This is a genomic window from Bacillus sp. AR8-1, from assembly GCF_008042345.1.
Classification (GTDB): Bacteria; Bacillota; Bacilli; order Bacillales; family Bacillaceae_G; genus Bacillus_A; species Bacillus_A cereus.
Genome location: NZ_QNUB01000029.1, coordinates 1 through 115343, shown reverse-complemented (window position 1 = coordinate 115343; position 115343 = coordinate 1). Strand labels below are relative to the sequence as shown.

Below are 115343 nucleotides of genomic sequence, written 5' to 3'. Positions count from 1 at the left end.
TGAAAACGCTAGGATATACATTTATTGAGCCTGGGGAAGGCTTTTTAGCATGTGGATATGTAGCGAAGGGACGACTAGAAGAACCTGAAGCGATTATTGCACGGTTAGAGGAAGCTTTCTCAGAACACAAACCATTGCAGGGAAAAAGAATATTAATAACTGCTGGCCCAACACGTGAAAAAGTTGATCCAGTTCGTTTTATGACGAATTTTTCTTCTGGAAAAATGGGGTATGCGATTGCAGAAGTGGCGGCGAATTTAGGCGCTGATGTTATACTCGTTTCAGGACCGACAGCATTAAATCCACCGTTACATGTAACGACAGTGCAAGTGGAATCTGCACAAGATATGTTAGAAGCAGTTCTTCAACATTATCAAAACGTAGACGTTGTCATTAAAACAGCAGCAGTTGCAGATTATCGTCCGAAATATGTTCATGATAATAAAATGAAAAAGCAAAATGGTGATGCTGTCATTGAACTCGAAAGAACGGTGGATATTTTAAAAACGTTAGGTCAGAAAAAGGATAAACAGTTACTTATCGGTTTTGCTGCTGAAACGACAAATGTAGAGGAATATGCAACGAAAAAACTACGTGAGAAAAATGCAGATATGATTGTCGCGAATGATGTAAAAGCGCAAGGAGCTGGATTTGGCACGGATACGAATATTGTAACAATGTATAGAAAAGATGGAAAAGTTATTGAGTTACCACTTTTACTGAAAAAAGAGGTAGCTCGTGAAATATTAAAGCAAATTGAAATGATGTTAGAAGATGATCGTTTATGAAATTTGCAAGTGTAATTGTTGATGTACCTGCCCGTCAGACAGATCGACCATTTGATTACATTATCCCTGAAAAATGGGAAGATATTGTACAGACAGGAATGCGTGTAGTAGTTCCGTTTGGGCCAAGGAAATTACAAGGTTTTATTATTGGGATTAAAGATTCGGTGGATGTAGAAAGTAAGAAGTTAAAGACAATCCATGAAATATTAGATGTAACACCGGTTTTAAATGATGAATTATTAAAGCTTGGATATTGGCTTACAAGTGAAACGTTATGCTACATGATTTCAGCTTTTCAAGTGATGCTTCCAACTGCGATAAAAGCAACGTATAAAAAACGTCTACAAATTTGTAAGCAGGAAGAAATAGCATCTGAAATACTATATTTATTTCAGGATAAAGAAGCAATTGATTTTGAAGTAATCGAGCAGCAGCCACATTTATACCGGACTATTCAACAAGAAATTAAAAATGGTACGGTTGAAGTCGTTTATCAAGTGAAAGATAAAGTACAAAAGAAGAAGCAAAGAGTTGTTCAGCCGGAGTTGCCAGAAGATAAATTGGAATTAGCGGCATTTGAACTGAAAAGTAAAAAACAACAAGATGTACTTTATTATTTTGTGGAAAATTATAAAAGTGTACCGTTGAAAATAATTACAGAAGAGTTACAAATAACAGATGCTCCAATAAAAGCACTTGTTAAAAAGGGCTTCATTTCAGAAAAGTATGTGGAAGTATACCGAAATCCGTATGACGATGATGATTTTGAACAAACGAAACCATTTCCACTTACGGAGGAACAAAATCAAGTTATTACACCGATTTTATCATCAATTACAAATGAAACTTATAATCCATTTTTACTATATGGTGTTACAGGAAGTGGAAAGACAGAAGTATATTTACAATCTATAGCAGCAGTGCTCGAGAAAGGAAAAGAAGCTATCGTTCTTGTTCCTGAAATTGCACTAACGCCCCAAATGGTGGATCGTTTTAAAGGTAGGTTTGGCTCGCAAGTTGCAGTTCTTCATAGTGCGTTGTCTGTTGGAGAAAAGTATGACGAGTGGCGTAAGATTTTAAGAAAAGAAGTGAAAGTTGTAGTTGGTGCGCGTTCAGCCGTTTTTGCGCCTTTTGAGAATTTAGGGATTATTATTATTGATGAAGAGCATGAATCAAGTTACAAACAAGAAGATAATCCGAGGTATCATGCAAGAGATGTAGCTATCTGGAGAGGGCAATATCATAAATGTCCTATCGTTCTTGGTAGTGCGACACCAACACTTGAATCGTTTGCAAGGGCGAAAAAAGGTGTTTATGAACTACTAACAATGGAAAAACGTATGAATGAACAAGCTTTACCAACGGTAGAGATTGTTGACATGCGAGAAGAACTTCGTGACGGGAATAGATCAATGTTTTCTAAGGCGCTGCATGAAAAAATAGCAGATCGATTAGAAAAGAAAGAACAGATGGTACTATTTTTAAATAGAAGAGGTCATTCTACATTTGTTATGTGCCGTGATTGTGGGTATGTTGTACAATGTCCGCATTGTGATATTTCATTGACATATCATAAAATGAATCATCGTTTAAAATGTCATTATTGTAGTTATGAAGAAAATATGCCAACTGAGTGTCCTGCTTGTCAAAGTACATACATTCGTTTCTTTGGTACAGGTACACAAAAGGTAGAAGAAGAAATTACAAAACTATTTCCAGAGGCGCGAGTCATTCGAATGGATGTAGATACGACAAGTCGAAAAGGAATGCATGAAAAATTATTAAAGGCATTTGGGGAAGAAAAAGCAGATATATTACTTGGAACACAAATGATTGCTAAAGGATTAGATTTTCCGAAAGTAACTCTTGTTGGGGTTTTAACTGCAGATACGATGCTTCACTTACCTGATTTTCGGGCAAGTGAAAAGACATATCAGTTATTGACGCAAGTAAGTGGACGAGCGGGTAGACATGAATTGCCAGGGGAAGTTGTGATTCAAACGTATACGCCAGAACATTACAGTATAGAGTTAGCAAAGAACCAACAATATGATGTGTTTTTTGACCAAGAAATGCAAATGAGGCGAACAAGACAATATCCCCCATATTACTATGTTGTACTCATAACCGTATCTCATCCAGAATTATTAAAAGCGGTGCAAGTGACGGAAAAAATTGCCTCGTATTTACGAACGCATTGCTCACAGCAAACAATGGTGTTAGGACCAGTTGCTTCAGCAATTCCAAGGATAAAAGATAGATATCGTTATCAATGCATGATAAAATACAAACGGGAACCAAACTTAAAGAACGTGCTCAAAATGGTAAATGAACATTATCAAGCAGAAATGCAAAAAGAGCTACAAATCTCAATTGATTTTAATCCAACAATGTTAATGTAGCGGAGGGAAATATGGCAGTTTTAGAAATAATAAAGCATCCAAATGAAGTGTTAGAAACACCATGTGAAAGAGTAATTAACTTTGATAAAAAGTTAGTGAAATTGTTGAAAGATATGCATGAAACAATGTTAATTGCGGACGGAGTCGGTTTAGCTGCGCCTCAAGTAGGTGTAAGCTTGCAAGTAGCGGTTGTTGATGTCGATGATGATACTGGGAAAATCGAGTTAATCAATCCATCAATATTAGAAAAACGTGGTGAACAAGTAGGTCCCGAAGGCTGTTTAAGCTTCCCGGGACTTTATGGTGAAGTAGAACGTGCCGATTATATTAAAGTAAGAGCGCAAAATCGCCGTGGGAAAGTATTTTTATTAGAAGCGGAAGGATTTTTAGCGCGTGCAATTCAACATGAAATCGATCATTTACACGGTGTTTTATTTACATCGAAAGTGACAAGATATTATGAAGAAAACGAACTAGAATAGGTGTTAAAAGGAGCGGTTTTTAAATGATAAAAGTAGTGTTTATGGGAACACCGGACTTTTCAGTGCCGGTGCTTCGTCGTCTTATTGAAGATGGCTATGAGGTAGTAGGTGTTGTGACGCAACCTGATCGTCCAGTAGGTAGAAAAAAAGTATTAACACCTACACCTGTTAAAGTTGAAGCGGAAAAACATGGTATCCCTGTGTTACAGCCGTTAAAAATTCGTGAAAAAGATGAATATGAAAAAGTATTGGCATTAGAGCCAGATTTAATTGTAACAGCTGCATTTGGTCAGATTGTACCAAATGAAATTTTAGAAGCACCGAACTATGGATGTATTAATGTCCACGCTTCTTTACTTCCTGAACTTCGTGGTGGTGCACCAATTCATTATGCAATTATGGAAGGTAAAGAAAAAACTGGTATTACAATTATGTATATGGTAGAAAAATTGGATGCTGGTGATATCTTAACGCAAGTGGAAGTGGAAATTGAAGAGCGTGAAACGACAGGCTCATTATTTGATAAATTAAGTGAAGCTGGAGCACACCTTCTATCTAAAACAGTACCTTTATTAATTCAAGGTAAGTTAGAACCGATTAAACAAAACGAAGAAGAAGTAACGTTTGCTTACAATATAAAACGTGAACAAGAGAAAATTGATTGGACAAAAACAGGTGAAGAAGTATACAATCACATTCGCGGATTGAATCCATGGCCAGTTGCTTATACAACTTTAGCAGGACAAGTTGTTAAAGTATGGTGGGGAGAAAAAGTGCCTGTAACTGAACCGGCTGAAGCAGGTACGATTGTTGCAATCGAAGAAGATGGTTTTGTTGTAGCAACTAGTAATGAAACAGGTGTTAAAATTACTGAATTGCAACCTTCTGGTAAAAAGCGTATGAGTTGTTCACAATTTTTACGTGGAACAAAACCTGAAATTGGAACGAAGTTAGGAGAAAATGCATGAGACAAAATGTTCGTGAATTAGCTCTTGATGGTTTAATTCAAGTGGAAAAAAGTGGTGCATATAGCAACTTACTTTTAAATAATCTAATTGAAAAAAGTGCAATTGATAGAAAAGATATTGGTTTATTAACTGAAATTGTATATGGAACGATTCAACGTCGTGACACATTAGATTATTATTTACAGCCTTTTTTAAAAAAGAAGGTTGAGGCGTGGGTAAGAGTATTGCTTCGCTTATCTTTATATCAAATGATTTATTTAGACCGAGTGCCAGAAAGAGCGGCTATTCATGAAGCGGTTGAGATTGCAAAGCGTCGCGGGCATAAAGGAATTGCTGGTATGGTGAACGGTGTATTACGTTCGATTCAGAGAGAAGGTGTACCTTCTGTAGATGAAATCAAGGATCCAGTAGAACGTCTTGCAATTGCGACGAGTCATCCAGTTTGGCTTGTACAAGAGTGGACTTCTGCATATGGCTTAGAAACTGCAGAGAAAATGTGCGAAGTAAACATGTTACCACCTGTACCAACAGCACGTGTGAATGTTGATAAGGTAACGGTAGAAGAAGCGATTGAGTTGTTGGCAAGTGAAGGTATAGAAGCAAAACGTGGTGACTTGTCAGATGATGCAATTCAGATTGAAAGAGGAAATGTAGCGCATACAGAAGCGTTTAAAAAAGGATTTCTTTCTATTCAAGATGAAAGTTCTATGCTTGTAGCACGCGCTTTAGAACCGAATACGGGAGATGCAGTTCTTGATAGTTGTGCTGCTCCAGGCGGAAAAACAACGCATATCGCGGAACGATTAAAGGGAACTGGTAAGGTCATGTCCCTTGATTTACATGCACACAAAGTACGTTTAATTAAACAGCAAGCAGAGCGACTTGGTCTAGAAAATGTCGAAACAAAAGCGCTAGATGCTAGAAAAGTGCAAGAGCACTTTGCAAATGAAACGTTTGATAAAATATTGGTAGATGCACCGTGTTCTGGATTTGGTGTAATTAGACGTAAGCCTGATATTAAGTTAGGAAAAGATAAAGGCGATAGTGAAAGATTATCGACGATTCAACTTGCGATACTAGAAAAAATAGCACCATTATTAAAACAAGGCGGTCGTCTTGTTTATAGTACGTGCACAATTGAGAAAATAGAAAATGAACAAGTAATAGATAAATTTTTAAAAGAACATCCTGAATTTGAATGGGATACTACGATAAAAGAACGTATGCCAGAAAAATTAAGTCCGTATATTAATGAAGGTCAAGTACAAATTTTACCGCATTATTTTGCAACGGATGGCTTTTATATTGCTTGTTTAAGGAAGAAGGTGTAGCATCATGGAAACAACTGTAAGAAAACAAAAGAAAAATGTAGAAACGAAGAAACCATCAATTTACTCTTTACAACTTCATGAAATGCAAGATTGGTTAAAGGAACAAGGAGAACCGAAGTTCCGCGCTGGACAAATTTTTGACTGGCTATATAAAAAACGTGTAAAAAATTATGAGGATATGTCAAACCTTTCTAAAGGATTGCGTGATAAATTGTCGAATTCCTTTGATATTACTACTTTAAACACGTTAGTAAAACAAACGTCTTCAGATGGAACGATTAAATTCTTATTCCAATTATATGACGGATATTCTATTGAAACGGTATTAATGCGACATGAATATGGAAATTCCATTTGTGTAACAACGCAAGTTGGTTGTCGTATTGGATGTACGTTCTGTGCTTCGACACTTGGTGGACTAAAACGAAACCTAGAAGCTGGAGAAATCGTAGCGCAAGTAGTAGAAGTTCAGCGTGCGCTTGATGAAACAGAAGAACGTGTAAGTTCTCTTGTTGTTATGGGAATTGGAGAACCATTTGATAACTACGATAATTTAATGGGATTCTTACGCATCACTAACCATGAAAAAGGACTTCATATTGGTGCTAGACATATGACTGTTTCGACGAGTGGAATTATCCCGAAAATTTATAAGTTTGCTGAAGAAGAACTACAAATTAATTTTGCGATTTCATTGCATGCTCCAAACTCAGAATTACGTTCAAAGTTAATGCCGATTAACCGTGCTTATAAATTACCGGATTTAATGGAAGCTATTAAATACTATGTAAATAGAACAGGGCGCCGTATTACTTTTGAATATGGATTATTTGGAGGAGAAAATGACCAAGTTGAGCACGCTGAAGAGCTTGCTGCGCTCTTAAAAGGTGTAAAATGTCATGTAAACTTAATCCCGGTAAACTACGTACCTGAACGTGATTATGTACGTACACCACGTGAGCAAATTTTCTTGTTCGAGAAAACGTTAAAAGATCGTGGAGTGAATGTAACGATTCGCCGTGAACAAGGTCATGATATTGACGCAGCCTGCGGTCAGTTGCGTGCGAAGGAGCGCAAAGAAGAGACGAGGTGACGAGATGAAAGCCGTATTTCTATCGGATAAAGGAAAAGTTCGTCAACATAATGAAGATAGTGCAGGAGTTTTTCACAATTTAGATGGAAATGTTTTAGCGGTAGTAGCAGATGGAATGGGAGGTCATCGAGCTGGTGATGTAGCTAGCTCGATGGCCATTCAATTATTCCATGATTATTGGAAGCAAACGCATAATATGAATGAACCGAAAAAAGTAGAACAATGGTTACATACTAGTGTTGGGATTATTAATGAGCGCATATATGAATACGCTCAGCAAAATGTAGAATGTAATGGTATGGGAACAACGCTTATAATAGCTGTTTGTACACCAAGTTTTGTGACGATAGGGCATATAGGAGATAGTCGTTGCTATATGGTATCAGAAGGAGAAATGACGCTTGTAACGGAAGATCATTCGCTTGTAAATGAGCTTGTGAGACATGGTGAAATTTCAAAGGAAGATGCAGAGTATCATCCGAAAAAGAATGTGTTATTAAGAGCGCTAGGAACAGAAGAAAAAGTTGGATTAGATGTTAAAACGTTGGTGCTTGAGGAAGATGATCAATTACTTCTTTGCTCTGATGGGTTATCAAACAAAGTTTCTATTGATGATATGCAACAAATTTTACAGTTAAATGAACAGCTTGAAGGTAAAGGGCAGCGTCTCATTCAATTGGCGAATGATCGCGGTGGAGAAGATAATATCACACTTGTTCTTATTGATTATGCGGGTTCGACAAACGAAAGTAGGTGAAGTGCAACGTGCTGATTGGAAAACGCTTAAATGACCGTTATAAGCTGCTGAAAATGATTGGTGGTGGCGGAATGGCCAATGTATATTTAGCTCATGATGATATACTTGGCCGAGATGTAGCGGTAAAAATATTAAGACTCGACTACTCAAATAACGAAGAGTTTATTAAACGTTTCCATCGAGAAGCGCAGTCTGTTACAACGTTGTCGCATCCAAATATTGTGAATATGTATGATGTCGGAGAAGAAGATGGTATATATTATCTTGTCATGGAATATGTACCCGGGCAAACATTGAAGCAATACATAATTGAGCGAGGTATGTTACCTATAGGAGAAGCTCTTGATATTATGGAGCAGTTAACATCCGCCATGGCACACGCCCATCATTTTGAAATTGTGCATCGTGATATAAAGCCGCACAATATTTTAATTCGAGCTGATGGAATAATAAAAGTAACAGATTTTGGAATTGCGACAGCTACAAGTGCAACAACAATTACACATACAAATTCAGTACTGGGTTCAGTCCATTATTTATCACCAGAACAGGCACGTGGCGGGATAGCAAATAAACAATCGGATATTTATTCTCTTGGAATAGTTATGTTTGAATTGTTAACAGGAAGACAACCGTTTTCTGGCGAATCTGCTGTTGCTATAGCTTTAAAACATTTACAAAGTGAAATCCCATCACCAAAAAGATGGAATGAAAATATTCCGCAAAGTGTTGAAAATATTATATTAAAGGCAACTGCAAAAGATCCTTTCCATCGATATCAATCTGCCAATGCGATGAAGCGAGATATTGAAACTGCGCTATATCCAGAGAGGATAAATGAGCAACCATTTTACATACCAGAAGATATGGAAGCGACGAAAGCGATTCCGATTATTCAACAAGAACAATTATTTGAAAATGTAAGTGATGAAACGATTGTTTTAAAAGGGAGTAAGGTGGAAGAACCGATAAGAGCAGAAGCAGCTAAGTTAGATAAGAAGAAAAAACGGAGTAACAAGTGGCTTAAAGTTTTAATTTCAACATTTTTATTTTTAGCAATAGGAATAACATTAGCGCTTACGGTTATTCCAGGATTATTTATTCCGAAAGATGTGAAAGTTCCTGATGTGGCTGGTATGAAATACACGACAGCTGTAAATACGTTAGTAGAAAAGGGCTTTGAGGTGACGGAGCCTAATATTGTATATACAGATGATATTGAAGTTGGGGATGTAATAAAAACGGAACCTGTAGCAGGAAGAGTCGTAAAAGAAAACGCTAAAATTACTATCTATCAATCAGGTGGAAAAAAGAAAAGTAAGATGGCGAATTTCACAGGGAAAAACTTTGAGAGTGTAAAAGCTGAGTTAGAAGAAAAATATAAACAAGTTACAGTAAATTATATTGAAAATGATAAGCCGAAAGGTGAAATTGTAGAGCAAATTCCGACGCCTGATCAAATGGTTATAGAAGCGGAGCAAGAACTGAAAATCTGGGTAAGTAAAGGTCCTTATCAAATTAGACCAGGTGACTTTTCGGGGTGGACTGAAAATAGTGTAACTGGTTATTTGAATGAGAGAAAACTAACGTCAGATATAAAACGAGAGTATTCAGATTCAGTCGAAAAAGGACTTGTAATTTCGCAATTTCCAAAACCAGGTACACCATTAAAAGAGGGAGATAAAGTAACTATTATTATCTCTGATGGTCAAAAGCCTAAAGTGACTAAAACGGTAAAAGTGGACAATATCTCTATCCCATATGAGCCTGCTGTAACAGGTGAAAAAAAGCCGCAAACAATAGAAATTTATAAAGAAGACATGCAGCAAAAAATGGATAGACCGGTTGAAACGAGAACAATTACTGAATCAGCGACTATTTCTTTAGAATTTGTAATTCAAGAAGGTTCAAAGGGACACTATAAAATTGTACGAGATGGAGTAACGATTATTGATAAAGAAGTACCATATCCAACTCAATAATAGTGAAAGTCTACTTATTATTATTGCCTGTTATGCTGTCTACAAAGTGGACGGTATAGCAGGCAAAAATATATGATTCAAAAAGCTAGTAAAGTGATGCAGCTGTAATTATTTTTTTGCATTTAATGGGAAATTTAATGTATATTAGCGAAAGTATATATGGTAGGTTTTGAAATCGTTATTTGGAAAATTTAAATCCATTCATTTTTAAATTCAGCATCACCTTATACAAAAAAAGGAGAATTCTATGCCAGAAGGAAAAATTATAAAAGCTTTAAGTGGGTTTTATTACGTGCAGCATGAAGAAGGGGTTACGCAATGTCGTGGGCGAGGTGTATTTAGAAAAAATAAAATTACACCACTTGTAGGAGACCAAGTTGTTTTTCAGGCAGATAATCCAACTGAAGGTTATGTGCTTGAAGTGTTTGATCGAAAAAATGAACTTGTTAGACCTCCTATTGCTAATGTCGATCAAGCGATCCTTGTGTTCTCTGCAGTAGAACCAGATTTTAATCCTGGACTGTTAGATCGATTTTTAGTGCTGATTGAATATCATAACATTAAGCCAATTATTTGTATTAGCAAGATGGATTTAGTAGATGAAAAGATGAAAGCAACTGTTGAAGCATATGCGAATGATTATCGTGAGATGGGTTATGATGTTTTATTTACTTCTATTAATACGTCAGAAAGTATTGATATATTAAAACCATACTTAGAAAATTGTGTTTCTGTCGTTGCGGGTCAATCTGGTGTTGGGAAATCTTCAATGCTTAATGTGCTACGTCCAGAATTAGAGCTGAAAACAAATGATATATCCTCCCATTTAGGACGCGGGAAGCATACGACAAGACACGTAGAATTAATTGCAATTGGGAGTGGACTAGTAGCAGATACACCGGGTTTTAGTTCACTAGATTTCATTGATATAGAAGTAGAAGATCTTACATATTGTTTTCCAGAGTTGAAAGAAGCGAGCCAATACTGTAAATTTAGAGGGTGTACACATCTTTCTGAACCGAAATGTGCTGTGAAAGCTGCGGTTGAAGAAGGGAAGATTACAGAATATCGCTATAAGAACTATAAACAATTCGTAGAAGAAATTAGAGAGAGAAAGCCGAGGTATTAGTTATGATTAAAATTGCACCATCGATTTTATCAGCAGATTTTTCAAAATTAGGGGAAGAGATTAAAGATGTAGAAAAGGGCGGAGCGGATTACATTCACGTTGACGTAATGGATGGACACTTCGTACCAAATATTACGATTGGACCATTAATTGTAGAAGCTATCCGTCCAATTACATCATTACCATTAGATGTACATTTAATGATTGAAAATCCTGATAACTATATCCCGACTTTCGCACAAGCGGGAGCGGATATTATTACTGTTCACGTAGAGGCGTGTCCACATCTGCATCGTACAATTCAGTTAATTAAATCTCACGGTATTAAAGCGGGCGTTGTATTAAATCCACATACGCCAGTTTCAGTGATTGAGCATGTATTAGAAGATATAGATATGGTATTACTTATGACAGTAAACCCTGGATTTGGTGGACAGAAGTTTATCCATTCTGTATTACCGAAAATTAAACAAGTTGCAGACATGGTGAAAGAGCGCAATCTAGAAGTAGAAATTGAAGTTGATGGTGGTGTAAATGCTGAAACAGCAAGACTTTGTGTGGAAGCAGGAGCAAATGTACTTGTAGCTGGATCAGCAGTATACAATCAAAAAGACCGCGGTGAAGCAATTCGCGTAATTCGTGGGTAGTGATGAACTTTTATCCTAGTAAGGTATTCATAGGATAGGGTAAAAATATGTAAAAAGGCAATCTACCGAATGGCAGATTGCCTTTTTACAATGGAAGGGGAAGAAAAAATGATTATTCATATTTTGGCAGGAGGACCTTCGGAATATTGCGCAGATTTTGCTCGATATGAGAATGAGGAAGTAGTGTGGGTTGCGGTTGATAGGGGAGTATACCGTCTATTAAAGAAAGGGATTACCCCGGCTGTTGCGTTTGGAGATTACGATTCAGTTACTGAAGAAGAATTAGTATGGATGGGACAGCAAACGAACGAATTACATATTGTTCCGCGGGAAAAAGATCAAACGGATTTAGAAATTGCAATCAACTGGGCATTAGGACAGAAGCCGGCACTAATTCGTATTTTTGGTGCTACCGGTGGAAGACTTGATCACGGTTTGGCAAATATACAAATGCTTTTAAAAGGGTTAGAAGTAGAGATAGAAATGTGTATTGTGGACAATAAAAATGAAATAACAGTTAAAAAAGTGGGTACACATATAATTGAAGAAAATAAAAATTTTCCTTATGTATCTTTTGTACCAGTTACTGAAATAGTGGAAGGGATTACATTGTTTGGTTTTAAGTACCCTCTTACTAATAAAACAATAGAGTGGGGATCGACACTTTGTATTAGTAACGAACTCGTTGAGGAAAAAGGTACTTTTTCATTTACTTCTGGCATATTAATGTTGATAAGAAGCACTGATTGAAGAAACAATTTTGCTCCTTACATCATATAGTGACCAAGTGGAGTAATGGGGATTAGGAGGGAAACCATGAGATTTTATACAATTAAGTTACCTAAATTTCTTGGTGGAATTGTTCGTGCAATGTTAAATACCTTCAAAAAAGATTAAAAAAAGCACCTATCACCGGTGCTTTTTCCATTGTTATAGTAAAAAAAGAGCCTATCGGCTCTTTTTTTTATTATTAAACACGTTCGATTTTGCCAGATTTTAATGCTCTAGCAGAAACGTAAACACGTTGAACTTTTCCGTCGATGCGTACGCGAACTTTTTGAAGGTTAGCGCCCCACTTACGTTTTGTAGCGTTCATTGCGTGAGAACGAGAGTTACCAGAACGAGCTTTTCTTCCAGTAATAGCACAAACACGAGCCATTTATATTTCCCTCCCTTGATACCTTACCATACGTAATTTTTCAATGTTAGTCTTTTATGCGATGCTAAAAACACTACTATAATTTAACACAACTAAAAAGAGAATGCAACACCGTAGAAAAAAGAAATCAAGAAAATTTACTTGACACTATATGTCAATGAAGAAAAGTTAAAATCCATAAAAATTGCTTGACATATTATAGTGGTACATGTTGTATAATAACAATGGACTATTTTGCTCATCATAAAAAAGTGTAATTTAAAACATAAAATATGAGAGTGAAAAGAAAGAACGATGGAATTTTCTTTAAAAAGATTATATGATAGTAACTAAAGTAGTCTAGCTCACTTTCACCATTTATGAAGGGGGAAACGAGATGTCAATTGAAATTAAAACGAAGTACGGTCAAATTGATATTAGTACAGATGTAATTGCAACAATTGCTGGAGGTGCCGCGGTAGATTGCTACGGTATCGTAGGTATGGCATCAAAAAATCAGTTAAAAGATGGATTAACAGACATTTTACGAAAAGAAAACTTCACTAGAGGTGTTATTGTTCGTAAAGATGAAGATGAAGTACATATTGATATGTATATTATTGTGAGCTATGGTACGAAAATTTCAGAAGTGGCACATAATGTGCAGACGAAAGTGAAATATACATTAGATCAAACTGTAGGACTAGCAGTAGATTCTGTAAACATCTACGTACAAGGAGTTAAAGTAATAAACTTGTAATGTGCATTAAGGAGGAAAATCTGTGTCAATTCAAAAAATTGATGGAAAACGTTTATCACAAATGATCATGCAAGGAGCGAATAATTTAACAAATAATGTTCAGCTTGTTGATGCATTAAACGTATTTCCAGTTCCAGATGGCGATACCGGTACAAACATGAACTTATCTATGACTTCAGGTGCGCGTGAAGTGAAAGCAAATCCTTCACAGCATGCTGGTAAAGTCGGCGTAAGTTTAGCCAAAGGATTATTAATGGGAGCTCGTGGTAACTCTGGAGTTATTCTATCTCAGTTGTTCCGTGGTTTCTCTAAATCCATTGAACAAAAAGAAGAATTAACAACAGTTGATTTTGCTGCAGCACTAGAAGCTGGAGTAGAGGCGGCTTATAAAGCGGTTATGAAACCGATTGAAGGAACGATTTTAACGGTTGCAAGAGAAACGGGTAAATATGCAGTAACAGTTGCGAAAAAACAGCGCGACTTTGTTTTGTTTATGGAAGACGTTGTGAAAGAAGCAAACGCATCGTTAAATCGTACGCCAGATTTATTACCTGTATTAAAACAAGTTGGCGTTGTAGATAGCGGTGGTAAAGGTCTTGTAGTGGTATACGAAGGATTTTTAGCTGACTTAAAAGGAGAAACGATTTCTTCTGATGCACCGACGCAAACATCTATGAATGAGATGGTACGCGCAGAACATCACCGTAGTGTACAAAGCCAATTGAGTACAGAAGATATTAAGTATGGATATTGTACGGAGTTCATGGTGAAATTAGAGGCTGAAAAGGTGAAAGAGCATAATTTCTCTGAACAAAAATTCCGTGAAGATATTAGTGTATATGGTGATTCTCTACTAGTTGTGTCTGATGATGAAATTGTAAAAGTTCATATCCACGCAGAACATCCTGGAGACGCTATGAACTACGGGCAAAAATACGGTAGTTTAATTAAGATTAAAGTAGAAAATATGCGTGAACAGCATACTGCTTTATTAGATGAACCTGCTATGGTTCCTGAACAACCAGCTCAATCGAAAGAAAAACAACCATATGGTATCGTAACTGTGGCAATGGGGTCTGGTATTAAAACTTTATTTGAGAGCATCGGCGCAACGAAAGTTATCGAAGGTGGTCAAACGATGAATCCAAGTACGGAGGATATCGTGAAGGCAATTGAAGAAGCGAATGCTGAAAAAATCATTATTTTACCGAATAACGGAAATATTGTAATGGCAGCAGAACAAGCGGCATCAGTTGTAGATCAAGAAGTTATTGTTGTTCGTTCGAAAACAGTTCCTCAAGGTATGGCAGCAATGTTAGCATTTAACCCAGTTGGAACGTTAGAAGAGAATGAAGAAAACATGCAAGAAGCTTTATCTCATGTGAAAACAGGTCAAATTACGTATGCTGTACGTGATACGGAAATTGATGGTGTAGCAATTCAAAAAGATGACTTCATGTGTATTGCAGATGGAAAAATTGTATCTACAAATGCTGAAAAAGTAGGAGCTGCGAAGCAATTACTAGAAGCGCTTATTGATGAAGATTCTGAAATCGTAACGATTCTACAAGGTGAAGATGCAACTGACGAAGAAGTAGCGGAGTTAGTTGAATTTGTAGAAGAGAAATTTGAAGATGCAGAAGTAGAAGTGCATGCTGGAAACCAACCAGTGTATTCTTTCATCTTCTCTGTAGAATAAGATAAGATTCGTTTTGAAAATAAATGGATTACTTACTTGCTAATGGATAAGAAGTAGTAATATGAAGTTTATTACTAGTTTTTATTCAAAAGGCTAGCATATTGAAGAGAGAAAAGAGCCTTGCTGCTAATAGTGAGGCTCTTTTTTACTTGTTTTATATAAGGGATTTGAGTAGTTTCTCTTAGAATGCCTATGATAGAATATATAAGGTGAAAGAGAGCGATTACAGATGCTAATTGGTACTCAAATAAAATGCAATAAAGAAAATAATGTGACGGGGTGTGAGAATCTTGAATGATGTTGTACAAGTTCCTGTTACGGATGTAAAGGGGATCGGAGGAGAAACATCTGAGTTACTACATGAGATGGGGATTTATACAGTTTCTCATCTATTAGAACATTTTCCGTACCGTTATGAAGATTATGCGATGAAAGATCTTGCTGAAGTAAAGCATGATGAACGTGTAACGGTTGAAGGGAAGGTTCATAGTGCTCCTTTGTTGCAATATTATGGTAAGAAGAAATCGCGTCTAACAGTTCGTGTTCTCGTCGGTCGTTATTTAATTACGGCGGTATGTTTTAATAGGCCTTACTATAAGCAAAAATTAACGTTAGATGAAACGGTAACGATTACTGGTAAATGGGATCAACATCGTCAAACAATTGCTGTATCAGAACTTCATTTTGGGCCAGTTGTACGTCAACAAGAAGTGGAGCCTGTTTACTCAGTAAAGGGGAAACTTACAGTAAAACAGATGCGTCGTTTTATTGCTCAAGCGTTAAAGGAATATGGAGATTCTATAGTCGAAGTGTTACCGGATGGTTTGTTAGGCCGGTATAAATTATTACCAAGATATGAAGCACTTAAGGCTTTGCATTTTCCGGTAGGACAGGAGGATTTAAAGCAAGCGCGTCGCCGTTTTGTATATGAGGAATTTTTCTTATTTCAGCTGAAAATGCAAACACTGAGGAAAATGGAGAGGGAAAATTCAAAAGGGACGAAGAAAGAGATTCCGTCAGTAGAATTACAAGAATTTATCGATGCATTGCCGTTCCCGTTAACTGGTGCGCAGCGCCGAGTTGTAGATGAAATTTTAAAAGATATGACATCTCCTTATCGGATGAACCGACTATTACAAGGTGACGTTGGTTCTGGGAAAACAGTTGTTGCTGCGATTGGCCTTTATGCATCGAAATTAGCTCATTATCAAGGTGCTTTAATGGTTCCTACAGAAATTTTAGCTGAGCAACATTATCAGTCGCTTGCTGAAACGTTTTCGCATTTTGGTATGAAGGTGGAACTGCTAACAAGTTCTGTTAAAGGTGCAAGACGCCGAGAAATTTTAGCGAAGTTAGAACAAGGAGAAATAGATATTCTTGTTGGAACGCACGCTTTAATTCAAGATGAAGTTATATTTCATAGGTTGGGTCTCGTTATTACAGATGAACAGCATCGATTTGGTGTAGCGCAGCGCCGAGTTTTACGGGAGAAAGGTGAAAGTCCAGATGTATTATTTATGACAGCGACACCAATTCCGCGTACGCTTGCAATTACTGCATTTGGAGAGATGGATGTTTCGATAATCGATGAGATGCCAGCAGGTAGAAAGGTGATTGAAACATACTGGGCAAAACATGATATGTTAGATCGCGTCCTCGGTTTTGTTGAGAAGGAAATAAAAAAAGGAAGACAGGCATACGTTATTTGTCCTCTAATTGAAGAATCTGAGAAACTTGATGTGCAAAATGCTATCGACTTACATAGTATGCTGACGCATCATTACCAAGGGAAATGCCAAGTTGGATTGATGCATGGGAGATTATCGTCTCAGGAAAAAGAAGAGATAATGGGCCAGTTTAGTGAAAATAAAGTGCAAATTCTTGTATCGACAACAGTTGTTGAGGTGGGTGTGAACGTACCGAATGCGACTGTGATGGTTATTTATGATGCAGAACGTTTCGGTTTATCGCAGCTTCATCAGCTTAGAGGGCGTGTCGGGCGTGGTAGTGAACAATCATATTGTTTATTAATAGCAGACCCTAAATCAGAAACAGGAAAAGAAAGAATGCGCATAATGACTGAAACAAATGATGGATTTGTATTGTCAGAAAAAGATTTAGAATTACGAGGTCCTGGAGATTTCTTTGGGAGTAAGCAAAGTGGCTTACCAGAATTTAAGGTTGCTGACATGGTACACGATTATCGAGCGTTAGAAACAGCAAGGCAAGATGCGGCGATACTAGTAGATTCAGAAGCATTTTGGCACAATGATCAGTACGCTGCCTTGCGTACGTATCTTGATGGGACAGGTGTGTTCCAAGGAGAGAAGCTCGATTAAAGGGAGTCAACAAAAATTTTTGTTGCATTCTACTTTTAATGATTATATACTACTGTTAGTACCTAGTCATAAAAATGGATGGTGCGGTATGAAGAAAAGAAGAAGTAAAAAAGAAAGACAAGAATTATTACAACAAACAATCGAATCAAATCCTTTTATTACGGATGAAGATTTAGCGGAAAAATTTCAAGTTAGTATACAAACAGTACGACTGGATCGTATGGAATTGTCTATTCCTGAATTAAGAGAGAGAATTAAACATGTAGCTACAAAGCAACATGAAGAAGATGTGAAATCTTTACCGTTAGAAGAGGTTGTCGGAGAAATTATTGATATTGAATTAGATAGACATGCAATCTCTATCTTTGAAGTAAAGGTAGAACATGTATTTAAAAGAAATCAAATTGCCCGTGGGCATCATCTGTTTGCGCAAGCAAACTCACTAGCTGTTGCGGTTATTGATGAAGAATTAGCTTTAACTGCAAAGTCTACCATTCGATACATTCGCCCTGTAAAATTAGGAGAGCGTGTTGTTGCAAAAGCGCGCGTTGAAGATGTAGAGAATGATAAGGGACGGACGGTTGTCAAAGTGCGTAGCTTCGTTGGAGAAGAACTTGTTTTTACAGGCACTTTTGAAATGTATCGATCTAGTAATTATAGTGAGGAAGGTAACAACTTATGAAAATCGCAATAGATGCAATGGGCGGAGATCACGCTCCAAAGGCTGTAGTATTAGGGGCAATGAAAGCTATTAAAGAATATTCTGATTTACATATTACGTTAGTAGGGAAAGAAGAGGAAATTCGTCAATACTTAACGAGTGATGAACGAATTACTATTCTTCATACAGACGAAAAAATAGAATCAACGGAGGAACCAGTAAGAGCGGTTCGTCGAAAAAAACAAGCTTCAATGGTGCTTGCGGCACAACAAGTAAAGGATGGAGAAGCAGACGCTTGTATATCCGCAGGTAGTACAGGAGCTTTAATGGCAGCTGGATTATTTGTAGTCGGTCGTATGGAAGGAATTGAGCGACCAGCTTTATCGCCTACAATGCCAACTGTAGATGGAAAAGGTTTTGTTATGTTAGATGTTGGAGCAAATGTTGATGCAAAACCAATTCATTTATATCAATATGCAGTAATGGGATCTGTTTATGCTGAGAAGGTAAGAGGAATTGAAAATCCTCGTGTTGGACTATTAAACGTTGGAACAGAGGATGGAAAAGGAAACGAGCTTTCAAAGCAAGTATTTGCAATGCTTAAGGATGCGCCAATTAATTTCGTTGGGAACGTTGAATCGAGAGATTTATTGCAAGGTGTAGCAGATGTTGTTGTATGTGATGGTTTTACAGGGAATGTAGCGTTGAAATCATTAGAAGGAACAGCACTTGCGCTATTCTCTATGTTGAAAGAACAATTAATGAGTTCATTTACGAGCAAATTAGCAGCGGCGGTATTAAAGCCAAAACTTATGGTATTAAAAGATAAAATGGATTATTCGGAGTATGGAGGAGCTGCGTTATTTGGATTGAAAGCACCTGTCATTAAGGCTCACGGTTCTTCTAATGACCAGTCGATATTTAGTGCGATTCGTCAAACGAGAGAAATGGTAGCGAAAGAAGTAATTCCTACGATTTCAAGCGTAATGGAGAAAGAGTCACTCCAATAAGAGGAGGATTTGAAATGGGAAAAATAGCATTTCTTTTTCCGGGCCAAGGTTCACAGGCAGTTGGAATGGGTAAACAATTAGCAGAAAATAATAAAGAGGTTGCAAAAGTGTTTGCAAAAGCAGATGAGGTGTTGGAAGATTCACTTTCAGAAGTGATTTTTGAAGGACCGCAGGAAAAGCTTACATTAACAACAAATGCGCAGCCTGCATTATTAACAACGAGTTTTGCTATTTTGACAGCTTTGAAAGAGTATGACATTACACCTGACTTTGTCGCTGGTCATAGTTTAGGTGAATATAGCGCTCTTGTAGCAGCTGGTGCATTAACTTTTGAAGATGCTGTATATGCTGTAAGGAAACGTGGCGAATATATGGAAGAAGCTGTTCCAGGTGGGGAAGGCGCAATGGCAGCTATATTAGGTGCTGATCCACATATGCTGAAACAAGTTACAGAAGAAGTAACAAGTGAAGGATATGCAGTGCAAATCGCTAATATGAATAGTACGAAGCAAATTGTGATTTCTGGAACGAAGCAAGGCGTAGAGGTTGCTTCTCAAAGAGCGAAAGAAAATGGTGCAAAGAGAGCGATTCCACTAAAAGTAAGTGGGCCATTCCATTCTTCACTTATGAAGCCGGCAGCTGAGAAGTTCCAAAGTGTTTTAAATGAAATTACAATTCATGACACGAATATTCCTGTTATTGCAAATGTTACGGCGGATGTTATTACACGTGGTGCCGACATTCAAGAAAAGTTAATCGAACAGCTTTATTCGCCTGTATTATGGTACCCGTCTATTGAATGTATGGTGAAGCAGGGAGTAGATACATTTATTGAAATTGGGCCTGGAAAAGTACTTGCTGGACTTATGAAGTCAATTGATTCATCAGTGAAAGCATATGCGATATATGATGAAGAGACATTAAAAGATACCATTTCAAATTTGAGAGGAGAAAACTGATGTTAAAAGGGAAGGTAGCATTAGTAACTGGCGCTTCACGTGGAATTGGTCGCGCGATTGCGATCGATTTAGCGAAACAAGGGGCAAATGTAGTAGTAAATTATGCAGGTAATGAACAAAAAGCAAATGAAGTAGTAGATGAAATTAAGAAATTAGGTTCTGATGCAATTGCGGTAAAAGCAGATGTTGCAAATGCTGATGATGTTACAAATATGGTGAAACAAACAGTAGACACATTTGGACAAGTTGATATTCTTGTAAATAATGCTGGTGTAACAAAAGATAATTTATTAATGCGTATGAAAGAAGAAGAATGGGATACAGTTATTAATACAAACTTAAAAGGTGTATTCTTATGTACAAAAGCAGTATCTCGTTATATGATGCGTCAACGTCACGGTAGAATTATAAATATCGCTTCTGTTGTGGGTGTTATAGGAAACCCAGGGCAAGCTAATTATGTTGCTGCTAAAGCGGGTGTTATTGGATTAACAAAAACATCTGCAAAAGAGTTAGCAAGTCGAAATATTACTGTGAATGCAATTGCGCCAGGCTTTATTGCGACTGATATGACTGATGTACTAGATGAGAATATTAAAGCCGAAATGTTAAAAGTTATTCCAGCTGCTCAATTTGGTGAAGCGCAAGATATCGCGAATGCTGTAACGTTTTTTGCTTCTGATCAAAGCAAATATGTTACAGGTCAAACGTTAAATGTTGATGGCGGTATGGTAATGTAATAAAAGAATCGATTTCACCTAGTTTTTTTGGTCAATATTTAATATAATATTTGAGGGGAGGTGAATGGAATGGCAGATGTTTTAGAACGCGTAACAAAAATCATCGTTGATCGTTTAGGAGTAGAAGAGACTGAGGTAGTACCAGCTGCAAGCTTCAAGGAAGATTTAGGAGCAGACTCCCTAGATGTAGTAGAACTTGTAATGCAATTAGAAGATGAATTCGAAATGGAAATTTCTGATGAAGATGCTGAAAAGATTGCTACTGTTGGCGATGCTGTGACTTACATAGAGAGTCATCTATAATGCTTAAGTGAAGTCCCGTTTTTTAGCGGGGCTTTCTGGCTTATATCTGGAGGGACCTATGCCGTACCGAAAATATAGAGAAAAAAAATACGAAACAAAATATCGTGAAGCATTTAAAGTGTTTCAAGAAAAGATAGGTATTACGTTTACAGATGAAAAATTATTGATTCAAGCATTTACGCATTCATCGTATGTGAATGAGCATCGAAAAAAACCGCATGAAGATAATGAGCGTCTTGAATTTCTTGGAGATGCAGTATTGGAACTTACTGTATCGCAGTATCTGTTTCAAAAATATCCGACAATGAGCGAAGGAGAGTTAACAAAACTACGTGCAGCTATTGTATGTGAGCCATCTCTTGTTCGTTTTGCGAACGAATTGTCATTTGGTAGCCTTGTTTTATTAGGAAAAGGTGAAGAAATGACAGGTGGACGTGAACGACCAGCTTTATTAGCGGATGTCTTTGAAGCGTTTATTGGTGCCCTTTATCTTGATCAAGGGTTAGAAACAGTTTGGGAATTCTTAAAAGAAATTGTATATCCGAAAATTAATGAGGGTGCTTTTTCTCATGTGATGGATTATAAGAGTCAGTTACAAGAATTGATTCAGCGTGATGGTAGTGGCAATGTTGAGTATCAAATTTTGCAAGAAAAAGGACCAGCTCACAATCGAGAATTTGTGTCACGTGTTACGTTAAATAACGTAGCTTTAGGTCTTGGTAGTGGTAAGTCGAAAAAAGAAGCAGAGCAACAAGCTGCTGCAGAAGCATTGAAAAAATTAAAAGAACAACTATAAGGAATCCCCCTTTGAATGAGGGGGATTCCTTGTGCATAGAATGAAACTTTCTTTTTGTTTGTAAATAAAAAGAAGGTAAATCCGTATAATAGCTTGTTTTTGTATAGAGAACATTTATAACGACGGAGAATAGGAGGAAGGCCTTTCGTGTTTTTAAAAAGATTAGAAATAGCAGGGTTTAAGTCTTTTGCTGAGCGTGTATCTGTTGATTTTGTCCCGGGTGTAACTTCTGTAGTAGGACCTAATGGAAGCGGGAAAAGTAATATTACTGATGCAATTCGCTGGGTACTTGGTGAACAATCTGCAAAATCATTACGTGGTGCAAAGATGGAGGATATTATTTTTGCAGGCAGTGATACGAGGAGAGCGGTTAATGTTGCTGAAGTAACAATAACTTTAAATAATGAAGATCAACGTTTACCAATTGAATACAATGAGGTGTGTGTAACACGTCGTGTATCTCGTTCAGGTGAAAGTGATTTTTATATTAATAAACAATCATGTAGATTGAAAGATATTATTGATTTATTTATGGACTCTGGTATGGGAAGAGAAGCTTTTTCAATTATTAGCCAGGGGAAAGTGGAAGAGATTTTAAGTAGTAAGTCAGAAGAGCGTCGAGGTGTATTTGAAGAAGCGGCAGGCGTACTAAAATACAAACTTCGCAAAAAGAAAGCTGAAGGAAAATTAGAAGAAACACAAGAAAACTTAAATCGTGTACAAGATATAATTCATGAATTAAGTAGTCAAGTAGAACCTTTAGAAAGACAAGCTTCTATTGCGAAAGATTATCTTGAGAATAAAGAAGAATTAGAGAAAGTAGAAGCTGCGCTTATTGTCCATGAAATTGAAGAATTGCATGAGAAATGGGAAGCACTTCGAAATCAGTTTGGGCATAATAAAAATGAAGAAGCTAAAATGTCAACGAATTTACAAAAAAGTGAAGAAGAACTTGAGGAATTACGAGGACAATTACAAGCGGTAGATGAGTCTGTAGACTCGTTGCAAGAGGTACTTCTTCTTTCTAGTAAAGAGCTAGAAAAACTAGAAGGGCAGCGCGAGTTGTTAAAAGAGAGAAAGCAAAATGCTACGACGCATTGTGCGCAACTTGAGCAGTTAATTGTTGAATTAACAGAGAAAGCTAAAATTTACGATGGTGAGATTGAGTCAAGTACAGAAGCTTTAATGCAATTTGTGAATGAAGTAAAAGAGTTGGAGCAAAAATTGCATGATAATGAGCAATTGCTTGCTACTTTTGCTGACAATTTAGAGGAACAGATTGAGAATTTAAAAGGTGACTATATTGAACTTTTAAATCAACAAGCTAGTCATCGCAATGAATTATCTATGATTGAAGAACAATCTAAACAGCAAACGTCTAAAAACGAGCGTCTAGATGAAGAGAATGCGAAATATGTAGAAATGCGTATGGAAATTACAGCGAAAAAGACGAAACTTGTAGAAAGTTACGAACAAGCGAAAGAAAAAGTAGCGGGCATTCTCTCAAACATACAGAAGACAGAGGCGGCACTTGGGAAATGTAAGACGCAGTATAGTGAAAATGAAACAAAACTATACCAAGCATACCAATTTGTGCAACAGGCACGTTCTCGAAAAGAAATGCTTGAAGAGATGCAAGAAGATTATTCTGGCTTCTATCAAGGTGTACGTGAAGTATTGAAAGCTAGAGAAAATAGGTTGCAAGGTATCGAGGGTGCTGTTGCGGAACTGTTAACGGTTCCGAAAGAATACGAAGTTGCAATGGAAATCGCTCTAGGTGCAGCGATGCAGCATATTGTTGTACAAACAGAGGAGCATGCTCGTAATGCGATTGCATTTTTAAAGCAAAATAAACACGGACGTGCAACGTTTTTACCGCAAGCTGTTATTAAAAGCAGATCGTTATCATTTGAGCAATTACGCATTGCAAATCAACACCCATCGTTTGTAGGTGTGGCGGCAGAACTTGTGCAGTACAACAATAAATATGAAAATGTAGTTTCAAATTTATTAGGTACTGTTATTGTTGCGAAAGATTTACGCGGAGCAAATGAGTTGGCGAAACAACTGCAATACCGTTATCGCATTGTAACAATTGAAGGTGACGTAGTGAATCCTGGCGGTTCTATGACTGGTGGGGCGGTAAAACAAGCGAAATCTTCTTTATTAGGACGCCAACGTGAACTGGAAGAGTGGACTCGCAAGTTAACTGATATGGAAGAAAAAACAACGAAGTTAGAAAACTTTGTTAAAGCAGTAAAACAAGAGATTCAAGAAAAAGAAGTGAAAATACGCGAACTAAGGCAAACTGTAGAAGTGGATCGTGTAGAAGAGCAGAAATTAAGAGAAGAGATTAATCGTTTAGAATTAGACGAACATCGTATTAATGACCGCTTGTCTATTTATGATTTAGAGATTGAAGGGTTTTTACAAGATCGAGTAAAAATGCAAGGGCGTAAAGAGGAGTTAGAAGGGATTTTAGCGAATCTTCAAGCTGATATCACTGAGTTAGATAGTAAAATTGTAGCTTTAACAAAACAAAAAAGTGAGCAACATTCTTCGAAAGAAAAAGTTCAAAAAGAAATGACTGAATTAAAAGTGCTGGCAGCTGAAAAGCAACAACGCTTATCTAATCAAAAAGAAAAAGTTGAACGATTGACGAAGGAAAAAGAAGAAACGGATGCGACACTTGTAAAAACGAAAGAGGATTTAGCATTCTTAAAACAAGAAATGACATCTAATTCAAGTGGTGAAGAGCAAATTACGAATATGATTGAGAAGAAAGCGTATGATCGTAATCAAACTTCAGAATTAATTCGCTCTCGTCGTGAACAACGTGTATCGTTGCAAGAGAGAGTAGAACATTTAGAACGCAATTTGAAAGAAACGACAGGTAAACATAAATATATTCTTGAAATGTTGAAAGATCAAGAAGTGAGAATAAACCGACTTGATGTAGAGTTGGAAAATAGATTACAACATTTACGTGAAACATATACGATTTCATTTGAAGCGGCGAAACTAAAATATACAATGACAATGCCTGCAGAAGATGCGCGTAAGAAAGTAAAATTAATCAAATTATCCATAGAAGAGTTAGGTACAGTGAACCTAGGGGCAATTGATGAATATGAACGTGTAGCGGAGCGTCATACATTCTTACTAGAGCAGAGAGACGATCTAGAAGAAGCGAAAACGACATTGCACCAGCTTATTACCGAAATGGATGAAGAAATGAAAAAACGCTTTTCTACTACGTTTGAAGGCATTAGAATGGAATTTCAATCGGTATTCTCTGAATTATTTGGAGGCGGTAGAGCGGATTTAGTAATGACTAATCCAGAGGATTTACTAAATACGGGTATTGATATTGTAGCACAACCGCCAGGGAAGAAATTGCAGAACTTAGGTTTACTTTCAGGTGGAGAGCGTGCTTTAACGGCAATTGCGCTTTTATTTGGTATTTTAAAAGTGCGCCCAGTACCGTTCTGTGTACTAGATGAGGTAGAGGCCGCCCTTGATGAAGCGAATGTAGCTCGTTTTGCACAGTATTTAAAGAAATTTAGTGATGAGACGCAGTTTATTGTAATTACACATAGAAAAGGTACAATGGAAGAGTCTGATGTGTTGTACGGTGTAACAATGCAAGAATCAGGGGTATCTAAACTTGTTTCGGTTCGTTTAGATGCCGGAGAAGAACTTATTGCAAGTGAATAGGAAGGATGGGAAAGTATGAGTTTTTTTAAAAAACTAAAAGAAAAAATTTCAAAACAAACGGATACAGTTACAGAGAAATTTAAACACGGATTAGAAAAAACTAGAAATTCATTTGCGGATAAAGTGAATGATTTAGTGTATCGTTACCGTAAAGTGGACGAAGATTTCTTCGAAGAGTTAGAAGAAATCTTAATTGGTGCAGACGTTGGCGTTGCGACGGTAATGGAATTAATTGATCAATTGAAAGAAGAAGTACAACGTCGTAATATTCAAGATCCAAAAGAAGTACAAGCTGTTATTTCAGAAAAACTAGTGGGAATTTACAAAGGTGACAGCGATTTTAGTAACGAAATTAATATGCAAGAGGACCAATTAACGGTTGTTTTATTTGTTGGTGTTAACGGTGTAGGAAAAACGACAACAATTGGTAAACTTGCGCATAAGTTTAAATCAGAAGGTAAGTCAGTCCTATTGGCAGCAGGAGACACATTCCGTGCTGGGGCGATTGAACAATTAGAAGTATGGGGCGATCGTGTTGGTGTAGAAGTGATTAAACAAGGATCTGGATCTGATCCAGCGGCGGTTATGTATGACGCTGTACAAGCTGCGAAAGCACGTAAGGTAGATGTATTACTATGTGACACAGCAGGACGCTTGCAAAATAAAGTAAACTTAATGAAAGAGTTAGAGAAGGTGAAGCGTGTAATTGAGCGTGAAGTACCAGGTGCTCCTCATGAAGTATTGCTTGTTATTGATGCAACAACAGGACAAAACGGTTTAAGCCAAGCGAAAACATTCCGGGAGGCAACGAATGTAACTGGTATTGTTTTAACGAAGTTAGATGGAACTGCTAAAGGTGGTATTGTATTAGCGATTCGTAACGAAATGGATGTACCGGTGAAGTTTGTTGGATTAGGAGAGCAAATGGATGATTTGCAGCAGTTTGATCCAGAACAATATGTGTATGGTTTATTTGCGAACTTAGTAGAAACAGAAGAAGTATAAGCGAAAGAAGCGGTATTTCCGCTTCTTTTTCTATAAAAATATATGATGTTAAGAAAAAAACTTGACACTCTTTTGGACTCCATGTAAACTAATTCATGTAAAGGGAAATCACTTAACAAAGGATGATCCAACATGCTCGAAAAAACAACGAGAATGAACTATTTATTTGATTTTTATCAATCGTTGTTAACGCAAAAACAAAGAAGTTATATGTCGCTTTATTATCTAGATGATTTATCTCTTGGTGAAATTGCGGAAGAATTTGATGTAAGTCGCCAAGCCGTGTATGATAACATTAAACGGACTGAAGCGATGCTTGAAGAATATGAAGAAAAATTAGTATTACTTCAAAAGTTTCAAGAGCGACAGCGACTTGTTGCAAAGCTAAAACAGCTAATCAGCGAAGAAGAGCATGTGAATGAAGAAATGAAACAAGTTGTTGAAGCTATCGAAAAATTAGATTAGGAGGGCGGCAATATGGCATTTGAAGGATTAGCCGACCGACTTCAACAGACAATGCAAAAAATCCGCGGCAAAGGAAAAGTTTCTGAAGCCGATGTGAAAGAAATGATGAGAGAAGTTCGTCTAGCTCTTTTAGAAGCAGATGTTAACTTTAAAGTAGTAAAAGATTTTGTGAAGCGTGTGTCTGAACGTGCTGTCGGACAAGATGTAATGAAAAGTTTGACACCTGGACAACAAGTAATTAAAGTTGTACAGGAAGAACTTACAGAACTTATGGGCGGAGAGCAGAGCAAAATTGCTGTTGCTAATAAGCCACCGACTGTTATTATGATGGTTGGTCTGCAAGGTGCGGGTAAAACAACGACGACAGGTAAGCTTGCGAATTTGCTTCGTAAAAAGCATAATCGTAAACCGATGCTTGTTGCAGCTGATATTTACCGTCCAGCAGCAATTAAACAGCTTGAAACATTAGGGAAGCAATTGGACATGCCTGTATTTTCTTTAGGAGATCAAGTAAGTCCTGTTGAAATTGCGAAACAAGCGATTGCAAAAGCAAAAGAAGATCATCATGATTATGTTTTAATCGATACAGCGGGTCGCCTGCATATTGATGAAGAACTAATGGATGAATTAGCGAAAGTTAAAGAAGTTGCGAAACCGGATGAAATTTTCCTTGTTGTCGATGCGATGACGGGACAAGACGCGGTAAATGTTGCACAAAGTTTCCATGAACAGTTAGGTTTAACAGGTGTTGTATTAACGAAATTAGATGGTGATACGCGCGGTGGTGCTGCATTATCTATTAAGGCTGTAACAAACACACCGATTAAATTTGCTGGTATGGGTGAAAAACTAGATGCAATTGAAGCGTTCCATCCAGAGCGTATGGCATCCCGTATTTTAGGGATGGGCGATGTCTTAACATTGATTGAAAAAGCGCAAGCTACAGTTGATGAAGAGAAAGCAAAAGAACTTGAGCAAAAAATGCGTACGCTTTCGTTTACGCTTGACGATTTCCTAGAACAACTTGGACAAGTGCGTCAACTTGGGCCGCTTGATGAATTGTTAGGAATGCTTCCTGGTGCAAATAAAATTAAAGGGCTGAAAAATGCGCAAGTTGATGAAAAACAAATTGGGCATATTGAGGCAATTATTCGTTCTATGACTAAATTAGAACGAGAACAACCGGAAATAATCAATGCTAGTCGCAAAAAGCGCATTGCCAAAGGTAGCGGTACAACTGTACAAGAAATCAATCGTCTAATCAAACAATTCGATGACATGAAAAAAATGATGAAGACGATGACTGGAATGCAAAAAGGCAAGAAAAAAGGACTAGGTGGATTGAAGTTTCCATTCATGTAAGGAAAAAAAGATGGCTCTGTTAAGAAAAAATACTTTACAAAGCAATAGTCTTTTTGCTAATATAATTATCTGTGTGAAATAAATTCGGAGGTGCTTTATAAATGGCAGTTAAAATTCGTTTAAAACGTATGGGAGCTAAAAAAACTCCTTTCTATCGTGTAGTTGTTGCAGATTCTCGTTCTCCTCGTGACGGACGTTTCATTGAGGAAATCGGAACTTACAATCCAGTTGCTCAACCAGCTGAAGTTAAGATCAACGAAGAAGCAGCATTAAAATGGTTAGGAAATGGTGCTAAACCATCTGATACAGTTCGTAACTTATTCTCTAACCAAGGTATCATGGAGAAATTCCACTTATCTAAACAAGGTAAGTAATTGAGGCAATGACTATGAAGAAGTTAGTCGAGACGATTGTCAAGCCTCTTGTCGATCATCCTGAAGATGTAAAAGTTACACAGGAACTTTACAACGGAGAGATAAAGTATCGATTAACTGTACATCCTGAGGATGTTGGAAAAGTCATTGGAAAGCAAGGGAGAGTTGCGAAAGCGATTCGAATGCTCTTGTATTCAGTGGGACATCATAATGATGAAAAAGTAACACTGGAAATTCAATAAACGTAAAAAGGGCGAGGAGTTATTCCTCTCCCTTTTTTAACATTTAAATAGAGATTGCATGTTCCATCTATGAAATGGAGATGCTTAATTTATATAGAAACCAGGGGTGACATACTATTTATGACAAAATGGTTTAACGTAGGGAAAATTGTAAATACTCATGGCGTAAGAGGAGAAATCCGTGTTATTTCTCGTACTGATTTTCCAGAAGAGCGATATAAAGTAGGAAACACACTATACATATCGAATGAGAAAGACACAGACTACCTTCCGGTGAAGGTAACTTCTCATCGCCAACATAAGACATTCGATTTATTAACATTTGAAGGATATAACAATGTAGATGAAGTAGAGAAGTTTAAAGGTTCTTTAATAAAAGTACCAGAAGAGCAGTTAGGCGAACTTGCTGAAGGTGAATACTACTATCACGAAATTATTGGTTGCAGCGTTGTAACGGAAGAAGGAGAAGCGCTAGGGACAATCAAAGAAATTCTCTCTCCTGGTGCAAATGATGTTTGGGTGATTAAACGTCCGAAGGGTCAAGATCTTTTAATTCCTTATATTGATGACGTTGTACTTCAAGTTAATATTGAAAATAAATTAGTAACCATTCATGTAATGGAAGGGTTGCTATAATGAAAATTGATATTTTAACGTTGTTCCCAGACATGTTTACCGGTGTATTTGGATCTTCTATATTAAAGAAGGCGCAAGAAAAAGAAGCGGTAAACCTTCGTGTTGTTAACTTTCGTGATTATACAACAAGTAAGCATAATAGCGTAGACGATTATCCTTACGGCGGAGGAGCTGGTATGGTGCTTACTCCTCAGCCTATTTTTGATGCTGTAGAAGATTTGACGAAAGAGACAGAGCGTAAGCCGAGAGTTGTCTTAATGTGTCCGCAGGGCGAAAGATTTACGCAGAAGAAAGCGGAAGAGCTTGCAGAGGAAGAACATTTGATCTTTGTATGTGGGCATTATGAAGGGTATGACGAACGAATTCGTGAGCATCTCGTAACGGATGAGATTTCTATTGGTGACTATGTATTAACGGGCGGAGAATTAGCTTCTATGGTTATTACTGATAGTGTTGTACGTCTCTTGCCAGGCGTGCTAGGAAATCATGCTTCACAAGTGGAGGATTCGTTTAGTACAGGTTTATTAGAGCATCCTCATTATACACGTCCGGCTGATTTTCGTGGTATGAAGGTACCGGATGTATTAATGTCAGGGAATCATAAAAATATTGACGAATGGCGACATAAGGAATCTTTGCGCCGTACGTATACGCGTAGACCTGATTTGTTAGATGATAGAGATCTATCTAAACAAGAGAAAAAATGGCTTGAGGAAATAAAGCGAGAGCAGTAATAACTTCATATATTTGCTATTGCAACAGGCCTAGTAATATGCTATTATAACATTTGTGCTACTGAAATCAGTAGCCGTATTAACGATGTTCCGCTGTAATTTATTAAGACTTTATAAGAGCATCTGTTTAAAGGAGAGAATTTAATATGCAACAATTAATCGCAGAAATTACAAAAGGCCAATTAAAAACTGACCTTCCTTCATTCCGTCCTGGTGACACTTTACGTGTACACGTAAAAGTTGTTGAGGGAACTCGTGAAAGAATTCAGCTTTTCGAAGGTGTTGTAATTAAACGTCGTGGTGGCGGAATTAGTGAAACATTCACAGTTCGTAAGATTTCTTACGGTGTAGGTGTTGAGCGTACATTCCCAGTTCACACGCCAAGAATCGCGAAAATCGAAGTACTTCGCCGTGGTAAAGTACGTCGTGCTAAGTTATACTACTTACGTAACCTTCGCGGTAAAAAAGCACGTATTAAAGAAATTCGATAAGACATGTATGGGAGCTTGTAAATGCACAAGCTCCCTTTTTCCAATCTATATGAAATTTTGGTATAATACGAACAGCTTACATAACCGTGGAGGGGAAATGCATGAAAAAAGAGAAGAGTTCACTTTGGGAATGGATTAAAGCAATTTTGATTGCTGTTGTATTAGCTGGTGTTATTAGACAGTTTTTCTTTGCTCCAATTCTCGTAGACGGGGTATCGATGGCACCTACTTTACATGATCGTGATCGAATGATTGTGAATAAAATTGGTTATCACATTGGAGATCCAAAACGCTTTGATATTATCGTATTTCGAGCAACAGAAGATAAAGATTACATTAAGCGCATTATAGGCCTGCCAGGCGATGAAATAGAGTATCGTAATGATAAACTGTATGTTAACGGAAAGGCTTATGAGGAGCCGTATTTAGACAAGCAGAAAAAGCAAATTGCTGACGGACCGCTTACATATGATTTTAATCTTGAAGAAATGACAGGCAAGAAAACTGTTCCAAAAGATCAATTATTTGTTTTAGGTGATAATCGTCGTTTTAGTAAAGATAGCCGTTCAATCGGTACGATTTCAAAGGATCAAGTAATTGGTAAAGCCAATATGTTATATTGGCCGTTAGAAGACGCACGTATTGTGAAATAAATGAAAAAGAAGGTGGCAACATGGTAATTCAATGGTTTCCAGGGCATATGGCGAAGGCTAGACGCCAAGTAACGGAGAAATTAAAATTAATTGATGTTGTAATTGAGCTTGTAGATGCTCGATTACCATTATCATCTCGAAACCCAATGATTGATGAAATCATTACACATAAGCCGAGGCTTGTTGTTTTAAATAAAGCGGATATGGCAGATGATCGTTTAACAAAACAATGGATCGCATATTTTAAAGAAAAAGGCCATATGGCAATTTCGATTAATGCGCAAGCTGGACAAGGTATGAAAGAAATTGCAGCAGCTTGTAAAGTGCTTGTTAAAGAAAAATTTGATAAAATGGTTGCAAAAGGTATTAGACCGAGAGCGATTCGCGCATTAATTGTAGGTATACCAAATGTTGGTAAATCTACATTAATTAATAAATTGGCAAAGAAAAATATTGCTAAAACAGGAGATCGTCCAGGTGTGACAACAGCTCAACAATGGATTAAAGTTGGGAAGGAAATGGAATTGTTAGATACGCCAGGTATTCTGTGGCCTAAATTTGAAGATCAATTAGTGGGTCTTCGCTTAGCGACGACGGGTGCAATTAAAGATTCAATTTTAAATTTACAAGATGTAGCTGTTTACGCATTACGTTTTATGGAGAAACATTATCCAGAACGCTTGAAAGAACGTTACAATTTAAATGAGATTCCAGAAGATATTGTGGAATTATTCGATGCAATTGGAAAAAATAGAGGCTGCTTAATGGGCGGCGGAATGATTGATTATGATAAGACATCTGAGCTTGTACTTCGTGAGCTTCGTGGTGGCAAACTTGGAAAAATGACGTTTGAGACACCGGAAGAGTTTGCAGAGCAAGTAGAAGATGTGGAAAAAATAGAAGAAGTATAAGACGTGCGTTTGTGCGTCTTTTCTTTTTGGATACGTTTAAAAAGGAGCTTGTATAAATGCAAACAATGACGATAAAAGAAGCGGAAAATGTATTGAAAGAAATTATGAATGAAGAAGATGATCGCTTTCAACTGTTAATGAAAGATGAGCGAAAAGGCGTTCAAAAGCTCGTTTTGAAGTGGTATAAACAAAAAGAGTTAGAACAGAAAGAAAAAGAGAAGTTTTTTGAAATGTCCAAGTATGAAAATGCTTTGCGTGAAAAAGGGGTCACATATATCGCGGGTATTGATGAAGTAGGGCGCGGGCCATTGGCTGGGCCTGTTGTGACGGCAGCTGTCGTTCTTCCTGAGGATTTTTATATTCCAGGGTTAAATGACTCAAAAAAGCTGAGTGAAGCGAAACGTGAGCGTTTTTATGATGAAATAAAAGTACAAGCGATTGCAATTGGAGTTGGAATTGTATCACCGCAAGTTATTGATGAAATTAATATTTACCAAGCAACGAAACAAGCGATGTTAGATGCTGTTGCAAATTTATCTTATACACCCCAACATTTATTAATTGATGCGATGAAGCTTCCCACACCAATTCCGCAAACTTCAATTATTAAAGGTGATGCGAAAAGTGTTTCGATTTCAGCTGCATCCATTATCGCAAAAGTAACGAGAGATCGTATGATGAAAGAACTGGGAGAGAAGTATCCTGAATACGGATTTGAGCAACATATGGGATATGGCACAAAGCAACATTTAGAGGCAATTGAAGTGCATGGAGTATTAGAGGAACACCGAAAGTCATTCGCGCCAATTAAAGATATGATTCAAAAATAAGCTGTAAATATGCAGCTTACTTTTTATTTTGGCATATAAACATTACTATTTCCGAAAAAGAATAAAGCGATTTCAGTTTTCTGACACTTTATTGTAGACAGCGTGCCAATCATCTTATACAATGGCAATGTAATGTTTTTTAAACATTAAAAAACTTTTCGAGTAAAACAGGAAAACAGGGGAGGATGGGACCATGAATATCCATGAGTATCAAGGTAAGGCAGTCCTTAGAAGCTATGGGGTTAGCGTTCCGAACGGGAAGGTTGCATTTACAGTAGAAGAAGCTGTAGAAGCAGCGAAAGAATTAGGAACAGATGTATGTGTAGTGAAAGCACAAATTCACGCTGGTGGACGCGGCAAAGCTGGCGGAGTAAAAGTTGCAAAAAATTTAGATGAAGTTCGTACATATGCAGAAAGCATTTTAGGAACTACACTTGTGACACATCAAACAGGTCCTGAAGGTAAGGAAGTAAAACGCTTACTTATCGAAGAAGGTTGCGATATTAAAAAAGAATATTATGTAGGTCTAGTTTTAGATCGTGCAACTTCTCAAGTTGTTTTAATGGCTTCTGAAGAAGGCGGAACAGAAATTGAAGAAGTAGCAGAAAAAACACCTGAAAAAATCTTTAAAGAATATATTGATCCGGCAGTAGGCTTACAAGGTTTCCAAGCGCGCCGAATTGCATTTAACATCAATATTCCAAAAGAGCTTGTAGGACAAGCTGTGAAGTTTATGATGGGCTTATACCGTGCGTTTATTGAAAAAGATTGCTCTATCGCTGAGATTAACCCACTTGTTACAACAGGTGAAGGTAAAGTTATGGCACTAGATGCAAAATTAAACTTTGATTCCAATGCGTTATATCGCCATAAAGACATTTTAGAGCTTCGTGATCTTGACGAAGAAGATGCAAAAGAAATTGAAGCTTCAAAATACGACTTAAACTACATTCCTTTAGATGGAAATATCGGTTGTATGGTTAATGGTGCAGGTTTAGCGATGGCTACAATGGATATCATTAAACATTACCACGGTGACCCAGCTAACTTCTTAGATGTTGGTGGCGGTGCAACTGCTGAAAAAGTTACAGAAGCATTCAAAATTATCCTTTCTGACAAAAATGTAAAAGGTATCTTCGTTAACATTTTTGGTGGCATTATGAAGTGTGATGTTATTGCAGAAGGTGTTATTGAAGCAACGAAACAGGTAGGTCTTGAGTTACCTTTAGTTGTACGTCTTGAAGGTACAAACGTAGAACTAGGTAAGAAAATTTTAAATGAGTCTGGCTTAAATATTGTTGCAGCAGAATCTATGGCAGACGGTGCACAAAAAATTGTTTCACTAGTGGGCTAATAGAAAGCGGGGGAGAAAAATGAGCGTATTAGTTAATAAAGATACAAAAGTTATTGTTCAAGGTATTACAGGTTCTCAAGGTTTATTCCATACAAAACAAATGATTGAATACGGTACGAAAATTGTCGGTGGTGTAACGCCAGGTAAAGGTGGCACTGATATTGAAGGTGTACCAGTATTTGATACTGTAGAAGATGCAGTGAAAGCAACAGGCGCAAACGCTTCAGTTGTATACGTTCCACCCGCTTTTGCGGCTGATGCAATTATGGAAGCAGTTGATGCAGAAATTGATTTAGTAGTATGTATTACTGAAGGAATTCCTGTATTAGATATGGTAAACGTAAAGAGATATATGGCTGGTAAACATACACGTTTACTTGGACCAAACTGCCCAGGTGTTATCACGCCTGATGAATGTAAAATCGGTATTATGCCAGGATACATTCATAAAAAAGGTCATGTAGGTATCGTATCGCGCTCTGGTACTTTAACGTATGAAGCTGTACATCAGTTAACACAAGAAGGTATTGGACAATCTACTGCTGTAGGTATCGGCGGGGACCCTGTTAACGGTACAGACTTTATTGATGCGTTAAAAGCATTTAATGAAGATGAAGAAACACATGCTGTAATTATGATTGGTGAAATCGGCGGTACAGCAGAAGAAGAGGCAGCTGAATGGGTAAAAGCTAATATGACAAAACCTGTTGTAGGCTTCATTGGTGGTCAAACAGCGCCTGCTGGCAAACGTATGGGCCATGCTGGTGCAATCATTTCTGGCGGTAAAGGAACTGCTGCTGAAAAGATTAAAACAATGGAAGCTTGTGGCATTAAAGTAGCTGAAACTCCAGCAGTTATGGGAGAAACGCTAATCTCTGTTTTAAAAGAAAAAGGTTTATTTGAGACTTGCAAAAACTATTAATCTGTTGAAAGACACCTTCTTACTTGAGGGTGTCTTTTTACACTTTTTCTGTTTACATAATAAAAATTATGGGTAAGGAGAATTGAGATGAAAAGAGAGCGATTATTACATCTTCATTACTTGCTAGCAGATTATTGGAAAGCGATGGAGAGGCTACTATATGTCGATCCAGAATTAAAGAACATATATACTTTTAACGAAAAACAAATGGAATACTACACTGGAATATCCTCGAAAAAATCTTCAGAACTAGTGAAATTTCTTCAAAGTTCAAATCTTCCGCAATATATATCTTATTTAGAGAAAAATCGTATTTTTTATATAACGATATGGGATGAAAATTATCCGCAATTATTACGTGAAATACAAGATCCTCCCTTCGTTTTATATGGAAAAGGAGAGAAAGATTTTCTCAATAAAGTAAATAAATTAGCAGTTGTTGGAACGAGAGAACCATCATTATATGGTCATGAGAGTTTGAAGTTTATTTTACACCCTTTATTAGAAAGAGAGTGGCTTATTGTCAGTGGGTTTGCAAAAGGGATAGATACAATGTCTCATGAGATTACAGTAAGGCATCATTGCCCGACTATTGCGATATTAGGGCACGGATTGTCGTTTATGTATCCGAAAGAAAATAGACGTTTATATGAAATGTGGAAGGAATATATATTGTTATTGACAGAGTATCCTCCGCACTATGCACCGAAAAAATGGTATTTTCCAAAAAGGAACCGGATTGTTAGTGGTATAAGTAAAGGTGTTTTAGTTGTAGAAGCCAAATCGAGAAGTGGAACACTTATTACTGCAGACCTTGCGTTAGAGCAAAATAGAGAGGTGTTTGCGCTTCCTGGACCTATATTTATAGAGGGGGCATCGGGAACGAATCATCTTATTCAACAAGGAGCAAAATTAGTAAGAAATGCAGAAGATATCTTGGAGGAGATTTTAAATTAACCTTATATTTTTAAATTTTTATTAAACAATTATTGACAAATGGTAGATTGGCACTGTATGGTATATTCATTCTTGATTGACAAAAACAAGAGAAATCAATAAGATTAATGAAGACTTGAATCCACCTCTTAAGGAGGCACTAGCATGTCAGATTACCTCGTAATCGTGGAGTCGCCTTCTAAGGCGAAGACCATTGAGAAATATTTAGGGAAAAAATACAAAGTTGTCGCGTCTATGGGACATGTTCGCGATTTGCCAAAAAGTCAAATGGGGATAGAAGTAAAGAACAACTTCACCCCGAAGTATATTACCATTCGTGGTAAAGGTCCCGTCTTGAAGGATTTAAAATCAGCGGCGAAAAAAGCAAAGAAAGTTTATCTCGCGGCCGATCCAGACCGCGAAGGGGAAGCGATTGCTTGGCATTTAGCGAATACGTTAAATGTGGACGTTGAATCAGATTGTCGGGTTGTGTTTAATGAGATTACGAAAGATGCAATCAAAGAATCATTTAAACATCCTCGCGCAATTAATATGGATTTAGTAGATGCACAACAAGCAAGACGCATACTTGATCGTCTTGTTGGTTACAATATTAGTCCTTTATTATGGAAGAAAGTAAAAAAAGGATTAAGTGCAGGGCGTGTACAATCTGTAGCAGTTCGTTTAATCATCGAACGTGAAAAGGAAATTCAAAGCTTTGAACCTGAAGAATTCTGGACAATTAAAACAGAATTTGTAAAAGGAAAAGACACATTTGAAGCAAGTTTTTACGGTGTAGATGGTGAAAAAGTTCAATTAACGAATGAAACGCAAGTGAATGAAATAATTGAACAGATGAAAGACAATGCGTTTTCAGTTGAAAATGTAACGCGCAAAGAGCGAAAACGTAATCCTGCATTACCGTTTACAACATCTTCCTTGCAACAAGAAGCAGCACGTAAGTTAAATATGCGAGCAAAGAAAACGATGATGCTTGCACAGCAATTGTATGAAGGGATAGATCTTGGAAAACAAGGAACTGTAGGTCTTATTACGTATATGAGAACTGATTCAACACGTATCTCAGAAACAGCTCAAACAGAGGCACGTACTTACATCACTGAAGCGTATGGTACGGAATACATAGGAACAGAAAAGAAGAAAGAATCGAAAAAGTCAAATGCACAAGATGCACATGAGGCAATTCGTCCTACTTCGGTAATGAGAAAGCCAGAGGAACTGAAAAGTTTCTTAAGTCGTGATCAACTTCGATTATATAAATTGATTTGGGAGCGATTTGTTGCAAGTCAAATGGCGTCTGCTATAATGGATACTGTGACAGCGAGACTCATTAATAACAATGTTCAGTTCCGTGCAAGTGGATCGGTTGTAAAGTTCCCAGGATTTATGAAAGTGTATGTAGAGTCGAAAGATGATGGTGCGGAAGAAAAGGATAAGATGTTGCCGCCTTTAGAAGTAGGGGAAACTGTATTTTCAAAGGATTTAGAACCGAAGCAACATTTTACACAACCTCCTCCGCGCTATACAGAGGCCCGTCTAGTAAGAACACTTGAAGAACTTGGAATTGGAAGACCGTCGACTTATGTACCTACACTTGAAACGATTCAAAAACGTGGATATGTAGGTTTGGATAATAAACGCTTCGTTCCGACTGAACTTGGTGAAATAGTAATTGAACTTATTTTAGAGTTTTTCCCAGAAATTATTAACATTGAATTTACTGCCAATATGGAGCAAAGCCTTGATGAAGTAGAAGAAGGAAATGCCAATTGGGTGAAAATTGTTGATGATTTCTACGTAGGATTTGAACCGCGCTTAGAAAAAGCGGAAAAAGAAATGCGTGAAGTGGAAATTAAAGATGAGCCAGCTGGGGAAGACTGTGAATTATGCGGACATCCAATGGTCTTTAAAATGGGTAAATACGGGAAGTTTATGGCTTGTTCGAATTTCCCTGATTGTCGTAATACAAAAGCGATTGTGAAAGAAATCGGTGTAACTTGTCCGAAATGTGAAGAAGGACAAATTATTGAGCGTCGCAGTAACAAAAAGAAACGTCTTTTCTATGGATGCGGTACGTATCCAGAGTGTGACTTTGTATCTTGGGATAAGCCAATTGGTCGTAAATGTCCGAAGTGTGAAGGCATGCTTGTAGAGAAAAAGTTAAAAAAAGGCGTGCAAGTACAATGTATTTCGTGCGATTATGAAGAAGAACAACAAATGTGAGCGTAACTGCTCACATTTTTTTCGGGAAGAAAAGGAAAGGTGATATAAATGACAACACAAGTAGTAAACGTCATTGGCGCAGGTCTTGCAGGAAGTGAAGCAGCTTACCAAATTGCAAAACGTGGTGTCCAAGTTAGATTATATGAAATGAGGCCGGTAAGGCAAACACCAGCTCATCACACAGATAAATTTGCTGAATTAGTATGTAGTAACTCACTTCGTGCAAACACTTTAACAAATGCAGTTGGAGTTATTAAAGAGGAAATGCGTTTAATGGATTCTGTAATTATTCGTGCGGCAGACGAGTGCTCTGTACCAGCTGGAGGTGCTTTAGCTGTAGACCGTCATGAGTTCGCAGCTAAAGTAACAGAATACGTAAAAAACCATCCGAATGTAACTGTAGTGAACGAAGAGCTTACTGAAATTCCAGAAGGACCAACAATTATTGCAACAGGTCCACTTACATCTCCTGATCTTGCTGCACAATTAAAAGAACTAACAGGTGAAGATTATTTCTATTTCTACGATGCGGCAGCACCAATCGTAGAAAAAGACAGCATTGACATGAATAAAGTATATTTAAAATCGCGTTATGACAAAGGTGAAGCTGCATATTTAAATTGCCCAATGACAGAAGAAGAGTTTGACCGTTTTTATGAGGCTTTAATTGCTGCTGAGACAGTGCCTTTAAAAGAGTTTGAAAAAGAAATTTTCTTTGAAGGTTGTATGCCAGTAGAAGTTATGGCAAGTAGAGGGAGACAGACGCTAGTATTTGGACCTATGAAACCTGTTGGATTGGAAGATCCAAAAACAGGAAAAACGCCATATGCTGTTGTTCAGTTGCGTCAAGATGATGCAGCGGGAACTTTATACAATATCGTAGGTTTCCAAACGCATTTAAAATGGGGACCACAAAAAGAAGTGCTACAGTTAATTCCGGGACTGGAAAATGCAGAGATTGTACGTTATGGTGTAATGCATCGTAATACGTTTATTAATTCACCTAATTTGCTTCGTCCAACATATCAATATAAACAACGTGATGATTTATTCTTCGCTGGTCAAATGACTGGAGTAGAGGGATATGTTGAATCAGCAGCATCAGGATTATTAGCGGGAATTAATGCTGCACGTCTTGTGCAAGGTGAAGAGCCAGTTGTATTACCGTCAGTAACTGCAATGGGTAGCATGGCAAATTACATTACGGCAACGAATGCTAAAAACTTCCAACCGATGAATGCGAACTTCGGTCTATTTGCACCGTTAGAGAAAAAGATCAAAAAGAAAGCGGAACGAAATGAAGCATACGCAACACGCGCTTTAGAAACAATTCAAAATTTTGTAAATATTTAGTTAAATTTCTTGCAAAGGCTACTAAGTTGTGATACGATTTAGTAGCCTTTATTGAGGTGAGTTGTGTGAATGTGAAGAAATTGTTACAATTATTCGTTGGATATTTACAAATTGAAAGAAATTATTCAAAATATACAATTGCAAGTTATCAAAATGATTTAGAACATTTTGTGCAATTTATGGAGCGAGAAGGCATATCCTCTTTTTTAGACGTTACATACGCGGATGTTCGTTTGTACTTAACGACGTTGCACGATGAAAAGTTAGCCCGTAAATCTGTCGCAAGAAAAGTATCAAGCTTACGAAGTTTATATCGTTTTTTGATGCGTGAAGGTTATCGAAAAGATAATCCGTTTGCACTTGCGTCACTCCCCAAAAAAGAATTGTCAATCCCAAAGTTTTTATATGCTGAAGAGTTAGAGGAATTATTTGAAGTTTCTGACACGGGAACACCATTAGGTCAAAGGAATCAAGCTTTATTAGAGTTGATGTATGCGACTGGAATCCGTGTGAGTGAATGTGTCAATTTACAACTTACCGATATTGACTTTGCGGTGGGAACAATTTTAGTGATGGGAAAAGGAAAAAAACAAAGGTATATTCCGTTCGGAAGCTATGCGCAAGATTCTTTAATTACTTATATAGAGAATGGGAGAAAACAGTTAGTTAATAAGACTGACGAAGACTCTCGTATGGTATTTTTAAATGCGAAAGGTACACCGCTAACAAGTCGTGGAGTACGTTATGTTTTAAATGAACTCATTAAAAAGGCGTCACTGACAATGCGGATAAGTCCCCATATGTTAAGGCATACATTTGCTACACACATGTTAGATGAAGGGGCGGATTTACGTACTGTACAGGAGCTATTAGGTCATGAGAATTTGTCGACTACACAAATTTATACGCATGTCTCTAAAGAAAGATTGCGTTCTGTTTACATGAAGCATCACCCGCGGGCATAAATTGCTTTAAAAGCTATAAAAACAAATAAAGGAGTTTTTTCTATGGGGAATTTCCACGCTACAACGATATTTGCAGTTCATCATAATGGAGAATGTGCAATGGCTGGAGATGGTCAGGTGACAATGGGAAATGCTGTTGTAATGAAACATACAGCTCGTAAAGTTCGCAGACTTTTCCAAGGTAAAGTTTTAGCTGGTTTTGCAGGTTCAGTTGCTGATGCATTTACTCTTTTTGAAATGTTTGAAGGAAAATTAGAAGAGTATAATGGCAACTTGCAGCGTGCTGCTGTTGAAATGGCAAAACAATGGCGTGGCGATAAAATGTTACGTCAACTAGAAGCGATGCTCATTGTCATGGATAAAACAACTATGCTTCTTGTTTCAGGTACAGGAGAAGTGATTGAACCGGATGATGGTATTTTAGCAATTGGATCTGGTGGAAATTATGCGCTTTCTGCAGGTCGTGCTTTAAAGCAATATGCAAGTGAACACTTAACAGCGAAACAAATTGCGAAAGCGAGTTTAGAGATTGCTGGTGATATTTGTGTTTATACGAATCACAACATAATTGTTGAAGAATTGTAGAATCGTAAGGGAGGCATTTTATATGCATTTACATTTTACTCCGCGCCAAATTGTGGAAAAATTAGATCAATATATCATCGGTCAAAAAGACGCAAAGAAAGCGGTTGCTGTAGCGTTGAGAAATCGATACCGTCGCAGTAAATTAGCTGAAAATTTACGTGATGAAATAGCACCTAAAAACATTTTGATGATTGGACCGACAGGTGTTGGGAAAACAGAGGTAGCACGACGAATGGCGAAACTCGTTGGAGCACCTTTTATTAAGGTTGAGGCTACAAAATTCACAGAAGTTGGATATGTGGGTAGAGATGTAGAGTCGATGGTACGTGACCTTGTGGAAACATCGGTTCGTATCGTAAAAGAAGAAATGGTAGTGAAAGTTCAAGATAAAGCAGAAGAGCAAGCGAATCAACGTCTTGTTGAAATTTTAGTACCGAGTCCGGAGAAGCAATCTGGATTTAAAAATCCATTAGAGATGCTTTTTGGGGGCGCTCAAAATTCGAGTCAAACGTCTGATACACAAGAAGATGGTGAAATCGAAAAGAAACGTCAAGATGTGGAGAGAAAGCTTGCTGCAGGGCTTCTTGAAGAAGAGATTGTATCGATTGAAGTGACTGAGCAACAGTCGTCAATGTTTGATATGTTACAAGGAACTGGCATGGAGCAAATGGGAATGAATTTCCAAGATGCGTTAGGGAGTTTTATGCCGAAAAAAACAAAAAAACGTAAACTTTCTGTAAAAGAAGCAAGAAAACTCTTGACAAATGAAGAGGCACAGCGCTTAATTGATATGGATGAAGTTACACAAGAGGCTGTTTATCGTGCTGAACAGCTCGGGATTATTTTTATTGATGAAATTGACAAAATTGCTGGTAAGCAGTCGAATAGCGTAGATGTATCACGTGAAGGTGTGCAACGTGACATTTTGCCTATTGTAGAAGGGTCGAATGTTGCGACAAAATACGGATCAGTAAAAACGGATTATATTTTATTCGTTGCAGCTGGAGCGTTCCATATGTCTAAACCGTCGGATTTAATTCCGGAATTGCAAGGGAGATTTCCGATTCGAGTAGAATTAACAAAATTATCGACAGACGATTTTGTTAAAATATTAATCGAGCCTGACAATGCGTTAATTAAACAATATATGGCATTATTAGCGACCGAAGGTATAGAAATTGAATTTTCAGACGAAGCTATTCGTAAGATTGCTGAGATTGCTTATCAAGTTAATCAGGATACAGATAATATTGGAGCAAGAAGACTTCATACGATTATGGAGAAGCTCCTTGAAGATTTATCGTTTGAAGCATCTGAAATTACGTTAGAGAAAATAACGATAACCCCTCAATACGTTGAGGAGAAATTAGCAACAATTGCTAAAAATAAAGATGTGAGCCAGTTTATTTTGTAATAGTGTCATCAGGTGACTCGCCCTAGTTTCCAAGTGATGAAAAAATATGTGAGTAACATGTAGGAGGAACTTTTGAAATGGAATTATTAGCAAAAACAAGAAAATTAAATGCGTTATTACAGAGCGCAGCAGGGAAGCCTGTAAACTTTAGAGAAATGTCTGACACAATGTGTGAAGTAATCGAAGCAAACGTATTCGTAGTTAGTCGTCGTGGTAAATTACTAGGTTATGCAATTCACCAACAAATCGAAAACGAACGCATGAAGCAAATGCTTGCAGAACGTCAATTCCCAGAAGAATATACACAAAGCTTATTCAACATTACAGAAACATCTTCAAACTTAGATGTGAACAGTGCTTACACAGCATTCCCGGTAGAAAACAGAGAATTATTTGGTCAAGGTTTAACTACAATCGTACCAATCGTTGGTGGTGGTGAGCGTCTAGGTACATTAGTATTAGCTCGTCTTGGTCAAGAGTTCTTAGATGACGATTTAATCCTTGCTGAGTACAGCTCAACTGTTGTAGGCATGGAAATCTTACGTGAAAAAGCAGAAGAAATCGAAGAGGAAGCACGTAGTAAAGCTGTTGTTCAAATGGCGATCAGCTCATTATCTTACAGTGAGTTAGAAGCAATTGAGCATATCTTCGAAGAATTAAATGGAACAGAAGGTTTACTTGTTGCAAGTAAAATTGCTGATCGTGTAGGAATTACTCGTTCTGTAATCGTAAATGCACTACGTAAATTAGAAAGTGCTGGTGTAATTGAGTCTCGCTCTTTAGGTATGAAAGGAACATACATTAAAGTGCTAAACGACAAGTTTCTACAGGAACTTGCTAAATTAAAAACAAACTAATTTATAAAAAACTCTCCTCTATCGAGGAGAGTTTTTTTGTGCAATGGATTGATGGCGCTTGTGAAAAGTGCCATAAGCGTGTTTTCTGGGAAAACTATTAATTGTGTTTTACTTTTTTGCTTAAAAGAAATGAAGGTTGGTAATACTAGAATTCGAGTATGAACAAAGAAAGTTTTACATTGTTCGCATTTTCGACTTGATTGTAATATTTCAGTATGATATAGTAAGCAGTGGTGTCAGTACAAAGTACACACGTTTACTGATTTAAGTGTTGGTGCTACGTTTGTAGTTTCGCTTAGAGATGAAGTAAACGGAGGATATCAAAAACCATTTAGGAGGAACTATATTATGTCAGTAATTTCTATGAAGCAATTGCTTGAAGCTGGTGTTCATTTCGGACATCAAACTCGTCGTTGGAACCCAAAAATGAAGCGTTACATTTTCACAGAGCGTAACGGTATCTACATCATCGACTTACAAAAAACTGTGAAAAAAGTTGAGGAAGCTTACAGAACGATGCGCGACATCGCTGCTGAAGGTGGAGACATCTTATTCGTAGGTACTAAAAAACAAGCACAAGAAGCTATTAAAGAAGAAGCAACTCGTGCTGGTATGTACTTCGTTAACCAACGTTGGTTAGGCGGAACTTTAACAAACTTCCAAACAATCCAAAAGCGTATCAAGCGTCTTAAAGACATCGAAAGAATGCAAGAAGATGGTACTTTCGAAGTACTTCCTAAGAAAGAAGTTGTTCAACTTAAAAAAGAGTTAGAGCGTCTTGAGAAATTCTTAGGCGGTATTAAAGATATGAAAGGTCTTCCAAGTGCATTATTCGTAGTAGACCCTCGTAAAGAGCGTATTGCAGTTGCTGAAGCACGCAAATTACACATTCCAATCATCGGTATCGTTGATACAAACTGTGATCCAGACGAAATCGATCACGTTATCCCAGCAAACGATGATGCAATTCGTGCTGTAAAACTTCTTACATCTAAAATGGCAGACGCGATCCTTGAAGCAAAACAAGGTGAAGAAACTGTTACTGCGTAACAAAGTTGGAAAGGTGATAAGGGGTTCGGCCTTTTATCACCTTTTTTAAGGTATAAACACCTTTATAAAAGGTATAAATACATATTTTAGGAGGATGAAAAATATGGCAATCACTGCTCAAATGGTAAAAGAATTACGTGAAAAAACTGGCGCAGGTATGATGGACTGCAAAAAAGCTTTAACAGAAACTAACGGCGACATGGAGAAGGCAATTGACTTCTTACGCGAAAAAGGTATTGCGAAAGCTGCTAAAAAAGCAGACCGCATTGCTGCTGAAGGTTTAACTTTCATCGAAACAAACGGTAACGACGCTTTAATCTTAGAATTAAACTCTGAAACTGATTTCGTTGCGAAAAACGAAGGTTTCCAAGCACTAATTAAAGAATTAGCTGCTCACTTATTAACTAACAAACCAGCTAACGTTGAAGAAGCTATGGCTCAAACAATGGAAAACGGTAAAAACGTTGAAGAGCACATCAACGAAGCAATCGCTAAAATTGGTGAAAAACTTACACTTCGTCGTTTCGAAATCGTATCAAAAACTGATGCAGATGCATTCGGCGCTTACCTACACATGGGTGGACGCATTGGTGTATTAACAGTTCTTGAAGGTTCTACTGATGAAGCTGCTGCTAAAGATGTTGCAATGCACATCGCTGCAGTTAACCCTAAATACATCGACCGCGATGCTGTAACAGCTGAAGAAGTTGAGCATGAGCGTCAAGTATTAACACAACAAGCATTAAACGAAGGCAAGCCTGAAAAAATCGTTGCAAAAATGGTTGAAGGCCGTCTAGGCAAATTCTTCGAAGAGATTTGCTTACTTGACCAAGCATTCGTTAAAAACCCTGATATGAAAGTTCGTCAGTTCGTTGAGTCTAAAGGCGGAACATTAAAAGGATTCGTTCGCTACGCTGTTGGTGAAGGTATCGAAAAACGCGAAGACAACTTTGCTGAAGAAGTAATGAACCAAGTAAAAGGTAGTAACTAATACAGATTAGGGAACACATTGTGTTCCCTTTTTTAAAATAAAGATGTAAGCAATTGGAGGTTCATTATGAGTAAACCGAAATATAATCGTGTCGTTTTAAAGCTAAGTGGAGAAGCTTTAGCTGGAGAGCAAGGATTTGGAATTAATCCAACTGTTATTAAGTCAGTTGCAGAACAAGTAAAAGAAATTGCAGAACTTGATGTAGAGGTTGCTGTTGTTGTTGGTGGCGGTAACATTTGGCGTGGGAAAATTGGAAGTGAAATGGGCATGGATCGTGCAGGAGCAGATTACATGGGCATGTTAGCTACAGTTATGAATTCATTAGCTCTTCAAGATAGCTTGGAGAATATTGGAATCCAAACTCGTGTACAAACTTCAATTGAGATGCGTCAAGTGGCAGAGCCTTACATTCGCCGTAAAGCAGTTCGTCACTTAGAGAAAAAACGTGTTGTTATCTTTGCAGCAGGTACAGGTAATCCATACTTCTCTACAGATACAACAGCAGCATTACGTGCAGCGGAAATCGAAGCAGACGTTATTTTAATGGCAAAAAATAATGTGGATGGTGTATATAGCGCAGATCCATCTATTGACCCAACAGCTACGAAATACGAAACGCTTACTTACTTAGATGTATTAAAAGAAGGTTTAGGTGTAATGGATTCTACAGCTTCTTCTCTATGTATGGATAATGATATTCCATTAATTGTATTCTCAGTTATGGAAAAAGGTAATATTAAACGTGCCGTTTTAGGCGAAAATATTGGAACAGTTGTAAGGGGGAAATAAATATGGGACAACAAGTATTGAAGTCTTCAAATGAAAAAATGGAAAAAGCAGTTGCTGCTTATTCTCGTGAATTAGCAACAGTTCGCGCTGGTCGTGCAAGCTCGTCTGTATTAGATAAGGTACAAGTTGATTACTATGGTGCACCAACACCAGTTGTGCAATTAGCGAACATTACAGTTCCAGAAGCACGTTTACTTGTAATTCAACCTTATGATAAAACTTCTATCGGTGATATCGAAAAAGCAATTTTAAAAGCAGATTTAGGCTTAAACCCTTCTAATGATGGAACTGTAATTCGTATTGCATTCCCTGCATTAACAGAAGAGCGTCGTCGTGATCTTGTTAAAGTTGTGAAAAAATATGCTGAAGAAGCAAAAGTAGCTGTTCGTAACGTACGTCGTGACGGAAATGATGATCTTAAGAAGCTTGAAAAAGCTGGCGAGATTACAGAAGATGATTTAAGAGGATATACTGAAGATATCCAAAAAGAAACAGATAAATATATTGCAAAAGTTGACGAAATCGCAAAAAACAAAGAAAAAGAAATCATGGAAGTGTAATAGCGATAACTTCGCAAATATGACCCTCTTCTTAAGGGGGTCTTTTTACACTTTTAGGCATACGTCTGCTTGTTGGAGGGTATGAATGATGTTTAAAAACTTTCCTTTTTTTAAAGGTAAAAAGGACACATCGTTTGATCATCTCGTTGAAGAAGTGAAAAAAGGATATATCCCAGAACATATTGCCATCATTATGGATGGGAATGGAAGATGGGCAAAGAGGAGAGCAATGCCTCGTATTGCGGGACATCATGAAGGTATGCAAGTTGTAAAGAAAATTACAAAATTTGCAAGTAAACTTAATGTGAAAGTGTTAACTCTTTATGCTTTTTCAACTGAGAACTGGAAAAGACCGAAAAAGGAAGTTGATTATTTAATGAAGCTTCCAGAAGAATTTCTAGGTACATTTTTACCAGAATTGATTGAAGAAAACGTACAAGTCCGAGTAATAGGGCAAAAAGATCGTCTTCCTACGCATACACGCAGAGCGATGGAGAAAGCCATGGAAGATACGAAAGAGAATACGGGATTAATTCTTAATTTCGCGTTAAACTATGGAAGTCGAGATGAAATCGTTTCTGCTGTGCAACATATGATGAAAGATAATGAGGAAGGAAAAATTCGTTCTGAAGAGGTAAGTGAAGAAATGCTTTCCTCCTACTTAATGACGAGTTCTTTACCCGATCCAGAGTTGTTAATCCGAACAAGCGGAGAGCTACGTATTAGTAATTTCATGTTATGGCAAATTGCATATTCGGAGTTTTGGTTTACAGATGTGTATTGGCCAGACTTCAAAGAAGAACATTTGCTAAATGCGATTACTGACTTTCAACATAGAGGGCGCAGATTCGGAGGCGTGTAGAAAGAGAGGGTTTGGTAGTGAAACAGAGAATTATTACTGGAGTGGTTGCTGCCGCGCTATTCATTCCCATCGTAATATACGGTGGCGTGCCTTTTACGGTTTTAGTGTATGCACTTGCTTCTATAGGTTTATATGAATTAATTCGTATGAATAAGCTTACGCTTATTTCAGTACCGACAGTTTTAGCTGCAGTATTATTGTGGATTCTTTTAATTCCAAGTAGTGCATCAGAACTGTTTACATGGATTGGATTAGGTAAATTGGAAATCACATTTGTGATTGTTTTATTACTTTTATCATATACAGTCCTTTCTAAGAATACATTTACTTTTGATAATGCTTCATTTTTACTAATGGCAACGACATATGTGGCAATGGGATTCTTATATTTAAATGAAACGAGAATATTAGGAATTAAATATGTGTTTTGTGCATTATTTGTTATATGGGCTACTGATTCAGGCGCATATTTCGTAGGAAAAGCATTAGGCAAGAGAAAATTGTGGCCAGAAATTAGTCCAAATAAAACGATTGAAGGTTCATTAGGCGGCATCGTTTGTGGAATTATTGTGGCACTTGTTTACAACGTGTTCTTCCCAGTCGAATCGAATGTAGTAATTTTAATTGTGCTGACAATTATCATTTCTATTTTTGGACAAATTGGTGATTTAGTACAATCTGCTTTTAAACGTCATTATGGCGTAAAGGATTCAGGTACAATTTTACCTGGGCATGGTGGTATATTAGATCGAACAGATAGTTGGTTATTCGTTTTACCAATTCTCTACTTCTTATTACAATACAATTAATAAATGAACGAGGGGTTGGAGTCATGAAAAACATTAGTTTATTAGGTGCAAGCGGATCAATTGGTACACAAACTTTAGATGTATTACGCTCGCACCCAGACCAATTCCGTCTCGTTGCTTTTTCTGTAGGGAAAAATATTGACTACGCAGTAAAGGTAATTCAAGAATTTTCTCCGCAAATCGTCTCTGTGCAAAGAGAGGAAGATGTTTTAAAATTACAAACTGTTTCTGGTAATACAAAAATTGTATATGGTAGTGAAGGACTTTTAGAAGTAGCATTACATCCAGATGCGGAGATTGTAGTAAATGCTGTTGTAGGTAGCGTAGGGTTGTTACCGACACTTCGTGCGATTGAGGCGAAAAAAACAATTGGAATTGCAAATAAAGAAACGTTAGTAACTGCAGGACATCTTGTAATGGAAGCAGCGCGAAAACATAATGTTTCGTTACTTCCAGTAGATAGTGAACATTCGGCTATTTTTCAATGCTTGAATGGTGAAAATGAAAAAAGAATTTCTCGTCTTATTATAACGGCTTCTGGTGGAAGTTTCCGTGATAAAACGAGAGATGAATTGCATCATGTGACCGTAGAAGATGCGCTTCGACATCCAAACTGGTCAATGGGTTCGAAAATTACAATTGATTCTGCTACAATGATGAATAAGGGACTAGAAGTAATTGAAGCACATTGGCTTTTTGGTATCCCTTATGAGCAAATCGATGTTGTTTTACATAAAGAAAGTATTATCCATTCTATGGTTGAATTTGAAGATCGTAGTGTAATGGCGCAGCTTGGTTCACCTGATATGCGAGTACCAATTCAATACGCACTTACATATCCTGATAGATTGCCTCTTTCAGAAACAAAACAGTTAAACTTATGGGAAATAGGGACGTTGCATTTTGAGAAAATGGACCAAGAACGATTCCGTTGTTTACGTTTTGCGTATGAAGCTGGAAAAGCTGGTGGAAGTATGCCAGCTGTAATGAACGCAGCGAATGAAGTAGCTGTTGAAGCTTTTTTACAAAAGAGAATTGGTTTCTTAACAGTGGAAGACCTCATTGAAAAAGCAATGAACCATCACAATGTCATTGCACGTCCGAGCTTAGAGGAAATTCTGGAAATTGATGCAGCCACAAGACGGTTTGTGATGGAACAAATTTAGCAAAGGTGGTTATGGAATTGAATACAGCGATTGCCTTTATATTAATTTTCGGTGCACTCGTATTTTTCCATGAGCTAGGGCATCTATACTTCGCGAAAAGAGCAGGCATTTTATGCCGCGAGTTTGCGATTGGTTTTGGTCCGAAAATATTCTCATTTGAAAAGAATGAAACGGTGTATACGATTCGATTACTGCCTCTGGGTGGCTATGTAAGAATGGCTGGCGAGGATGCAGACACAGTTGAGTTAAAGCCAGGGAAAAAGGTTGGCCTTGTGCTAAATGAAAAAGACGAAGCTGTGAAATTAGTTTTTGATGGATATGAAAAATATCCAAATGTTCGTGTTATTGAAGTCGAACAAGCTGATTTAGAGCATAATCTAACGATTTCAGGCTATGAAGAGTATGAGGAAGAGCTTCAAACATTCCGAGTGAATAAAAAGGCTCGCATCATTACTGCTGGAGAAGAAATTCAAATTGCTCCATATAACAGGCAATTTGGCTCTAAAAAATTGGGTCAACGCGCTTTAACAATCTTTGCGGGTCCTGCAATGAACTTCATTTTAGCATTTGTTATTTTTGTGATTCTTGGATTTGTACAAGGGGTTCCTATTGACAAACCAATGGTCGGAAAAGTGATGGATAATAGTGCAGCACAGCAAGCTGGCCTGAAAGAGAATGATACAATTCAAGCGATTGATGGGAAAAACACAAGTACATGGAAAGATGTTGTTACTATTGTACGTGAAAACCCGAATAAAGAAATTACGTTACAAGTAAAGCGTGATAATGAACAGTTTAATGTGAAAGTAACGCCAACACTTGATAAAGAAGGAAAAGACGAAGTTGGTAGAATTGGTGTTTATTCTCCTGTAGAGAAAACAGTAATGGGTTCTATTAAATCAGGATTTGAACAAACGTACCAATGGACGAAACTAATTTTTGAATCTCTTGTGAAATTAGTAACTGGTCAATTTTCTATTAATGAGTTGTCAGGTCCAGTAGGAATTTATAATCTAACAGATCAAGTTGTAGATTATGGATTTACGCGTGTACTAAGTTTAGCGGCAGTTCTAAGCATTAATCTTGGTTTATTTAATTTATTACCAGTTCCTGCTTTAGATGGTGGCCGTTTATTCTTCTTCTTAATTGAAGCGTTACGAGGGAAACCAATTGACCGTCAAAAAGAAGGAATGGTTCATTTTATTGGTTTTGCATTATTAATGTTATTAATGTTAGTTGTAACATGGAATGACATTCGTAAGTTTTTCTTGTAAAATAGAATGAAACTAATAATGAAATAGAGCTCGTAGAATAAAATCCCTCACCTAATTCGAGGTGAGGGGTTTTACTGCGTGTAAGAGTAAAATGAAGAGGTGCAAATAAATGAAACAAAGTATGGTATTCAGTCCTACATTACGTGAAGTTCCAGCTGATGCTGAAATTAAGAGTCATCAATTATTACTTCGCGCAGGTTTTATGCGTCAAAATGCTTCTGGTATTTATAGTTTTCTACCATTTGGATTAAAAGTATTACACAAAGTAGAACGTATCGTTCGAGAAGAAATGGAGCGTGCAGGAGCTGTAGAATTATTAATGCCAGCTATGCAAGCTGCAGAATTATGGCAAGAATCAGGTCGTTGGTATTCATACGGATCTGAATTAATGCGTATGAAAGATCGTAACGCTCGTGAATTCGCATTAGGAGCGACACATGAGGAAGTAATTACGGATCTTGTGCGTGATGAAGTGAAATCATATAAAAAATTACCGTTAACATTATACCAAATTCAAACAAAATTCCGTGATGAGCAAAGACCTCGTTTCGGTTTATTACGTGGAAGAGAGTTTCTAATGAAAGATGCATACTCTTTCCATGCTACACAAGAGAGCTTAGATGAAGTATACGATCGCTTATATAAAGCATACTCTAACATTTTTGCTCGTTGTGGCTTGAATTTCCGTGCAGTTATTGCTGATTCTGGAGCAATGGGCGGAAAAGATACACATGAATTTATGGTATTATCTGATGTTGGTGAAGATACAATTGCATACTCTGACACATCTGATTATGCAGCAAACATCGAAATGGCTCCTGTTGTAGATACGTATACGAAGAGTGACGAAGCAGAAAAAGCTCTTGAAAAAGTAGCAACACCAGACCAAAAAGCAATTGAAGAAGTATCTGCATTCTTAAACATTGCAGCTGACAAGTGCATTAAGTCTATGGTATTTAAAGTAGATGAGAAATTAGTAGTTGTACTTGTTCGTGGTGATCACGAAGTAAACGATGTGAAAGTGAAAAATGTATACGGCGCTTCAGTTGTTGAGCTTGCTTCTCATGAAGAAGTAAAAGAATTATTAAATTGTGGAATTGGTTCATTAGGGCCGATTGGTGTAACAGGTGATATTGAAATTATTGCTGATCACGCTGTAGCATCAATTGTTAACGGATGTTCAGGAGCGAACGAAGAAGGATTCCATTATGTAAATGTAAATCCAGAACGTGACTTTAAAGTAAGTCAATATACAGATTTACGCTTCATTCAAGAAGGAGACCAATCTCCAGATGGAAACGGAACAATTCTTTTCGCACGCGGAATTGAAGTTGGTCATGTATTCAAATTAGGAACTCGTTATAGTGAAGCAATGAACGCGACATTCCTAGATGAAAACGGAAAAACACAACCACTTATTATGGGTTGTTACGGTATCGGTGTATCTCGTACAGTGGCAGCAATTGCAGAGCAGTTTAACGATGAGAACGGCTTAGTTTGGCCAAAAGCTGTAGCACCATTCCATGTGCATGTAATTCCAGTAAATATGAAATCTGATGCACAACGTGAAATGGGTGAAAATATCTACAACTCATTACAAGAACAAGGCTATGAAGTGTTATTAGACGATCGTGCAGAACGTGCAGGTGTTAAGTTTGCAGATGCAGATTTATTCGGTCTTCCAGTTCGCGTTACAGTTGGTAAAAAAGCAGACGAAGGTATTGTAGAAGTGAAAGTACGTGCTACAGGTGAGTCTGAAGAAGTAAAAGTAGAAGAACTTCAAACATATATTGCAAATATTTTAAAATAAGAAGAGGTACCTCGTAATGGGGTACCTTCTCTTTCTTTGTAAACGTATTTTGTAAAAGAAGAAGGAAGAAATCTTTCTTTGTAGTACGTTTCAATTTATAATAGCAAATGGAAGGAGAGTGCTTATGTCTTTAACAAATGAACAACAAGAGCGATTTCAAATTTTGCTCCAGCAGTTGCAAATACCAGACGACCTTATAAATCAATATTTACAAGGCGGTGGTATTGAAAGGCTCGTTATTGATAAAGCGAATAAAAGTTGGCATTTTGATTTACAAGTGCCACGTATTTTGCCTACAGAATTATATGAATTGCTAGAAACAAAGCTTAAGCAATCATTTTCTCATATTGCAAGAACAACATTTGCATTAGAAACAGAGAATAAACAATTTACAGAAGAAGAAGTAAGGGCGTATTGGCCACTTTGTACGGAACGAATTACATTTTCACCCATGTTCGCGTACTTAAAGAAGCAACTTCCGCAGGTGAATGGAGTGAAGTTGTTAATAAATGTAAATAATGAGCTGGAGTCTACTGCTTTAAAGAAAAACGTTGCGAAACCAGTGGGGGATCAATACGAAGCTTTTGGATTCCCGCGTTTCCAGTTAGACACACATATACAGCAAAATGCAGAAGAAATGCAAAAGTTTCGTGAGCAAACGCAGCAAGAAGACCGCGAGCGTGTTATACAAGCTATGGAAGAAATGGCGAAGAAACAAGCTGAAGAAAGCAGCGTTGTGCATGAAGGACCGATTACACTCGGGTATCTTATTAAGCCGGATGAAGAGATTACACCGATGCGAGAAATTCAAGATGAAGAAAGAAGAAAAACGGTTCAAGGATATGTCTTCCATGTAGAAACAAAAGAGCTTCGTAGTGGGCGTACGTTATTAACTTTAAAAATAACGGATTATACGGATTCTATTATGATCAAAATGTTCTCGCGTGACAAAGAAGATATTCCAATGCTGCAATCCTTGAAAAAAGGAATGTGGGTGAAAGCGCGTGGTTCTGTTCAAAACGATACATTCGTTCGAGATTTAGTAATGATTGCAAATGATATTAATGAAATAACAGGGCCGTCTCGTAAAGATAAAGCGCCAGAAGGCGAAAAGCGTGTAGAACTTCATCTTCACACTCCGATGAGCCAAATGGATGCTGTTACTCCTGTTTCTAGGCTTGTTGCCCAAGCTGGTAAATGGGGACATGAAGCTATTGCGGTTACAGACCATGCTGTGGCTCAGTCGTTCCCGGAGGCATATTCTGCGGGGAAAAAAGCTGGAGTTAAAGTTATATACGGTGTAGAAGCGAATTTAGTTAATGATGGTGTACCGATAGCGTATAACGAGGCGCATCGTTTACTTGCAGAGGAAACGTATGTTGTTTTCGACGTTGAGACGACAGGTTTATCAGCTGTATACGACACAGTCATTGAGTTGGCTGCCGTAAAAGTAAAGGGTGGCGAAATCATTGATCGCTTTGAATCTTTCGCAAATCCACATCAACCATTATCAGCGACGATTATTGAATTAACAGGTATTACAGATGATATGTTAACTGATGCACCAGAAGTGGACGAAGTGTTTAAAAAGTTTGAGAAATGGATGGGGGACCATACACTTGTTGCCCATAATGCAAGCTTTGATATGGGCTTTATTAACGTAGGTTTTAAAAAGGCTGGGTTAGAAAAAACGGATAACCCCGTTATTGATACGTTAGAACTTGCACGATTCTTATTCCCAGAAATGAAAAATCATCGATTAAATACGATGTGCAAAAAACTTGATATTGAATTAACGCAACATCACCGTGCGATTTATGATACAGAAGCGACGGGATATTTACTTGTGAAAATGTTGAAAGATGTAATTGAAAAGGGATTTGAATATCACGATCAATTAAATGATAGCATGGGACAAGGGGATGCGTATAAGCGTGGCCGTCCAAGTCATATGACGTTACTTGCCACATCAGATGTTGGGTTGAAAAATTTATATAAACTTGTTTCATATTCTCACCTTAATTACTTTTACCGTGTACCACGAGTACCGAGGTCACTATTAAAAAAATACCGTGAAGGAATTTTAGTAGGAACGGCTTGTGATAAAGGTGAAGTATTTGAGGCAATGATGCAAAAAGCTCCTGAAGAGGTAGAAGAAATTGCACAGTTCTATGATTACATTGAAGTAATGCCTCCAGAGGTGTTGCGTCATTTAGTAGAGCGTGAACTCGTTCGAGATGAAGGACAATTAAAAACAATTATCTCTAACTTAGTAAAACTAGGTGAGACGTTAGATAAACCAGTTGTCGCTACAGGGAACGTGCATTACTTAGATCCAGAAGATGCAATGTATCGTAAAATTTTAGTTAGTTCACAGGGCGGGGCAAATCCGTTAAATCGACATTCATTACCGCCAGTACATTTCCGTACAACTGATGAAATGCTAGAGTGTTTTTCATTTTTAGGTGAGGACAAAGCGAAAGAAGTTGTTGTAACGAATACACAAAAAGTTGCGTCATTAATTGGTGATGTTCGTCCGGTAAAAGATGATCTATATACACCGAAAATTGAGGGTGCCGATGATGAAACACGTGATATGAGTTATAAAATGGCACGCAGTATATATGGTGAAGAACTACCAGAAATTGTAGAGGCTCGCTTAGAAAAAGAATTGAAAAGTATTATTGGACATGGATTTGCCGTTATTTATTTAATCTCACATAAGCTTGTGAAAAAATCGTTAGTCGACGGATATCTAGTAGGTTCGCGTGGTTCAGTAGGTTCATCGTTCGTTGCAACGATGATGGAAATTACAGAAGTAAACCCATTACCACCACACTATGTCTGTCCAAAATGCAAGCAATCTGAATTCTTTAATGATGGTTCGGTAGGCTCTGGTTTCGACTTACCAGATAAAGATTGTCCGACATGTAATGTGGCATATGTAAAAGATGGACATGATATCCCATTCGAAACGTTCCTTGGATTCAAAGGAGATAAGGTACCCGATATCGATTTGAACTTCTCCGGGGAATACCAACCACGTGCCCATAACTATACGAAAGTACTGTTCGGTGAAGATTATGTATACCGTGCTGGAACGATTGGTACAGTTGCGGAAAAAACAGCTTATGGATATGTAAAAGGTTATGCAAATGATCACAATTTAACAATTCGGAATGCAGAGATTGACCGCTTAGTAGCGGGATGTACAGGGGTAAAACGTACAACTGGACAGCATCCAGGTGGTATTATCGTTGTGCCAGATTACATGGATATCTTTGATTTCTCCCCAATACAGTTTCCTGCTGATTCAATTGGTGCTGAGTGGAGAACAACGCATTTTGACTTCCACTCGATTCATGATAATTTATTGAAACTTGATATACTAGGACACGATGATCCGACCGTTATTCGTATGTTACAAGATTTAAGTGGTATTGATCCGAAAACAATCCCGACGGATGATCCAGAGGTAATGAAAATTTTCTCTGGTCCAGAAACGTTAGGGGTAACGGAAGAACAAATTAACTGTAAAACAGGTACACTTGGTATCCCAGAATTCGGTACGAAATTCGTAAGACAGATGTTAGAAGAGACAAAACCAACGACATTCTCAGAATTGGTCCAAATTTCTGGGCTGTCACATGGTACTGACGTATGGCTGGGTAATGCAAATGAGTTAATTTATAACGGTACATGTACGCTGAGTGAAGTTATCGGTTGTCGTGATGACATCATGGTATATTTAATCTATCAAGGTTTAGATCCATCATTAGCCTTCAAAATCATGGAGTCGGTTCGTAAAGGTAAAGGTGTACCGGAAGAATGGGAAGATGACATGAAAGGTAATAATGTACCAGGTTGGTATATTGATTCATGTAAGAAGATTAAATATATGTTCCCTAAAGCCCATGCGGCTGCTTACGTACTTATGGCTGTGCGTATCGCATACTTTAAAGTACATTTTGCACTTTTATTCTATGCGGCATATTTTACAGTCCGTGCAGATGATTTTGATGTAGAGGCGATGGCGAAAGGTTCAGCATCCATACGTGTGAAAATTGATGAAATAGCTCAAAAAGGATTGGATGCAGCGCCGAAAGAGAAAAGTTTATTAACGGTACTAGAAATGACGCTTGAAATGTGCGAGCGTGGATACTCATTCCAAAAGGTTGATTTATACCGTTCGCATGCAACGGAATTTATTATTGATGGAGACTCATTAATCCCTCCGTTTAATGCAGTGCCTGGTCTTGGTACGAACGCAGCCTTAAGTATTGTGGAAGCGCGCAAAAATGGAGACTTCTTATCAAAAGAAGACTTACAGCAACGAAGTAAGGTTTCGAAAACAATTATTGAGTATTTAGATAGCCAAGGTTGTTTAGGAGATTTGCCGGATCAAAACCAATTATCACTGTTCTAATAGGTAGGAAAAGTCTTTGCAAATCAATATTTGCTATGGTATACTATAAACCGAGATAACCATGTCATGTATATTTTGTGAAAAAGAGAGTGGGGAAACCCACTCTTTCGTGTTACTATCTACATTTTATTCATGTAGATAGTAAAGACATTTCTGTCGTATATACATATTTTGTTACAAGTTTTACTTCTTAAATTTAGTAATACTAAGACAGATATTCCCTGCTTAACGGCAGGGGCTTTTGTTAGCTAACGAGAAAGAATAAGATAGACCGTCTTTATGAACGGGATCTTTTCTTGTAAATGGTACATGGCGGCAGGAAGGAGGCTGTTTATGGATAAGAAAGTCACAGAAGTTGTAGAAGCATTTGCGCAGCCAATCGTTGAAGAGTTAAATCTTGAACTTGTAGATGTAGAGTATGTGAAAGAAGGACAAGACTGGTTCTTACGCGTATTCATCGATTCTGAAAAGGGAGTCGACATTGAAGAATGCGGTGCGGTAAGTGAACGTTTAAGCGAAGCTTTAGATAAAGAGGATCCAATTCCTCACCTTTACTTTTTGGATGTATCATCTCCTGGAGCAGAACGCCCATTAAAGAAAGAGAAAGACTTCCAGCAAGCGGTAGGAAAACAAGTGGCAATTAAAACATATGAGCCGATTGATGGCGAAAAGATGTTTGAAGGAAAGTTACTTTCCTACGACGGTACTACAATTACACTACTATTAACAATTAAAACACGTAAAAAAGAAATCCAAATTCCAATGGATAAAGTTGCAAATGCGCGACTTGCTGTTACGTTTTAGTAAGAAGGGGGATCTTCATGAGCACTGAGTTGTTAGATGCTTTGCTCGTATTAGAGTCAGAAAAAGGTATTAGTAAAGATATTATTATTGATGCGATTGAAGCAGCGTTAATCTCTGCTTATAAACGCAATTTTAACCAAGCACAAAACGTTCGTGTGAGCTTTAACCCAGAAGTGGGAACAATTCAAGTTTTAGCACGTAAGGACGTTGTTGATAATGTGTTTGATCCACGTCTTGAAATCTCTGTAGAAGAGGCAAGACAAATTAATCCAAACTACCAAGATGGCGACGTACTAGAAATTGAAGTAACGCCAAAAGATTTTGGTCGTATTGCAGCGCAAACTGCAAAACAAGTTGTAACACAACGAGTTCGTGAAGCAGAACGTGGTGTTATTTACTCAGAATTTAGTGATCGTGAAGAAGACATTATGGTTGGTATTGTACAACGCCAAGATGCTCGTTTCATCTACGTAAGCTTAGGTAAAGTAGAAGCTTTATTACCTGTAAGTGAGCAAATGCCAAATGAGCAATATAAGCCACATGATCGTATTCGCGTATTTATTACAAAAGTAGAAAAGACAACAAAAGGACCACAAATTTACGTATCACGTACACATCCTGGTCTTTTAAAACGTTTATTCGAAATGGAAGTTCCAGAAATTTATGATGGAACTGTAGAAATTCGCTCTGTAGCGCGCGAAGCAGGAGATCGTTCTAAAATCTCTGTGCATGCAGAAAACATTGATGTTGATCCAGTTGGTTCTTGCGTAGGACCGAAAGGACAACGTGTACAACGTGTTGTAGATGAACTAAAAGGTGAAAAGATTGACATCGTTCGCTGGTCAAATGATCCAGTTGAATATGTTGCAAATGCTTTAAGCCCATCACAAGTTGTTAAAGTACTTGTAGATGAAGATGAAAAAGCAACAACTGTTGTTGTTCCAGACCACCAGCTATCATTAGCTATCGGTAAGCGTGGACAAAATGCGCGTCTTGCAGCTAAATTAACAGGCTGGAAAATTGATATTAAAAGTGAGTCTGATGCGAAACAACTTGGAATTGTAACAGAAGAAGATAGCGTAATCGCATTCGGATTCGATTCAGTTGAAGACGAAATCGAATAGAGGTGATGAGTATGAGCAATCGAAAAGTTCCGTTACGAAAATGTATCGCGACGCAAGAGATGAAATCAAAACGAGAGCTCGTTCGCATTGTTCGTTCCAAAGAGGGCGAAGTGTCTATTGATTTATCTGGAAAAAAATCAGGACGAGGTGCATATTTGTCAAAAGATAAAGAATGCATTATGCAAGCCCAAAAGAAAAACATTTTGGAACATCATCTAAAAGCGAAAATCGACAGTTCTCTGTACGAAGAGCTTCTTGAGCTTGTTGAGAAGGAGTCGAAATAAGTGTCCGATTGGAAATCGTTTTTAGGACTAGCAAATCGCGCTCGAAAAATCATTTCGGGTGAAGAACTCGTTTTAAAAGAAGTACGAAGTGGTAAAGCAAAGCTCGTATTGCTTTCTGAAGATGCGTCAGCGAACACTACTAAACGTATCACTGATAAAACGACGTACTACAACGTACCAATGAAAAAAGTCGAAAATCGACAACAATTAGGGCATGCGATTGGGAGAGACGAGCGAGTCGTTGTAGCTGTGTTAGATGAAGGCTTTGCGAAAAAGCTACGTAGCATGCTCGATACAAATTACCGGGGGTGAAGGTATGAGTAAAATTCGAGTACATGAATATGCAAAAAAAAATAATATCTCAAGTAAAGATCTTATGACAAAACTTAAAGAGATGAATATCGAGGTTTCGAATCATATGACAATGTTAGAAGATGAAGTAGTAAATAAATTAGATAATGAATATAACACTGGAGCGGAAAAACCTTCTGTTGCAGATGAGTTTGAAGTAGAAGAGAAAGTTGTTCGCAGTAAAAAGAACAGCAATAAGAAAAAGAAAAAAGGCAAAGGAAATGAAGACAAACGTCAAGATAACTTTGCTGGAAGACAACAAACGCAAATAGTAGAAACACCAGATAAAATTACTTTCTCTGGAAGCCTTACAGTAGGTGAACTTGCTAAAAAGTTAAGTAAAGAGCCATCTGAAATTATTAAAAAGCTCTTCATGCTTGGAATTATGGCAACAATTAACCAAGACTTGGATAAAGATACAATTGAGTTAATTGCTACTGATTACGGTATTGAAGTAGAAGAAGAAGTAGTTGTAAGTGAAACTGAGTTTGAAACATTCATTGATGAGCAAGATGATGAAGAAAACTTAAAAGAGCGTCCAGCTGTTGTTACGATTATGGGGCACGTTGACCATGGTAAAACAACATTACTTGACTCAATTCGTAATTCAAAAGTAACTGCTGGCGAAGCGGGTGGAATTACTCAGCATATTGGTGCATACCAAGTTGAAGTAAATGATAAGAAAATTACATTCTTAGATACGCCTGGTCACGCGGCATTTACAACGATGCGTGCTCGTGGTGCGCAAGTAACTGATATTACAATCCTTGTTGTTGCAGCTGATGACGGTGTTATGCCTCAAACAGTTGAAGCGATTAGCCATGCAAAAGCAGCTGGAGTACCAATTATTGTTGCTGTGAATAAAATGGATAAACCAGCGGCGAATCCTGATCGTGTAATGCAAGAATTAACAGAATATGAATTAGTTCCAGAAGCTTGGGGCGGAGATACAATTTTCGTACCAATTTCTGCAATCCAAGGCGAGGGAATTGACAACTTGCTAGAGATGATTCTTCTTGTAAGTGAAGTAGAAGAATATAAAGCAAACCCAAATCGTTATGCAACGGGTACTGTAATTGAAGCACAGCTTGATAAAGGTAAAGGAACTATCGCGACATTATTAGTTCAAAACGGTACACTTCGAGTTGGAGATCCAATCGTTGTTGGAACTTCATTCGGGCGTGTTCGTGCAATGGTAAGTGATATTGGTCGTCGTGTAAAAGTTGCTGGTCCATCAACTCCTGTTGAAATTACAGGTTTAAATGAAGTACCACAAGCTGGAGATCGTTTCATGGCATTCGCTGATGAGAAGAAAGCTCGTCAAATCGGTGAATCACGTGCACAAGAAGCGTTAGTTGCACAACGTGGTGAGAAATCTAAATTAAGCCTTGAAGATTTATTCCAACAAATCCAAGAGAGCGATGTAAAAGAAATCAACTTAATCGTAAAAGCAGACGTACAAGGTTCTGTTGAAGCGATGGCAGCGTCACTTCGTAAAATTGATGTTGAAGGCGTAAAAGTTAAAATCATTCACACTGGTGTAGGTGCGATTACAGAATCTGATATCATTTTAGCTTCTGCATCTAATGCAATTGTAATTGGATTTAACGTACGTCCGGATGTGAACGCGAAGCGTACAGCTGAATTAGAGAACGTTGATGTTCGCTTACACCGCATTATCTACAAAGTAATCGAAGAAATTGAATTAGCAATGCAAGGTATGCTGGATCCAGAATTCGAAGAAAAAGTAATCGGTCAAGCGGAAGTTCGTCAAACATTCAAGGTAACAAAAGTTGGAACAATCGCAGGTTGTTACGTAATTGACGGTAAAATTACACGCGATAGTGGCGTTCGTATTATCCGCGATGGTATCGTAATTTTCGAAGGACAACTTGATACGTTAAAACGTTTCAAAGACGACGTAAAAGAAGTTGCACAAAACTATGAGTGTGGTATTACAATTGAAAGATATAATGACCTTAAAGAAGGGGACATCATTGAAGCATACGTTATGGAAGAAGTGAAGCGATGATTGTCGCTTCACTCTCATTCGAGTGTATGATTTACGATGTGCATTCTTTAAAAGAGAAACGGGCAATTTTGCAACGAGTGCTAACTCGTGTGAAACAGCGCTATAATGTAGCTGTTTCTGAAGTTGGGCATCAAGATGTATGGCAACGTACAGAAATTGCGGTTGTTTCCGTATCCTCAAATCGTGTTATCTGTGAAAAAGAAATGAATCGTGTACTGGAGTACATCGATTCATTTCCTGAAATTGAACGTACGATAACACAATTGGAATGGTATTGAATGAGGTGAAGAGTTATGAAATTACGTGCAAACCGTGTAGGCGAGCAAATGAAAAAAGAATTAGGCGACATCATCAGTCGTAAAATTAAAGACCCACGTATCGGATTTGTTACAGTAACAGATGTACAAGTGAGTGGTGATTTGCAAATTGCCAAAGTATATATTTCTGTTTTAGGTGACGAAGAACAGAAAGAAAATACGTTAAAAGGTTTAGCGAAGGCAAAAGGCTTTATTCGTTCAGAAATTGGCCAACGTATTCGTCTTCGTAAAACACCGGAAATTACCTTTGAGTTTGATGAGTCTATCGGATATGGTCATCGAATTGATACACTTTTACATGAAATTAATAAAGACGGTAAACGTGAAGAATAATGGATAGACATTTGTCTATCCATTTTTTCAATGCAAAATAAGTTTTGGATATTTACTACGAAAGAATTATGATGAGGTGAACATATATGGAAGGTGTAGTATTATTACATAAGCCAAAAGGCATGACATCACATGATTGTGTATTTAAATTAAGAAAGATATTGCGAGAAAAGAGAATTGGTCATACGGGAACATTAGACCCAGATGTAACGGGAGTATTGCCACTTTGTGTGGGGAGAGCAACGAAGATTGCACAATTTTTAACAAGTGAAACGAAAACATATGAAGGTGAAGTAACATTAGGGTTTTCAACAACAACAGAAGATGCTTCTGGTGAAGTTGTGGAGAAACAAGATGTAAACCGTGTTATTACACGTAAAGAAGTAGAAGAGGTACTAGCGGAATTAACAGGCACGATTGAACAAATGCCACCAATGTTCTCAGCTGTAAAAGTAAACGGGAAAAAATTATATGAATATGCAAGAGCAGGACAAGAGGTGGAACGTCCAGTTCGTACAATTACGATTCATGAATTCGTATTACTTGATGACCGTGAAGTTTTTGAAGGAGAAAATATTTCATTCCGTTTCCGTGTAACGTGTAGTAAAGGAACATATGTAAGAACGTTAGCGGTAATGATCGGGGAGAAACTTGGTTTCCCATCACATATGTCTCACCTTGTAAGAACGGCATCTGGTGAATTTTTATTAGAAGATTGCATATCATTTGAAGAAATTGAAGAAAACGTGCAAAATGGAACAGTAGAGTCTATCTTCATTTCAATTGATGAAGCATTAAGTAAGTTTCCAAAAATGGTTGTAGATGAAAAGCAAGCAGAGAAAATCAAGAATGGTATGTTCTTAAAGAATGAATTAGAAATAACAGCACCATTTATTACAGTGTTTGATAAAAATGATCGTTGCTTAGCAATTTATGAACATCATCCGAAACATCCTGGCATGTTAAAGCCGATGAAAGTACTTGTGAATAATCAAGAACTAAAGCTATAATGAATTATTGGAAGGATTATTACAGAAAAAGGTGAATTCAAGCGTGAAACTTATTCATTTAACTCATCCACATGAACAAAATAAATTAGAATTACCACCTACTGTAATGGCATTAGGATTTTTTGATGGCATTCATTTAGGACATCAATGTGTAATTCGAACTGCGAAAAAAATAGCGGACGACCGAGGATATAAAAGTGCAGTTATGACATTTCATCCTCATCCATCTGTTGTTTTAGGGAAAAAGGATGCGCATGTGGAGTATATTACACCAATGCGTGATAAAGAAAAAATAGTCGAAAGCTTAGGAATCGATATATTATATGTGATTAAATTTGATGAATCATTTGCGGGGTTATTACCACAACAATTTGTAGATGATTATATTATTGGTTTAAATGTAAAGCATGTAGTAGCAGGGTTTGATTATTCATATGGACGTTTAGGAAAAGGAAAGATGGAGACTTTACCATTTCATGCAAGAGGGGAGTTTACACAGACTGTGATTGAAAAAGTTGAATTTCAAGAAGAGAAAGTAAGTTCTACAGCATTACGAAAGTTAATTCGAAATGGCGAAATGGAACAAATTCCATCTATTTTAGGTAGAGCCTATACTGTAACGGGAACAGTTATACACGGCGACAAACGTGGGCGTCAAATTGGTTTTCCAACAGCTAATGTAGGTTTAAGTGATGAGTATTTATTGCCACCTGTAGGTGTTTATGCAGTGAGATTAAAAGTTCACGATGAATGGTACGATGGTGTATGTAATATTGGATATAAACCGACTTTTAAAGAAGATGGGCGCCAATTATCAATTGAAGTGCACTTATTTGAATTTAACAAAGATATATACGATCAAAATGTTACAGTAGAGTGGCATATGCGTATAAGAGAAGAGAAGAAATTCAATGGCATTGATGAGTTAGTTGAACAAATCGCAAAAGATAAGAAAACAGCACAAGAATATTTTGCGAGCGAAAAGAATATACTTGCTTTTTCAAATGAAAAGTAGTATTCTATGTTATGTACTTTATGACAACCATTGCTTGGCATTGCGACTCACCGACGCTTGCTAGGTAATTGGGGGTTTAATTAATAGGAGGTGAAATAGGATGGCTTTAACACAAGAGCGTAAAAATGAAATCATTGCACAATTTAGAACTCATGAGACTGATACTGGTTCTCCAGAGGTTCAAATTGCTGTCCTAACGGAGCAAATTAACACTCTAAACGAGCACTTACGTACTCACAAGAAAGATCATCATTCACGTCGTGGTCTATTAAAGATGGTTGGTAAACGTCGTAATTTACTAACTTACCTTCGTAATAGCGATATCACACGTTACCGTGAATTAATCACAAAGCTTGGCTTACGTCGATAGTCAAAGAAGCGGGAATATTCCCGCTTTTTTGTTAGGTAAAAATATATCTTCTACGCTTTATAGCTTACTTAATTTTAGGCAATACTAGAGGTAGAATATTGTGATATACTATCCATTTACATAGAAGAATTGAATACTTTAAATTGAGAGGGGTACTTAAATGAGTCAAGAAAAGCAAGTCTTCTCGATAGATTTAGCTGGTCGCCAGCTAACAGTTGAAACTGGTCAGCTTGCCAAACAAGCGAACGGAGCAGTATTAGTAAGATATGGCGATACAGCGGTTCTATCTACAGCAACTGCATCAAAAGAAGCTAAAAATGTAGATTTTTTCCCACTTACAGTAAACTATGAAGAGCGTTTATATGCAGTCGGAAAAATTCCTGGCGGTTTTATTAAGCGTGAAGGTCGTCCAAGTGAAAAAGCAATTTTGGCAAGTCGTTTAATCGACCGTCCAATTCGTCCACTATTCGCAGATGGTTTCCGTAACGAAGTACAAGTTGTCAGCATTGTAATGAGTGTTGATCAAGATTGTTCTTCTGAAATGGCAGCTATGCTTGGTTCTTCATTAGCGTTATCGATTTCAGATATTCCATTTGAAGGTCCAATCGCTGGTGCGACAGTTGGTCGTATTAATGGCGAATTCGTTATTAATCCAACAGTAGAACAGCAAGAACAAAGTGATATCCACTTAGTTGTAGCTGGTACGAAAGATGCGATTAACATGGTTGAAGCAGGAGCAGATCAAGTACCTGAAGAAACAATGTTAGAAGCAATTATGTTTGGTCATGACGAAATTAAACGTTTAATTGCATTCCAAGAAGAGATTGTACAAGCTGTAGGTAAAGAGAAATCAGAAGTGAAACTTTATGAAGTTGACGCTGATCTTAATCAAGCTGTACGTGAAATGGCTGAGAAGGATATGCATTCTGCAATTCAAGTACATGAGAAACATGCACGTGAAGATGCAATTAACGAAGTGAAAAAGCGTGTAATTGAGCATTACGAAGCTGAGGAAGCTGACGCTGATACATTAGGACAAGTAAATGAGATTTTATATAAAATTGTAAAAGAAGAAGTACGTCGTCTTATTACAGTTGAAAAAATTCGCCCAGATGGCCGTAAAGGTGACGAAATCCGTCCTTTAGCATCAGAGGTCGGTATTTTATCTCGTACACACGGTTCTGGTTTATTCACACGTGGACAAACACAAGCATTAAGTATTTGTACATTAGGTGCATTAGGCGATGTGCAAATTTTAGATGGTCTTGGTGTAGAAGAATCAAAACGCTTTATGCACCATTACAATTTCCCATCATTTAGTGTTGGTGAAACAAGACCGATGCGTGGACCAGGTCGTCGTGAAATTGGTCACGGTGCACTAGGAGAGCGCGCACTTGAGCCTGTAATTCCATCTGAAAAAGATTTCCCATACACAGTACGCCTTGTATCTGAAGTATTAGAATCAAATGGTTCTACTTCACAAGCAAGTATTTGTGGTAGTACTTTAGCAATGATGGATGCGGGTGTTCCACTTAAAGCTCCAGTTGCAGGTATTGCAATGGGTCTGGTTAAATCTGGTGAGCATTACACAATTTTATCTGATATTCAAGGTATGGAAGATCATTTAGGTGATATGGACTTTAAAGTAGCAGGTACAGCACAAGGTGTAACTGCGCTGCAAATGGACATTAAAATCGATGGTTTATCACGTGAGATTTTAGAAGAGGCATTACAACAAGCGAAAATTGGTCGTGTGCACATTCTAAATCATATGTTATCTGTTATTGCAGAGCCACGTACTGAATTATCAGCTTACGCTCCAAAGATTATTACAATGACAATTAACCCAGATAAAATCCGTGACGTTATTGGACCAAGCGGTAAACAAATCAATAAAATTATTGAAGAAACTGGCGTTAAAATTGACATCGAGCAAGATGGTACAGTATTCATTTCATCAATAAATCAAGTAATGAACGACAAAGCTAAGAAGATTATCGAAGATATCGTTCGCGAAGTACAAGTAGGTGAGATCTACGAAGGAAAAGTGAAACGTGTTGAGAAATTTGGTGCTTTCGTTGAATTATTCAGCGGTAAAGATGGATTAGTTCATATTTCTGAACTTGCACTTGAGCGTGTAGGTAAAGTAGAAGACGTTGTGAAAATCGGTGATGTAATTACAGTTAAAGTTATCGAGATTGACAAGCAAGGTCGCGTAAATCTATCTAGAAAAGTATTGCTAAAAGAAGAGCAAGAAAAAGAAGCTGCTAAAGAAGAAAACAAACAAGAGCAGCAATAAGTAAAAGCCAGTTAAACTGGCTTTTTTTGTTATGTAAAAAACATGATGTTCATATATTTTTATGTCGGTATAGGTATAGTTTTCATTATAACGCTCAAATTAACAAAGATAAGAAGAAAATGTTTTTATATAGTTAATTTGGGAGGGTTTATATGAAAGTTCGTATATTGGCATACATATGTATATTTTCTTTATATGTCAGTTTAGGCTCTTATTCTGTTTTTGCACAAGATAACTTGCATGAAGAAATTCAAAAGCATGCAAAACAGTATGAGATTGCACCTCAAAATGCGATGATTGATAAAATATGGAAGGCAACACCTGGATATAATGGAAGACAAGTGGATATTGAAGCATCGTATAATAATATGAAGAAGCTAAAGGAATTTGATCAAAAATATCTTGAATTCAAAGAAGTCTCACCGAGTGTTCATTTGGAAGATTTATCACCAGCTCCAATTTATAGAGGGCATCCAAATAAAAAGATGGTAGGATTAACAATAAATGTGGCATGGGGAAATGAGTATTTGCCTCGCATATTAGAAATCTTGAAAAAGCATGATGTGAAGGCCACTTTCTTTTTAGAAGGACGTTGGGTGAAAGAAAATTTGCGGTTTGCAAAAATGATTGTCGATGCAAAACAAGAAGTTGGAAATCACTCATACACACACCCTAATATGAAAACGTTATCGTCAGATGAAATACGAGATCAGTTACAAAAAACAAATCGAATGATAGAAGTAGCAACGAATCAAAAAGTAAGATGGTTTGCCCCGCCGAGTGGAAGCTTTCGAGATGAAGTCGTAAAGATTGCAGATGATTTTCAAATGGGAACGATTATGTGGACTGTAGATACGATTGATTGGAAGCGACCTGAGCCGGATGTACTATTGCAGAGAGTAATGAGAAAAATACATCCAGGTGCCATCATATTAATGCATCCTACTTCGTCTACAGCAGAGGCTTTAGAAACAATGATTATAAAATTGAAGGAACAAGGATATAAAGTGGGGAATATAACTGAATTACTGGATGAAAAACGTGTGGATTAAATACATTTGCATGACATTCATCCTTAAACTTGTTATCATTAAATAATAGCGTTTTATTTAGAGAAACTGGCAGTAGGAGGAAAGTTTTTGATTAAAAAATATACTTGTAAAAATGGTGTAAGAATAGTTATGGAGAATATACCAACTGTAAGATCGGTTGCAATTGGTATTTGGATCCATGCGGGATCAAGAAATGAAAATGAAAAAAATAATGGGATTTCTCACTTTTTAGAGCATATGTTCTTTAAAGGGACAGAAACACGTAGTGCACGAGAGATTGCAGAATCATTTGATAGCATTGGTGGTCAAGTGAATGCATTTACTTCAAAAGAATATACTTGTTACTATGCAAAAGTATTAGATGAGCATGCTAAATATGCTTTAGATGTTTTAGCAGATATGTTCTTTAATTCAACATTTGATGAGGAAGAACTGAAAAAAGAGAAGAATGTCGTATGTGAAGAAATTAAAATGTACGAAGATGCGCCAGATGATATTGTGCATGATATGTTAACGAAAGCAACATATGAAACGCATCCACTTGGATATCCTATTTTAGGAACAGAAGAAACGCTTAATACGTTTACAGGTGATACGTTACGTCAATATATAAAAGATCATTACACACCTGAAAATGTAGTTGTATCAGTTGCAGGAAATATTGATGAAGCATTTTTACAAACAGTGGAGCAATATTTCGGTAGTTATGAAGGAACAACAAACCGTGAACAAGTACATAGCCCAATTTTCCATTTCAATAAGGTAGCCCGTAAAAAGGAAACGGAACAAGCTCATTTATGTCTAGGATATAAAGGCTTACAAATGGGACACGAAGATATTTATAACTTAATTGTATTAAATAATGTTTTAGGCGGTAGCATGAGTAGCCGTTTATTCCAAGAAGTACGTGAGCAACGTGGATTAGCTTACTCGGTATTTTCTTACCACTCTTCTTATGAAGATACAGGTATGTTAACACTTTACGGTGGAACAGGTAGCCAACAATTAGATACACTGTATGAAACAATGCAAGAAACATTAGAGACATTGAAAAATACAGGTATTACAGAAAAAGAGCTTATGAATAGTAAAGAGCAATTAAAAGGAAACTTAATGTTAAGTTTAGAAAGTACAAATAGCCGTATGAGCCGTAACGGTAAAAATGAATTGCTTCTTCGTAAACATCGTTCACTTGATGAGATTATTGAAAGTGTAAACACTGTAACAAAAGAAAATGTGGATGGATTAATTCGCAACATGTTTACTGATGAATTCTCTGCGGCACTTATTAGTCCAGATGGAAAACTTCCAAAAGGAATAAAACTATAATCGATTTTTATTATGTATCTGATAATAACCTTCTCTCTTTTTAAATGAGAGAAGGTTATTTTTTTTATACATATAGAATAGGTACTAATTATAGACAATGCAAATGAAAAATTCAGTAGGGGAGTGGAGTATGTATGCGATTAAGTGAATTAAGTGGTAAAGAGGTTGTAGATATAGAAAAAGCGGAAAAAATGGGAGTCTTAGGTTATATGGATTTAGAGATTAATGAGAAAGACGGACAAATACAAACACTTATAATACCTGTAGGGAAGTGGGGAGGTTTTAAAAAGGAACCACAAGAAGTAAGGGTGGCATGGAATCAAATAAAGAAAGTCGGACATGATATGCTTCTTTGTGATAGTATAGATCGTTCAAATTCGGAGTGAAGGATGGCCATTTTGGTCATCTTTTTTTGTATCTACATAGAAACCTGATAAATCATATGTGCATTTGGATTTTCAATCACCATAAACTCGTACATTACATATGATGTGGAGGAAAAAGAAAAAGTAGGCACTTTTCTTATAAATGACAGAAAAAGAAGGTGAATTAGGGAATGTTGACTGAGATGCATATTGCTGTCATAGGAGGAGATGCAAGGCAGCTAGAAGTAATTCGTAAGCTAGTTGAATTGGATGCGAAACTTTCTTTGATAGGGTTTGATCAGTTAGATCATGGTTTCACAGGGGCAGCAAAAGAAAGTATACAAAATTTAGATTTCACTTCTGTAGACGCAATCATTTTGCCGGTTGCAGGTACAAATGCTAAAGGAGAAGTAGATACTATTTTTTCAAATGAAAAAGTTTCAATAACGAAAGAACAAATTGAAAATACACCAGAACACTTTACTATATATTCGGGTATTGGTACACCTTACTTGGAAAATCTCGTATCTACTACGAACCGAAAACTTGTTAAATTATTTGATCGTGATGATGTGGCAATATACAATTCTATTCCAACTGTAGAAGGTACATTAATGATGGTAATTCAACATACCGACTATACAATTCATGGGTCCAATGTAATGGTTCTAGGATTTGGTAGAACAGGAATGAGTGTTGCGAGAGCATTTCAATCATTAGGAGCCCATGTCAAAGTTGGAGCAAGACGATCTGAACATATTGCACGTATTACAGAAATGATGTTTTCTCCTTTTCATATGCAAGACATAGAGAAAGAAGTAGGGAATATCGATATTGTAATCAATACAATTCCACACCTCGTTGTAACAGCGAATGTTATTGCAAAAATGCCAGCTCATACGTTAGTGATTGATTTAGCTTCTAAACCAGGTGGTACTGACTTTAGATATGCGGAAAAAAGAGGAGTCAAAGCGTTGCTAGCACCTGGATTACCAGGTATTGTTGCTCCCAAAACGGCTGGGCAAATTTTAGCAAATGTTCTTTCTCAGTTATTAGCAGCAGATGCAATTGCAAAGGAGGAGGAAAAGAAATGAGTTTGAAGGGGAAACGAATTGGTTTCGGATTTACGGGTTCACATTGTACGTATGAGGAAGTTATGCCGCACTTAGAAAAATTAATTGCTGAAGGGGCAGAAGTACGTCCCGTTGTTTCATACACTGTTCAATCAACAAATACTAGATTTGGAGAAGGAGCAGAGTGGATTAAGAAGATTGAAGAAATAACAGGTTTTAAAGCAATTAATTCAATTGTTGGAGCAGAGCCACTTGGACCTAAAATTCCATTAGACTGCATGGTAATCGCTCCTTTAACAGGAAATTCTATGAGTAAATTTGCAAATGCAATGACAGATTCTCCAGTACTAATGGCAGCAAAAGCGACGCTAAGAAATGGCAAGCCTGTCGTATTGGCAGTTTCGACGAATGATGCTTTAGGATTAAATGGGGTAAATCTAATTACACCAACAAGGTGACGACAAAGCATAAACGCTTATATGTCGCCATCTTGAGGGAGCTTAGGGTAAAGCACAAGTTCGAAATCATCGAGTCTTTGCCACTTTTCCTTTTTATAAACAGCCTTTTCTAAAACCGACTTTAGGAGGCTATTTTTCTTTTTGGGATCATCTGTTTTAAAGTACAGATCAAGAACATGCTCCACTTGAGGTATTGTATCTTTCTTGACTTTTTCCTTCTTAATTTCGGTTTTAATTTCTTTCTTTAAGTTTTCCATAGTGGAAGTAATTTCGGTTATACGGTCAGAAACTACATTCGAGCGTTCTAAAAACATATCGACGGTGTAAACACCACGTTCTAATAAATCATGTAAATTATTTTTTTGTTTTTGGACATCCACTAATTCTTTCTCAAGCTTTCGTAATGCAGCTTCATTCATTTGAATAACCTGTGTTTCTTTTAACCTGTCACCTTGCTTATGTTTTTCAAAATCAGCTTTATAATTGATATACCATTCTTTTAATGCCTCAAGTAAACGTTTCTCAATTAATTCTGTATAGCTTGATTTGTTTTCACAGCCACGGTGTTTACAATCCATCGTTTCTTTTCGGTTCTTCGGATAACGTTGGACCATACTGTAACCACATTTAGCGCATTTAACAATACCAGCCAATGGATTCTTTATTCCGTTCGTATTGTAGGGAATGTGATATCTTGAGTTTAATTTTTCTTGTACTTGCTCAAATAAGCTTGCGGGTATAATAGGCTCATGTTTGCCATCAGCTATAATCCAATCTGATTTATCTTGTCTTGCACAGCTACGTTTCACAGCATCAGGACGTTTTACTTCTTTTCGTTTTTGCCACGTTACTTTTCCAATGTACACATTGTTCTTTAATATATCTAAGATGCTGTAGGGGTTCCATTCATTACCTAGCTTACTTTTGTAGCCAAGATCATTTAACTTGCTCCTAATTGCATTTGCTCCCATATCCTCATGGGCATACCAATCAAATATCATTCTTACAACTGAAGCTTCTTCTGGATTAATTGTTAAAGTACGTTCTCGCTTATTTAAGCGGTGGATATCATAACCATAAGGCGCATGGGTACCGAGGTAATTACCAGCCTCCACGCTTGCTATACGGCCGCGTTGCATACGACGCGTAATAATCTTTAACTCCTTACGGGCCATAAATGCTTCAAATTCGCTATATTCTTCGTCCCACTCATCATTAAGGTCATAAGTCTTCCTAGGTGTCATAATCTTCGTATTCGAGCGTTTAAACGTCTCTAAAATGATTCCTTGCTCTTTCATACCACCACGACCTAAACGGTCCATATCCATACAAAGAACAACATCATATTTATTATCTTCAATCTCTTCAAGCAGCGCTAACATCTCAGGGCGTTTCACTAAGCTCTCACCAGAAACGATTTCCTCACGAACAGATAAAACATTTAAGTTCATTTCCTTGGCAATTTTCAGCAGGGTAGTTCGATGTTTTGCTAAAGTTTCGCCTTCGCCTCGGGCTTCAGCTTCAAGATCAGCGCGGGATTTTCTTAAGTAGATTGCAGTTTTCATAAGATTACCTCCTTAGCTTAGTAACTATTATATAAAAGGCGTTTATTTTCAAGAAGTATAAGTAATGAATAATAAAAGAAAACCCTATTTAAAGGATTTTCTTTTATATACTTAAAGCGTTTGTAGAAGTTTCTAACGAAAATTTAAATTTTCATAGTGTGTTTGAAATTAATGAAAAGTTTTTGATGTGTATTATTACTTTTAGTTATCGTCATCATCTTCTGATTTAATTTCTAAAAATTCGAGGTATACCTTGGCTGAATAATCGCATATATAAAATACATATTCCTTTGAACGGTATCTATCATATAGTAATGCTCTACTGTCATCTACCATATGAGAATGAATTAAGTCTAAATCTTTAATATATTCTTCAGAAACAATCCTTGATAAATATAGAATTTCCTTTTTTTCAGTCGTTTGATTCACAATATACATCAGGAAACCAGTTAGGGCGATAGGGATTACAATAATAAAAGCCCAAGCACTATAAGTACGAAGATATAGTACTGTTGAGGCAAAAACTGGACAGTAAAAAAATAAAGAGCTAATTATAGTTATAAAAGCTAGGATCATAATTAGTTTTTTATGAGAGTTCCATTTTTTTGTTACAAACAAAGTAAGCGATAAGAAGATGGAACATATCAACAAACTACACGTAAGAAAGAGTAAGAAATTATTTTGATTTTCAAACTTTGTCATTAGACTAAGACCATCCATGAATAGAAAACTTGATGCAGGGATGATATAAAGCATTATTAAGAGCACTATATATATACCAATTGAATTACTTAAATTTAATTTAGCCTGGTTTAATTTTGTTAAAAATAAGCGATCCCTTTCTCTAAAATGTATGAGTTTGAGATACATAATTGGAATAGCTGAGAAAAGTGAAATAATAAACGGAACTAAAAACTTCCAAACGTCATTCATTTTTGAACAACTCCTTACAATTTTTTTAGTTGTTTAATTACCTGATTTGTTGCACCTTGCTACTTTATCGTAAAAATAAACTGCCTGTTTCTTTGCAATAGGATCGTCATCCATTTCTTCTAATTGAGATAACGCAGAACGTGCAGTATCGCAATCCATTTTTTCAATTTCTTGTCTCTCGAATCGTTCACGGCGAGAGGCTGCCGCCCTATCGAAAGCTTCCTCTTTCTCTTTTGAATCAGCGGCTTGAAGTTTTCTTATTTGCTCCTCCTTGAATCGCTCCAATTCGGGTCCTTCTATTTTTGGTGCTGATTGATTACTGGAATCATTTTCGTCGAGTTGTTTTTGTTTTTCTTGATTCTGTTGTTGTTCTGCTTTGGCTGCTTGTTCTTGCTTCGCTTTTTCTTCTGCTTGGCGTTGGGCTTCAGCTTCCTGACGTCGTTGTTCTTCTTCTTGCTTCATTTTTTCCTCTGCTTGGCGTTGGACTTCAGCTTCTTGACGTTGTTGTTCTTCTTGCTTTACTTTTTCTTCTACCTGACGTTGTTCTTCTACATTCTTTGTTTCTTCTTGTGCGTGTTGTTCGTCTTCTTTAACTGGATTGTTAGTATCACAACCAACTAGTCCAATAGATAAAAAGAGCGCTGTAAATGGTACTAGGTATTTTTTCATTATTAATCCTCCATAAGTTAATAGAATTACGCCTGCTTTCTTAATAAACGTAAGTTTTTAAACGAGCAAATCCTCCAGGAATCCCATGGACCTCCGCAATTTCTTGAATAGATAAACGAGTATCTTTATAAGCAGAAATCATTTCATCGGTAAGTAACAATTCTACAGCAAATGTATTTGCTTCGATTTCTAAGCGATCCACTGAAAAGAAGGTTTGGTTACGTAAGAAGGGGGTATTTGCTTTAGGATGAAGTACAGCATGACCTAATTCATGTGCACAAACAAATTGTTGAGTAGTTTCGTTAATTTGATTATTAATATGAATGAATTTAAAGCGTTTATAAGTGTTGTAAAAACCAAGAGTATTCCCAAGGTCTTCAAACAACACTATAATATCTTTTCGTTTAGCAATTTCAAAGGGGTTTGTTGTGCCATGTTTTTTTACGATTTTCATTACGTAGTCTTTAATTTTCATTTCTCGCTCCGTTCAATCTTTTTTATACTTGTTTGGAGTGAATTTTTGTTTTGCTAATTGTTTTGCCATACGCATAGAGTTTTCTAGAGAAATACGAATCATTTCTTTTGTGTGTTCGTCTATTGGTTCTCCGTCAAACATTAAAGCATCTTCGCTATTTTCTAAGTCTTTTAAAGTCTTTTCTAAGTCACGAGCGATATCACGAGTATCTTTTTTGTTTAAATCAGGAAGTGCATTAGACACTCTTGATTCATCTTCTCTTCCTAATAAATAATCTGTTGTTACTCCTAAAACATTCGCTAAATCTTTTAGCATTTCGTTTGAGGGAGTGCTATGACCATTCTCATAGTTACTAATGGTGCCTTTAGTGGTATTTACTTTATCGGCTAATCCTTGCTGAGTGAGCTTACGCGTTTTACGCATCTCTTTTAATCTTTGTCTCAACATTTTTAGCACCTCCCGTTAATAAAAAGTACAAAGATATTGTACCTTATAAAGATGGATTGTAAAACTTTGTACAAGATAATTGTACAAATGTATTGACGTACAAGAATCTTATACATATAATGAAAGTACAAAATACTTATACAAGGAGCGAGACAGTGAACAAAAATATCAAATTAATTAGAGCTAGGAAAAAAAGCAAGTTAACGCAACAAGATCTTGCAAAAAGAATGAAAGTTACAAAATCTACAATAAGTAATTGGGAAAATGGTTATAGTAATCCAAATCTTGAAAAGGCCATTAGGTTAGCCACTATTCTTGGTAGTGATGTAAAGGATTTAATTTGATGTACAAGAGTACAAGAATCTTATACTTAATGGATGGAAAGCGGGTGAGAAAATGCCATCAACTAACATGGCAGTACCAACAGACCCGTCGCATAAACATATAAAAAGCACTTCAAGAGGTGACACCATGAGCCAACAAGAAGAATATGCGGCGACTTATGAATTTGGAAAAACGAAAGTCCATGTTGTGGCTCCTGAGCCAAAATCACAAAAGGATATTGATAAAATCCGTCAAGCATATTACAAGGCTGGTTGGGCCATCATCAAAGAGATACAAGTAAAAGCAAACGTTGAGGAATAGTTCCTCTCTTTTTATACGAAAAGTAGACAAGTTACATATGTACTAAGTTCATTGTAACCATTTGAAAACTAAATATGGAGGCGAACAGATATGGGAACAAGCATATACTGCAATTCAGCAATAGGGGAATTATTACAGAATGCTAGAGAGTGTTGTGATAATGTTCAGCTGAAAACGAAGAAAGGGTTATCTAAGTACCTTGGTATTACACATGAACGATTAACCCGAATTGAATCTGGACTTTCTAAACCAGAATTTGAGCTTGCGATGGATTGGTGCCATGCAACAGGAGCAAAGTTGAATCAACAAGCAATCAAACATATTTATGGTGTTGGGTTGCCGCCTACAGATCCACGATTAACTCAAGATGTAAATTTACAACTGATGAACTACATTAAGCAAGCTGAAGAGGGGATTGCGGCAGCGAAAGAAATCATGAATCTACAAGTTACAACAAGGTCATGGAAGCATGATGAAAAAAAGAAACATGAATACGCAGTTCATGCAAAAGAAATCTTCGATACAATCCAAGCTACTCAATGTGTAGTACAAGCTCTTGAACAAGTTCATTTTGGCATTATGGAACAAATACAAAGAAGTTGGTTGCAAAAGGCTATGGCGGAGAACGTTATTATTCAATCGGTGGATAGCTTAATGAATTTAACAAAGGTGCTGTAAAGGGGGAAGGGAAATGACAGTAGATTATAAGAAACCGAGTCTAAGAGAATATAAGGAATTAATTCGCTATGATGCAAAACTAACTGGTGAAATTAAAATAGCAGAATTACTTAATGAGGATTCAAAAACAGTTGAATTAAAGCAAGAGAAGAAATTGTTGGGCATTCGAATCAAGATTATCGAAGCGTCATTCATTTTGAAACATAAATGGGCAAATAAAAAAGCTACCGCCTAGACAACAGTAGCTCTGAAAAATATCGTAAAGCAATTATAACATTATATAAATCATTTGGACAAGCCACTGTGCTTGTCGTTATGACCAGAAAGGGTTTGTTCCTCCCATACCTCTACAATGTTCCTTTCTGGTTGTAACGATGCGTACAGCATCAACTGAATTAGAAAGGAGAGGTAATTCATGAACAATAAAAACAATCGTCTTCATAATCTTGTTCTTCCTGGAGATTTTTCATTTGCGAATAAACTTCGTAACTGTATGAGTGAATGTATTTATAACATGTTTAATGCAGAGTCAACCGAAGAATCAAATCACTGGGAAGAAGAGCTGGAGCGATGTATAAGGGAATTTAAAATGCTTCGTGATACGAAAGAGGAACATGAGGCATCGATGAGTTATCGTGTAGTGATTAAAGATTTAAGAGCAAGAGGAGTTAACGCTTCGTTAGTAACACGTAGAAAATAAAAAGATCTATCACTTGGCAGAGTGATAGACAAACGGTCTTGCAAAAGATCTTGGGATTAATTATATCAAATTAGCATTCGGATAACAACGGAGTGTGCTACATGCTTTTAGACAAATCGTTACATAGAGTGTTGCTGAATCCTAAAGCGTTTCAACAAGCAACATCGGAGCAACACCTAATTTACTTAGTAAAACAATATCTCAAAATAGGATACAAGAATTATTGCTTATTACGTGTAGAGGACGGATTCGCGATATGTAAACGGGAGGATGAATTATATGGCAGTTTATAGACCAGTACATGTTTCATTTTGGCAGGATTCATTTGTTTTAGATCTTACACCGGAGGAGAAGTATTTCTACTTATATTTGATGACAAACAGTAAGACGTCTCAATCAGGAATCTATGAGCTTCCACTTCGTATCATTGAAACTGATACGGGATATAACCGCGAAACTGTTATGAAGCTATTAGAACGTTTTGCTGAGTATGGAAAAATTAATTACAACCAAAAAACAAAAGAGTTGTTCTTAATCAACTGGTTAAAATTCAATCCAATTAAAAATGTAAACATTGAAAAGTGTGTTTTAAAAGAGATTCAATCTGTGAAGGACCAGGATTTTTTAGTTGATTTCTATGAAACTTGCTTGCAATTAGAACGAGAACAAGATTTTAAAATCCCTCGTATTAAGGAGTATTTATCGGTCCGTTTGGAGGGGCTTATAAGGGGCTTCCAAGACCCTAGCAAGGAAGAAGAAAAAGAAAAAGAAGAAGAAAAAGAACAACAACAAGAAGAACGCGCAGGCGCGGAAGAAGTTGTTGAGGTTAATCCAATTTCTTTTTACGAGCAAAACTTCGGATTCATTACACCTTTTATTGCAGATGGTATTTATGCTTGGATAGATGATTTAAATGCAGAGCTAGTTATTAAGGCTATGGAGATTGCTTTAGAGAAGAATACGAGAAACATGTCTTACGTAAATACGATTTTAAGGGATTGGCATCTTAAAGGATTTAAAACAGTAACTGATGTTGAGGCAGCTGATAAAGTATTTCGTGCTCAGCGATTAACAAAATCTCAGCAACAGACACAAGCGCCTTATCAACAAAAAGGCTTATCGGAAACTACTAAAAACGTAATACAGCAGCAACAAGCATGGGAGCAGAACATTCCAACAGAAGAAGAACTTGCAGTACTTAATCAACAGAATGCGTGGTTGGCCAAATGAGTAATGATATGATTCGCAATGTTGAAGCTGAACAAAGTGTTTTAGGTAGCATAATCCAAGAAGGCGATTTAATTAAAGATTGTCAGCTAAAGGTAAAACAGTTTTCTTTACCAACACACCAAGTAATTTTCAAGGCAATGAGAGAATTAGAGGATGCTGAGGTTCCGATAGATCTTGTTGCTCTCATTGGAAAATTCGATGAAAGCTTTATGCATCAAATTGGCGGAATCGAATTCTTTGTAAACCTGACAGAAGTTGTTACGACTACTAAAAATTTCTCGTATCACGAAGGCTTAGTTATCGAAGCATGGAAAATGAGACATGCTCAAGAGGTTGCTGGTAATTTATATAACCGCCTTCAGCAAGATAGGGATATGAGTGCTATTAGTACATCAATTGATGAATTAAGCGCCATTGAAGAAACGGGTTACTCAGATGAATTTAACTTGAAAGATACGCTTGTTGATTTGTATAAGAACATGCAAATTGATGTAGGAGATTTAACCGGTATTCCAACTGGCTATGACGACTTGAATAGAATGACAGCGGGGTTACAAGAAGGTGATTTAATTATTGTCGGGGCCCGACCTTCAATGGGGAAAACAGCATTTGTATTAAACGTTGCTTTTCATGCAGCAAGTGCTCATACAGCAACAGGAATCTTCTCGCTCGAGATGGGGGAGGAACAGCTACTTAAACGTATGATTTCGAGTACTGGAAATATAGATGCTACGAAATTAAAGAATCCTAAGAAGCTATGTAATTTAAAGGATTGGGAAAAAATTAGTCAAGCGATGGGATTAATTAATGATTTGCCATTAGAAATTTACGATAAGGCAAATGTAACGATGCAAGAAATTTATGCAAAGGCTAGGAAATTAAAGCGTAAGTACCCTGATAAAAAGGTTTTAATTGCAATTGATTATTTGCAGCTTATTGTAGGGGATCCGAAGCATAGAGGGAACCGTATGCAAGAAATCGGTGAGATTAGTCGTAAGTTAAAACTGATGGCAAGAGAATTAAATGTATGTGTAGTCGCATTATCACAGTTAAGTCGTGCTGTTGAGAGTAGGCAAGATAAGAGACCATTGCTATCAGATTTACGTGAGAATGGTCAGATTGAGCAAGATGCGGATTTAATAGCATTCTTATACCGTGAGGATTACTATGACCGCGAGACAGAAAATAAAAACATAACGGAAATTATTTTAGCGAAACAGCGAAATGGTCCAGTTGGTGTGGTTGAACTAGCATTCATTAAAGAATTTAGTAAGTTTGTAAATTTAGAGAGAAAGTTCAATCATCAACAGGAGGCTTAATCATGTTGTTACGTCAGGAAGTAGAACGTAGAAAACTAATAATCATTCGTAAATTATTGGGGTTAGGATTAACTGAAATTAATGGACAAAGATTAGATCAACTAACGTTAACGCAGCTTGAAAGAATTTTAATTGCAAGCTTGCAGGTATTGGAGGGGAAAAACAATGCCAAAGCAATTAACAATTTTTGACGTGGAACCAGTTGTATCATTTAATCCTAAGAAAGCTCATATTCACCGTTTGAATTCAAAATTACGGTATGCAGATGTGATTGTACAAATACCACGTCAAGCCAAAGCGATTGATGAATTAAAACCAACGACAGCGCCTGATGAGCGTTACGAATTATTTGAGGATTATACAATTGGGATTTGGCGTTATAAGCGAGTGGAGGATAAAGAATTTGTGTGGGAAGAGGCAGAAAAAATGTGTAAGCAAGCAAGGGATGAAAAAAAGCCGATTCCAATACGGCTCCATCTATCACTGGAACAATCATTTGTTCCGGAAAACGTTGTGCTATATCTATAGACAAATAAAAAAAGCTGAGATCACTCTCAACTTACTTCGACAAAGTAATTATAACATATGGGAGTGATCTTGGTGGGGATTAGAAAAGAAAATCTTGTTGAAATGACAGCTGAAATAGATTTGAAAACAAACGGAATATATATTGTTAAAAATGGTCAGGTGCAACTAATAGAACCACCTCAAGGGGGATTTGGTGAACAATCATTTATATATCAAAGCGGAAAAGTAATTCGTATGGAAGAACGAAAAACACAGTTATTATAATCAAATTTGAATTTTGTACAAATATACAGAGAGTATTAAGGTTAGCTCTATAAATAGAACAAAAGTAGAAGGTAAAGTGCTGATATTAATTCGAGATGGAAATCAAGGGGGAATTTAAGCTTTGTGAAGCAGTTGAGCGTGGTTTAACTATAATTGAAATATTAAAAGGGGATGCTAAAAGAGTTAAATTTGAAGAGAGTAAATTAATTTATTTTTTTTATTAAAAAACAATACACTTGACAAATAACCTCTAAAAAGGCAATAATTTTACGTACAAACAATATGGAGGTAAAAAAATGGATGTATTGGATACAATAAATTTTAGTGATGAGGTTAAGTCGCGACTTGTCAAGGCTATAGTACAAGGTCTAGATAAGTTTAGAGAACATGTTGTTAAAGTTGAGGGAAATGCAACGAACAATCATTTGCCAGATTTAAGAGGAGATGAAATTAACGAATGTATTAAAAATTTCGTTTTAAGTAATCCACATTTGTCTTTGAAGCAAGAAGTTGTGAGGTCTGGGCGGAATTGGAGAAAACATATTAAAGTTATTGTGAATGATACATTAGTAATCTTTAAAAAAGTAGGTAAAGTTGATAAAGAAAAGTTACCATGGAAATCAAAAGAAATTTTTGATGAAGAAGAGGTATCTGAATATATTCAACAGTATGCATCTGTTAATAAAAAATACAGAGAAAACGACTCAACACAATTAAAATTTGATTTAAATGACGATAAGCCTCAACACTTAGAGATACATCCAAATGTTCAAAATGAATACTCAACATTTGCTGTTGTTACATATGAATTAGCTGAAGATAATGAATTGGTGAATATAGCCATAGGAGTGCCTAGTGATACTGTAGATTCTTGGCTTAAATATGAGTTATGGAGTGAATTTATTACTGTGTCACATAAACATGCTACACAAGACTTTGGTAGTGATGAAGATACAGAAACTCCTAACTATATGTTGACGCTTAAAGAAGATATTAAGGAAGATGAAAAATAACAGGAACTAGTTACTCTATGAGATAAAGGAGTAATTATAATGATAGTGGGAAGACGCTCTAAGCAAATTAATCCTCAAAGAATAAAAGCAGCAAGAACATTTTCCGGTTTAACGATTGCAGAGTTAGCAGAAAAAATTGGTGTAAGTAGACAAGCTATCTCGCAATACGAACAAGGGAAAAATCCACCTGGCTTAGAAGTTTTAATGAAGATAATCAATGTGCTCCAGTTTCCAAGAGAATTTTTTTATAGTGAAGATCCTAATCTTGAAAATAAGGGATGTACTTTTTTTCGTTCCTCTAGTTCAACTTTAAAAAAGGAAAAAGAAGCACAAAAACAGCGTGTTAATTTGGTATTTCATATTCAGCAGTATTTAGGGAAATATGTAAATTTCCCTAAATTGAATTTACCTAATCTCGAAGAGTTTTATGATTTAGAATGGACTTTTCAAAACATTGAAAAGCTGGTTAAAACGGTTAGAGAATATTGGGGACTAGGAGAAGAGCCTATAAAAAACATGGTGTATCTTTTGGAGAAAAACGGAATTTTTCTCACTACTGTGACTACTGGCGAACAAAAAATTGATGCATTTTGTCAGAAACGAAGTGTTGTGAATAATGATTATTATTTTATCGTACTTGGAAATGATAAAGTATCTGCTGTTAGAAGGCAGTTCGATGCCGCTCATGAATTAGGTCATATATTAATGCATTCGTGGATAACTGATGAGGAAGAATTAAGTAACGATGAATGGCGAGAAATAGAACGCCAGGCAGATTATTTTGCTGCAGCATTTTTGTTACCTAAAGAAGCATTCACTAAGTCTCTTTATACAAACAAACTCGATGAATTCATTCAATTAAAAAAGTATTGGATGACATCTATTGGTGCAATGGTTGTAAGAAGTTATCATTTGGGAATAATTAATCATAATCAATATAGTTATCTGCAAAAACAGATGTCAAGAAAGGGAATGAGAAAGCAAGAGCCTTTAGATGACGTATTGAAAAGAGTTACACCATCTTTATTTAAACAAACAATTCAACTGTTGATAGAAAATAGAGTTTTAACAGCAGAAAAAATAACATCCGATTTAAAGATGTTTCCACATAAAATTGAAGAGCTCGTTAATCTACCATCAGGTATGTTAGCCTTAAATAGTGAAAAAAAAGAAGATATTGTTATTACTTTGCGTTCGAATAATGTCCAAGATAAGAAAGTCTGAGGACACTAAATAAGTGCATAAAGCACTTATTTAGTGTCTTTTTTATTTGAGAAAATTTAAAATAGAGTTTTAATTATGTTTAATTTATAAAAGTTAATCATAATTTTTATTGGCTAAAGCCTATGAAAAATTAGAAGAGGATACTAGTTATTTGGAGTATAATTTGGAAAGAACAAAACTCAACATGTTATATGGGAACAACTTAAAAAATTTTTCATTTTAAAATAAAAGAGCAGCCAGCTTTTAATAGCTGCTCTGCTCTAGGTTTGTTGGTTGCTGTTCATTTTGACGATTTACTTGCGCACTTAGTTTAATAAGCAGATCACGGTCTATAAGCAAGACATCGTTAGCGTCAGCTAATTTACGTGCTGGCTCTGTGAAATAGTTATTAGTTACAACCCAAGCATGAGCAGCATCGTAATATCTTTTAGCTCCAACAACTTCTTGGACTGATTGAATCCCGACTTTGTTTTTATAGCGTTTTGCTTGTACAACAATTTTTTCACCATTTGTTTTTAAAATTAAGTCTGCTCCAAAGTCACCAGAACTTTTGGTAACTTCTGTTTGGTATCCGAGGGATTGGTATAAAGAACTTAAATATTCCTCAAATCGTCGACCATTCATTTGATCAATTTGATTAATGTTGGATTGACGAAGTTGATTTAAATAAAGGTTATATGCCTTTTTATTTTTATGTTTTTTGTAACGGTCTAGGGGCCAGAAAATAATTAAAATTAGTAGGCATAATGGCCAGATTTCTTCAAACATAATTAGAACTCCTTTTTACAAATATAGCTATATATCAAAGTATATACTAATAGTTTTATATTTGAAAATAAATATGTGTATGAGAGAAAAACTCAACAAAATAAACTTTCGTTAAAAAGAAGAGAATGAGTTGAAATCAATCATTCTTAAAAATTGATAATTATTTAAATACAATATACAATTATACAAATATTATTTTGTATGGAGGTTGCTTGTAGTGAATGTAGAAGTTTTTAAGGTATCAATAGAAATTGGATGGCCAGTGTTAAAAGGCTTTTTTTCAATAATTGGTTTTTATTTTATAATATGTATAGGTATGGGCCTTGTTTGGGGGAGAAAAGCATTAATAGTCAAAAAAATGTTTTTGGTATTTAAAGTGGCTTTTAGTTTAATGTTATTTGCATCTACTCTATTGTTCCAATATAACCCTGAAACGAATAAAATCTTTTTCGATTGGCCTAATGAAATAACGTTGATCCAATTCTTTTTATTACCTATTATTCTAATAGAGATTTGTTTAAGTTTGATTGAAATTTTCACTCCGGAAAAATATTGAATTTTAAATATAATTGGAAATGATTTTATGGATATGAGAGAGTAAAAAACATAAGAAAATGATATAATAATATTATTTACAAATTTAGTCCTACTGGAAGAACCAGCGGACACTAAACTAAAAAGAGCATTTTCGATATTGCTCTGTAGTTTGGTGTCCGCTTTTTGTATTTTTATTTGTAAAATAGACAAGGAGCGTTTATATGAATCAATTAACTTTCTTATCTAAAATAAATCGTCCAGCTACCCAGTCGAAATTAGAAAGTCTTCTGGAAGAAATACGCATTTATAAACAATTTGGAATGGTTCGAGAAGAAATGAAAGTAACTCCTTCATATGAAGTGAGATATCATGGTCCTACAAATATGGTAGGAAATCCATTAGAAAAGGTAGCTTTAGAAAATATAAAGCGCAGCGAACGTGAAGAGTATCTTAAAAATATGTCATTCCGTGTTGATCAGTTTTTAAGTCGTTTAGGTAATGGTCGAGCGGGAAAAATTCAGAGGGATATTATTAATAAGCGTTATTTAGAGGAAGAAGATGTATGCGATTATATGGTTTATAACGAGGTTGGAATGGCAGAACGTACTTATCGACGTTGGAAATCCAGAGCATTTTACAACTTAGCTTTTGCTCTTAGACTAGAGGTATATGAAACAGAAGAGGATATGGGAGGGAACGAACGATGAATTTTGTCCAACCTATTCGAGATCCAGAACAAATACAACAGATTAAACAATATTTGAGGGAAAACAATGAACGGAATTATATTTTATTTGTAATGGGAATTAATACAGGATTACGTATTAGCGACATTCTTAAGTTGAAGATAGGTGATTTGAAAGGTAGCCATATCTCAATGAGAGAAAAAAAGACAGGAAAACAGAAACGTATCCAATTAACTCCAGCGTTAAAGAGAGAATTACGTTGGTACATTGAAGAACGACATGATAGTGAGTATGTAATTAAGAGTCGTGAAGGTGCTAATAGACCAATCGGACGCAGCATGGCTTATAAAATACTCAGATGTACAGCAGAAGAGTTTGGATTGAAGGAAATAGGCACTCATACATTACGAAAAACATTTGGTTACCATATGTACATGCAAACAAAGAATATCGCTTTACTAATGGAGATATTCAATCATTCATCAGAGAAAGTTACATTAAGGTATATTGGTGTAAACCAAGATGCAATGGATAAAGCTATGACAAGATTTAAAATATAGCAATATCCTTTTTATTTTTTGATTTTAATAATTACCCATTTTTTATGCATTGTGTAACTCAAAAGGGAAAGTGGTATAAAGCTATGAATATCAAGGGATTCAGTCAGAGGGGCAGTTACACAAAATATAAGATATGGGTAATTTGAAAAAGTATTATATAATGAAATTGTTATATGAAGGATTAATAGGAGGTTTATTTATGCGATTATCATCAATGAAAGAATACGATAATATGTTGTTTGGTTTTTTTAAGTTTAGTCAAAAACAATATCTTGAACCGTTACAAGCAGGGAACTTGTATATGAACAACTTTAAATACTTTGTTGATCTCCAAAAAAGAACTGGTGAAAAAGGAATGGGAGATATTGATGAAGTAGCAGCTATTATTAAGAATGCGAACGTAACAATTAAAAGACATGGAACAGATGAAATAGTTGCTAGTGGAACAGCAGGTAGATTGCGTTTTAGATACCAGGATTTTTTAAATTATCCCGTATTTTGCTTGTTTACCATTGAATCGGATATGTTAGAGATTATTGAAATAACTGATGATTATATTGAAACCGAAGTTAAATTTACCGAAGAGCAAAAAGAACAAATGGCTGGTCATTTTGGTGAATACGCATTAGTAATACCACCAAATGTATTTAGAGAGAGAATTAAAGAAGTATTTGATCAGAAGGGAATAGAATATATTCATAATAAAGTACAGTACTCAGATTTTGATATTAATCATCAAGAAAGAATACAGGCGTATTTAAGTGGAGATACATCATTGTTTTTCAAAAAAGATATATTCTTTGAACCTCAACATGAGTATAGATTTGTAATATTAAATAATAAAGTAGAACAAAATTTTGAAATTAATATTGGGGATCTAACTGAACAAACTAGAATAATAAGTACTTCAGATTTATTAAACGGAAGGTATGGTATGAGAATTTCTAGAATTAAACCTGATAGTGGAACGGCCTAAGGTAAATAAGGTGATTTAGTGGCAGAGTCGTGACCGTTTTTTGGCAGTAAATGTACCAGTTGTTTTGGAATCAACGTGATATATTTGTATTGTGAGAAGTGGCGGAAAACACAGCTCATAAAGATTCCTTTATAATCTATATGTTGTCTAAGTGGTCCATAATGACGGCACATAAAATCCGAAACCAGCAAATGGTACTGATTGAGTGATACCGTTATTAGGGAGAGCTTTTGCTCTTCTTCCAGTTACTTAATAATGTTCAGTATGGAGTTGCATAAGAATTAGGTGATTGGGAGAAGAATAAAACTTCATGTACTGAATGCAATATAAATAAAAGAATAGTAGAAGTTATAGCGAATCCATGTAGGTGCTTGTATTTTTTAGATTGGCAGGTATTTTGTTATTTTTTATAAAATAATAGTACATATTCCCAAATGATATACCTTGTTTATGGTATATTAAAACGAAGGGGGAGAAAGTGTATGTCAAGGAGACAAGCAATAAATGAACTAGCCTATAATTTACACGATATACTAGATTTAAAAGTTCCAGTTGCTATTGAAAGGGTACCAGAATCATTAGGTGGAGCAATTAAATATGTTGATTCACTAGAAGAGGGAATGGAAGCTAAAATTGAAAAAATGCCTTCAAATCATGAAAAAAAGTTTATCATCACTCTCCAAAGTGAAACGTGTGAACAAAGGCGGAGGTTTTCAATAGCCCATGAGCTTGGACATTTATTTTTACATATGAAATATTTAATTGATCAGCAGGAATGGGAAAAGAACGAAGAGTATAAAGATTCCGTATATTATAGATATGGCCATGGAATGGAAGAAAATGAAGCAAATGAGTTTGCGGGGGCTTTTTTAATGCCTAAAGATAAATTTCTTGAAGTTGCTCAGAAAAATTTTAAACAAGGTAAATATCATTTAGATCCAATTGCGAAATATTTTGATGTGTCTGTTTCGGCAGTAAGAGTAAGAGGAAGATGGTTAAACCTATTTAGTTGGGAGGATTAAAATATTGGTAGGAAATGTTTCTATAGCGCCAGAACAATTAGTTGCAGCGAAAAAAATTATGGAAACGGATGTTAATTTATCAGGGGTTTATATTTTTTATTCATTTGATTTAGTTAATTCTACTAGTTTTAAAGCTAAATTTACAGATGGTTGGCCAGAGGTTGTAGAGGGCTTTTATGCATTGGTAAAGGAAAAGCTGATGCTCTTACATAATGGGGTAAAGGTCTGGAAATATATTGGGGATGAAGTATTATTTTATAAAAGGTTGTCTAAATTACAAGAAATGCATGAAGCGCCGAGAGTTGCATTAAAGGTAATTAGATATATGAATGAAGAACTTTCTAGGGTGTTTCCTAATTCACAAAAATTACTTGATATAAAAGCAACAATTTGGTTGGCTCCAATAGATGATAAAACAAAACAACAAAATAAATATATGACTAGAAGAAACCTTGTATTTCAGGTTGATGGTATAAGAGGAGATGGCCGAAAGGATTTTCTAGGACCTGATATTGATATGGGATTTCGACTTTGTAAACATGCTCATAAACAAAAAGTTCTGGTGAGTCCCGAGTTAGCCTACTTAATTTGGTTGAGAAGAGATGTACTAAGAAATATCGAACAGAAAGACAGGTATGATGTGGATGAATCTTTAAAGATAGTATCTTATGAAAAGATGAAAGGTATTTGGGATGATAGGCTGTATCCTATAATATATTTTTTTGATAAATGGGATAAAGTTGAAGAAATCTATGAGTATGATGATCTTATTAGTCCATCTCCAGTATTGCAAAATATGACAAAAAAAAGGCAAGAATATTATTGGGAGATTAAGTATTTAGAAAGAATCTTGTCTGATTTAGGGAAAAAAGAAGAGGTAGAGAGTTTTATAGATGTAATTGAAGATACTGAACCTATAAATGATGAACGCACAATTATTCCTTTAGTACCGGTAGAGAGAATATCTGAAGTACATTGCGTAGCGGTATGTTTTAATAATGAAGGTGAGATTTTATTAGGGAAAAGGCCCAAAACAAAACGTGTAGCTGCTGGAAAATGGGAATTTGGATGTGGTCAATTAAGTGTTTCAAAGGATTTTGAGTCTGCTCTTGTTACAAGTTATCAAAAGGATTTTGGTGTAAGAATAAATTTTGGGAGTGAATTAAGGCCTGTACGTATATTTCAGGTTCCTAATCCAATTAGAGCTATATCCGGTATTATATTTATTGCAAAAACTGAGAACAGAGATATTCAAAAGAATAGTCATGATGAAGTTATTTGGTTTAATCCAAATGATATTCAAAAAGTTGACTTAAGAGAATATGTCGATGATTTTGAAAAAAGTGTAAGAGTAGCTTGTAAGGCTGCTCTAGAACAATTCCCTCAACTGAAAGAGAAAATATTTCTATAGGTGTGAGTTACATGGATGTTATAAAAAGTATATATGAAGATGTTAGAGAGTGGCTGAAGTTTGCAGAAACTAAAAATGCTGCGTTGTTAACTTTTAATGGTGTAGTAGTATTTGGGGTTTTAGATAAAATAATTGATAAAATAAGTGAACCTGTTATTAAAACAGCTTTAATTATTGGCTGCTCAATTATCATGATAAGTATAGTCGTTAATTTAATTTCATTTTCACCTCTATTGAATAGAATACGAGAAGCACAAAGCAATGTTTTGAATAGTTCCATTGGCTATCATAATTTAATGTTTTATGGAGTTATTAAAGATTTTAGCCCACAGGCATATTTAGATGCTATTAATACAAAGTATGACATCCCAGTAGATCAGAAGAATTTGGACTTTGCTATACAAGTAGTTACGTTATCTCAAATTACTTATAGTAAGTTGCTGTTTTTTAATTTGGGTTTATGTCTTACATTTATAGGGTTTTTGATTCCTCTTTTAGCCTGTATAATAATGTTTTTCGTGAATATTTAGTTGGTAATTTTGTGCATAGAAGATATTTTTAGTTAAAAAGCATCAGAATAGATGCTTTTTTTTATTGGAGAAAATGAACACCTAAAAGGAAGGGATACTGAAAGTAGCTAAACTTAAGAAATATATATAGTGATTAATATTTTATAATAAGAAAAAATAATCGGTGGAGAACGATGGAAGAATACAAAACCAAACAACAGAAGCGTAAGTTCTATGACAGTGGTGAGTGGAAGAGTATACGAGAGCAAGTAAAGAAGCGTGACAACTACGAATGCCAAGAGTGTAAGCGAAATGGTCGAGTACAAACAGATACCAATGAGTACAGTGAGAGTGCCAAGCGTAAGAAGATTCAACTCGTTGTCCATCATATCAAAGAGCTTGAGCATCATCCTGATCTTGCATTAGATATAAACAATCTTGAAACAGTTTGTGTAAATTGTCATAACAAAGAACACGGAAGAGTTTACGAAAAGAAACAAAATATATGGGAACATGATGAAAAGTGGTAAAGCAATATAAAAATAGTCCCCCCCTTAAAATATTTCATCAAAAAATGCTCAAAGGGGCACCGGAGGAGGGGGTTAACTGTCAGGTTTTTTTCGATTTTACGCACGTAAGGGGGGTGGGTAGATGGCTGTTAGTATTGTGAGGTTAAAAGAACAGCTTATGAATAGTATTGATATTACAGATTTAGTCGAAGTTGAAAAGGTAGAAAGATATATTGATCTTGTAAAAGCATTTAGAAAAATAAATAAAACTATTAATAAAGAAGGCGAGTCCGTAACGATAAAAAACGGTTCTCAAGTTTTTGTTAAAGCCCACCCTCTTATAAGTGAGAGGAATAAAATTAACAGTTCATTAATTGCTTTGGGAAGAGATATAAAACTTTCTCCTAAAGTTGGTGCTTCTAATTCGGGTTACAGTCCAAGTGATTTAGTATGATTAGGCAAAAATATGTAGATGAATACATTGAACTTTATAGAAGTGGTAAAGTAAAGTTCAACAATGAAAGAGAACTGTTAATTGAATACCTGGAAAAATACGTTTTAAATAGAGACGACTTGTATTTTGATGATGAAATGATCGAGAAGTGTATCCGCTTTGGTGAAAAGTGGTACTTTTCATTACAGTCATTTCAAAAATTCTTAATAGCATTCGTCTTTTTATTTTATAAGAAAAATGGCCGTGTATTTTATCGTAAATTCTTGTGGATGCTTGGCCGTGGCGGCGGTAAAAATGGTTTAATGACAGTTATTCTTCACTTTTTAATAAGCGAATTACATGGCATTCCTGAATATAACATTTCCGTTGTTGCAAACAGTGAAGAGCAAGCAAAAACAAGCCCAGATGAAATTCATAAATGTATTAAAAGAAATGAAGTTTTACAAAGAGCTTTTAAAACAACATTAACACAAACCATTTCGAAATCGACTGGAAGTGTAGTGAAGTTTAGAACATCAAACGGAGACACAAAAGATGGTCTTCGCGATGGAGCTGTAATGTTTGATGAAGTCCATCAATATGAAAGCAATAAAGATGTCCGTGTTCACATCAGTGGTTTGGGAAAAAAGAAAAATCCGCGTGAGTTTTACATTGGTACAGATGGATATGTAAGAGATGGATTCTTAGATAAATTAAAAGAAAAGGCAATGAAAGTTTTAAAGGGTGAAGCCCGTCCGAATGCGCTGTTCCCTTTCATCTGTAAATTAAATGATGAAAAAGAAGTTGATGAAATCGATAATTGGGAAATGGCGAATCCAATGTTATCTCAGCCGTTAAGTGAGTATGCTGAAGGCTTACTTGAAACAATAAAAGAAGAGTATGAGGATTTAGAGGACGATCCAAGTAACCGAGAAGAGTTCATGACAAAGCGAATGAACTTACCTGTTACAAATTTAGAACGGTCCGTTGCAAAATGGTCAGAAATTCTTGCTACAAATCGTCCTTTTCCTGATTTATATGCTCAAGAATGCATAGGGGCGTTAGACTTTGCAAGTATTCGGGACTTTGCAGCATGTGGTCTTTTATTTAGACAAAATGGGGAATACATTTTTAAAACTCATTCCTTCGTACGAAAAGAATTTGTTGATATCTATTACGGATATTCTAAAAAAGCAGGCGAGTTCAAGAAACAAAAATTCGCTCCAATTAAAGAGTGGGAAGAGCAAGGATTACTAACAGTTGTTGATGAACCGACTATTAATCCTCAACACATTGTTGATTGGTTTGTAGAAATGCGAGAACAATATGGGATTAAAAAAATTATAGCGGATAACTTCCGTATGGAAGCAATAAGACCACTATTAGTAGCAGAAGGATTTGAAATAGAAGTTATACGAAACCCAAAAGCAATTCATAGTTTGTTAGCTCCACGTATTGAAATGGCATTTGCGAATAAACAAATTGTTTTTGATGATAATCCGCTAATGCGTTGGTATACACAAAATGTATTGGTTGTTATCAAAGCTGATGGAAATAAAATATATGAAAAGAAAGAGCCCGTTCGTAGAAAAACAGACGGGTTTCAGTGTTTTGTTCATGCTCTTTATCGGGCGGATGAGATACAAGAAGCTACTGATTTTGTTATAGGCAATATTAAATTCTAATAAAGGGGGTGATAACCATTGGATGGTTAGGTTCAGTATTTAAAAGAAATAAAGAACTAGAATTCATGTTGGATCTGGACATAATAACTGATACTGCAAACAGGCTTCATATGAAACGATTGGCAATTGATACATGCGTTTCATTTTTAGGAAGAACGATTAGTCAATCTGAATTTAGAATAAGAAATGGTAAAGCATTTAAGAAGAATGAGCTTTATTATCGATTAAACGTAAGACCAAACAAGAATATGACCGCAAGTACCTTTTGGGAACGGTTTGTTCGAAAACTTATTTATGATAATGAGTGTTTAGTTATACAAGCAGATGATGGTGATTTACTTATTGCAGATGGATTTCAACATAATGAGTACGCTGTGTTTGAAGATACTTTTACGGATGTAAGGGTAAAAGATTATACGTTTAAGAGAAGTTTTAAGCAAAGCGAAGTTATTCATTTGAAGTATCGAAATGATAAATTAACCCCACTTATTGATGGATTATTTGCAGATTATGGGGATTTGTTCGGCAGAATATTAAACTCTCAAAAACGTAAAAATCAAGTTCGTGGAACAGTTGATATGGATATGATTGGTGCTAAAACTGAGGAACAAATAGCAAAGTTACAAGAGTTTATAGACAACATGTATAAGTCAATTGGTTCAAAAGATATAGCTATTGTTCCACAGCAAAAAGGTATTAATTATAACGAGATATACAATGGTGTTGCAAATGGCCCAAGTGTGGAAGAAATCAATAAAGTAACAAATGGTTTCTTAAATCAAGTAGCTATGGCAATCGGTATTCCTATAGCTTTGATATATGGAGAAATGGCTGATGTAGAAAAGCAAACGAAAAATTATATGCTTTTCACAGTACGACCATTATTAAAAAAACTATCTGATGAAGCGAACGTTAAATTCTTTGAAATGAGTGAATATCTTTTGGGACAAAAAATTGAGGTTAAAGCTGTTTCCTACCAAAGTATATTTGATCTTGCGACAAGTATTGATAAGCTCATTTCTTCAAGTGCATTTACAGGAAATGAAATTCGTTCAGAAGTAGATTATGAAGAGTCAGATGATCCAAACCTAAATGTCCATCATATTACGAAGAACTATACAAAATTAAATGAATCTGAAGGGGGTGAGAAATGATGGAACATGTGAATATGAGTAAGCTTTTGAATTTAAAACGAGACATTCGTTTTGAAGCTAAAGGTGAAAATGAATACAAATTAACTGTTTATGGATCAATTGGTGGATGGTTTAGTGAAAATAATGCTGAAGCAGTAAGAAGAAAAATTCAAGATGTTAAAGCAGAAAAAATTCACGTTCATATTAATTCGGGTGGAGGTTCCGCATTCGATGGTGTAGCAATTTGTAATCAGTTAAAGCAGCATAGTGCAGAAATTATAGTTCATATTGATGGTTGGGCAGCTAGTGCCGCATCTGTAATTGCAATGGCAGGAGACAGAATTATTATGCCTAGTAATACTATGATGATGATTCACCAAGCAAGTACCTTTGAATATGGAAACGCAGATCTTTTTGAAAAAACAGCAAGAGATTTACGAAAGATTGATTCAGCTTTAGCAGGATCTTATAAGAAACGTTTTGTTGGAACAGATGAAGAATTAAAACAACTTTTAAAAGATGAAACTTGGCTAACAGCAGAGGAAGCAGTAGCTCTTGGTTTAGCTGATGAAATTGCAGATGAAATTGAAATTGATGATACGCAAGAGGATGAAGAGGAGGAAGTTGTAGAAAATTTAAAAGAAAGTTTAGTAGCTAAGTATACGAAACAACAAAATAATCAAAATCCAAAAGAGCTTATTCAAGAGCCTGTTCATACAAAACAGAATTTGAGTACGCTCTTTTTAACATTAGGAGGAAAATAAAATATGGTTATCAAGTTTAATAATTTTGAAGAAAAGAAACTAGCATTTGCAAAAGCTACACAGGAAGGTACAGCAGAAGAGCAATCAGTAGCATTGAACTCCATGATTGAAGCACTTGCTACAGATGTAAGAACAGATATTTTAAATCAAGTGAATGAATCAATGGTAGATCGTTCTATTATGCAATCTCGCGGTGCTAATGTATTAACAAGTGAAGAAATGAAGTTCTTTAATGCAGTTGTGGAAGAAGGCGGCTTTAAGTCTACTGAAACTTTACCTAAGACAACCCAAGAACGTATTTTTGATGATTTAGTTGAAGATCATCCTTTCCTAAAACATATCGGTCTTGAAAATCTGGGTGCAGTAACAGAATTTATTTATGGAGATCCAGAAGGCGCAGCGGTATGGGGACCATTATTTGATGGTATTAAAGGTCAATTAAATGCTACATTCCGTAAAGATAGCATTTCCCAACTTAAATTGACGGCATTTATTCCATTAGCAAATGACATGTTGAAACTTGGGCCTGTATGGGTAGAACGTTATGTCCGTACAATGATTACAGAAGCGATGAAAGTAGGTTTAGAACGTGGATTTGTAGCTGGTACAGGTAAAAATGAACCTATTGGGTTATTAAAAGATCCAAGTGGAAATGTTGTGAATGGAGTATATCCAGATAAAAAGCCAGTAGGAACTTTAACGTTCGAGCCAGGCCGCAAAACAATCAATGAATTAAAAGGTGTTGTTAAACTACTAGCTAAAAAGTTAAATGCTGATGGTTCAGACGCAGATCGACCAAAAAACATTGCTGGTAAAGTAGTTATGGTAACTAATCCGTTTGATACTTTTGATATTCAAGCAAACGCGACAATTCAAAATGCGGCTGGAGTATATGTAACTAGTTTGCCATTTAATCCAATTCTTACAGAGTCAGTGTTTGTACCTCAAGGAAAAGTATTATTCTTTGTTAAAGGTCAATATGTTGCAGCAATGGGTGGAACAGAGCCAATCAAGAAGTATGAAGAAACATTAGCTTTAGAAGATGCAACTGTTTATATTGCTAAACAATATGCTACAGGTAAACCGAAGGATAAATACACTTCACAAGTTTACACATTAAAGCTTGAAGAAGTAACACCACCGACTGAAGGGTGATGTAAATGGAGACAGTAATTTCAGACGAAATAATACAGCAGTTCAAAGATAGGATGCACTTGGGTGATGATGAAGACGATAACCTAAAGCGCATCCTTTTTGCATCCAATGAAGCTTTATTAAAAGTATGTGGATTGTATGACATAAACAAAGATGAGACGTTCAAAGAATTAGTTTTTGAACGTTCTCGTTATGCTTATAATGATGCACTTGAGTATTTTACTAAAAACTTTTTAACCGAAATTAATAGTTTTGGTATTGCAAAAGCATTAGAAGAAATCAAATTGGACGGTGAGTAATATGCGTCCTTTTCAGTATAAAAAACCACTGAATACAGGTGACTTTAGAAATCGAATTCGCATTGAACAACCTGAAATAATAAAAGATGAATTGAATCAAGCAATTGAAACAGGTAATTGGGAAGAAGTTAAAAGTGCATGGGCAATGATAAAAACGGTGAAAGGGTCTGAGTATATTGAAGCTTCAGCTTCACAGTCTACACGAATTTATCGGTTTGTAATTCCTTATACAACAGGTATTACAGAATTAATGCGAATTAATATGAAGAATCGTATCTTTGACATTATCGAACCGCCAATGAATGATGATGAAATGTATCAAACATTGACTATTATCGCAAAGGAGCATGTTTAATATGAGTAATTTTGCGAGTGATCTTGCAAGAGAATTGCAAAGATATGCAAATGTTGTGGAAGAAGAATTAACAACTGCACAAGAAGATGTAGCTGATATTGCTGTAAACAAGTTAAGACAAAATAGTCCTAAAAAAACAGGTGGTTATCGTAAAGGTTGGCGTAAGAAAAAAGTAGATAAAGCCGTTGTTATCCATAATACAAAAGGGCAATTAACGCATCTTTTAGAAAATGGCCATGCGAAAGCTAGTGGTGGCCGAGTACCGGAGAAAGTGCATATTCGTCCCGTTGAAGAGTATGTAATTGATGAATTGCCAAAACGTATTGAAAGGGCAATTGAATCATGACATTAACATTAGGAGAATTTATAAAAATTCTTGAAGCTACAGGCTATCCTGTGGCTTATTCGCATTTCATAGCAACACCAGGTAATCCAGTTCCGGCGCCACCGTATATCTGTTTTCTTGTGGATGGGTCAGCAAATTTAATGGCTGATAACAAGGTGTATCACAAGATAAATGATGTAAATATAGAGCTTTATACAACTAAGAAAGATGTAGTTGCGGAAGCCAAGCTAGAACAAGTTCTAGATGATCACGAGATTCCTTATGACTCGTATGGGACTTTTATTGAATCTGAAAATATGTATCAAAAATTTTATGAAACGAGGTTGATATAAATGAATGAAAATAAAGTAGCATTTGGTTTAAAGAATGTCCATTATGCGCTTTTCGATATTAAAGATGGTGTAGTTACATTTAATACACCAATTCCATTACCTGGAGCGGTTGAATTAACGTTTGATCCACGAGGGGATTTAATTGAATTCTACGCTGATGACATGCTTTATTACGCTGCAAGTAATAACCAAGGGTATGATGGAACGCTTTCTATTGCGACTATTCCGGAACAATTTGCAATTGATGCACTAGGAGAGGAATTAGACGAAGAAGATGGTGTGTTAAATGAGTTAGCGGATGCTAAAGGAAAATCATTTGCATTATTATTTGAATTTGATGGCGATGTACGAGCAACTCGACACGTTATGTTTAACTGTTCTGCAAGTCGTCCAACACTTGCATCTAAAACGAAAACAAATTCAGCGGAGCCAAATACAAATGAACTTAAATTTGTATCCAGCCCTATTGATATTAATGGAAAACGTATGGTTAAAACGAAAACTACTACTAAATCAAAAACAGATATTTATAATAATTGGTACAAAAAAGTGTATACAAAAGTACCTGTATTACCAAAAGGAGCGTAAGTAAATGGAAAAGACAATTACAATAGACGGAAAACAGGTCAAATTAAAAGCTAATGCAGCATCGGCCAAGCGATATAAGGCGCAATTTAGACGGGATTTATTTGCCGATATGTTTAAATTAGGAGCTATAGGTACATTCGCTTCGCAAGATGCAACAGAAGGTACTATTGATTTTTCTAACTTAGATTTCGACAAAGTAGATTTTGAAGTTTGTTACGATTTAGTTTGGCTATACGCTAAAACAGCCGATTCTGAAATTCCAGACCCGATGACTTGGTTAGAAGGATTTGATGAGTTTCCTATTTACGATATAATGCCGGAAATTAATGAGATGGTTCAAAAAACAATGGGAGCAAAAAAAAAGTAAAGAAAATTAATGGAAAGCAAGGGACTTTCGGTGATGAAGAATTAAGCACTGAATTGTTCCTTGCTCTTTGTTATGAAGCAAGGCTCACATATTGGGACTTAGAAGTGATGACGATTGGTGATTGTTTTGACTATATCGCTGAGTATGCTGAAATGAAAAATCCAGGAAAAGAAAAAGCGCGAAAAGCAACTCAAGAAGACTTTAATGCTTTCTAAGAAAAAGGGTGAGGTAATGGCAGGAGGAAAAATTAAAGGAATTACGATTGAAATTGGAGGAAATACGCAACCGTTACAAAATGCCTTAAAAGACGTGAATAAGCAAAGTGATTCTTTGACTAAAGAGTTAAAAGATGTTGAACGTTTATTAAAGTTTAATCCCGGTAACGTTGAGGCACTTGCTCAAAAGCAACAGTTGCTTACACAACAAATTGAAAAAACTACACAAAAGCTTGATAAATTAAAAGAAGCGGAGCAACAGGTTCAAGAGCAATTTCAAAATGGGAAAATTTCAGAAGAGCAGTATCGCGCATTTAGGCGTGAAATTGAATTTACACAAGGGTCACTTGATGGTCTGAAAAATAAGCTCGGTAATATGAAAGCCGAACAAGAAAATGTAGCAAGTTCAACACGGCAATTAGAAACTTTATTTAGTGCTACAGGAAAAAGTGTTGATGATTTTGCGAGCGCATTAGGTAATCGTCTTGTAAATGCAATTAAAAGTGGATCGGCTACAAGTCGACAGTTAGAACAAGCAATTGGTCTTATTGGTCGTGAAGCTTTAGGGGCTGAAGCTGATATTGAAAAATTACAACGTGCCCTCCGATCTGTGGATGCCGGAAACTCTATACAACAAGTACAAAATGAGTTAAGAGACTTACAGCAAGAAGCTGGCAGAACCGAGAAGAAGTTTGAAGGTCTAAAAGTAGGATTAGAGAATGTTATCGGCGGTTTAGCAGCTGGTGGTGGAATTGCAACAGCTGTTGAAAAAGCACTTGATATGTCAAAATTGAAAACCAAAATTGATATATCTTTTGATGTCCCTGAATCCTCGAAAAAATCAGTAGAAGAAGCAATAAGAGGCGTAACAGCTTATGGAGTGGATGCTGAAGAATCACTTGCTGGTGTACGTAGGCAATGGGCTTTAAATAAAGATATTAGTGATGAAGCGAATGCATCTATCGTTAAAGGTGCAGCAACAATCGCGCAATCCTATGACGGTATAGATTTTACAGAGTTGATTCAAGAAACCTATGAAATAGGAAATGAATTAGGAATAACGCAAGATAGTGCCCTTGGTATGGTTGATGCTTTGTTAAAAATGGGATTTCCGCCAGAACAGTTAGACATCATTGCTGAATATGGTAGCCAGCTAACCCGTGCAGGCTTTAAAGCTGAGGAAGTCCAAGCGATTATGGAAGCTGGTGTTGAAACTGGTAGTTGGAATATTGATAATCTTTTAGACGGACTGAAAGAAGGGAGGATTCAATTAACTGAATTCGCACAAGGAGCTGATAAGGCTTTAAAAGAAGCGCTTGACGGTTCTGGTATTGCGACTGAACAAATAGAAAAATGGGGAGCATCTGTCGCTAAAGGCGGAAGAGATGGCGCAGCAGCGATGGTAGAAGTAGCTAAAGCTATTGACGGAATAGAAGACCCAGTTAAGAAAAATCAGGTTGGGGTCAAAGTTCTAGCCACTATGTTTGAAGATCAAGGTCAAAATTTAACAAACACTTTAATTGAAGCTTCTAAGAAAACAAAAGATCTTCAACAAAACCAAGACAACTTAAATGAATCTGTTAAAAAATTAGATGCAAATCCAGCAGTAAAGTTTCAAAAAGCGATGGGCGATTTACAAATGGCTCTTGAACCTATACTAGGAGTAATTGCTGATGTTGTTGCTAGTATTGCTGATTGGATTTCTAATAATCCAGAATTAGCAGCGACCTTAGCAGCAGTTGCAACGGCTATTGGGGTAATTTCAGGGGCACTTATGGCAATTGCACCAATAGTTATGGCGGTCATGGGTGTATTTGAAATCGGAGCCGCCGCCGCACTAGGCATAGTTGCAATAGTTCCTATTATCATAGCGGCTATAGTTGCTCTAGGAGTGGCTATTTATAAAAACTGGGATGATATTAAAAATTGGACAATAGAAGCATGGGATTCTATTAAAGAGTACTTAGTAGAGCTTTGGGACGGGATATCCCAGTCCTGTAGTGAAGCATGGTCTTCATTTTTAGAAGCAATGCATGAATTTTTTGATCCGATAGGTCAATTTTTTAGTGATTTATGGGAGGGTGTGAAGCAGGCGTGTAGCGATGCATGGAATTCTACTGTTGAATTCTTTTCTGAAGCATGGTCTTCTTTCATAGAAATGATGCATAGTTTCTTTGATCCGATAGGTGAATTCTTTAGTAGTTTATGGTCTGGGATTGTTGAAACTGCTTCCTCTTGGTGGTCCTCTTTAGTTGAAACAGCATCTGAATTGTGGGGAACATTAACGCAAGCATGGCAAGAAACATGGGATACAATTCTTACTGTTTTAGATCCAATTATTTCGGCAGTTTCTACCGTTTTAGAAGCTGGTTGGTTGTTAATACAGGCAGGTGCGCAAATTGCATGGGCGGCAATCTGTCAATATATTATTCAACCGATTCAGGAAGCTTACGACTGGGTAAGTACACAAATCGGTGAAATGGTCACTTGGCTTGGTACACAATGGGAAATTGCAAAAGCAATGGCGCAAATTGCTTGGGGACTATTTAAGCAATATATTATTCAACCTGTTCTAGATACATGGAACTTAGTAAAAGAAAAGTTCAGTGATTTAGTTTCTTGGCTAAATTCACAATGGGAGACAGTTAAATCATATACATCAGCAGCATGGGGTTTATTTAAACAATATATTATAAAACCTGTACAAGATACTTGGAATTTAGTAAAAGAAAAGTTTAGTGATTTATCCAATTGGATGTTAGGAATTTGGGCGAAAATAAAAGGGTATACACTTGAAGCATGGAAGATGGTTTACACATACATCGTTGAACCAGTTATTTCAGCTTATAATTCTGCAAAAGAGAAATTCAATGATATGTACAACACAGCACGGGAAAAATTTGATTCTGTTAAGAATGCAGCTCAAGAAAAATTTGAAGCGGCAAAACATTTCATTATAGATCCAATTAAAGATGCAGTTGACAGTATAGAAAAATTCATTGGAAAGATTAAAGGATTCTTTAGTGACTTGAAGTTGAAAATTCCAAAACCAGAAATGCCGCCTCTTCCACACTTCAGCTTACAAACTAGTACGAAAAACATTTTAGGAAAAGATATTACATTTCCGTCCGGCCTCAATATAGATTGGCGTGCAAAAGGTGGTATCTTCACTAAACCGACTATCTTTGGAATGAATGGCGGAAACTTGCAAGGTGCAGGAGAAGCCGGAAAAGAAGCGGTTTTACCATTGAATAAAAAGACACTTGGAGATATTGGTGCAGGAATTGTAGCAGCCATGCCACGACAACAGTTTGTTATGCCGGGAGAAATAAATCAACTAATGGATGAAATGAGCCGTATGCTGGCTAGTTCTGTGAGTCAATTATCAGGATTAAAGAGTGTCATGAGTGGTGTATATGGAAGCATGTCAAATAGTAGACAAGCTATGGCAAGCAGTGTATCGAATCAAGTGATTAATTACGGATCTGGTTCATCTTCTAGTGGTGGAGTAATTCCAATGCTTGGTGGAGATTTAGTTGTTGAAGTTCCAGTTATTTTAGAGGGAAGAGATGTGGCACGTGGTACTTATCGATATACAACCGAGTATCAAGATAGAGAAGAAAAAAGAAACTCAGCCTTTTAGGTTTGGGTTTCTTTTATTTTAGAGAGAAGTGGGGTGACGGTATGAGTTCTTTTACATTTAACAATATACGTAAGGATTTTATTCAAATCGAAAAAGGATGGAAAAGACCAGCTTGGGCGCCATTAAAGCGAAAATTTCTAAGTGTTCCAGGTTATCCAGGTGCAAGATTATTAACGACAGAAACTGAAATGCGAGTTTTACCTGTTCCGGTCGGAATTATTGTTCCTGATGGATCTGACCTAGAAACATTAAAAGAAGAAATAGCAGAGTGGTTAATTACAGAAAAACCTGTTGAATTAGTCTTTGATGTAACACCTGATAGGACATACCTGGCGGTTATTGATGAAGATTTTGATCCTGAGGATTTTATTACTTTAGGTAAAGGTACTTTGAATTTTGTTTGTCCAATGCCATATAAGTTAGGGCCTACTAAAACATTAGAATTTGAAATGGATGGGCGGGGGTTAATAGCAAATGTTCAAAACAAAGGAAGTGTAGAATCCAATCCAATTATAGAGGCTGAAGTGACAAAACCTTCTACATTTCTTGATGTATGGAATGGAACGAATTATTTTCGCATTGGATATCCATTAAAAGCAGACCAAGTTCCAGTTGAAAGAAATCAACGTGTGTTATGGGACGAGATGGGAACAACCATAGGATGGACGGATGTACCTAAAACTGAGGATATGACTGGTGGAGGAAAGTTTAAATCAGATGGATACCGTTTTATGGCCGAGTATCTAGGGGAACCTACAGTAAAAGGATGGCATGGTTGCATAGCCAAAAAGAATATTCCACAAGGACCATTACAGGATTTTATCATGCAAGCTTATGTACACATTAATAGTTATCATTGGGATCAAATGGGGCGTGTGGAAATCGGTCTCCTTGATGAAAATAGCGATTATGTAGCCCGTATATCAATGAGTGATGTCCAATGGGAAGCCGAGCAAAACAGTGGATTTGCTAGTGTGGGGAACAGTAAGAAACCTGGTGGGCAAGTTTTAATTAATGAATATGGAGATCATCCAGATACTTGGACTAATTTTAGAGGGCGATTATGGCTCGCTAGGACCGGTAATAGATGGGAAGCGTATATTTCTAAGTTTATATTAGGTACTGAAATCGATGATGCTGAAAGGTTCGTTGTCTGGTTTGATGAAAATAACGTGAATATGAATAAAGTCACTCAAGTACAAATCAGCATTTCTCAGTTCTCTAACAACATGTTTTGTTCGCAAATGTCTATTGACGATTTGAAAATTTGGAAGGTTAACATGAATACACAAAATAATCCTCCTTATATCTTTGATGTTGGGGACAAAGTAGTTATTGATACTGAGCGAAGTCTTGTAACGATAAATGGTAAAAGTGCTATTAATCTAAAAGATATATTTAGTGACTATCCTGTTATTCATAAGGGTTCGAATAAACTAGAAATCATGCCTTCAACTGTTGGAACAGCCAAAGTAATGTATAGGGAGCGATTTAGATGAGGACACCAAGTGGAATCTTACATGTTGTTGATTTTAAAACGAGTCAAATTGTTTCCAATATACAACCAAAAGATTATTGGGACGATAAACGACATTGGGAAATAAAAAATAACATTGATACATTAGAGTTTAAAGTGTTTGATAATACAGATCATGCAGTGACACTCATGCAGCAAAATTTAGTTTTAAAAGAAGTTCGTGATGGTCGCATTGTTCCATATGTAATTACTGAAGCTGAAAAAGATTCAGATGATAGATCAGTCATTGCTTATGCATCTGGGGAATGGATTCAACTCGCGAAAGCTGGCATTATCAATCCACAGAAGATTGTAGGTAAAACAGTCAATGAGTTTATCGATATAGCTCTTGTGGGTACGAAGTGGAAAAGAGGAAAAACAGAATACGCTGGCTTCCACACTATGAAGATTGATGAATTCATAGACCCACTGAAATTTTTAAAAGACATTGCATCCTTATTCGATTTAGAAATTCAATATCGTGCAGAAGTTGTAGGGTCTCAAATTGTTGGTCGTTATGTAGATATGGTGAAAAAGCGAGGACGTGATACAGGTAAAGAAGTAACTCTTGGTAAAGATTTGATGGGTATCAAACGAATTGAGAATTCCCAAAACATCTGTACAGCCCTATTAGGGTTCGTAAAAAAAGAAGGTGGAGACTTTATAACCATCTCTAGTATTAATAATGGAATTCCTTATCTTGTAGACAATGATGCATTCCAGCGATGGAATGAACGAGGACAACATAAATTCGGATTCTATACACCGGAGACAGAGCAAGATATAACACCACAACGTTTAATGACTCTTATGAAAACAGAGATAAAGAAACGCGTTAATTCATCTGTTTCTTATGAAGTAAATGCACAAAGTATCGGTCGTGTATTTGGACTAGCTCATGAGCTAATTAATGAAGGCGACACAATTCGAATTAAAGACACTGGATTTACACCGAAACTTTATTTAGAAGCACGGGTAATCGCTGGTGATGAATCATTTACCGATCCTTCACAAGATAAATATGTATTCGGAGATTATCGAGAAATTGTGGATGCTAATGAAGAATTACGTAAGCTCTATAATAAAGTCCTGGCTTCAATAGGTAGTAAACAAGAAATTCTTAATCGGCTAGATGAGTTAGTTAAAGAAACTGTTGTAACAGCAAACAATGCTCAAAAAGAATCTGAAGTCGCGAAGAAACTTGCGGAAAAGGTCCAGGAAAACCTAAAAAATAATACGGTGAATATTATTGAAGCTAAAAATCCACCGTCCGATAATCTTATAGTAGGTAAAACAGTGTGGCGAGATATTACCAACGGTAAACCGGGTATTTTAAAAGTGTGGAACGGTAAAGGTTGGGAGCTTCTTATTCCTGATGTAGAGTCAGTAAAGGAAGAAACACTGAAACAAGTTAATAAAGATATTCAGCTCACAAAAGAAGAATTAAACAAAAAAGTGGAAGAAGCGCAAAGCGAAACCAATGGACAATTCAAGGAAGTTAAAAATAGTCTCCAAGAAGTTTCGCAAACTATTAAAAATGTACAAAACTCTCAAGGTGAAATTAATAAAACTGTTTCTGAAATGAAACAAACTAACGAAGGTTTTACTAAATCTATTGAATTATTAACAAAAAAAGATGGTGAAATCACTGAAAAATTAAATACAGTGGAAGATACAGTTGAAGGTACAAAACAAACTATTGCCGATGTGAAGCAAACAACAAACGTTTTAACAAAAACAACAAATGAAATAAAGAACACGGCGACTTCAAATAAGCAGACCATTGAACAATTACAAACCGACATGAGTAACATTTCTGTAGGTTCAATTAATCTAGCAAGCGATTCAGAAACAGGGTTAAACAAACAGAATATGACCGGAACATGGTCAGACAGTAAACAAATGACTCTTTCTAATAAGATTAATTACAGAAATAAGACGTTTGCTATTTCTTTTTTATTCACTGGGAAAATGACTAAACTTAATACAAACCCTTGGTTCGGTGTAGAAACGGCAATAACTTATACAGACGGAGAGCAAGAATGGAAATCTGTACGTGCAGACTCACAATTAAAGATTAATGTAGATTATAAGGACGAGCCTCTAACTGTTACATTCAAAACAAAAGATAAGGATGTAACTCAAATTAGGTTTTATTACTCTGGAAGAAATATTGATGGTAATTTAAACTCACATCATGCGAAATTGGAAGAGGGGAACATAAGAACTACATGGCAGCCTGCTAATGATGAAGTTACTTCTAAAGAAACGTTCACGAAAAAAACAACTGAGATTGAGCAAAGTGTGAATGGAATCAAAGAAAGTATTAAAACGGTAGAAAAAACACAAACCTCTTTTAATGAACGTGTTAACACTGTAGAAAAGAATGCAGAAGGAACAACTGCAAGTGTTAAGAGATTACAGGAAACACAAACTGAGCAAGGAAAAACGCTTAGTGAGGCTACTACAACAATAGGTCAACATTCTGAAGCATTGAAATTAACAATGAAAAAGAAAGACGTTGAGGATTATGTAGGCGGTTTAGGTACTGTCAACGAATTGCGTGATGCGGATTTTAAGTTAGGGCAGAAATATTGGTTTTGGAATAGTGGTAATGGAGCAACTGGATCTGTTGATACGAATTTAAAATACAAAGGTATGAATACATTTGCAATTACCGGTACTGGCCAGACTCAAGATCGTTGGTGGGGACTTACAAGTCAATTCATTGAGTGTCAGGTTAATGAGGACTTTGTTGCATCAGGTTATTTCAATACGGATGGGAAAACACTTATTGATAGTGGCGGTGCATTTATAGAAATTGAATGGTGGACGGCTGATAAAAAAACTCGTGTTAAAACAGCTAGAACGAATATCAAGGTTGTAAATCATACATGGGTTCGTGCTGTATGTACAGATAAAGCGCCAGCTAATGCAGCGTTTGTGAGATGGCGTTATTACGTTACGAGAAATGGGCGTTTATGGTGTGCTGCACCTATGTTACAACGTGGCACTATAGCTACAGAATTTTGGTTACATCCGAAAGATCAGACTGATGTTGATAAAATGATGGAAGATATCGCTAATAAAGTAGCTACCGAAAAATACAATCAGAAAGTTATTGAATTAGAAAGAAGTATTAGTGCTACTGAAAAAGGCGTTTCAATTATCTCTGGAAAACAAGAAACGTTTATAAATGAGACTTATAATGCCTATGTAAAGAAAACGGAATCTAAGTTAGAAGTGTTAGATGAAGGGATTTTAGCGCAGATTTTAAAGGACGGCATTGTCACTGCGATCAATATGTCCCCTGGGAAAATTACAATCAATGCTGCAAAACTGGATATTAATGCCGATACAATGGTGCGATGGTTAACCGCAAAGGGTATTGATACGAATCTTATCAAAATTAATGGCGATAAGATTACCATCGATAAAAACGGCGTTACTGTTAAAATGTTAGACTTCCTTTTTGAAGATGAATGGGGAACGAAAACAACTGTTATGCCAAAACGAAATTTAATAGCCGATCATGATTTTTCTAGTGTTCCAAAATTGAATATAGGTAACCCAAATTATCAGGGGTTTGGTGCTGGATATGGTCTACCTTGGAAAGTACAAGGAAACGGTGTAGTGATAGAAAATAACACTTTTATATTTAACTATGAACAAATGGTAAATGCAGTCCGTGTCGACACGTATAATTATCCAGAAACAAAGGTTCAAAACGGGATTCATCCAGGAAACTCTTATACATTGTCAGCACATTATAGAACCGCACAGATTAACGGTGTGCGTACAACTGCAAAACCACGATTGCAGGTATGTTTTGTTACGCCATTGGATGAAGTGAGTTATAAAATTTGGCACGAAATATATAAAGATTTTCCAGAGCCATCTACATTTTATGGTGAAATTAGAAGGTATAATTTCACATTTACCGTTCCTAACAATTACAATCCACAAGAACATATGATTGTAGTTAAAGTTACAGCTGCAAATGCGCAAGTTTCTGCGGGTAGAGCTGTTTGTGTTTCAGGGATAACATTGGTTAGTGGTAACTATGCTTGCATGTATAATTGGGATCGTGCGGCAGCAGAAAGGGCCGATGGTCTTCAACCGTTTAATAGAATTGCTATAGGCGGTGTAAATAACAACATAGGTCCATCTGATAATGGGCAGACCTTTGATATAAGTACAGAAAAGGATGTATTCATAAATCAACCTATTCTAACGCAAGGAATAAATTTAGGGCGTAATAGAATGGGCCAAGCTGGGTCCATTCGTTTCTTTGATGGCGGTCAAGGCTATGGGTTTTATTTTATGGGAATGGGAGGACAATGGTACAAGCTACCTAACGTTTAGGAGGAAAATATATGAATGATTACAAGGATTTACAAGGTTATCCCTTACAAGCGGGGCAAGGTGCTCCGTTTGCTGGTAGGTTAGTAGATTCAGAAAGAAACGAAAACGGAGTATTTGTGCGAATTCCTTTTGATATGCTAAACAATGCCGGTTTATATGGTGCGAATAAAGTAGAGGTGTGGGGGGAAACGGATGGCACGATATATTTCCGTATTGCAACAAGATGCGAAATCTGTAAACGCGGAGCTCGTCTGTACGCACTGGATATGGGATTTGCGAAAAAGCACATTTGTATGGAGTGTTATACATCGCTTACCAGTTCTTATCCACCACAAGAACCACTAAAACCAACTAATGAAAATAATACGTAAACAGAGCAGGAGCAGTATTAGCTGGTCTTTTTTTATTTCTGTTTATATTAGTTTTTAAGTATTTCAATTATTAATTATAATATATAATAAATATGATTTTATTGTCATATAATTTAATAGTTAATTTAGGAGGTATATTATGAAAAAGAAATTTATGCTAATGATGTTGTTGTTTGTTTTGATGGTAGGGTTGCATCCTAATTCAATGACAAAAGCAGAAACATCAAGCACACAAGGTGAACAATTTGAACAAGGGAAGTATGATTTACAAGCTGAGTTTTCTTTTGGTCAGAATTGGAATAAAAATTCACCTTACGTTGGACCAGAAACACCTAAAGTGAAATGGGAGTATAAGGTTTTTTACAAAGAAGGTGGTATTCAAACATTTTACAGTCAACCAGCAATTGGAAGTGATGGGACGATTTATATAGGAAATGCAAACCAAAAACTGTATGCATTTAATAAAGATGGTTCAGTTAAATGGGTTAAAGATGGTATAGCGAATATTTACACTTCACCTGTTATAGCGGCAGACGGAACTATTTATGTTGTAGGAGGAAAATTAACAGCTTTAAATCCAGATGGTTCAATAAAATGGCAAACTAAAGATAATGGTTATGTTGATACTCCTATTCTAGATAGTGAAGGTACACTTTATGTACGCTATGCTGCTTATGATAAGAGAACAATACACGCATATAATCCAAATGGATCAAAAAAATGGGTATCAAGTGAACTGTTTAAAGGAACGACAACGGGAACTAATTCTATGCTTATGTCAAAGGATGGAATTATTTATACTGTATCTTCAAGTGGTGAAAATTATTATCTATATGCTCATGACAAAGATGGTAAAGAATTATGGAATAAAAAGATTAAGGGGAATGGAGGTAATCCTGGTTTTTCTTTAGGTTTAAATAGCGAATTATATATAAATGGTGGGTCTATTATATACGTTTTAGATAAAGATGGAAATATAATGAAACAATGGGAACAGGATGAGATTAGTTCGAAATCTGCTCCTACAATATATTCAAAAGATGGAACCATTTATATAGCTAAAAGCGGTGGTGTATATGCATATAATCTAGACTATACACTGAAATGGAAATATGAAACAGGTACTCAGGTTATTATTAACTCACCGGTAATCGATAAAAATGGTGTGATTTATGTTCATTCATCTCAACAATTATATGCATTAAACCCAGAGGGGACACTGAAATGGAAGACCGAGTGGTCATCTCCTATTTTCCATGGTGGTACTTCAAATAACTCTATAAGCATTGGTAAAGATGGAGTTTTGTATATTCTAGGGCATGTGCCTAAGGAGAATAAAGAAACGTATTATTCATTAGTAGCTATTGGCGACTCTTATACAGACACTGTATGCACTAAAGATAGTACATACATGGAAGTACTTAAGTCGTTGGAAGCAAAGAGTAAGAATGCTAAATTAACAGATGAAGAGAAGAAAGAAGCACGTGATATTTTAAAGAAATTATCGGATGATCTTGATAAAACAGACAAATAAACTTACTTGGATTAATATAATTGAATGGTTTTTGAGAAAAGAGGGACAAGCGTCTCTCTTTTTTATTATAAATAAGGAGATGGAAAGATGGATCGTATTGATGTATTAATGAAAGCATTTATCGCTACATTTGGTGGCTTTTGTGGGTATTTCTTGGGAGGATGGGATGCAACATTGAAAATCTTAGTAACGATGGCAGTTATTGATTATCTAACTGGCATGATTGCAGCAGGGTATAACGGAGAATTAAAAAGTAAAGTTGGTTTTAAAGGCATCGCCAAAAAGGTGGTGCTTTTTCTTTTGGTCGGAGCGGCAGCTCAATTAGATGCAGCGTTAGGAAGTAATAGTGCTATTCGTGAAGCAACAATTTTCTTCTTCATGGGTAATGAATTACTTTCACTTTTAGAAAATGCCGGACGAATGGGTATTCCGCTTCCGCAAGCTTTAACAAATGCAGTCGAGATTTTAGGCGGTAAACCAAAACAAGAAGATAGAAAAGGAGATGTTAAGTAATGGGACAAATTATTGATATTTCAAAATGGAATGGTGACATTAACTGGCCTATAGCAAAGCAATACATTGATTTCATCATCGCTCGTGTACAAGATGGTTCAAATTATGTAGATCCATTGTATAAAGGATATGTACAAGCCATGAAGCAACATGGTATTCCTTTTGGTAACTATGCATTCTGTCGTTTCGTTTCTGAAAATGATGCACGAATAGAAGCTCGTGACTTCTGGAACCGTGGAGACAAGAGCGCGACAGTCTGGGTTGCAGATGTTGAAGTAAAAACAATGAATGATATGAGAGCGGGCACACAAGCATTTATTGATGAACTACGCCGATTAGGTGCTCAGAAAGTTGGTTTATACGTTGGTCATCATATGTATGCTCTGTTTGGTATGGCAAATGTAAAATCTGATTTTGTTTGGATTCCTCGTTATGGCGGTAACAAGCCAGCTTATCCATGCGATATTTGGCAATACACAGAGACAGGTAATGTACCTGGTATCGGTAAGTGTGATTTGAACCAATTGATTGGTAGTAAACCGTTATCCTGGTTTACAGGAGAAAAACAACCAGAACAAGCTATTGCCAATGGCGGCTATCAGTATGTTAAATCTGGTGGTTTTGGTATCTCATTGGTTCAGGAAGTCGTAAATGCTATGAATGAGCGTGGAACAAAAGGGAAGGTTGTCTCTGATCCATTAACTGGTTTAGCTTACTTACAAACTGAAGTACTACCTAATGGCGAGCTTGATAAGATTACAGCTTGGATGGATGAAAGAAACTGGTGGTACGAGTACATTAAAAAATAAAACAAAAGAATAGTTTTATTAATAAAAATTATTATCTGGTTCTATATGTAGATAATTATATATTGATTTTCATCTTTATAAATGTTAGGGTAAATATACACCGTTTCTTATTTATCTATGAGTACTGTCTGTAGAACGAATAGAATAATTTGAAAAAGATCCCCTGATGCACTCATATGCAGAAGGGGATCTTAATTTTTATGAGATTTAAAATTTACTTTTAGATAATGCTTTAAGTACTGGCTTTACAATTAAACCTATTAAACGAAAGCCTTTAAATATAGAGCGTACAACTTTCATGAAGATGCTCCCCTTAAATTAAAGGACATAACTTATTCCTTTATTTCTTTTATTGCGTTTAGTGAATCTTTAAAGTATGCCAAACCATCCATTACAGATTGTTCATACCCTTTAACCTTTTCTTTATCCCTTTCGTCTAAGCCTGAAAACATGCCGGCTACTGCCTTTTGATATACTGTTAAGGAATCTATCAGTCCGATTTGTAAATCTGTGTACTCCTTAGGTGGGTGAAGAGATTTTATCTTGTCAGCTTGTACTTGTACTTTATCATACTGCGCTTTTAATTCGTCTTTATTTGTCAATAGTGTTTTATCTTTTTCAATTATTGGTTTCGTTGCGCGTAATTCAGATTCAAACTTATTAGCAAGTTTATACACTGTCTCTTGATACTCTTTTATAGTACTGAATCTCGTATTGTCTTCTATCTTGTCTTCCTTTTTAATTACATCTTTCTCTTTACTTACTTCTTTTTTACTAGCTTCTTCATCTTGTATTTTCTTCTCTAACCCGTCTTTCTCTTGATTTATTTTTTCTTTACTAGCTTTTTCATCTTGTATCTTCTTTTCTAACTCGTCCTTTTCTTTATGTAGTTTATCTACTTCTTCATTTAACGATTTTATAACATCCTTATCAGATCTGGTTTCAGTTTTCTTTTCTGACTCTGCTACTTGTAAGTTATCAGTTTTCTTTTCTTTTTCTATGTCATTATTTGAACAACCTATCGCTGATAACATGATTGGAAGTGCTAAACATATTAGTTTCTTGTTTTTCATTTCTCCTACCCCTTTACTTCTTATTTTGTAGATTCCCTTTATACTCTATTGTTTACGTTTTTATACCGCTCACTTGCTTTTTTAGCGTTTCCTTGCTTTCATTACTACTTCACTTTCTAATTCCATCATTTCAAATGTATCACCGTTAAAGGATAATACCTTGAATTCCGCATATGGTGGTAAGTCTATACCTTCTTTCTCTGAGCCATGCTCTATAAACTTCTTATACTTGAAGGTAATTTCTTTCTTAATCCCGTCATACTTCCATTCACCTATCATATGAGTTTGATTACGCTCTTCCTTGTTTTCACTCTCATACATGAGGAAAGAACCATCTTTCTTTAAGTCAAAACCTAGATTAAATTCACCATTTCGATATGTACCCCAATCAGCTACTAACTCTTTACCGTTTGCAGAGATATTAACAGTCCCTTCATCAGAGTCTTTCTTTTCTTTCTGTTTCTTATCCATTGCTTTCTGTTTTGCCCCAGGATAATCTGCTTCAAAATCTTCGAATAAGGTTTCCAACAAACGAGGTCCGTAGTTTACATCGTTCATACCTTTTTCTAGTACTTCTTTTAGTCTTACAGTACCAATTCTACCGTCGCCGAACTTTCTAATATCTTCTTCTACTCTATTTAATCCTTCTCTACTCTTTGTTACAGCTTCTTTAATGAGGTACTCCTGCTGCTCTTCATACTTTTTCGGTGCATTCATGCTTTCTAAATCATCCAATACAAGTCTCGTATCCGTAATAGCATCTATTGTAGGCTTTGTAATTGATTCACCATCTTCCATCATTGATTTAGCTTTTGCTTTTATACTATCTATTTCTTGTTGTAAGTCTAAACGTAACTCAAATGCACGATTGACATATTCTTTTTCGGATAGTTTTTTTGTACTCTTTTCTTTCTTATCTATATCATCTGTAGGAAAACCTTCTGTATCGTCTTTATCAGAGGATTGTTTGCCTGTATCTGTTTTTGTTTCTTTACTGTATGAGTCTAATTGTATGTCTTTTTTCGGTTTAGACTTTTTTTCCGCTTCTTCCTGCTTAGCCTTAATAGTTGCTAATGCACCTCTTAGTTGTTTTTCGATATCTTCATCACTATAATGCATTTTTTTCATATCTTCTATCATTTTATCTGCTTTAAACTCTTTGTCTACCTGTCTAAACTCTGATTGAGTAAGTCCGTATGTTTCTGTTGTACAAGCTGATAATAACATGATAGGTAAAGCTAACGTTACGATTCTCTTTGCTTTCATTTTTACATTACCCCTTAGTCAGTTGAATGATTATATGTATAATTACAAGTTACTCTAGTACAACTTCTTTATAGCTTTCATATACATGTCTGACCCTTGATTTATTAAGCTAAAACCATCATTAACCTCAGATTTATTCATATTATCTAGGTAAACGTATACGTCTTCTATCCCGTCACGCATAATTTTCAACGAACGTAAAATAAGTTCATGAATATCTTTTTGCCCATCACCAGGTGTTAGAGCATTGAATTTGTTTGTTACGTTTGATACATTAGCTAATGCGTCTCTGAAACGCTGTTTTGATGTACTTAGCGTACTATCTTCATTAATTATCTTAGACATTTCACCCATAGAGGTTTCTAACTCTTTAGTTAAATCCATAACTTCAGTCTTATAAGCTTTTGCTGCTGGACTTTCTTTAGCAGTTTCTTGTTTGTCTGATGCATCTAGAGATGTATTATCTTTTAAATGGTCTTTAGATACCTCACAACCTCCACCCACAAGCATGAGTGCAAGTGCGAGATATACTAGTTTCATTGCTTTCATTTTAGTGTATTCTCCTTGTGATATTATTTGTTTCTCTAGTTAGGGCTCTCTTCATTACTTAAGCCAACTCATGTAAGGTGTCTACTTTTGATAATGTCAATTCAACACCTTCACGCATAGTCTCCATTTTATGGATTACTATTACCTAAAGCGATAACCGCAGAAATATATTCTTCATTTAATCCTTTTCGAATTATAGCCATACATGTCCCAGACTCATCACCTAAGAATGCTGTTTCTGGAACGCTATTTTTTAATATTTCACTAGTAAATGTAATGATTTCTCTTTCTGGATCTTGAGCATCTGTATAACGCTCTTTCTCTATTGCATCGACTGGAAGTATATTTTTTACTTCTGTCATGACATCGGATAATGAACGACTTTGTTTTCCTGATTGGGAAAATTGAAGGGTGATATTATTTGCTCTACCTTCTAAAAACATTGCTATAATATAATCGTTTGCAAATCTAGCGATTGAAGTGGACCCTTTATTTGAACCGTATTCTTTTACAAAGTTTTCTTCTGTATCACCGAGACCTGCTTTAACAGAAATTTTATTTGATTGTGTGGCTGGTAATTGTTTTTCCTTATCTGGTGTAGCTTCTTTCTTTTCTTTTTGTTGTTTCTCTTTTTCTTCAGCTTCGGCTTTTTCTTCAGCTTCTTTTTCAGCTTTCTGTTGTGCTTCTTCCTGTTTTTGTTTTTCTTCAGCAACCTTTTTCTTTTCTTTAGCTTGTTTAGCTTTTTCTTGTTCTTCTTTTTCCTGTGCTTTTTTCTCTTGCTCGTTAGCTTTCTTCTCTTTTTCCTTTTCAATTTTTTCTTTTTCTTGGTTTTCTTTTAATACTTTTTCTTCAGCTCTTTTTTTATCAATTGCAACTCGTTCTTCTGGAGTTATCGACTTGCTAGCAAACACGCTTGCTAAAATAAACGAAATGAATAATACCGGCAAGAAAATTAATATAACTCGACCTCTTGTTTTTGTGTTGCCAAAACGAACTACCTTTCCTGGTTTGATTAGGCCTATAATTAGTGCAATCACCGATAGTATTGACACTAATAAAAACAAAAACATTAATGCAGTAAACAAATAAAAACCTCCTTATATATGTAAATCAAAATATAATTATAACAGGAATAAATGGTTGAGTTACATAATTATTGTAAAAAATCTAATGTATACTTTCTTCAGCTCGCATAAACCCACATTCAAAAAACTTGTCCATTAAGTTACTTACAATCCTTTTGGATGAGTTATTGTATTAATGAAGAGTATGATAGACATGTATGGAAATGAAAATATATTTACAGTCTGCGAAATGGACATATAATAGAAGAAAAAAGAAATATTTATATTGTCATCACCCTGTTGGCGTCAACCT

At 36.3% G+C, this 115343-nt stretch carries 117 protein-coding genes and 1 pseudogene (1 of these 118 running past the window's edge); 107 read left to right on the top strand and 11 right to left on the bottom strand.

Features of this window, described 5'->3' with window-relative positions:
- From coaBC to spoVM, 12 genes are all read left to right on the top strand, one after another.
- On the top strand, window positions 1-788 hold the 3' portion of the coding sequence (gene coaBC, locus DN400_RS20275; RefSeq protein ID WP_000911748.1) for a bifunctional phosphopantothenoylcysteine decarboxylase/phosphopantothenate--cysteine ligase CoaBC. Its footprint begins 418 nt before the window's first position; only the last 788 of its 1206 coding nucleotides appear in the window; the start codon falls outside the window, past its left edge; the stop codon is at window positions 786-788.
- Entirely contained in the window at window positions 785-3190 is a 2406-nt protein-coding gene (gene priA, locus DN400_RS20270) for a primosomal protein N' (protein ID WP_016512383.1), read from the top strand. The genes coaBC and priA overlap by 4 nt, the downstream gene beginning before the upstream one ends.
- Window positions 3191-3201: 11 nt before the next feature.
- On the top strand, window positions 3202-3672 hold the full coding sequence (def, locus tag DN400_RS20265) for a peptide deformylase (RefSeq protein ID WP_000279455.1): 471 nt from the start codon (window positions 3202-3204) through the stop codon (window positions 3670-3672).
- Between the two features lie 23 nt (window positions 3673-3695).
- A complete protein-coding gene (fmt, locus tag DN400_RS20260) occupies window positions 3696-4640 on the top strand; it encodes a methionyl-tRNA formyltransferase (RefSeq protein ID WP_000598809.1) in 945 nt (314 codons plus the stop codon).
- Entirely contained in the window at window positions 4637-5971 is a 1335-nt protein-coding gene (rsmB, locus tag DN400_RS20255) for a 16S rRNA (cytosine(967)-C(5))-methyltransferase RsmB (RefSeq protein ID WP_001249664.1), read from the top strand. Before fmt ends, rsmB begins: the two co-directional genes overlap by 4 nt.
- A 4-nt stretch (window positions 5972-5975) precedes the next feature.
- Window positions 5976-7064: a dual-specificity RNA methyltransferase RlmN gene (rlmN, locus tag DN400_RS20250; protein WP_000450550.1), complete on the top strand. Its 1089-nt coding sequence runs from the start codon at window positions 5976-5978 to the stop codon at window positions 7062-7064.
- Between the two features lie 4 nt (window positions 7065-7068).
- Entirely contained in the window at window positions 7069-7821 is a 753-nt protein-coding gene (locus DN400_RS20245) for a Stp1/IreP family PP2C-type Ser/Thr phosphatase (RefSeq protein ID WP_000648708.1), read from the top strand.
- 8 nt (window positions 7822-7829) lie between these two features.
- Window positions 7830-9803, top strand: a complete 1974-nt coding sequence (pknB, locus tag DN400_RS20240) for a Stk1 family PASTA domain-containing Ser/Thr kinase (protein WP_098255742.1) — start codon at window positions 7830-7832, stop codon at window positions 9801-9803.
- A gap of 247 nt (window positions 9804-10050) precedes the next feature.
- Window positions 10051-10932 carry a ribosome small subunit-dependent GTPase A gene (gene rsgA, locus DN400_RS20235; protein ID WP_001113932.1) on the top strand — a complete coding sequence of 294 codons (882 nt, stop codon included), beginning with the start codon at window positions 10051-10053 and terminating at the stop codon, window positions 10930-10932.
- A 2-nt stretch (window positions 10933-10934) separates the two neighbouring features.
- Complete coding sequence (rpe, locus tag DN400_RS20230; protein WP_000589974.1) at window positions 10935-11579, top strand: ribulose-phosphate 3-epimerase; 645 nt, start codon at window positions 10935-10937, stop codon at window positions 11577-11579.
- 69 nt (window positions 11580-11648) lie between these two features.
- Window positions 11649-12329, top strand: coding sequence for a thiamine diphosphokinase (locus DN400_RS20225; RefSeq protein WP_142950270.1), 681 nt, complete (start codon window positions 11649-11651; stop codon window positions 12327-12329).
- A 66-nt stretch (window positions 12330-12395) separates the two neighbouring features.
- Window positions 12396-12476: a stage V sporulation protein SpoVM gene (gene spoVM / locus DN400_RS20220; protein ID WP_001213599.1), complete on the top strand. Its 81-nt coding sequence runs from the start codon at window positions 12396-12398 to the stop codon at window positions 12474-12476.
- Window positions 12477-12549: 73 nt separating this feature from the next.
- Here the strand turns inward: spoVM and rpmB are convergent, their stop codons facing one another.
- Window positions 12550-12738, bottom strand: coding sequence for a 50S ribosomal protein L28 (gene rpmB, locus DN400_RS20215; protein ID WP_000124776.1), 189 nt, complete (start codon window positions 12736-12738; stop codon window positions 12550-12552).
- Window positions 12739-13114: 376 nt separating this feature from the next.
- Between rpmB and DN400_RS20210 the strand changes: the two genes are divergently transcribed.
- The 56 genes and pseudogenes from DN400_RS20210 to dpaB all read left to right on the top strand — a co-directional run.
- The gene (locus DN400_RS20210) at window positions 13115-13477 is read left to right on the top strand and encodes an Asp23/Gls24 family envelope stress response protein (RefSeq protein WP_000021109.1); all 363 of its coding nucleotides are present in this window, start codon (window positions 13115-13117) and stop codon (window positions 13475-13477) included.
- 22 nt (window positions 13478-13499) lie between these two features.
- Entirely contained in the window at window positions 13500-15176 is a 1677-nt protein-coding gene (locus DN400_RS20205) for a DAK2 domain-containing protein (RefSeq protein WP_000027131.1), read from the top strand.
- A 290-nt stretch (window positions 15177-15466) separates the two neighbouring features.
- Entirely contained in the window at window positions 15467-17515 is a 2049-nt protein-coding gene (recG, locus tag DN400_RS20200) for an ATP-dependent DNA helicase RecG (protein ID WP_001000823.1), read from the top strand.
- A gap of 88 nt (window positions 17516-17603) precedes the next feature.
- Window positions 17604-18197, top strand: coding sequence for a transcription factor FapR (gene fapR / locus DN400_RS20195; protein ID WP_000747349.1), 594 nt, complete (start codon window positions 17604-17606; stop codon window positions 18195-18197).
- Window positions 18194-19186, top strand: a complete 993-nt coding sequence (gene plsX / locus DN400_RS20190; protein ID WP_000684100.1) for a phosphate acyltransferase PlsX — start codon at window positions 18194-18196, stop codon at window positions 19184-19186. The genes fapR and plsX overlap by 4 nt, the downstream gene beginning before the upstream one ends.
- A gap of 14 nt (window positions 19187-19200) precedes the next feature.
- Window positions 19201-20145 carry an ACP S-malonyltransferase gene (gene fabD, locus DN400_RS20185; RefSeq protein ID WP_098033183.1) on the top strand — a complete coding sequence of 315 codons (945 nt, stop codon included), beginning with the start codon at window positions 19201-19203 and terminating at the stop codon, window positions 20143-20145.
- Entirely contained in the window at window positions 20145-20885 is a 741-nt protein-coding gene (gene fabG, locus DN400_RS20180; protein WP_000911769.1) for a 3-oxoacyl-[acyl-carrier-protein] reductase, read from the top strand. Before fabD ends, fabG begins: the two co-directional genes overlap by 1 nt.
- A gap of 69 nt (window positions 20886-20954) precedes the next feature.
- Window positions 20955-21188 carry an acyl carrier protein gene (gene acpP, locus DN400_RS20175; RefSeq protein WP_000786062.1) on the top strand — a complete coding sequence of 78 codons (234 nt, stop codon included), beginning with the start codon at window positions 20955-20957 and terminating at the stop codon, window positions 21186-21188.
- Window positions 21189-21246: 58 nt separating this feature from the next.
- The gene (gene rncS / locus DN400_RS20170) at window positions 21247-21984 is read left to right on the top strand and encodes a ribonuclease III (RefSeq protein WP_001146875.1); all 738 of its coding nucleotides are present in this window, start codon (window positions 21247-21249) and stop codon (window positions 21982-21984) included.
- 147 nt (window positions 21985-22131) lie between these two features.
- Window positions 22132-25701, top strand: a complete 3570-nt coding sequence (smc, locus tag DN400_RS20165; protein ID WP_072940525.1) for a chromosome segregation protein SMC — start codon at window positions 22132-22134, stop codon at window positions 25699-25701.
- A 15-nt stretch (window positions 25702-25716) separates the two neighbouring features.
- Entirely contained in the window at window positions 25717-26706 is a 990-nt protein-coding gene (gene ftsY / locus DN400_RS20160) for a signal recognition particle-docking protein FtsY (protein WP_000007642.1), read from the top strand.
- 132 nt (window positions 26707-26838) lie between these two features.
- Window positions 26839-27171, top strand: a complete 333-nt coding sequence (locus DN400_RS20155) for a putative DNA-binding protein (protein WP_000891062.1) — start codon at window positions 26839-26841, stop codon at window positions 27169-27171.
- A gap of 12 nt (window positions 27172-27183) precedes the next feature.
- Window positions 27184-28533 carry a signal recognition particle protein gene (gene ffh / locus DN400_RS20150; RefSeq protein WP_000863460.1) on the top strand — a complete coding sequence of 450 codons (1350 nt, stop codon included), beginning with the start codon at window positions 27184-27186 and terminating at the stop codon, window positions 28531-28533.
- Window positions 28534-28634: 101 nt separating this feature from the next.
- Window positions 28635-28907, top strand: a complete 273-nt coding sequence (gene rpsP, locus DN400_RS20145; protein WP_000268750.1) for a 30S ribosomal protein S16 — start codon at window positions 28635-28637, stop codon at window positions 28905-28907.
- 14 nt (window positions 28908-28921) lie between these two features.
- Complete coding sequence (locus tag DN400_RS20140) at window positions 28922-29149, top strand: KH domain-containing protein (RefSeq protein WP_000737399.1); 228 nt, start codon at window positions 28922-28924, stop codon at window positions 29147-29149.
- 120 nt (window positions 29150-29269) lie between these two features.
- The gene (rimM, locus tag DN400_RS20135; RefSeq protein ID WP_000170272.1) at window positions 29270-29785 is read left to right on the top strand and encodes a ribosome maturation factor RimM; all 516 of its coding nucleotides are present in this window, start codon (window positions 29270-29272) and stop codon (window positions 29783-29785) included.
- Window positions 29785-30519, top strand: a complete 735-nt coding sequence (trmD, locus tag DN400_RS20130) for a tRNA (guanosine(37)-N1)-methyltransferase TrmD (protein WP_000686899.1) — start codon at window positions 29785-29787, stop codon at window positions 30517-30519. Before rimM ends, trmD begins: the two co-directional genes overlap by 1 nt.
- Before the next feature lie 146 nt (window positions 30520-30665).
- Window positions 30666-31010, top strand: coding sequence for a 50S ribosomal protein L19 (gene rplS / locus DN400_RS20125; protein ID WP_001186516.1), 345 nt, complete (start codon window positions 30666-30668; stop codon window positions 31008-31010).
- Window positions 31011-31111: 101 nt separating this feature from the next.
- Window positions 31112-31663, top strand: a complete 552-nt coding sequence (gene lepB, locus DN400_RS20120) for a signal peptidase I (RefSeq protein ID WP_000711852.1) — start codon at window positions 31112-31114, stop codon at window positions 31661-31663.
- Window positions 31664-31683: 20 nt separating this feature from the next.
- Window positions 31684-32574, top strand: coding sequence for a ribosome biogenesis GTPase YlqF (ylqF, locus tag DN400_RS20115; RefSeq protein WP_000236702.1), 891 nt, complete (start codon window positions 31684-31686; stop codon window positions 32572-32574).
- A gap of 56 nt (window positions 32575-32630) precedes the next feature.
- A complete protein-coding gene (locus DN400_RS20110; protein WP_001194269.1) occupies window positions 32631-33404 on the top strand; it encodes a ribonuclease HII in 774 nt (257 codons plus the stop codon).
- A 193-nt stretch (window positions 33405-33597) separates the two neighbouring features.
- A complete protein-coding gene (sucC, locus tag DN400_RS20105; RefSeq protein WP_001020790.1) occupies window positions 33598-34758 on the top strand; it encodes an ADP-forming succinate--CoA ligase subunit beta in 1161 nt (386 codons plus the stop codon).
- Between the two features lie 19 nt (window positions 34759-34777).
- Complete coding sequence (sucD, locus tag DN400_RS20100) at window positions 34778-35680, top strand: succinate--CoA ligase subunit alpha (protein ID WP_000115178.1); 903 nt, start codon at window positions 34778-34780, stop codon at window positions 35678-35680.
- A gap of 87 nt (window positions 35681-35767) precedes the next feature.
- On the top strand, window positions 35768-36637 hold the full coding sequence (gene dprA, locus DN400_RS20095) for a DNA-processing protein DprA (protein WP_098255745.1): 870 nt from the start codon (window positions 35768-35770) through the stop codon (window positions 36635-36637).
- A 144-nt stretch (window positions 36638-36781) separates the two neighbouring features.
- A complete protein-coding gene (gene topA, locus DN400_RS20090; protein ID WP_001286955.1) occupies window positions 36782-38860 on the top strand; it encodes a type I DNA topoisomerase in 2079 nt (692 codons plus the stop codon).
- A gap of 48 nt (window positions 38861-38908) precedes the next feature.
- Window positions 38909-40213 carry an FADH(2)-oxidizing methylenetetrahydrofolate--tRNA-(uracil(54)-C(5))-methyltransferase TrmFO gene (gene trmFO, locus DN400_RS20085; RefSeq protein WP_000213006.1) on the top strand — a complete coding sequence of 435 codons (1305 nt, stop codon included), beginning with the start codon at window positions 38909-38911 and terminating at the stop codon, window positions 40211-40213.
- 65 nt (window positions 40214-40278) lie between these two features.
- Window positions 40279-41178, top strand: a complete 900-nt coding sequence (xerC, locus tag DN400_RS20080) for a tyrosine recombinase XerC (protein ID WP_001101245.1) — start codon at window positions 40279-40281, stop codon at window positions 41176-41178.
- Between the two features lie 42 nt (window positions 41179-41220).
- Complete coding sequence (hslV, locus tag DN400_RS20075) at window positions 41221-41763, top strand: ATP-dependent protease proteolytic subunit HslV (protein WP_000526274.1); 543 nt, start codon at window positions 41221-41223, stop codon at window positions 41761-41763.
- Between the two features lie 22 nt (window positions 41764-41785).
- Window positions 41786-43177, top strand: a complete 1392-nt coding sequence (gene hslU, locus DN400_RS20070) for an ATP-dependent protease ATPase subunit HslU (protein WP_000550085.1) — start codon at window positions 41786-41788, stop codon at window positions 43175-43177.
- A 77-nt stretch (window positions 43178-43254) separates the two neighbouring features.
- On the top strand, window positions 43255-44034 hold the full coding sequence (gene codY, locus DN400_RS20065; RefSeq protein WP_000421290.1) for a GTP-sensing pleiotropic transcriptional regulator CodY: 780 nt from the start codon (window positions 43255-43257) through the stop codon (window positions 44032-44034).
- A gap of 348 nt (window positions 44035-44382) precedes the next feature.
- Window positions 44383-45084 carry a 30S ribosomal protein S2 gene (rpsB, locus tag DN400_RS20060; RefSeq protein WP_000111485.1) on the top strand — a complete coding sequence of 234 codons (702 nt, stop codon included), beginning with the start codon at window positions 44383-44385 and terminating at the stop codon, window positions 45082-45084.
- Between the two features lie 103 nt (window positions 45085-45187).
- Complete coding sequence (gene tsf, locus DN400_RS20055; RefSeq protein ID WP_001018577.1) at window positions 45188-46075, top strand: translation elongation factor Ts; 888 nt, start codon at window positions 45188-45190, stop codon at window positions 46073-46075.
- 66 nt (window positions 46076-46141) lie between these two features.
- Complete coding sequence (pyrH, locus tag DN400_RS20050) at window positions 46142-46864, top strand: UMP kinase (RefSeq protein WP_000042669.1); 723 nt, start codon at window positions 46142-46144, stop codon at window positions 46862-46864.
- Window positions 46865-46866: 2 nt separating this feature from the next.
- Window positions 46867-47424: a ribosome recycling factor gene (frr, locus tag DN400_RS20045; protein WP_000531505.1), complete on the top strand. Its 558-nt coding sequence runs from the start codon at window positions 46867-46869 to the stop codon at window positions 47422-47424.
- Between the two features lie 85 nt (window positions 47425-47509).
- Complete coding sequence (gene uppS / locus DN400_RS20040; protein WP_000971296.1) at window positions 47510-48286, top strand: isoprenyl transferase; 777 nt, start codon at window positions 47510-47512, stop codon at window positions 48284-48286.
- Between the two features lie 17 nt (window positions 48287-48303).
- Entirely contained in the window at window positions 48304-49095 is a 792-nt protein-coding gene (cdsA, locus tag DN400_RS20035; protein WP_000813592.1) for a phosphatidate cytidylyltransferase, read from the top strand.
- Between the two features lie 23 nt (window positions 49096-49118).
- The gene (dxr, locus tag DN400_RS20030; RefSeq protein WP_000790380.1) at window positions 49119-50261 is read left to right on the top strand and encodes a 1-deoxy-D-xylulose-5-phosphate reductoisomerase; all 1143 of its coding nucleotides are present in this window, start codon (window positions 49119-49121) and stop codon (window positions 50259-50261) included.
- Window positions 50262-50278: 17 nt separating this feature from the next.
- Complete coding sequence (gene rseP, locus DN400_RS20025) at window positions 50279-51535, top strand: RIP metalloprotease RseP (protein ID WP_071713501.1); 1257 nt, start codon at window positions 50279-50281, stop codon at window positions 51533-51535.
- 109 nt (window positions 51536-51644) lie between these two features.
- Window positions 51645-53345 carry a proline--tRNA ligase gene (locus DN400_RS20020; protein WP_000814317.1) on the top strand — a complete coding sequence of 567 codons (1701 nt, stop codon included), beginning with the start codon at window positions 51645-51647 and terminating at the stop codon, window positions 53343-53345.
- Window positions 53346-53469: 124 nt separating this feature from the next.
- Window positions 53470-57771, top strand: a complete 4302-nt coding sequence (locus DN400_RS20015) for a PolC-type DNA polymerase III (RefSeq protein ID WP_098255746.1) — start codon at window positions 53470-53472, stop codon at window positions 57769-57771.
- A 333-nt stretch (window positions 57772-58104) separates the two neighbouring features.
- Entirely contained in the window at window positions 58105-58575 is a 471-nt protein-coding gene (gene rimP, locus DN400_RS20010) for a ribosome maturation factor RimP (RefSeq protein WP_000359095.1), read from the top strand.
- A 17-nt stretch (window positions 58576-58592) separates the two neighbouring features.
- Window positions 58593-59699 carry a transcription termination factor NusA gene (gene nusA / locus DN400_RS20005; protein WP_000102598.1) on the top strand — a complete coding sequence of 369 codons (1107 nt, stop codon included), beginning with the start codon at window positions 58593-58595 and terminating at the stop codon, window positions 59697-59699.
- Between the two features lie 11 nt (window positions 59700-59710).
- Window positions 59711-59983 (top strand): RNase P modulator RnpM, encoded by a 273-nt coding sequence (gene rnpM / locus DN400_RS20000; RefSeq protein WP_000071125.1) that lies wholly within the window; start codon window positions 59711-59713, stop codon window positions 59981-59983.
- Window positions 59984-60295, top strand: a complete 312-nt coding sequence (locus DN400_RS19995; RefSeq protein WP_001286522.1) for a YlxQ family RNA-binding protein — start codon at window positions 59984-59986, stop codon at window positions 60293-60295.
- A 4-nt stretch (window positions 60296-60299) separates the two neighbouring features.
- The gene (gene infB / locus DN400_RS19990) at window positions 60300-62366 is read left to right on the top strand and encodes a translation initiation factor IF-2 (protein WP_000036347.1); all 2067 of its coding nucleotides are present in this window, start codon (window positions 60300-60302) and stop codon (window positions 62364-62366) included.
- The gene (locus tag DN400_RS19985) at window positions 62363-62644 is read left to right on the top strand and encodes a DUF503 domain-containing protein (RefSeq protein WP_000634350.1); all 282 of its coding nucleotides are present in this window, start codon (window positions 62363-62365) and stop codon (window positions 62642-62644) included. The genes infB and DN400_RS19985 overlap by 4 nt, the downstream gene beginning before the upstream one ends.
- A gap of 15 nt (window positions 62645-62659) precedes the next feature.
- Window positions 62660-63016, top strand: a complete 357-nt coding sequence (rbfA, locus tag DN400_RS19980; protein WP_000776437.1) for a 30S ribosome-binding factor RbfA — start codon at window positions 62660-62662, stop codon at window positions 63014-63016.
- 86 nt (window positions 63017-63102) lie between these two features.
- Entirely contained in the window at window positions 63103-64026 is a 924-nt protein-coding gene (gene truB, locus DN400_RS19975; protein ID WP_000399362.1) for a tRNA pseudouridine(55) synthase TruB, read from the top strand.
- Between the two features lie 43 nt (window positions 64027-64069).
- Complete coding sequence (ribF, locus tag DN400_RS19970; RefSeq protein ID WP_000766705.1) at window positions 64070-65041, top strand: bifunctional riboflavin kinase/FAD synthetase; 972 nt, start codon at window positions 64070-64072, stop codon at window positions 65039-65041.
- A 100-nt stretch (window positions 65042-65141) separates the two neighbouring features.
- Window positions 65142-65411 (top strand): 30S ribosomal protein S15, encoded by a 270-nt coding sequence (rpsO, locus tag DN400_RS19965; protein ID WP_001229392.1) that lies wholly within the window; start codon window positions 65142-65144, stop codon window positions 65409-65411.
- Between the two features lie 160 nt (window positions 65412-65571).
- Window positions 65572-67710, top strand: coding sequence for a polyribonucleotide nucleotidyltransferase (gene pnp, locus DN400_RS19960; protein WP_098255747.1), 2139 nt, complete (start codon window positions 65572-65574; stop codon window positions 67708-67710).
- 152 nt (window positions 67711-67862) lie between these two features.
- On the top strand, window positions 67863-68762 hold the full coding sequence (locus DN400_RS19955; protein WP_053563762.1) for a polysaccharide deacetylase family protein: 900 nt from the start codon (window positions 67863-67865) through the stop codon (window positions 68760-68762).
- An 87-nt stretch (window positions 68763-68849) separates the two neighbouring features.
- On the top strand, window positions 68850-70091 hold the full coding sequence (locus tag DN400_RS19950) for a M16 family metallopeptidase (protein ID WP_000593001.1): 1242 nt from the start codon (window positions 68850-68852) through the stop codon (window positions 70089-70091).
- Window positions 70092-70225: 134 nt separating this feature from the next.
- On the top strand, window positions 70226-70477 hold the full coding sequence (locus DN400_RS19945; protein WP_001239757.1) for a YlmC/YmxH family sporulation protein: 252 nt from the start codon (window positions 70226-70228) through the stop codon (window positions 70475-70477).
- A 170-nt stretch (window positions 70478-70647) separates the two neighbouring features.
- Window positions 70648-71550 carry a dipicolinic acid synthetase subunit A gene (gene dpaA / locus DN400_RS19940; RefSeq protein ID WP_000954735.1) on the top strand — a complete coding sequence of 301 codons (903 nt, stop codon included), beginning with the start codon at window positions 70648-70650 and terminating at the stop codon, window positions 71548-71550.
- A pseudogene (gene dpaB, locus DN400_RS19935) lies at window positions 71547-71972 on the top strand (dipicolinate synthase subunit B); the annotation flags it as partial. The gene dpaA and the pseudogene dpaB, both read left to right, overlap by 4 nt.
- A 32-nt stretch (window positions 71973-72004) precedes the next feature.
- On the opposite strand, the gene DN400_RS19930 reads toward dpaB, so the two are convergent.
- The 5 genes from DN400_RS19930 to DN400_RS19910 all read right to left on the bottom strand — a co-directional run bounded on the left by DN400_RS19930 (window position 72005) and on the right by DN400_RS19910 (window position 76076).
- On the bottom strand, window positions 72005-73552 hold the full coding sequence (locus tag DN400_RS19930) for a recombinase family protein (RefSeq protein WP_097862340.1): 1548 nt from the start codon (window positions 73550-73552) through the stop codon (window positions 72005-72007).
- A 201-nt stretch (window positions 73553-73753) separates the two neighbouring features.
- On the bottom strand, window positions 73754-74485 hold the full coding sequence (locus DN400_RS19925; protein ID WP_048558728.1) for a hypothetical protein: 732 nt from the start codon (window positions 74483-74485) through the stop codon (window positions 73754-73756).
- Between the two features lie 33 nt (window positions 74486-74518).
- Window positions 74519-75154: a hypothetical protein gene (locus tag DN400_RS19920; protein WP_048558727.1), complete on the bottom strand. Its 636-nt coding sequence runs from the start codon at window positions 75152-75154 to the stop codon at window positions 74519-74521.
- Between the two features lie 40 nt (window positions 75155-75194).
- Window positions 75195-75629, bottom strand: coding sequence for an ImmA/IrrE family metallo-endopeptidase (locus DN400_RS19915; RefSeq protein ID WP_048558726.1), 435 nt, complete (start codon window positions 75627-75629; stop codon window positions 75195-75197).
- A 12-nt stretch (window positions 75630-75641) separates the two neighbouring features.
- Window positions 75642-76076, bottom strand: a complete 435-nt coding sequence (locus DN400_RS19910) for a helix-turn-helix domain-containing protein (protein WP_048558725.1) — start codon at window positions 76074-76076, stop codon at window positions 75642-75644.
- Window positions 76077-76231: 155 nt separating this feature from the next.
- Here DN400_RS19910 and DN400_RS19905 point away from each other — a divergent pair, with 155 nt between their 5' ends.
- The 13 genes from DN400_RS19905 (at window position 76232) to DN400_RS19840 (ending at window position 83677) form a co-directional block, all read left to right on the top strand.
- Window positions 76232-76420, top strand: coding sequence for a helix-turn-helix transcriptional regulator (locus DN400_RS19905; protein ID WP_033693366.1), 189 nt, complete (start codon window positions 76232-76234; stop codon window positions 76418-76420).
- A gap of 52 nt (window positions 76421-76472) precedes the next feature.
- A complete protein-coding gene (locus DN400_RS19900; protein ID WP_044795344.1) occupies window positions 76473-76721 on the top strand; it encodes a hypothetical protein in 249 nt (82 codons plus the stop codon).
- A gap of 90 nt (window positions 76722-76811) precedes the next feature.
- Complete coding sequence (locus DN400_RS19895) at window positions 76812-77399, top strand: hypothetical protein (protein WP_000537277.1); 588 nt, start codon at window positions 76812-76814, stop codon at window positions 77397-77399.
- A 13-nt stretch (window positions 77400-77412) separates the two neighbouring features.
- Window positions 77413-77634, top strand: a complete 222-nt coding sequence (locus DN400_RS19890; RefSeq protein WP_000215316.1) for a hypothetical protein — start codon at window positions 77413-77415, stop codon at window positions 77632-77634.
- Window positions 77635-77814: 180 nt separating this feature from the next.
- Window positions 77815-78099, top strand: coding sequence for a hypothetical protein (locus DN400_RS19885; RefSeq protein WP_147801895.1), 285 nt, complete (start codon window positions 77815-77817; stop codon window positions 78097-78099).
- Between the two features lie 101 nt (window positions 78100-78200).
- On the top strand, window positions 78201-78392 hold the full coding sequence (locus DN400_RS29960; protein ID WP_147801894.1) for a hypothetical protein: 192 nt from the start codon (window positions 78201-78203) through the stop codon (window positions 78390-78392).
- Window positions 78379-79329 (top strand): DnaD domain-containing protein, encoded by a 951-nt coding sequence (locus DN400_RS19875; RefSeq protein ID WP_147801893.1) that lies wholly within the window; start codon window positions 78379-78381, stop codon window positions 79327-79329. The genes DN400_RS29960 and DN400_RS19875 overlap by 14 nt, the downstream gene beginning before the upstream one ends.
- Window positions 79326-80648: a replicative DNA helicase gene (gene dnaB / locus DN400_RS19870; protein ID WP_074554567.1), complete on the top strand. Its 1323-nt coding sequence runs from the start codon at window positions 79326-79328 to the stop codon at window positions 80646-80648. The genes DN400_RS19875 and dnaB overlap by 4 nt, the downstream gene beginning before the upstream one ends.
- 2 nt (window positions 80649-80650) lie before the next feature.
- Window positions 80651-80839, top strand: coding sequence for a hypothetical protein (locus DN400_RS19865; protein WP_147801892.1), 189 nt, complete (start codon window positions 80651-80653; stop codon window positions 80837-80839).
- On the top strand, window positions 80814-81176 hold the full coding sequence (locus DN400_RS19860; RefSeq protein WP_147801891.1) for a cell division protein SepF: 363 nt from the start codon (window positions 80814-80816) through the stop codon (window positions 81174-81176). Before DN400_RS19865 ends, DN400_RS19860 begins: the two co-directional genes overlap by 26 nt.
- Before the next feature lie 72 nt (window positions 81177-81248).
- Window positions 81249-81440 carry a DUF3954 domain-containing protein gene (locus tag DN400_RS19855; RefSeq protein ID WP_000512857.1) on the top strand — a complete coding sequence of 64 codons (192 nt, stop codon included), beginning with the start codon at window positions 81249-81251 and terminating at the stop codon, window positions 81438-81440.
- Window positions 81441-81736: 296 nt separating this feature from the next.
- Window positions 81737-82453, top strand: coding sequence for a hypothetical protein (locus DN400_RS19845; protein ID WP_147801890.1), 717 nt, complete (start codon window positions 81737-81739; stop codon window positions 82451-82453).
- Between the two features lie 39 nt (window positions 82454-82492).
- On the top strand, window positions 82493-83677 hold the full coding sequence (locus DN400_RS19840; RefSeq protein WP_147801889.1) for a helix-turn-helix domain-containing protein: 1185 nt from the start codon (window positions 82493-82495) through the stop codon (window positions 83675-83677).
- Window positions 83678-83920: 243 nt separating this feature from the next.
- Here DN400_RS19840 and DN400_RS19835 read toward each other — a convergent pair whose 3' ends face one another.
- A complete protein-coding gene (locus tag DN400_RS19835; protein ID WP_147801888.1) occupies window positions 83921-84445 on the bottom strand; it encodes a restriction endonuclease in 525 nt (174 codons plus the stop codon).
- Window positions 84446-84662: 217 nt separating this feature from the next.
- On the opposite strand from DN400_RS19835, the gene DN400_RS19830 reads away from it, so the two are divergent.
- The 26 genes from DN400_RS19830 to DN400_RS19705 all read left to right on the top strand — a co-directional run bounded on the left by DN400_RS19830 (window position 84663) and on the right by DN400_RS19705 (window position 111078).
- Window positions 84663-85001 (top strand): hypothetical protein, encoded by a 339-nt coding sequence (locus tag DN400_RS19830; protein WP_147801887.1) that lies wholly within the window; start codon window positions 84663-84665, stop codon window positions 84999-85001.
- Window positions 85002-85203: 202 nt separating this feature from the next.
- On the top strand, window positions 85204-85689 hold the full coding sequence (locus DN400_RS19825) for an ArpU family phage packaging/lysis transcriptional regulator (protein ID WP_147801886.1): 486 nt from the start codon (window positions 85204-85206) through the stop codon (window positions 85687-85689).
- Window positions 85686-86228 (top strand): site-specific integrase, encoded by a 543-nt coding sequence (locus DN400_RS19820; protein ID WP_147801885.1) that lies wholly within the window; start codon window positions 85686-85688, stop codon window positions 86226-86228. The genes DN400_RS19825 and DN400_RS19820 overlap by 4 nt, the downstream gene beginning before the upstream one ends.
- Window positions 86229-86427: 199 nt before the next feature.
- Complete coding sequence (locus DN400_RS19815) at window positions 86428-87204, top strand: hypothetical protein (RefSeq protein WP_147801884.1); 777 nt, start codon at window positions 86428-86430, stop codon at window positions 87202-87204.
- Window positions 87205-87686: 482 nt separating this feature from the next.
- On the top strand, window positions 87687-88226 hold the full coding sequence (locus DN400_RS19810; RefSeq protein ID WP_147801883.1) for an ImmA/IrrE family metallo-endopeptidase: 540 nt from the start codon (window positions 87687-87689) through the stop codon (window positions 88224-88226).
- A 4-nt stretch (window positions 88227-88230) separates the two neighbouring features.
- Window positions 88231-89637 carry an NUDIX hydrolase gene (locus DN400_RS19805; protein WP_147801882.1) on the top strand — a complete coding sequence of 469 codons (1407 nt, stop codon included), beginning with the start codon at window positions 88231-88233 and terminating at the stop codon, window positions 89635-89637.
- Between the two features lie 11 nt (window positions 89638-89648).
- Entirely contained in the window at window positions 89649-90167 is a 519-nt protein-coding gene (locus DN400_RS19800; RefSeq protein WP_147801881.1) for a Pycsar system effector family protein, read from the top strand.
- 173 nt (window positions 90168-90340) lie between these two features.
- The gene (locus DN400_RS19795; protein ID WP_147801880.1) at window positions 90341-90676 is read left to right on the top strand and encodes an HNH endonuclease; all 336 of its coding nucleotides are present in this window, start codon (window positions 90341-90343) and stop codon (window positions 90674-90676) included.
- Window positions 90677-90797: 121 nt separating this feature from the next.
- Window positions 90798-91109 carry a P27 family phage terminase small subunit gene (locus DN400_RS19790; RefSeq protein ID WP_000301142.1) on the top strand — a complete coding sequence of 104 codons (312 nt, stop codon included), beginning with the start codon at window positions 90798-90800 and terminating at the stop codon, window positions 91107-91109.
- Window positions 91106-92773, top strand: a complete 1668-nt coding sequence (locus DN400_RS19785; RefSeq protein WP_147801879.1) for a terminase TerL endonuclease subunit — start codon at window positions 91106-91108, stop codon at window positions 92771-92773. The genes DN400_RS19790 and DN400_RS19785 overlap by 4 nt, the downstream gene beginning before the upstream one ends.
- An 8-nt stretch (window positions 92774-92781) precedes the next feature.
- Window positions 92782-93927 (top strand): phage portal protein, encoded by a 1146-nt coding sequence (locus DN400_RS19780; RefSeq protein WP_033668749.1) that lies wholly within the window; start codon window positions 92782-92784, stop codon window positions 93925-93927.
- Entirely contained in the window at window positions 93927-94670 is a 744-nt protein-coding gene (locus DN400_RS19775; RefSeq protein WP_044798228.1) for a head maturation protease, ClpP-related, read from the top strand. The genes DN400_RS19780 and DN400_RS19775 overlap by 1 nt, the downstream gene beginning before the upstream one ends.
- Window positions 94671-94673: 3 nt before the next feature.
- Entirely contained in the window at window positions 94674-95825 is a 1152-nt protein-coding gene (locus DN400_RS19770; protein ID WP_048558708.1) for a phage major capsid protein, read from the top strand.
- A gap of 5 nt (window positions 95826-95830) precedes the next feature.
- Window positions 95831-96124 (top strand): hypothetical protein, encoded by a 294-nt coding sequence (locus tag DN400_RS19765; protein WP_000450783.1) that lies wholly within the window; start codon window positions 95831-95833, stop codon window positions 96122-96124.
- A 1-nt stretch (window position 96125) separates the two neighbouring features.
- A complete protein-coding gene (locus DN400_RS19760) occupies window positions 96126-96479 on the top strand; it encodes a phage head closure protein (protein WP_001247293.1) in 354 nt (117 codons plus the stop codon).
- Window position 96480: 1 nt separating this feature from the next.
- Window positions 96481-96825 (top strand): HK97 gp10 family phage protein, encoded by a 345-nt coding sequence (locus DN400_RS19755; RefSeq protein ID WP_000064422.1) that lies wholly within the window; start codon window positions 96481-96483, stop codon window positions 96823-96825.
- Complete coding sequence (locus DN400_RS19750; protein ID WP_000176452.1) at window positions 96822-97157, top strand: hypothetical protein; 336 nt, start codon at window positions 96822-96824, stop codon at window positions 97155-97157. The genes DN400_RS19755 and DN400_RS19750 overlap by 4 nt, the downstream gene beginning before the upstream one ends.
- Window positions 97158-97745, top strand: a complete 588-nt coding sequence (locus tag DN400_RS19745; RefSeq protein ID WP_043936395.1) for a major tail protein — start codon at window positions 97158-97160, stop codon at window positions 97743-97745.
- 4 nt (window positions 97746-97749) lie between these two features.
- Entirely contained in the window at window positions 97750-98112 is a 363-nt protein-coding gene (locus DN400_RS19740) for a hypothetical protein (RefSeq protein ID WP_044798066.1), read from the top strand.
- 231 nt (window positions 98113-98343) lie between these two features.
- Window positions 98344-101970 carry a phage tail tape measure protein gene (locus DN400_RS19735; protein WP_147801878.1) on the top strand — a complete coding sequence of 1209 codons (3627 nt, stop codon included), beginning with the start codon at window positions 98344-98346 and terminating at the stop codon, window positions 101968-101970.
- A gap of 41 nt (window positions 101971-102011) precedes the next feature.
- Window positions 102012-103469: a distal tail protein Dit gene (locus DN400_RS19730; protein WP_147801877.1), complete on the top strand. Its 1458-nt coding sequence runs from the start codon at window positions 102012-102014 to the stop codon at window positions 103467-103469.
- Window positions 103466-107851 carry a phage tail spike protein gene (locus DN400_RS19725; protein WP_147801876.1) on the top strand — a complete coding sequence of 1462 codons (4386 nt, stop codon included), beginning with the start codon at window positions 103466-103468 and terminating at the stop codon, window positions 107849-107851. The genes DN400_RS19730 and DN400_RS19725 overlap by 4 nt, the downstream gene beginning before the upstream one ends.
- Window positions 107852-107862: 11 nt before the next feature.
- On the top strand, window positions 107863-108222 hold the full coding sequence (locus DN400_RS19720) for a hypothetical protein (RefSeq protein WP_097982150.1): 360 nt from the start codon (window positions 107863-107865) through the stop codon (window positions 108220-108222).
- 139 nt (window positions 108223-108361) lie between these two features.
- The gene (locus tag DN400_RS19715) at window positions 108362-109756 is read left to right on the top strand and encodes an outer membrane protein assembly factor BamB family protein (RefSeq protein ID WP_097982151.1); all 1395 of its coding nucleotides are present in this window, start codon (window positions 108362-108364) and stop codon (window positions 109754-109756) included.
- Between the two features lie 87 nt (window positions 109757-109843).
- Window positions 109844-110269, top strand: a complete 426-nt coding sequence (locus DN400_RS19710) for a phage holin family protein (protein WP_147801875.1) — start codon at window positions 109844-109846, stop codon at window positions 110267-110269.
- Entirely contained in the window at window positions 110269-111078 is an 810-nt protein-coding gene (locus DN400_RS19705) for a GH25 family lysozyme (RefSeq protein WP_147801874.1), read from the top strand. The genes DN400_RS19710 and DN400_RS19705 overlap by 1 nt, the downstream gene beginning before the upstream one ends.
- Before the next feature lie 332 nt (window positions 111079-111410).
- On the opposite strand, the gene DN400_RS19700 is transcribed toward DN400_RS19705, so the two are convergent.
- From DN400_RS19700 to DN400_RS19685, 4 genes are all read right to left on the bottom strand, one after another.
- Entirely contained in the window at window positions 111411-112151 is a 741-nt protein-coding gene (locus tag DN400_RS19700; protein ID WP_074596291.1) for a DUF7018 domain-containing (lipo)protein, read from the bottom strand.
- Window positions 112152-112232: 81 nt separating this feature from the next.
- The gene (locus DN400_RS19695; protein WP_074596293.1) at window positions 112233-113417 is read right to left on the bottom strand and encodes a DUF3994 domain-containing protein; all 1185 of its coding nucleotides are present in this window, start codon (window positions 113415-113417) and stop codon (window positions 112233-112235) included.
- A 54-nt stretch (window positions 113418-113471) separates the two neighbouring features.
- On the bottom strand, window positions 113472-113966 hold the full coding sequence (locus DN400_RS19690) for a hypothetical protein (RefSeq protein ID WP_074596295.1): 495 nt from the start codon (window positions 113964-113966) through the stop codon (window positions 113472-113474).
- A 128-nt stretch (window positions 113967-114094) separates the two neighbouring features.
- The gene (locus DN400_RS19685; protein ID WP_080495892.1) at window positions 114095-115051 is read right to left on the bottom strand and encodes an NADH dehydrogenase; all 957 of its coding nucleotides are present in this window, start codon (window positions 115049-115051) and stop codon (window positions 114095-114097) included.
- Window positions 115052-115343 lie beyond the last annotated feature (292 nt).

Bases quoted from the DNA above. Each gene is read 5' to 3' on its own strand.
- DN400_RS19900 (WP_044795344.1), top strand. From the start codon at position 76,473: ATGCCATCAACTAACATGGCAGTACCAACAGACCCGTCGCATAAACAT.
- truB (WP_000399362.1), top strand. From the start codon at position 63,103: ATGGAAGGTGTAGTATTATTACATAAGCCAAAAGGCATGACATCACAT.
- rlmN (WP_000450550.1), top strand. From the start codon at position 5,976: ATGGAAACAACTGTAAGAAAACAAAAGAAAAATGTAGAAACGAAGAAA.
- DN400_RS19770 (WP_048558708.1), top strand. From the start codon at position 94,674: ATGGTTATCAAGTTTAATAATTTTGAAGAAAAGAAACTAGCATTTGCA.
- DN400_RS19890 (WP_000215316.1), top strand. From the start codon at position 77,413: ATGACAGTAGATTATAAGAAACCGAGTCTAAGAGAATATAAGGAATTA.
- ylqF (WP_000236702.1), top strand. From the start codon at position 31,684: ATGGTAATTCAATGGTTTCCAGGGCATATGGCGAAGGCTAGACGCCAA.
- DN400_RS19690 (WP_074596295.1), bottom strand. From the start codon at position 113,966: ATGAAAGCAATGAAACTAGTATATCTCGCACTTGCACTCATGCTTGTG.
- fabD (WP_098033183.1), top strand. From the start codon at position 19,201: ATGGGAAAAATAGCATTTCTTTTTCCGGGCCAAGGTTCACAGGCAGTT.
- rsmB (WP_001249664.1), top strand. From the start codon at position 4,637: ATGAGACAAAATGTTCGTGAATTAGCTCTTGATGGTTTAATTCAAGTG.
- DN400_RS19800 (WP_147801881.1), top strand. From the start codon at position 89,649: ATGGATGTTATAAAAAGTATATATGAAGATGTTAGAGAGTGGCTGAAG.
- DN400_RS19820 (WP_147801885.1), top strand. From the start codon at position 85,686: ATGAATTTTGTCCAACCTATTCGAGATCCAGAACAAATACAACAGATT.
- DN400_RS19875 (WP_147801893.1), top strand. From the start codon at position 78,379: ATGGCAGTTTATAGACCAGTACATGTTTCATTTTGGCAGGATTCATTT.
- DN400_RS19795 (WP_147801880.1), top strand. From the start codon at position 90,341: ATGGAAGAATACAAAACCAAACAACAGAAGCGTAAGTTCTATGACAGT.
- rimM (WP_000170272.1), top strand. From the start codon at position 29,270: ATGACAAAATGGTTTAACGTAGGGAAAATTGTAAATACTCATGGCGTA.
- DN400_RS19835 (WP_147801888.1), bottom strand. From the start codon at position 84,445: ATGTTTGAAGAAATCTGGCCATTATGCCTACTAATTTTAATTATTTTC.
- DN400_RS19885 (WP_147801895.1), top strand. From the start codon at position 77,815: ATGAACAATAAAAACAATCGTCTTCATAATCTTGTTCTTCCTGGAGAT.
- hslU (WP_000550085.1), top strand. From the start codon at position 41,786: ATGCATTTACATTTTACTCCGCGCCAAATTGTGGAAAAATTAGATCAA.
- DN400_RS20140 (WP_000737399.1), top strand. From the start codon at position 28,922: ATGAAGAAGTTAGTCGAGACGATTGTCAAGCCTCTTGTCGATCATCCT.
- DN400_RS19705 (WP_147801874.1), top strand. From the start codon at position 110,269: ATGGGACAAATTATTGATATTTCAAAATGGAATGGTGACATTAACTGG.
- DN400_RS19955 (WP_053563762.1), top strand. From the start codon at position 67,863: ATGAAAGTTCGTATATTGGCATACATATGTATATTTTCTTTATATGTC.
- DN400_RS19755 (WP_000064422.1), top strand. From the start codon at position 96,481: ATGAGTAATTTTGCGAGTGATCTTGCAAGAGAATTGCAAAGATATGCA.
- DN400_RS19865 (WP_147801892.1), top strand. From the start codon at position 80,651: ATGTTGTTACGTCAGGAAGTAGAACGTAGAAAACTAATAATCATTCGT.
- DN400_RS19740 (WP_044798066.1), top strand. From the start codon at position 97,750: ATGGAAAAGACAATTACAATAGACGGAAAACAGGTCAAATTAAAAGCT.
- infB (WP_000036347.1), top strand. From the start codon at position 60,300: ATGAGTAAAATTCGAGTACATGAATATGCAAAAAAAAATAATATCTCA.
- DN400_RS19860 (WP_147801891.1), top strand. From the start codon at position 80,814: ATGCCAAAGCAATTAACAATTTTTGACGTGGAACCAGTTGTATCATTT.
- DN400_RS19930 (WP_097862340.1), bottom strand. From the start codon at position 73,552: ATGAAAACTGCAATCTACTTAAGAAAATCCCGCGCTGATCTTGAAGCT.
- DN400_RS19745 (WP_043936395.1), top strand. From the start codon at position 97,158: ATGAATGAAAATAAAGTAGCATTTGGTTTAAAGAATGTCCATTATGCG.
- DN400_RS19775 (WP_044798228.1), top strand. From the start codon at position 93,927: ATGGAACATGTGAATATGAGTAAGCTTTTGAATTTAAAACGAGACATT.
- fabG (WP_000911769.1), top strand. From the start codon at position 20,145: ATGTTAAAAGGGAAGGTAGCATTAGTAACTGGCGCTTCACGTGGAATT.
- DN400_RS19765 (WP_000450783.1), top strand. From the start codon at position 95,831: ATGGAGACAGTAATTTCAGACGAAATAATACAGCAGTTCAAAGATAGG.
- rimP (WP_000359095.1), top strand. From the start codon at position 58,105: ATGGATAAGAAAGTCACAGAAGTTGTAGAAGCATTTGCGCAGCCAATC.
- DN400_RS19825 (WP_147801886.1), top strand. From the start codon at position 85,204: ATGAATCAATTAACTTTCTTATCTAAAATAAATCGTCCAGCTACCCAG.
- rpsP (WP_000268750.1), top strand. From the start codon at position 28,635: ATGGCAGTTAAAATTCGTTTAAAACGTATGGGAGCTAAAAAAACTCCT.
- DN400_RS29960 (WP_147801894.1), top strand. From the start codon at position 78,201: ATGCTTTTAGACAAATCGTTACATAGAGTGTTGCTGAATCCTAAAGCG.
- rplS (WP_001186516.1), top strand. From the start codon at position 30,666: ATGCAACAATTAATCGCAGAAATTACAAAAGGCCAATTAAAAACTGAC.
- frr (WP_000531505.1), top strand. From the start codon at position 46,867: ATGGGACAACAAGTATTGAAGTCTTCAAATGAAAAAATGGAAAAAGCA.
- DN400_RS19730 (WP_147801877.1), top strand. From the start codon at position 102,012: ATGAGTTCTTTTACATTTAACAATATACGTAAGGATTTTATTCAAATC.
- trmFO (WP_000213006.1), top strand. From the start codon at position 38,909: ATGACAACACAAGTAGTAAACGTCATTGGCGCAGGTCTTGCAGGAAGT.
- lepB (WP_000711852.1), top strand. From the start codon at position 31,112: ATGAAAAAAGAGAAGAGTTCACTTTGGGAATGGATTAAAGCAATTTTG.
- DN400_RS19715 (WP_097982151.1), top strand. From the start codon at position 108,362: ATGAAAAAGAAATTTATGCTAATGATGTTGTTGTTTGTTTTGATGGTA.
- nusA (WP_000102598.1), top strand. From the start codon at position 58,593: ATGAGCACTGAGTTGTTAGATGCTTTGCTCGTATTAGAGTCAGAAAAA.
- DN400_RS20210 (WP_000021109.1), top strand. From the start codon at position 13,115: ATGTCAATTGAAATTAAAACGAAGTACGGTCAAATTGATATTAGTACA.
- sucC (WP_001020790.1), top strand. From the start codon at position 33,598: ATGAATATCCATGAGTATCAAGGTAAGGCAGTCCTTAGAAGCTATGGG.
- DN400_RS19915 (WP_048558726.1), bottom strand. From the start codon at position 75,629: ATGAAAATTAAAGACTACGTAATGAAAATCGTAAAAAAACATGGCACA.
- acpP (WP_000786062.1), top strand. From the start codon at position 20,955: ATGGCAGATGTTTTAGAACGCGTAACAAAAATCATCGTTGATCGTTTA.
- codY (WP_000421290.1), top strand. From the start codon at position 43,255: ATGGAATTATTAGCAAAAACAAGAAAATTAAATGCGTTATTACAGAGC.
- DN400_RS19725 (WP_147801876.1), top strand. From the start codon at position 103,466: ATGAGGACACCAAGTGGAATCTTACATGTTGTTGATTTTAAAACGAGT.
- DN400_RS19815 (WP_147801884.1), top strand. From the start codon at position 86,428: ATGCGATTATCATCAATGAAAGAATACGATAATATGTTGTTTGGTTTT.
- DN400_RS19760 (WP_001247293.1), top strand. From the start codon at position 96,126: ATGCGTCCTTTTCAGTATAAAAAACCACTGAATACAGGTGACTTTAGA.
- DN400_RS19895 (WP_000537277.1), top strand. From the start codon at position 76,812: ATGGGAACAAGCATATACTGCAATTCAGCAATAGGGGAATTATTACAG.
- uppS (WP_000971296.1), top strand. From the start codon at position 47,510: ATGATGTTTAAAAACTTTCCTTTTTTTAAAGGTAAAAAGGACACATCG.
- ffh (WP_000863460.1), top strand. From the start codon at position 27,184: ATGGCATTTGAAGGATTAGCCGACCGACTTCAACAGACAATGCAAAAA.
- DN400_RS19920 (WP_048558727.1), bottom strand. From the start codon at position 75,154: ATGAAAAAATACCTAGTACCATTTACAGCGCTCTTTTTATCTATTGGA.
- rsgA (WP_001113932.1), top strand. From the start codon at position 10,051: ATGCCAGAAGGAAAAATTATAAAAGCTTTAAGTGGGTTTTATTACGTG.
- DN400_RS20015 (WP_098255746.1), top strand. From the start codon at position 53,470: ATGTCTTTAACAAATGAACAACAAGAGCGATTTCAAATTTTGCTCCAG.
- DN400_RS19985 (WP_000634350.1), top strand. From the start codon at position 62,363: ATGATTGTCGCTTCACTCTCATTCGAGTGTATGATTTACGATGTGCAT.
- DN400_RS20245 (WP_000648708.1), top strand. From the start codon at position 7,069: ATGAAAGCCGTATTTCTATCGGATAAAGGAAAAGTTCGTCAACATAAT.
- dxr (WP_000790380.1), top strand. From the start codon at position 49,119: ATGAAAAACATTAGTTTATTAGGTGCAAGCGGATCAATTGGTACACAA.
- hslV (WP_000526274.1), top strand. From the start codon at position 41,221: ATGGGGAATTTCCACGCTACAACGATATTTGCAGTTCATCATAATGGA.
- ftsY (WP_000007642.1), top strand. From the start codon at position 25,717: ATGAGTTTTTTTAAAAAACTAAAAGAAAAAATTTCAAAACAAACGGAT.
- pnp (WP_098255747.1), top strand. From the start codon at position 65,572: ATGAGTCAAGAAAAGCAAGTCTTCTCGATAGATTTAGCTGGTCGCCAG.
- DN400_RS20020 (WP_000814317.1), top strand. From the start codon at position 51,645: ATGAAACAAAGTATGGTATTCAGTCCTACATTACGTGAAGTTCCAGCT.
- DN400_RS20110 (WP_001194269.1), top strand. From the start codon at position 32,631: ATGCAAACAATGACGATAAAAGAAGCGGAAAATGTATTGAAAGAAATT.
- DN400_RS19925 (WP_048558728.1), bottom strand. From the start codon at position 74,485: ATGAATGACGTTTGGAAGTTTTTAGTTCCGTTTATTATTTCACTTTTC.
- def (WP_000279455.1), top strand. From the start codon at position 3,202: ATGGCAGTTTTAGAAATAATAAAGCATCCAAATGAAGTGTTAGAAACA.
- rpsO (WP_001229392.1), top strand. From the start codon at position 65,142: ATGGCTTTAACACAAGAGCGTAAAAATGAAATCATTGCACAATTTAGA.
- DN400_RS19695 (WP_074596293.1), bottom strand. From the start codon at position 113,417: ATGAAAGCAAAGAGAATCGTAACGTTAGCTTTACCTATCATGTTATTA.
- DN400_RS20155 (WP_000891062.1), top strand. From the start codon at position 26,839: ATGCTCGAAAAAACAACGAGAATGAACTATTTATTTGATTTTTATCAA.
- rpe (WP_000589974.1), top strand. From the start codon at position 10,935: ATGATTAAAATTGCACCATCGATTTTATCAGCAGATTTTTCAAAATTA.
- priA (WP_016512383.1), top strand. From the start codon at position 785: ATGAAATTTGCAAGTGTAATTGTTGATGTACCTGCCCGTCAGACAGAT.
- DN400_RS19845 (WP_147801890.1), top strand. From the start codon at position 81,737: ATGGATGTATTGGATACAATAAATTTTAGTGATGAGGTTAAGTCGCGA.
- DN400_RS19700 (WP_074596291.1), bottom strand. From the start codon at position 112,151: ATGAAAAACAAGAAACTAATATGTTTAGCACTTCCAATCATGTTATCA.
- plsX (WP_000684100.1), top strand. From the start codon at position 18,194: ATGAAAATCGCAATAGATGCAATGGGCGGAGATCACGCTCCAAAGGCT.
- pyrH (WP_000042669.1), top strand. From the start codon at position 46,142: ATGAGTAAACCGAAATATAATCGTGTCGTTTTAAAGCTAAGTGGAGAA.
- dprA (WP_098255745.1), top strand. From the start codon at position 35,768: ATGAAAAGAGAGCGATTATTACATCTTCATTACTTGCTAGCAGATTAT.
- DN400_RS19810 (WP_147801883.1), top strand. From the start codon at position 87,687: ATGTCAAGGAGACAAGCAATAAATGAACTAGCCTATAATTTACACGAT.
- DN400_RS19735 (WP_147801878.1), top strand. From the start codon at position 98,344: ATGGCAGGAGGAAAAATTAAAGGAATTACGATTGAAATTGGAGGAAAT.
- tsf (WP_001018577.1), top strand. From the start codon at position 45,188: ATGGCAATCACTGCTCAAATGGTAAAAGAATTACGTGAAAAAACTGGC.
- fapR (WP_000747349.1), top strand. From the start codon at position 17,604: ATGAAGAAAAGAAGAAGTAAAAAAGAAAGACAAGAATTATTACAACAA.
- trmD (WP_000686899.1), top strand. From the start codon at position 29,785: ATGAAAATTGATATTTTAACGTTGTTCCCAGACATGTTTACCGGTGTA.
- dnaB (WP_074554567.1), top strand. From the start codon at position 79,326: ATGAGTAATGATATGATTCGCAATGTTGAAGCTGAACAAAGTGTTTTA.
- DN400_RS19945 (WP_001239757.1), top strand. From the start codon at position 70,226: ATGCGATTAAGTGAATTAAGTGGTAAAGAGGTTGTAGATATAGAAAAA.
- topA (WP_001286955.1), top strand. From the start codon at position 36,782: ATGTCAGATTACCTCGTAATCGTGGAGTCGCCTTCTAAGGCGAAGACC.
- rbfA (WP_000776437.1), top strand. From the start codon at position 62,660: ATGAAATTACGTGCAAACCGTGTAGGCGAGCAAATGAAAAAAGAATTA.
- DN400_RS19750 (WP_000176452.1), top strand. From the start codon at position 96,822: ATGACATTAACATTAGGAGAATTTATAAAAATTCTTGAAGCTACAGGC.
- sucD (WP_000115178.1), top strand. From the start codon at position 34,778: ATGAGCGTATTAGTTAATAAAGATACAAAAGTTATTGTTCAAGGTATT.
- rncS (WP_001146875.1), top strand. From the start codon at position 21,247: ATGCCGTACCGAAAATATAGAGAAAAAAAATACGAAACAAAATATCGT.
- rnpM (WP_000071125.1), top strand. From the start codon at position 59,711: ATGAGCAATCGAAAAGTTCCGTTACGAAAATGTATCGCGACGCAAGAG.
- DN400_RS19840 (WP_147801889.1), top strand. From the start codon at position 82,493: ATGATAGTGGGAAGACGCTCTAAGCAAATTAATCCTCAAAGAATAAAA.
- DN400_RS20225 (WP_142950270.1), top strand. From the start codon at position 11,649: ATGGCAGATTGCCTTTTTACAATGGAAGGGGAAGAAAAAATGATTATT.
- DN400_RS19790 (WP_000301142.1), top strand. From the start codon at position 90,798: ATGGCTGTTAGTATTGTGAGGTTAAAAGAACAGCTTATGAATAGTATT.
- DN400_RS19710 (WP_147801875.1), top strand. From the start codon at position 109,844: ATGGATCGTATTGATGTATTAATGAAAGCATTTATCGCTACATTTGGT.
- rpmB (WP_000124776.1), bottom strand. From the start codon at position 12,738: ATGGCTCGTGTTTGTGCTATTACTGGAAGAAAAGCTCGTTCTGGTAAC.
- DN400_RS19720 (WP_097982150.1), top strand. From the start codon at position 107,863: ATGAATGATTACAAGGATTTACAAGGTTATCCCTTACAAGCGGGGCAA.
- dpaA (WP_000954735.1), top strand. From the start codon at position 70,648: ATGTTGACTGAGATGCATATTGCTGTCATAGGAGGAGATGCAAGGCAG.
- DN400_RS19910 (WP_048558725.1), bottom strand. From the start codon at position 76,076: ATGTTGAGACAAAGATTAAAAGAGATGCGTAAAACGCGTAAGCTCACT.
- DN400_RS19785 (WP_147801879.1), top strand. From the start codon at position 91,106: ATGATTAGGCAAAAATATGTAGATGAATACATTGAACTTTATAGAAGT.
- fmt (WP_000598809.1), top strand. From the start codon at position 3,696: ATGATAAAAGTAGTGTTTATGGGAACACCGGACTTTTCAGTGCCGGTG.
- rpsB (WP_000111485.1), top strand. From the start codon at position 44,383: ATGTCAGTAATTTCTATGAAGCAATTGCTTGAAGCTGGTGTTCATTTC.
- spoVM (WP_001213599.1), top strand. From the start codon at position 12,396: ATGAGATTTTATACAATTAAGTTACCTAAATTTCTTGGTGGAATTGTT.